Raw genomic sequence first — 111,615 nt, forward strand, 5'->3', positions numbered from 1 at the left:
GGCCGATGTCGTGCCCGGCTTCCGGCCCGCGAAGCACTACGCGGACCTGGACTTTTGAGCCTTCGGGCGCGGCTGGAGGCGGAAGCGCGGGAGGCGGGGTTCGTGCGGATGGGCGTCTGCAGGCCCGACGCCATTCCCGACGCGCCCGGCCGTCTGCACCGGTTCCTCGATGACGGCAGTCACGGCCAGATGGCCTGGATGGACGAGCGTGTGGCCTGGCGCGGCGACCCGGCGAGCCTTTGGCCCGAGGCGCGGTCGGTCGTCATGCTTGCCCACTCCTATGCGCCCGACCATGACCCGCTCGACGACCTGACCCGGCCCGACCGGGGCGCGGTCAGCGTCTATGCCCAAGGGCGCGACTACCACGACATCGTCAAGAAGGCGCTGAAACGCCTGGCACGCTGGATGGTGGCCGAGGCGGGCTGCGAGGTGAAGGTCTTCGTGGACACGGCCCCGGTAATGGAAAAGCCGCTGGCGCAGGCGGCGGGGCTGGGCTGGCAGGGCAAGCACACCAACCTCCTGTCGCGCGACTTCGGCAACTGGGTGTTCCTGGGCGCGATCTTCACCACCGAGGTGCTGGAGCCGGATGCGGCCGAAGGCGAGCATTGCGGAAGCTGCACCAAGTGCCTCGACATCTGCCCCACCGATGCCTTTCCCGCGCCCTTCCGCCTCGATGCGCGGCGCTGCATCTCCTACCTGACCATCGAGCATCGCGGCCCGGTGGATGCGACGCTGCGCCCGGCGCTCGGCAACCGCATCTATGGCTGCGACGACTGCCTGGCCATCTGCCCCTGGAACAAGTTCGCGGTCGGCGCGTCCGACATGCGCTATCACGGGCCGCACCGCGCACCGCCGCTGGAGGAGCTGGCCAGGCTGGACGACGCGGCCTTCCGTGACAGGTTCAGCGGCAGCCCGATCAAGCGGATCGGACGCGACAGGATGGTGCGAAACGTGTGCTATGCGATCGGCAACTCGGGGCTGGCGCGATTGAAGCCGGTGGCGCAAGCGCTTTGCGACGATGCGGACGTGGCCGTGGCCGATGCGGCGCGCTGGGCGGTGGACCGGCTGTGAGCGTGCTTCTGTCCTTCGGCCATGGCTATTCGGCGCGGGCGCTGGCACCCCTGCTGCTGGCGCGGGGCTGGACGGTCATCGGCACGACACGGTCGGACGAGAAGGCCGCGGCCCTGCGCGCCGAAGGGGTCGAGCCGCTGATCTTCGGTGCGCCGCTCGCCGATGCATTGGGCCGCGCGTCGCATGTGCTGGTATCGGCCGGGCCGGACGGGGACGGCGACCCGGTGCTGCGCGAATACGGCGACCTGCTGGCCACGGGGCTGCGGACGAAGGAGTGGGTCGGATACCTTTCGACCACGGGGGTCTACGGCGACCACGGCGGCGGCTGGGTGGACGAGACGACCGCCCTGACCCCCTCCACCCGCCGCGGGCGCGCACGGGTCGCGGCCGAGGCCGCGTGGCAGGCACTGGACGCGCCGCTGCACATCTTCCGCCTGGCCGGCATCTACGGCCCCGGTCGCGGACCCTTCGCCAAGGTGCGCGAGGGAACGGCGCGGCGCATCGTCAAGCCGGGCCAGGTGTTCAGCCGCATCCATGTGGACGACATCGCGCAGGTCCTGCTGGCGAGCATCGACCGCCCCGATCCGGGCACCATCTACAACGTCTGCGACGACGACCCTGCACCGCCGCAGGACGTCATCGGCCATGCCGCGCATCTGCTTGGCCTGCCCCTTCCGCCCGAGGTGCCGTTCGACGCCGCCGACATGTCGCCCATGGCACGCAGTTTCTACGCCGAGTCGAAGCGTGTGCAGAACGATCGGATCAAGAACGACCTGGGTGTCCGGCTGCGCCATCCCGACTATCGCGCGGGGCTCGCGGACCTGTTGCGGCGCGGACGCGACGACGACACGGCGTGATGCAACCTGTTCCTTTCTTGCGGCAATTGCGGTAGGCTGGGATCGGACAGTGCAACATCAAGAGTGCAGGCAGACATGACCAATCATACACGCCGGGGCGTTCTCGCCCTCGGTGCAGGCGCGACCGCCCTCCTTGCAGGCTGTGGGGGCAAATTCATGACCTATAAGGGACCGGACGTCACCCGCGTCGTCATCCAGAAGACGGAGCGGCGGATGTTCCTGTTCAACGGGAACACGGTGCTCAAGGCCCATGAGGTGCAGTTGGGCTTCACCGCCGCAGGCCACAAGCAGTTCGAAGGGGACGGCAAGACTCCCGAAGGCCGCTACCACATCGATCGCCGCAATCCCGATTCCCAGTTCTTCCTGTCGGTGGGCATCGACTATCCCAACGACCGCGACCGTGCGTATGCCGCCCAGATGGGCCGCAAGCCGGGCGGCGACATCTTCATCCATGGCTGGGGCGACAAGAAACGGGTCCGCAGGCAGGATTGGACGGCCGGCTGCGTGGCCATCACCAACCGCGAGATGCGCCACGTCTACGCGATGGTCCGAAACGGCACGCCGGTGGACATCTACGCCTGACGAACCGGAACGCGGAACGCCGGACGGAAGAACGGGGCCGCATGGCCCCGTGATCCGTCCGGCGCAGGCAACGGGTCAGGTGCCGACGTCGAGCGCGTACCAGATCTTGCCGTTGGGTTCCTGGAAGTACCCGAACCCCATCCGCCGCGCATTCGGGTCGAGCAGGACACGCCGCGGGCCGGGTTCCTCCAGCCAGGCGGCGACGGTTTCGAGTTCGGTCTCGTAGGTCTCCGAGATCGTCTCGCCCAGGAGACGGCCGTCGAAGCCCACGCGGCGGGCCCGGTCGATAGGCGACGACCCGTCGGAGCCGAAGTGCCATGGGCGGTTCTGCAGCGACATGTCCCGCGCATGGGTCTCGGCCGCCGCCGACAGCTTCGAATCCAGTGCGAGCGGCGCGACCCCGGCCCCCTGCCGCAGTGCGTTCACGGCGTCGAGCGCACGGAACGGAAGCTGACGCCCCTCCGCGCTGGAGATGCGATAGAGCTTCGGCAGCGGCTTCCCGTCCGGCCCGATCGCGGGCGGCGGCGGCGTACAGGCCGCCAGCGCGGTCGAGGCGAGCATCGTCAATGCAGTGCGGCGGTTCATCGGCATCCCCAGATCCTTCGTCTTTCAAGGGCGGAGTATATCGGAGCGGGGCCGGACGCAAATATCCCGTCGCAGACGGTTTCGGCGAAACTTTGCGTGCCGGAGCGTGTTTGATTTACGTAATGACATGATAGCTCATGCTCGATTGCCACGTCCCAATGATCCGGCCCGATGATTCCCGGGCCCCCGACAGGAGTATTTCGGATGCCACTTCTCGCCCGCCGCGCATTCCTTGCCGCCGGCACCGCGGCCGTCTCGTCGCTCGCCCTGCCCGCCGTCGCCCGTGCCCTGCCGGACACCGTCCAGGTCGAGGGGGAGCTTTCGTCGACCACCAAGCGCAACACCGCCAGCTTCCATGCGCAGGACTGGCAGAACCATTTCAAGTCGCTCAGGAACGGCGCCATCCTGGTCGATATCGACAGCCGCGCCCTTCACATGTGGGAAGAATCCGGCGCTCACCACATCTATCCGTCGTCCGTTCCACAGTCGGAGGAAATGACGCGCAAGGGCCGCACCCGCGTGGTGCAGAAGGTCGTGGGTCCGACCTGGCGGCCGACGCCCAACATGCGCCGCCGCAATCCGGAATGGCCCGCCGTCGTGGGCCCCGGCCCCGACAATCCGCTGGGGACGCATGCGCTCTACCTGTCGTGGACCTATTACCGGATCCACGGAACGCACGACAATCGCAAGATCGGGCGGCGGTCGTCGTCGGGGTGCATCGGCCTCTACAATCAGCATATCGCCGAGGTCTTCGCGATGACCAAGGTTGGTACGCAGGTGTTGCTTATTTGACGAAAGGGCGGCGAAAGCGTTGCCCCGGCGCCGCGCTGCGCGTTGCATAGGCCTGGCGCTGCTGCTTAACGAAAGGGCACGAGGTACAGTCTTGGGTGCCATATGATGTGGCAACTGTCGCCTCATCGATGGCGTATCTTGGAGGATACTGACTTATGAAGAAACTCGCTCTCGCCGCCGTCCTTTCGGCCACCGCCACCACCGCCTTCGCCGGCAACATCGCCCCGGCTCCGGTCGAGCCCGTCGTGATCGTGGAGGACACCTCGTCCTCCTCGACCGGCATCGTCGTTCCGATCCTGGCGATCATCCTGCTGGCCGCCGTGGCTGCTTCGGACTGATCCACGGACCAGACGGTTTTTCGGGCCTCCGGCCCGACGGAACGGGCGTCTTCTTCGAAGGCGCCCTTTTTGCATGCCGTCGAGGTGAGGAAAAAAAGAGACCCCCGAACCCGCGAAGGGGAACAGGGGTCAGTTGCACCCGCCGGACATTGGACAGCGGGCGCAGGCGGTAACCGTGATGATGGGATCAGTTCGCCATTTCGTCGCGAATCTGCTGGCGCAGGGTGTCGATCGGAACCGATTTCCCCTCGCGCTTGAAGTGCCAGTAGGTCCAGCCGTTGCAACTGGGCGCGCCTTCGTAGGCGGCACCGACCTGATGGATCGACCCTTTGATGCCGTCGCCCGTCAGGCTGCCGTCGGCGCGGATCTTGGCGCGGTGGCGGCCGTTGCCCGACTGAAGCTCCTCGCCCGGACGCAGCATGCCGCGCTCGACGAGCTGGCCGAAGGGCACCCGCGGCTCGGCGCGCTTCGAAGTCGTCGTCTCCAGCGCGGCGGCGGGCAGGGTGCGGATGCGGGCGATGCGTTCGGCGGCGAGCTGGCGGTATTCCTCCTCGCGCTCGATCCCGATGAAGTGCCGGCCGAGCATGGTGGCCACCGCCCCCGTCGTGCCCGTGCCGAAAAAGGGATCGAGCACCACGTCGCCCGGGTTCGTCGTGGCGACCAGCAGACGGTGCAGCAGCGCCTCGGGCTTCTGCGTCGGATGGGCCTTCTCGCCCCGTGCGTTCTTGAGCCTCTCGTGCCCGGTGCAGATCGGGAAGGTCCAGTCGGAGCGCATCTGCACCCCTTCGTTCAGGGCCTTCATCGCCTCGTAGTTGAAGGTGTATCTCGACGTCTCGGACTTCGACGCCCAGATCATCGTCTCATGCGCATTGGTCAGCCGCTTGCCGCGGAAGTTGGGCATCGGGTTCGTCTTGCGCCAGACCACGTCGTTGAGCAGCCAGAACCCCTGGTCCTGAAGCGCCGTGCCGACGCGGAAGATGTTGTGATAGCTGCCGATCACCCAGATCGCGCCGTCGGGCTTCAGCACCCGGCGTGCGGCTTCCAGCCACCGCCGGGTGAAGGCATCATAGGCCTTCAGGCTCTCGAACTGGTCCCAATGGTCGTCGACGGCATCGACCTTGCTGTTGTCGGGCCGGTGCAGGTCGCCCCGGAGCTGCAGGTTGTAGGGCGGGTCCGCGAAGATCAGGTCCACGGAGTTTTCGGGCAGCGCGTTCATCGCCGCCACGCAGTCGCCCGACATGATCGTGTCGAGCGGAAGCACGCGGGCTTCCGGGTCAGGTCTTGCCATTGTCTGTCGCCTCGAAATGGCGCCCTCATTTGCCGGGGTCGCCTTTTGTGAGGTGAGGATGGCGGGAACCCCATCGGACGTCCACCGGCCGACTGGGGCGGAATTAAGGCATCAGGGTCGGCACAACATGTTGCGGATCGGACGGAAGGATCGCCGGTGATGTTGTGTCACGCCCTGTCGTTCCAAGGCGTCGCGGTGTGACCTGACGCCATAGCCGACGTTCGTCTCCCAGCCGTAGCCCGGATATTGTTGCGCGAGGGCAACCATGCCTTGATCCCGCCGTGTTTTCGCCAGAACCGATGCCGCCGCGATCGACAATGACAGGCCGTCGCCCCCCACAATCAGGGTTCGTGGACAATCGACCCAGGGCGGGCAATCGTTTCCGTCGATCAGAAGGTGATCGGGCAGCAGTCGCAGGCCCGCGACGGCCCGCTGCATCGCCAGATGCGTGGCTCGCCGGATATTGAGCGCGTCGATCTCGGCGACGCTGGCCTCGCCGAAGGCGAACTCGCAGCAGGCCCGCAGAAGGGGGGCCATGGCCGCACGGCGTTTCGGCGACATCTTCTTGCTGTCGGTCAGGCCCTCGGGGGCCGGGCCGGTCAGCCGGGCCGCGCAGGCGACGACGGGGCCGGCCCAGGGCCCGCGGCCCACTTCGTCCAGGCCGAAGATGCGCGCAGCGCCGGCATTGCGGGCGGCGGTTTCGTGGAAAAGATCCGGGGGCAGGGCCGTCATGGCGCGACCCTGCCCCCCTCCCGGCGGGGCGTCAATGCGGTGGCATCAACGCTGTGCTGCGGTGCGGGAGGTCCAGCCCTCGCTGCGAAGGCAGCGCGGGGAATAGACGTTGCGGGACCCCTGGTCCGTGGCCAGGGGGACAAGACATTGCGGCGGCAGGAGGCCGGGGCGGGCGACGGCGTTCTGCATGCAGCGCGCGCCATAGCCCGCGACGATGCCCTGATCCGTGCGATAGGTCACATGGCAGCGCTCCGGCAGGGCCAGCGCGTCGGGCATCTGTGGCGACCGGGACGGCCGGGGCGACCGCGCGGGCGACAGCGCAGCCGCCGGAGGCCGGGCGCGGGCGACGGCGGCGCGGTCGTTGTCGCGCTCGCGGTTCCGGTCGATGGCCTCCTTGAGGAGATAGATCGCGGCGAGGCCGCCGATGATCTTGACCACGTCGCGCTTGTCGGCATGGGCCGGACCCGTGGCGAGGGGCATGCAGAGCGCCAGCGCCAGGAACGCGGCGAGGATGGGACGGAACATCGAACTTCTCCTTTCCGGGTGGACCCCCATGTGTGGCCCCGGGTGTTGCACGGTCAATCGGGCCGGACGCCCCGGACGGTCAATGACGGTGGCCTGTCATGCGATAGCAACCGATCGGTCATTGCCTGGATCGGCGGCATCGCGCATCAAGATGCCATGGCCCGCCTCATCCCCCTTGTCCTCCTCGTCATGCTCGCCGCGCCCGCGCAGGCGGCCTGCTACGCCGACTACAAGGCCAAGCAGGACGACCCGTTGCGGCTGCACTATGGAGTGATTGAGGTGCCGGACGCCGCATGTACGCTCGACGGGGCCGCGGCGGAATTGCGCGCGCGGCTGGACGACGGCTGGCAGTTGTTGCAGGTCATGGGGGTCTTCGGTCCCGAAGGCCTCGACGACAGGAGAGCCAGTGCCGGCGACTACTTCCTCCGTTACTGAGACGCGCGCCGCGTCGACCCGCGTGGTGGGTCTGGGCATCGCGGCCATCGTCCTGATCCTGCTCGCGGCGGCCGTCTTCCTGTTCGCCACGCTGCCCAATGCCAACGCCTTCAACGCACGGGTCGAGCGGCTGTTCGTGGAAAGCGACCTGACCACCCGTGCCGAGATCGGCCTTCTGGAAGTGCTGGCCCAGTCGGGCACCGCCTTCAGCGACGTGCTGGCCAGCTACCGCGTCATCATCTTCGTGCTTCTGGTCTTCGCCACCGCGCTTCTCATCGCCTGCGTGGTGCTGCTTCTGGCCATTGTCACACTCAACCGCCGCATGGGCGAGATCGAGCGGTCGGGCATCCAGGTCACGTCGCTGATCCTCGCCCGGGCCGAGAACGCGGTGATGCTCAACGACATCGAACTCAAGCTCACGGACGCCGCGATGGAGACGCTGGCCGTTCTGGCCGAAGCGCGGCTCGACGGCGAGATGCTGACCGGCGCGCAGATCGAATCGGTCATCACGGGCAAGCCCGAACCCGACTGCGACGAGGCCGCGGGCGCCACCCGGATCAAGCGTCTGCGCGACGCGCTGGGCAATCAGATCGTGACCCATCTGCTGATCCGCAACATCACGCGACAGGGCTATGTGCTCGCGCTCGACCCCAAGGTCATCCGCATGATGTAGGGTGGGGCGGACGTCCCCGGACTGGACTTGGCGGTCCGGTTCGTCATCAATGCGTTACATGCGCGGTGCAGAACGCCGCCACGGACGACAGGGCGGGGCGAGGGGCCGCGCCCGCAACGGGAGGAAAGAACCGATGACCAGAACCGAACTGATGGGCGCCGCGGCGCTGGCCGCCCTGGCGCTCGCCGCGGGCCCCGCGATGGCGCAGGATTGCGAACGCGGGGCGCTCGATGCGCGCTACTGCGACGCCGACGGCGACCTGCTGGCCGATACGCCCGACGACGAGGCGGAGCTGCTCGACCCCGAAACCCTGATCTTCGCCTATACCCCGGTCGAGGATCCGGCCGTCTATGCAACCGCCTGGTCCGACTTCCTCGACTACCTGTCCGAGAAGACCGGCAAGGAGGTCGTGTTCTTCCCCGTCCAGAACAACGCCGCCCAGATCGAGGCGATGCGGTCGGGCCGGCTGCACATCGCGGGCTTCAACACCGGGTCGAACCCGCTTGCGGTCAACTGCGCGGGGTTCAAGCCCTTCACGATCATGGCTTCCGAGGACGGCAGCTTCGGCTACGAGATGGAGATCATCACCCACCCCGACTCGGGCATCTCCGACGTCGAGGGCATCCGCGGCAACAAGATGGCCTTTACCGCCGAGACGTCGAACTCGGGCTTCAAGGCGCCATCGGCCATCCTGAAGGCCGATTTCGACATGGTCTCGGGCGAGGATTACGAGCCGGTCTTCTCGGGCAAGCACGACAACTCGGTGCTCGGCGTGGCGAACGGCGACTATCCGGCCGCGGCGGTCGCCAATTCGGTCATGCAGCGCATGATCGAGCGGGACGTCGTGCCGTCCGACCGGATCGTCAGCCTCTATACCTCGCAGACCTTCCCGACCACGGGCTACGGCACCGTCTACAACCTGACGCCCGAGCTGCAGGAAAGCATCCGCGACGCCTTCTTCAGCTTCGAGTGGGACGGCACCTCCCTTCAGGAGGAGTTCGAGAAGAACGGCGAGGCGCAGTTCATCCCCATCGACTACAAGGGATACTGGGACGTCATCCGCAAGATCGACGCGGCCAACGACGTCAGCTATTCCTGCCAGTAGACAACACCGGAAAATGCGCGCGGCGGCCCCGATCGGGGGTGCGCCGCGCGCGACCATTGCAGGACTGGGGACGACATGCTGCGGCTCGACAAGCTGACGAAGACCTACAAGACCGGGGATCAGGCGCTCAAGGCCGTCGAGCTGGAGATCCCGCAGGGGCAGGTCGTGGCGCTGATCGGGCCGTCGGGCGCGGGCAAGTCCACGCTGATCCGCTGCATCAACCGATTGGTCGAGCCCACGTCGGGCAAGGTCTGGCTGGGCGATACCGAACTGACGGAACTCGGCGCCGGCGCGCTGCGCCGCGAACGCCGCCGCATGGGCATGATCTTCCAGGAATACGCGCTGGTCGAACGGCTGACGGTGATGGAGAACGTGCTGTCGGGGCGGCTGGGCTATGTCGGCTTCTGGCGCAGCCTCACGCGGCGCTTCCCGCAGAAGGACGTGGATGAGGCGTTCCGCCTGCTCGACCGGGTGGGCCTCGTCCACATGGCCGACAAGCGGGCGGATGAGCTGTCGGGCGGCCAGCGGCAGCGGGTCGGCATCTGCCGCGCGCTGATCCAGGACCCCGCGCTTCTGCTGGTGGACGAGCCCACCGCCTCGCTCGACCCCAAGACCAGCCGCCAGATCATGCGCCTCATCTGCGAGCTCTGCGCCGAGCGGGGCCTCGCCGCGATCATCAACATCCACGACGTCGCGCTCGCCCAGATGTTCGTGGCCCGCGTCATCGGCCTGCGCGCGGGCGCGGTCGAATTCGACGGGCCGCCCGATGCGCTGACCCCCGATGTCCTGACCACGATCTACGGCGAGGAGGACTGGGTGGCCACCATCGACAAGGTCGAGGACGAGGAGGACACCCTGGACCCGGAGGCCGTCGCATGACCGCCGCCGATACCGAGATCGACAGCCTTCTGGGGCGCAAATGGCGCAAGCCCCCGATGATCCGGCGCAGGTGGCTGCGCTGGGCCATCGGACTCGGGTTCGTGGCCTACCTGATCGCGGCCTTCGCCACCATCGAGGTCAACTGGTCGCGCGTCTACGAAGGCCTCGACCGGGGGGGTGCCTTCGTGATGGCCTTCACCTCGCCCGACTTCACGTCACGCGGGTCGGACATCTGGGCGGGGATGCTGGAAAGCGTGGTGATGACCGTCGCGGCCTCGGTCGTGGGCATCCTGATCTCGATCCCCATCGCGCTCGGCGCCGCACGCAACATCGCGCCCCTGCCGGTCTACATGATCTGTCGCGGCATCATCGCCGTCAGCCGCGCCCTGCAGGAGATCATCGTGGCGATCCTGCTGGTGGCGATCTTCGGCTTCGGCCCTCTGGCGGGGTTCCTGACGCTGTCGTTCGCGACCATCGGCTTTTTGTCGAAGCTGCTGGCCGAGGACATCGAATCCATGAGCCGTGCCCAGGGCGAGGCGGTGCGCGCCACCGGGTCGCGCTGGGCGCAGTGGATCAACTACGGCGTGCAGCCGCAGGTGATGCCGCGCCTGATCGGCCTGTCGATCTACCGCGTGGACATCAACTTCCGCGAAAGCGCCATCCTGGGGCTGGTGGGCGCGGGCGGCATCGGCGCCACGCTCAATACCGCCTTCGATCGCTACGAATACGACACGGCTGCGGCGATCCTGATCATCATCATCGCCGTGGTCATGGCGCTGGAATACATCTCGGGCATCGTCCGGGCGAGGGTGCAGTAGATGCCGGTTATCGAGACACCCGAGGGTCCCATCTGGCGCCGTCGGACGCGCGGACAGGCGATGGCACGCTGGTTCGGCTGGCTGCTGGGGCTGGCGGCCTTCCTGTGGTGCTGGTCGCGCATCTCCGAGGCGACGACGTGGTTCTTCGTGCGCGACGCGCCCCGCATCGCGGGCGACATCCTGGGCCGCGCCCTGCCGCCGCGCTGGTCCTATATCGACAACCTCTGGTGGCCGATCTGGGACACGCTGAATATCGCCACGCTGGGCACGATCATCGCGCTGATCCTGGCGGTTCCCGTGGCCTTCCTTGCCGCCCGCAACACCACGCCCTCGGCGTTGATCGTGCGGCCCATCGCCCTTCTGATCATCGTGTCGACGCGGTCGATCAACTCGCTGATCTGGGCGCTTCTGCTCATCGCGATCATCGGGCCGGGCGTCTTCGCGGGCGTCATCGCCATCGCCATCCGGTCGATCGGTTTCTGCGCCAAGCTCCTCTACGAGGCGATCGAGGAGATCAGTGCCACGCAGGTCGAGGCGATCACCGCCACCGGCGCCTCGCGGTGGCAGGTGATGGCCTACGGCATCGTGCCGCAGATCGCCCCCGCCTTCGCGGGCATCGCGGTGTTCCGCTGGGACATCAACATCCGCGAATCGACCGTGCTGGGGCTTGTGGGGGCGGGGGGCATCGGGTTGCAGCTTCAGGCCTCGCTCAACACGCTGGCCTGGCCGCAGGTGTCGCTGATCCTGCTCGTGATCCTGTTCGCCGTCGTCCTCTCGGAATGGGTCTCGGCCAAGGTGCGCGCCGCCATCATCTGAAGGCGCGCTTCCGCTGCAATTCGGGGTTGCAGCCTCCGCACCTTCCGGAGGCGCCCGCGCCCCCTATGTAGGATAGGACAATCCGAGCATTGGGGGACGGGCGATGGATATCCGGACGGACCTTGCACTGCCTTTCGGTCGTGTCCACGCGGGGCTGGTCGAGTCGCTTGTCGACGACGGTGGCCTGCGGCTCCTGCGCGCGACGCGCGGCACGATCCTGACGCATGAGGGCGATGCCGCGGATCATGCGCTGCTTCTGGTGGACGGTTGGCTGGCCCTGTCCAAGACCCTGGCGACGGGCGACAGGCAGATAATCGACGTGATGCTGCCCGGCGATTTCGCCATGGTGGGCACGCGGCTCGTCGCCGTCGCCGCCTGCTCGGTCGAGGCGCTGAGCGACATCGAATACGCCGTGATCCGACCCGCCCAGGCGAACGGGCCCGGCGACTCCCGCGCCCGCCTGCGCGAGGCGATGGCCGCGTCGATCCTGGTCATCCAGGCCCGCACGTCGGAGCTTCTGCTGCGTCTGGGCCGAAGCAGCGCGGCAAGCCGGATCGCCTATGCCCTGCTGGAGCTGCACATGCGTCTCGAGGCCCTGGGTCGCACCCGTGGCGCGACGTTCGACTTTCCGATGACGCAGGAGAAGCTGGGCGAATTCACCGGCCTGACGAACGTGCATGTCTGCCGGACGCTGCGGCGGTTCGAGCGCGCTGGCCTCATCGCGCATCCCGACGCCCATTCGATCGCGCTCACCGACATGACCGCGCTTTGCGACATCGCGGATATCGACCTCGAGATGCTTCGCACCCAGATTCTGCTCAGCCGCGTCTGACCAGGCCCGTCCTTCCGCGATCCTCCACGATCTCGCCCAGGGCCTGGCCCGCGAGCTCCTCGCTCGCGTCCCGCGCGATGTCGCCCAGCGACAGGATCCCGCAGACCCGCCCCTCCGCGTCGCAGACCACCAGCCTGCGGACCTGCGCGTCGCCCATGATGCGGGCGGCGGCGACGATGTCGTCGTCGGGCCCGCAGGTCAGCACGCCCCGCGTCATCACCGCGCGCACCGGCAGGTCGTTGTCGTGGCGAAGGTCGGGCAGCATCCGCATCATGAGGTCGCGGTCGGTCACGACGCCGAGCGGCCTTCCCCCGGTGCAGACCGGCAGAAGACCCACGCCGCGATCCTTCATCAGCGCCGCCGCCGCCCGGACAGACGTCCGGGGTCCGACGGTCGAGACGTCGGCCTGCATGATCTTCCCCACACGCATCGCATCCTCCTCGTCTCAGGGATCCGGGCGCCGTGGGCGACGCTTGAGCGCCTCGAACCCCACGATCACGTCGAGAAGCTCGGTCGTGATCTCGGACTGGCGCACGGTGCGCGTCTCGGCGCGCAGATCCTCCAGCCGTTCATCGACCGACCGCTCGGCCTGCTGCATGCGGGCAAGCCGCGCGGCGTTCTCGGTCACCAGCGCCTCGGCCGCCGCGCGAAACAACGTGGCGAACAGAAGGTTGCGGATCAGCGCCGCCAGAAGGTCGGGCGCGGGCATCGAAAAGTCCGGCAGGCTGGGGGAGGGGCGGGGCCGCCGCGCCAGACCGGCCAGCAGCCCCGCATCGACCGGCAACAGGACCTGCGACACCGGCGCCTGCCGGCCGTGTTCGCCCCGCTGGGTATAGACCAGCGTGACGGCGATCCCGTCAGGCAGGGTACGGCCGCGCAGCTCCTCGATCCGCAGGACCAGGTCGCCCGCGAGCCGGTTCAGCCCGTCGGCATTGGCGGGCGGCAGCAGGGTCGCGTCAGGCACCAGGCCTTCGCCCCGCAGCGCATCCTCCATCTGCGCGCCGACGCAGAGCACGGCCGGCTCGCCGTCCGCATGACGCGCCGCTTCGGCCGCGACGAGTTCGTTGTAGTTGCCGCAAAGCCCATGGTCGGACCCCATGACGATCAGCACCCGCCGGGTGCGACGGGGCACCTCCTGCGCCAGCGGGCCGTTGCGGTGAAGGAAGGCCTGCAGCCCGTCCAGCACCGTCTCCCGCCAGTCGTCGATGGCCCGCGCCGCCTGCTCGTAGGGGGCCGCGTTGATCGCGGACATCGTCTTCATCGTCCGCACGATGCTTCGGATGCCCTGCATCGTCTCGGTCCGCTGCGTCAGGCGTTCAAGCGTCTGTGCCATGGCCAGCCTCCGCCAGCGCCTGTCGGGCCAGATCCAGGATGCGGCCGCGATCCTCCGGGGCGAGCGGCCGACCCGAGGCGATCAGGTCGCGCGTCGCGTCGCCGGCGCCGCGCACCGCCGTCCGGATCGCCTCCATCGCGGCCATGGCGGCTCCCTCGTCCAGACCGTCGAGCAGCCCCTCCATCGCCGCCAGCAGGACGGCCAGCTGTTCGTCCGCGGGCATGGGCGCGCGCTCGGGCTGGCGCAGGGCCGCGCGGACGGCGGCACCCCGGCTCAGCCGCTTGCGGGTTCCCTCGTCGAGCCGCGTGCCGAAGCGCGCGAACTCCTCCAGCTCCTCGAACTGCGACAGGGTCACGCGCAGGTTGCCCGCCACGTCGCGGAAGGCACGGGCCTGCGCCTTGCCGCCCACCCGGCTGACCGAAACGCCCAGATCGACCGCGGGAAACTGGTTGCGGCGCACCAGGCGGGGCGAGAGGTAGATCTGCCCGTCGGTGATCGAGATGAGGTTGGTGGGGATGTAGGCCGACAGGTTCTCGGCCTGCGTCTCGACCACGGGCAGCGCGGTGATCGACCCGCCGCCCGCGCCGGGGCCGAACTGCCCCGCCCGCTCCAGAAGCCGCGCGTGGACATAGAAGATGTCGCCGGGAAAGGCCTCGCGCCCCGGCGGGCGGCGCAGCAGCAGCGACAGCTCCCGGTAGGAATGGGCGTGATGCGTCAGGTCGTCGAACACGATCAGCACGTCGCGCGCGCCCGCCGCCAGCGCCTCGGCCATGGCCATGGCGGCATAGGGCGCGACCCAGGACAGGCCGGGCGCCTCCTCGTCGCCCGCCGTCACCACGATGGTGCCCTCCGCCATGCCCCCGTCGCGGATGGCGCCCACGGCCTTGGCCACCGCATCGCCGCGCTGGCCGATGGCGCAATAGACACAGAGGACGCCCGTGTCCTTCTGGTTCAGGATGGTATCGATGGCGATGGAGGTCTTGCCGGTCTGGCGGTCGCCGATGATGAGCTCCCGCTGCCCCTTGCCCACGGGGACCGCCGCATCCACCGCCTTGAGGCCGGTGGCCAGCGGCCGCGCCACCGGCGCGCGGTCGAGGATGCCGGGCGCTTCCGTCTCGATGGGGCGCAGGGGCAGGTCGGCGGGCGCGTCCCCACCGTCGCGCGGCCGGCCGAGCGCGTCGACCACCCGGCCCAGAAGTGCCGCGCCCACCGGCACGCTCACCACCCGGCCCGTCCGTCGCACGTCCGCGCCGGGCACGACCGACGCTGTCGGCCCCAGAAGGACGACGCCCAGCCGGTCGGGCTCCAGGTCGAAGACGATGCCCGAGAGGCCACTGCCGAAATCGAGCATCTCGTCGGTCAGCGCGCGGGCCAGCCCCGCCACGATGGCGATGCCGTCGCCCACCTCGACCACATGGCCGACCTCGCTCAGCTCCGGCTCGGGCGGGGGAGCGGACAGCAGGGCGTCGAGCAGGTCGAGGGCGTGTCCGTCATGCGGCATCGGCGGCCCCTCCTCTCCCGTCGAGCATCCGCTCCAATCCGTCGAGATAGCCCTCCACCGTCCATCCGAGCTGTGCGCCGCCCAGCCGCAGGATCAGGCCGGGCGACTGCGCGGGATCGGTGCGGAATGTGATGGCGACATCCGGAAGGGCGTCGGACAGCCGGGTTTCGACGTCGCGCCGCACGTCCGCGGGCAGGTCCTCGCGGGTCGTGACCACGGCCTCCCGGCTGTCGCCGGCCGCCGAGGCCAGATCGCCCGTCCGGTCGATCACCCGGGGCAGGGCACGCGCCACGATCCGCGCCTCCAGCGATTGATCGGCCAGGTCGGCCAGCGCCTTGCGGGTCAGCGCGACGATGGCTTCGGCGCCCCTGCGTTGCAGGTCGGCCGTGTGGCGCCGCACCTCCTCCGCGCGCTCTGCGTCGCGCGCCTCCCGCTCACGGGCCAGGCGCGCGCGCGTCTCGGAGAGCAGCGCGTCGCGCTCGGCCTCCGCCTCCGCGCGCACCTCGGCCATGACGCCCTCGCGCCCTTCGCGCAGGCGGGCGATCTCCGCCATATGCCTCGCCTCCGACGCCTTGGCCGCTTCGCGGATGCGCGCGGCCTCGCCCATGCGATCGGCGATGGCCCGTTCGCGCGCGTCGATCCCGTCGAGGATCGGTCGATAGAGGAACCGCTTCAGCAGCCAGACCAGCACCAGGAAGTTGACGATCTGGGCGGCCACGGTGATCCAGTCGATGGACATGGCTCAGCCGCCCGCCGCCTGCGCCGCCGCATCCAGCGCCGCATCCCAGAACGGATTGGCGAAGATCAGGATCATGGCGACGACGAAGCAGTAGATCGCGGTGGATTCGATCATGGCGAGGCTGACGAACAGCGTCCGCGACAGGGTCGAGGCGGCGTCCGGCTGCTGCGCGATGGCGCCGAGCGCGCTCGACGCGGCGCGCCCTTCGCCCAGGGCCGGCCCGATGGCCCCGATGGCGACGGTCAGCCCGGCGGTGAAGATCGAGATGGCGGCGATGATGGCGAGATCGGTCATGGGGTCTCCTTCGAAGCGTCGGGCGGGGGCACGGCCGTCGCCGACGAGATGTAGACGGTGGCCAGGATGGCGAAGATGTAGGCCTGGATCGCGCCGGTCAGCAGGCCGAGCATGTCCATCACCACGGGAAAGAAGAAGGGCGCAACGCCCAGCAGGATCGCGGCGATGACCGCCCCGCTCATGACGTTGCCGTAGAGGCGGATGGCGAGCGAGACGCCGCGCGACACTTCCCCGATCAGGTTGAAGGGCAGCATGATGATGTTGGGCTCGGCGTAGCTGCGAAGATAGCCGCCCAGGCCCCGGCTGCCGATCCCGAACAGCGGCACGGCCGCCAGCACGGCGAGCGCCAGCCCCACCGTCGTGGACAGCGACGCCGTGGGCGCGCGCCACCCCGGCACGATGGCCAGCACGTTGGATGTCAGGATGAACAGGAACAGCGTCCCCGCGAAATACAGAAGCCGCCGGTCGGGCCGGGCGCTGATCTCGTCGATCTGGGACTGGATGGTCAGGACCGTTGCCTCCAGCACGGTACGCCAGCGGTCGGGCGGCACGTCGGCGCGCAGGTTCCGGGTGATGAAGGCCGCGGCCGCCGTCAGCAGCGCCATGACGACCCAGGTGAAGACGATGGTGGCGTTCACGCCGAACCCGAGGACGGTGAAGACGATGGTGTCGTCGGGCGTCAGTTCCATGGCTTCGCCTCCCCGCCGGTGCCGGCGCGCACCGTCGCCAGCAGGGCGACGCGCAGGACCATGAACGCCAGCGCGAAGCCCGCCAGCGCGACGGCGCCGTGTCCCGCGACCCACCAGCCGAAGGTCAGAAGCAGCGCGATGCGAATGGCGGCACTGGGCAGCAGGACGGCCAGGGGCCGACGGCGCCGCAGCGCCATCCGCACCCCGAGCGCCAGCCCCCCGAAAAAGGCCGCGGCAGCCGCCGCCCCGGCCAGGGCCCCCATCGCGAACAGGGTCCAGTCGATCCCGCCCGTCATCCCCGCCCCTCCCTGTCGATCCAGGCCCAGGCGATCAGCGCGCCGACGACGAGGCCGCCGAGGATCATGGCGATGGTCCATTGAAAAGCCTGCGGCCAGGTCCGGTCGAGCCAGAGCCCCAGGAACGCGCCGCCCACCGTCGGCACCGCGACCGACCAGCCGATGACGCCGAAGGCGCCGATGCCGCGCAGGGGGCTGGGGCCGGGATCGTCGCGCGCCGCCTGCTTGCGGGTCGCGTCGCGGCCGATGCGGTCGGCGTGCCTGTCGCGTCTGCCTTTCATGGCTGCCCCCTCAGGCCCGCGAAGCGGCGGACCATGTCCGCCTCCAGCCGAGACAGGGCGGCGCGGGCGACGCGCTCCTCGTCCTCCACGGCGTCGAAGAAGGCGTCCACCGTGGCCTGCAGGCTCCGCAGGTCGGCCCCCTCGACGCCCCGGCGCACTGCGATGCGGACGCGGTCGCCGGTCTTGACCAGCACGCCCTCGTCCATGCCGAAAACCCGCTCGGTCCCGCCGGGCTGCGTCAGCGTCAGGACCGATGGCACCAGCGCCGTCACCCAGTCGATGTGGTTGGGCAGCAGGCCGAAGCCTCCGTCCTCGGCCACGGCGCCCAGCCGCGTGGCCGGCCCGTCGAACAGGACGGTGCCGGGCAGGCCGATGCGGACGTCCATTTCGGTGAAGGCGGTCATGCGGCCTCCTCCGTCCAGGGCAAGGCGCCGATCATGTAGTAGTCGCTTTCCGGGCGCGGAAACGTCGTCTGGCCCAGGATCGCCTCGCATCCCGCCAGCGTGGCCTCCAGCGGAACCAGCTTGCCGCCCTCCCCCGTGGCCGCGGTGACGGTGGCGAAGGGCTGGGTCAGGAACCGCTCCAGCCGCCGGGCGCGGGCCACGACGGCGCGGTCGTGGGCCGACAACTCCTCGATGCCCAGCATGGCGATGATGTCGCGCAGGTCCTCGTATTCGGCCAGGGTCCGGCGCACCGCGCGGGCGATGTCGTAATGGCGCTGGCCGACCACGTTGGGCGTCAGCATGACCGAAGACGACGCCAGCGGATCGACCGCCGGATAGAGCCCCTCGCTCGCCCGCTTGCGCGACAGCACGACCGAGGCCGACAGATGCGAGAAGATATGCGCCGCCGCCGGGTCGGTGAAATCGTCGGCGGGCACATAGACCGCCTGGATCGAGGTGATCGCCCCCTTGCGGGTCGAGGCGATGCGTTCCTGCAAGGTGGCGAGTTCCGTGGCCAGCGTCGGCTGGTAGCCCACGCGGCTGGGCATCCGCCCCATCAGCCCCGACACTTCGGACCCCGCCTGCACATAGCGGAAGATGTTGTCGATCAGCAGCAGCACGTCCTGTTCGCGGTCGTCGCGGAACCATTCGGCCATGGTCAGCGCCGACTTGCCCACCAGGAACCTCACGCCGGGGCTTTCGTTCATCTGGCCGAACAGCATGACCATCCGGTCGCGCACGCCGGCTTCGCCCATCTCGCGCCACAGCTCCTCCGCCTCGCGCGACCGCTCGCCGATGCCGCAGAACAGGCTGACGCCGTGGTGGTGTTCCACGGTGTTGTGGATCAGTTCGCTCAGCAGGACGGTCTTGCCCACGCCCGCGCCGCCGAACAGGCCGGTCTTGCCGCCGCGTTCGATGGGCGCCAGCAGGTCGATGGCCTTGATGCCCGTCTCCAGCACCTTGGCGCGCAGGACGCGGTCGGAAAGCGGCGGAGGCGCGCGGTGGATCGAGCGATGGTCCGCCGCATCCGGGGGCGGTCCGCCATCGAGCGGTGTGCCGAAGACGTCGAGCATCCGGCCCAGAACCGCCTCGCCCACGGGCACGGCAACAGGGCCGCCGGTGTTGCGGACCGGCGTGCCGAGGCCCAGCCCGTGAACGGGGGCCAGCGCGATGCAGCGCGCGGCCCCGCCGTCGACGAAGGACATGACCTGAAGCGGCACCTCCCCCGCCATCAGCAGATCGTCGATGCGCGGGCCTTCGCCCGGGAAGGCCGCGTCGACGATCCCGCCGCGCACCGCGACCACCCGCCCGTCCGCGCGGGGCGGCGCGTCGGGGGCCGGGGTGCGCGCCGCGTCAGGCATGGACGTCCTCTCTGCCCGACCGGCGCAGGCGGAAGGCCAGGCCGACGAACAATACGCCGAAGAGGACGGCGTAGAAGCCGATGAGCCAGATCACCGACAGGATGCCCGCCTGCGGCACAGCGACCAGAAGGACCCCGAACAGGATGGACAGCGCGCCGCCCGCGATCAGCAGCCATTCGCCGCGGATTTCCTTTCGCAGGCGGAAGGCGGTGATGATCCGCAGCGCGCCGCCGACGATGGCCCAGGCCGCAATGAACATCAGCAGGACCAGCGCAGTGATGCCCGGCATGACGAAGGTCAGCACGCCCACGATGATGCCCAGCACCCCCTCGATCGCCCAGAGCCACCAGTAGTCCAGCTGCTTGCGGCCCCGGATCGCGTAGAAAAGCCCGAAGGCGCCGTCCACCAGCACATAGGCCCCGAACATGATGACAAGGACGGCAAGCGTCAGGCCGGGCCAGACGAAGGCTGCGATCCCGAACAGGATCGCCGCGATGCCGCGCACGAGGAACAGCCACCAGTCGCGGCGCAGGTCTTCGATCAGTTCATCCATCTTTCGTCTCCTTGGAATGGGTCTGTGCCGTCTGTGCGATCCGCGTTCCCGCGCGGCCTTCGAGAATCTCGGCCGCCTCGTCCAGCCGACCGATGCCGCCCATCCCGCCGCGCGTGGCGAATTCCGCCGCGGCCGCGACCTTGGGGCCCATGGACCCGTCGGGCAGGTCGAGTTCCATCGCCTCCTCCGGGGTGATGTCGCCGATGGCACGCTGACGGTCGGTGCCGAAATCGCGCATCACCGCCGGCACGTCGGTCAGCAGAAGCAGGGCATCGGCCCCCAGTTCGCGCGCGAGCAAGGCACTGGCCGCGTCCTTGTCGATCACCGCCTCGATCCCGGTCAGGCTGCCATCCTCAAGCCTCAGCACCGGGATGCCGCCCCCGCCCGAGCAGATCACCACGACGCCCTGATCGAGGAGCAGCCGCAGCACGCCCAGGTCGGGGATCTCCTGTGGGATGGGCGAGGGGACGACGCGCCGCCACTTGTCGCCGTCCTGCGCGATGGACCATCCCGCCGCCTCGGCCCGGGCATGGGCCTCGTCACGGTCGTAGACGGGGCCGATGAACTTGGTGGGCCTGGCGAAGGCCGGGTCCTTGGCATCCACCAGAATCTGCGTCAGCAGCGTCGCCACCGGCCGGTCGTGGTCGAGCGCGTTTTCCAGCTCCTGCTCGATGATGTAGCCGATCATCCCCACGGTCTGCGACCCAAGTACGTCGAGGGGATAGGCCTCGTCCGGCTTGTAGGCCGCGCCCTGCAACGCCAGCAGGCCGATCTGCGGGCCGTTGCCGTGGGTGACGACCAGACGGTGCCCGGCGCGCACGATAGCGGCCAGCGATTGGGCAGCGCGGCGGGCATTGGCGCGCTGGTTCTCGGCTGTCAGGGGCTGGCCGCGCTGCAGAAGCGCGTTCCCGCCAAGGGCTGCGACGACGAGCATGGTTCAACCTCCCAGTGTGGCGACAAGGACCGCCTTGATGGTGTGCATCCGGTTTTCCGCCTGGTCGAAGACGATGGAGGCGGGGCTCTCGAACACCTCCTCGGTCACTTCCATCGCGGTCAGGCCAAACTTCTCCTCGATCTCGCGGCCGACGGCGGTGTCGGTGTTGTGGAAGGCGGGCAGGCAATGCATGAACTTCGCGCGCGGGTTGCCGGTCTTTTCCATGACCCCGGCATTGACCTGATAGGGCTTCAGCAGGTCGATCCGCTCGCCCCATTTCTCCGCGCTCTCGCCCATCGAGACCCAGACGTCGGTATAGACGAAATCGACGCCGTCGACTCCCTCGTCCACGGCTTCGGTCAGCGTGATCCGCGCGCCCGTTTCGGCAGCGATCTTCCCGGCCTCGTCGCGGATCGCCTGCACGGGCCAGAGCGCTTCGGGCGCGCAGAGCCGGACGTCCATCCCCATCTTGGCACCCCCGATCAGAAGGCTGTCACCCATGTTGTTGCCCGCATCGCCCATGAAGCAATAGGACACCTCGCGCAGCGGCTTCTGGCCATGTTCCTGCATCGTCAGGAAATCCGCCAGGATCTGCGTGGGGTGGAACTCGTCCGTCAGGCCGTTGTAGACCGGCACGCCGGCCCATTCGGCCAGCGTCTGCACGATGTCCTGCCCGAAACCGCGGTACTCGATGGCGTCGTACACCCGGCCCAGCACGCGGGCGGTGTCCTTCACCGTCTCCTTGCCGCCGATATGGGTGCCCGAGGGGCCCAGATAGGTCACGGTCGCGCCCTGGTCGTGGGCCGCAACCTCGAACCCCACGCGGGTGCGGGTGCTGTCCTTCTCGAAGATCAGCGCGATCTCCTTTCCCCGCAGCGTCTCGACCTCGGTGCCCGCGTATTTCGCGGCCTTCAGGTCGGCCGACAGCTTGAGCAGGAAGGCGATCTCGGCAGGGCTGAAATCTCGCAGCGTCAGGAAATGTCGGTTCTTCAGGTTGAAAGCCATTGCATCTCTCCTCAGACGGCGTCGCGGATGGTGGGGCAGGACATGCAGCGGCTGCCGCCACGTCCCCGGCCCAGTTCGGCGCCCGGCATTTCGATCACTTCGATGCCCTCGGCCCGCAACGCGGCATTGGTGTCGTCGTTCCGGTCGTAGCCCACGACCAGGCCGGGCCGCAGGGCCAGCACGTTGTTGCCGTCGTTCCATTGCTCGCGCGACTGCTCGAACGGGTCGCTGCCGCCGGTCGGCACGACGTTGAGCTTCCTGAAGCCCATCGCGTCGGCCACGACGTCGAACATGGGCCGCGTGTCGTGGCGCATGTCGAGCGGCTTGCCGCCCTCGCCCGGATGCAGGTCGTAGCAGGTCATCTCGTCCGCCACCTCCTTGAACGACGTCACCACGTCGCCGCCGCAGAAAGTGAAGACGGTGTCGAGATGCATGGCCGCGCGCGACTTCGGCATCTCGCAGGCGATCACCCGCTCCGCCCGGCCCTGATCGAACAGCGCCTGCGCCAGAAGGCCCACCGCCTGCGGCGAGGTCCGCTCGCCCATGCCGACCAGCACCACGCCGTTGCCCACAGGCATCTGGTCGCCGCCTTCCAGCGTGGCCAGCCCGTGATCCGCCAGCGGGTCGCCCCAGATCACCTCGACCCGGCCCTCGAACTTCGGATGGAAGCGATAGATCGCCGCCGTCAGCAGCGTCTCGGGGCGGCGGGCCTGCCAGTACATCGGGTTGAGCGTCACGCCGCCGTAGATCCACGCGGAGTTGTCGCGGGTGAACAGGAAGTTGGGAAGGGGCGGCAGGATGAAGCCGTGGTGGCCCAGATAGGCGCCGAACATGCTTTCGGCCTCGAACGGCACATCGGCGACGGTCAACCCGCCGATCAGCCATTTCGACAGCTCCGCGCCCGGCAGATCGTCCATCCAGTCGCGCAGCTCGCTCCGCATCCCGACACCGACGTGTTCCGCCGCGATGCGGTGATCCAGGATCCAGGCGCGCGCTTCGGGGATGTCCAGCGTCTCGGCCAGCAGGGTGCCCGTGTCCAGAACCTCGACCCCCTCGCCGCGCATCGCGTCGGCGAAGGCATCGTGATCCTTCTGCGCCTGCTTGACCCAGAACACGTCGTCGAACAGCAGATCGCCCGCATTGTCCGGCGTCAGGCGGCGATGAGCGAGGCCGGGGCGGCAGACGATCACCTGCCGCAGCCTGCCGGATTCGGAGTGAACGCCGAGCTTCGGATCAGCCATGATGTTTCCTTTCGATCAGAAGAATGCCGCGATGCTGATCGCCGCCGAGATGAAGACGACGAGGAGGAGCATCAGCGGCCAGACGAAGACGAGCCAGCGGTCGTAGGACACTCGCCCGATGGCCAGCCCGCCGATGACCACGGCGAAGGTCGGGTTGACGAGGTTCACGAGGCCGTTGGCGGATTGATAGGCGGTGACGACCAGATCGCGCCCCACCCCGGCGAAGTCCGCCAGCGGCGCGAGGATCGGCATCGACAGCACCGCGAGGCCCGAGGAGGAGGGGACGAGGAAGCTCATCCCCACCTCGATCCAGAACATCACGTTGATGAAGGCAAGGTCGCCCAGACCGCCCAGCGAGCTTTCGGCGCTGTGCAGGATGGTATCCGCGATCAACCCCTGCTCCATGATGACGACGATGCCGCGCGCCAGCCCGATGACCAGCGCCACGCCCAGAAGGTCGCGCGCGCCGTCGACGAAGCTGCCGGTCAGGCCCTTCTCGCCCAGCCGCCCGACGATGCCGACGACGATCGCCGCCCCGAGGAACAGCGCCCCCATCCGCGCCATCCACCAGTCCTGCGAGGCGACGCCCCAGATCATCACCGCGAAGGTCAGCGCGAAGATGGCCAGGACGATCTTCTGCGTGTTCGACAGCGTGTCGTCCCCGCCCCCGGCGTCGCCCTGCAGGAACAGGCGGCGGTGCGCGGCGGCCTGATGGGCCACGACGGACCGCGACGGATCGTCCTTCACCCGCCGGGCATAGCGCATCACATAGAGCGCGCCGATGGCCAGCGTCGCCGCGAAGATCACCAGCCGCAGCACGATGCCGTCGGTGAAGGGGATGCCCGCCGCGTCGGACGCGATGACGGTGGCGAAGGGGTTGATGGTGGACCCGAGCACCCCCACGCCCGCCCCGATCAGGATGACCGCGACGCCGGTCACGGCGTCGTATCCGGCCGCGATCATCACCGGGATCAGGATGGCGTAGAAGGCCAGCGTCTCCTCGGCCATGCCGTAGGTGGTGCCGCCCAAGGCGAACAGCGTCATGAGGATGGGGATCATCCAGATCTCCCGCCCCTTCATGCGCGTCATCGCCGCACGGATGCCGGTATCCACCGCGCCGGTCGCGTTCACCACGCCGAGGAACCCGCCGAGGAACAGGACGAACAGCGCCACGTCGATGGCGTTGGCGGCATAGCTGTCGGGGTCGTAGAATCCCGCGATGGGCGCCATCAGCACGTCCGCGATGCCCTGTGGGTTGGCCTCGACCCGCGAATAGGTTCCCGCGACGGCGACCGTCCGGCCCACCGTCTCGTCCATGACGCGGTCGTATTGCCCCGCCGGCACGATCCAGGTCAGCGCGGCCACCAGGGCGATCAGCAAGAACAGGATGGTGTAGGCCGTCGGGAAGCGCGAGGCGAGCGCGGCCTCGTCGTCGGGGTGCGGATCGGGTTGCGAAGACATGCCTGCTCCTCCTGTCCGGGGACTGCGTGCGACGGTCGGTTGCCGAAGTCCTGCACACCATCTGGACCCGCCGCCGCGGCGGATCATTAACCTCGGTCAAGGATGGTCGCGGGAGCGCGGGAAATGCCGTGCGGCCATTGCCGTCGCCCGACGGACGGGTAAGACGGAACCGGATGTTCAAGGCCGGGCGATCCCCCCGCGGGGGCCGAACCGGTATCGACACGAGAAAGGGACAGAATGGCGATCGACGAGAAGCTGGAACCGGTCATGGCCGAGGTCATGCGCCGGAACCCGGGCGAGACCGAGTTCCACCAGGCCACGCGCGAGGTGCTGGAAAGCCTGGGCGTGGTACTCGCCCGGCACCCAGACTACGCGCAGGATGCCCTGCTGGAACGCATCTGCGAGCCGGAACGCCAGATCATCTTCCGCGTGCCCTGGGTCGACGACGACGGCTGCGTGCAGATCAACCGCGGCTTCCGGGTGGAGTTCAATTCGGCCCTTGGCCCCTACAAGGGCGGGCTCCGGTTCCATCCCAGCGTGTCGCTCGGCATCGTCAAGTTCCTGGGCTTCGAGCAGACGTTCAAGAACGCCCTGACCGGCATGCCCATCGGCGGAGGCAAGGGCGGGTCCGACTTCAACCCCCGCGGCCGGTCCGAAGGCGAGATCATGCGTTTCTGCCAGTCGCTCATGACCGAGCTCTATCGCCATATCGGCGAATACACCGACGTGCCGGCCGGCGACATCGGCGTGGGCCAGCGCGAGATCGGCTTCATGTTCGGCCAGTACAAGCGCATCACCAACCGCTACGAATCGGGCGTGCTGACGGGCAAGGGCCTGCGGTGGGGCGGCAGCCGCGTCCGGCGCGAGGCCACGGGCTATGGCACGACATATTTCGTCCAGAGCATGCTGGCCACCAAGGGCGACAGCCTGGAGGGCAAGCGGGTCGTCGTCTCGGGCAGCGGCAACGTGGCCGTCTATACGATGGAAAAGGTGATCCAGTTCGGCGGCAAGGTCGTCGCCTGTTCGGATTCGAACGGCATCGTGGTGGACGAGGACGGCATCGACCTCGATCTCGTCAAGGAGATCAAGGAAGTGCGGCGCGAACGCATCTCGACCTACAAGAAGCTCCGCAAGGGCAACGCGACCTATATCGAGGACGGGCGCATCTGGACCGTCCCCTGCGACATCGCCATGCCCTCGGCCACCCAGAACGAGCTGAACGGCGCGGACGCCAAGGCGTTGATCGGTAACGGCTGCATCGCCGTGGGCGAGGGGGCGAACATGCCCACGACGCCCGAGGCGGTCCGCCTGTTCCAGAAGGCGGGCGTGCTGTTCGCGCCGGGCAAGGCCAGCAACGCGGGCGGCGTGGCGACCAGCGCGCTGGAAATGCAGCAGAACGCCTCGCGCGACAGCTGGACCTTCGAGCAGACCGAGGCGCGGCTGGCGACCATCATGGCCGCGATCCACGACCGCTGCGCCGAGACGGCCGACGACTACGGCATGCCTGGCAATTATGTGGCGGGTGCCAACATCGCGGGCTTCATCCGCGTATCGGAAGCGATGCGCGCCCTGGGCGTGATCTGACCCCGGTCGGCCCCCGCGCGGGGGGCCGCCACCGTCAGGACGACGTCCCGCCCGGCGCGCCGAAGGCCTGCGCCGCGGCGATGGCGCGCGTCCAGGCGGCATAACGCTCCTTGCGCCGATCCTCGGGCATCGAAGGGGTGAACTGCCGCTCCAGCTGCCACATGGCGGCAAAGCCGTCGCGGTCCGGATAGATGCCCGCGCGACTCCCCGCGAGCCATGCCGCCCCCATCGCCGTCGTCTCCAACGTGGCGGGCCGGTCCACCGGCGCATCGATGATGTCGGAGAGGAACTGCATCGTCCAGTCGGACACGCTCATGCCGCCGTCCACGCGCAGGATGGGCCCCCCGGCCGGGCGCTCCCAGTCGCGCTGCATCGCCTCCAGCAGGTCGCGCGTCTGGTAGCCGACGGATTCCAGCGCCGCGCGCGCCAGCTCCTCGGGGCCCGAATTGCGCGTCAGCCCGAAGATCGCGCCCCGGCATTCGGCGTCCCAGTAGGGCGCGCCGAGACCGGTGAAGGCGGGCACCAGCACCACGCCCTGCGATGCGTCCGCGGCATCGGCCAGGGGCTTCGTGTCGCGCGCGTCGCGGATGATCTTCAGCCCGTCGCGCAGCCATTGCACCACGGCCCCCGCAATGAAGATGGACCCTTCCAGCGCATAGGTGGGCTTTCCGTCCAGCTGATAGGCGATGGTCGTGAGCAGTCGGTTTTCCGACCGCACCGGCGTGTCGCCCGTGTTGAGCAGCGCGAAACACCCGGTGCCATAGGTCGATTTGAGCATCCCCGGCTCGAAACAGGCCTGCCCGATGGTCGCCGCCTGCTGGTCGCCCGCTACGCCCAGGATGGGGATTGGGCGGCCGAACAGGTCCTCCCGCGCGGTGCCGAAATCGGCGGCGCAGTCCCGCACCTCGGGCAACATGTCGATGGGAATGTCGAGCAGGTCGCAGATTGTCTGCGACCAGCGGTGCTTGCGGATGTCGTAAAGAAGCGTGCGCGCCGCGTTGGTCGCGTCGGTGACATGCGCCTTGCCGCCGGTCAGCTTCCAGATGAGGAAGCTGTCCACCGTCCCGAACAGGAGCTTGCCCGCCCGCGCCTTGTCGCGCGCGCCGTCCACATGGTCGAGCAGCCATTTCAGTTTCGTCCCCGAGAAATAGGGATCGAGCAGCAGGCCCGTGCGGTCGGTGAACATCTCCTCATGCCCCGCCTCGCGCAACTCGGCGCAGATCGGAGCGGTCCGGCGGTCCTGCCAGACGATGGCGTTGTGGATGGGCTGGCCCGTCTCGCGGTCCCAGACCAGCGTGGTTTCGCGCTGGTTGGTGATGCCGATGGCGGCGATGTCGCGCGCGTCGATGCCGGCGCGTTCGATCACCTCGCGGCAGGTCCCGGCGGTGGTGGACCACAGGTCGGCCACGTCGTGCTCGACCCAGCCCGACTGGGGATAATGCTGCGGAAACTCCTCCTGCGCGATGGCGGCGACGCGCAGATCTTCGTCGAACAGGATGGCGCGGCTCGACGTCGTGCCCTGATCTATCGCCAGGATGTGGGTCATCGGGTCCATCCCTCCGTCATGGGTGGGGCCGGGACGCATGCGCCCCGGCCCGGTGTCACGGCCCTACTGCGTCCAGGAGGACACGAGTTCATCATAGCCGATGGTCTGCGGCTCCTCGTCCTCGTTCTCCAGCTTGGGCTTGGGCGCGCCCGGCTGCTCCAGCCAGTAGGAGGCCTCCTGCTCCTCGTTCAGCACGGGGCCCAGGTCGCCCTGGATGCCGGCCCGCTCCAGCCGGGCCATCACGTCCTCCATGTCGGCGCAAAGCTGGTCCAGCGCCTCCTGCGAGGTCTTGGCCCCCGACATGGCGTCGCCGATGTTCTGCCACCAGAGCTGTGCCAGCTTGGGATAGTCCGGCACGTTCGTCCCCGTGGGCGACCAGCGCACGCGGTCGGGCGAGCGGTAGAACTCCACCAGTCCGCCCAGCTTGTCCGCCCGCTCCGAGAAGTGGTCGGAGTTGATGGTCGACTCGCGGATGAAGGTCAGGCCCACGTCGGCCTTCTTCACGTCCACCGTCTTGGAGGTGACGAACTGCGCATAGAGCCAGGCCGCCTGCGCCCGGTCGAGCGGGGTCGATTCCATCAGCGTCCAGGAGCCCACGTCCTGATAGCCGACCTTCATCCCGTCTTCCCAGTAGACGCCGTGCGGGCTGGGGGCGAGCCGCCACTTGGGCGTTCCGTCCTCGTTCATCACGGCGTCGGACGCGACCAGCGGCGCCACGAACGTGGTGTACATGAACATCTGCTGGGCGATGTTGCCCTGCGCGGGCACGGGCCCCGCTTCCGAGAAGGTCATGCCGGCGGCCGAGGGCGGCGAGTATTCCTGCAGCCACTTGATCGCCTTGTCGACCGCATAGACCGCCGCGGGCGAGTTGGTCGCACCCCCCCGGTCCACGCAGGCGCCCACGGGCTGCGAATTCTCGTTGACGCGGATGCCCCATTCGTCGACCGGCAGACCGTTGGGTTCGCCCTTGTCGCCCATGCCTGCCATGGACATCCAGGCGTCGGTATAGCGCCAGCCCAGCGACGGGTCCTTCTTGCCGTAGTCCATGTTGCCATAGACCGACACGCCGTCGATCTCGCGGCCGGTGAAGAATTCAGCGATGTCCTCATAGGCGGCCCAGTTCACCGGCACGCCCAGGTCGTAGCCGTAAGCCTCCTTGAAGTCGGCCTTGATCTGCTCGTCGTTGAACCAGTCGTAGCGGAACCAGTAGAGGTTCGCGAACTGCTGATCCGGCAGCTGATAGAGGTCGCCGTCGGGCGCGGTGGTGAACTGCGTCCCGATGAAGTCCTCCAGGTCGAGCGTGGGCGAGGTGACGTCCGCGCCGTCGCCGGCCATGAAGTCGGTCAGGTTGCGGACCTGTTGATAGCGCCAGTGGGTGCCGATCAGGTCGCTGTCGTTGACATAGGCGTCATAGATGTTCTCGCCCGACTGCATCTGCGTCTGAAGCTTCTCGACCACATCGCCCTCGCCGATCAGGTCGTGGTTGACCTTGATGCCGGTGATCGCGGTGAAGGCCGGAGCCAGGACCTGCGCTTCGTATTCGTGCGTCGTGATGGTCTCCGAGACGACGTTGATCTCCATGCCCTGGAACGGTTCGGCCGCGTCGATGAACCACTGCATCTCCGCTTCCTGCTCCTCGCGCGTGAGCGTGGTGACGCCGTCGATCTCCTCGTCGAGGAACTGCCGGGCCGCCTCCATGTCGGCGAAGGCGGGCACGGCCGAAAGGCCGATCGCGATCGCCGTGGTTGTTGTCAGTATCCTGTTCATGTCTTTCCCTCCCTGGAAATGAACTTCGGTTGCAGCCTAGACCCAGCGGAACACCGCCGCGGCATAGACCGCGCAGACGGCCAGCGCCCCCCACTGCGGGGCGGGCACCAGCCCGAGCCAGGCCAGATTGATGAAGGCCGAGCCGAGAAGCGTGATGAACAGCCTGTCACCCCGCGTCGTTTCGATATGCAGGACCCCCCTGCGCGGCGTCTCGGGCACCTTCACCGCGAGCACGGTGAACACCAGAAGCAGCCCCGCGATGATGAGGAAGAAAGCCGCCGTGGGCCATGTCCAGGCCATCCAGTCAAGCATCTCGATCTCCCTTTCCCGCAATCCCCTGCATCACACCCTCCCCAACGCAAAACCCTTGGCGATGTAGTTCCGCACGAACCAGATGACCAAGGCTCCCGGCACGATGGTCAGCATGCCGGCGGCGGCCAGAACGCCCCAGTCGACGCCCGCGGCGCCCACGGTGCGCGTCATGGTGGCGGCGATGGGCTTGGCGTCCACCGAGGTCAGCGTGCGCGACAAGAGAAGCTCCACCCACGAGAACATGAAGCAGAAGAAGGCCGCGACGCCGATCCCGCTCGCGATCAGCGGCATGAAGATGCGGATGAAGAAGCGCGGGAAGGAATAGCCGTCGATATAGGCCGTCTCGTCGATCTCGCGCGGGACGCCGCGCATGAACCCCTCCAGGATCCAGACCGCCAGCGGCACGTTGAACAGGCAATGCGCCAACGCCACCGCGATATGCGTGTCGAAGAGGCCGATGGAGGAATAGAGCTGGAAGAACGGCAACGCGAAGACCGCGGGCGGCGCCATCCGGTTCGTCAGCAGCCAGAAGAACAGGTGCTTGTCGCCCACGAAGCTGTAGCGGCTGAACGCATAGGCGGCGGGCAGGGCCACGGCGAGGCTGATGGCGGTGTTCATGACCACGTAGATCAGCGAGTTGACATACCCCATGTACCAGCTCGCGTCGGTCAGGATCTTCTCGTAATTGGCCAGCGTCAGGTTGCGTGGCCAGAGCGAGAAGGTGCCCAGGATCTCGGAGTTGGTCTTCAGGCTCATGTTCAGCAGCCAGTAGATCGGCAGCATGAGGAACAGCAGGTAAAGCCCCATCACCACCGCCGACCCGGATGGCCGGAACCGGCGCGCGGCGCGGCGGGGCGTTTCGATGGTCATGTCGCGGCTGGACAGGACGGTTTCGGGAATGGTGTCCGACATCACTTGCCCTCCCGCGCGTCGAGCGTCGTCATCACGGTGTAGAAGACCCATGAGATCGCCATGATGACAAGGAAATACATCAGGCTGAACGCCGCCGCCGGCCCCAGGTCGAACTGGCCCAGCGCCATCTTGACCAGGTCGATCGACAGGAAGGTCGTGGCGTTGCCCGGCCCCCCGCCGGTCAGGACGAACGGCTCGGTATAGATCATGAAGCTGTCCATGAAGCGCAGCAGGATCGCGATCATCAGCACCCCCGCCATCTTGGGCAGCTCGATATAACGGAAGACGGCCCAGCGGCTCGCCTGATCGATGCGCGCGGCCTGATAATACGCATCCGGTATCGACCGCAGCCCCGCATAGGCCAGCAGCGCCACGAGCGACGTCCAGTGCCAGACATCCATCACGATCACCGTCACCCAGGCGTCGAGGATGTTCTGGGTATAGTTGTAGTCGATGCCCATCGCGTCGAGCGTATGGCCCAGCAGCCCGATGTCGACCCGTCCGAAGATCTGCCAGATCGTGCCCACCACGTTCCACGGGATCAGGAGCGGCAGCGACATGGTCACAAGGCAGAACGACGACCAGAAGCCCTTCTTCGGCATGTTGAGCGCCACGAAGATGCCCAGCGGCACCTCGATCGCCAGGATGATCGCCGAGAACGTCATCTGCCGCCCTAGCGCGTTCCACATCCGGTCGGAATGCAGCATGTCGTCGAACCAGGCGAGGCCGGCCCAGAAGAACTGGTTGTTGCCGAAGGTGTCCTGCACCGAATAGTTGACCACCGTCATCAGCGGGATCACCGCCGAGAACGCGACCAGCACCAGCACCGGCAGCACCAGGAACCAGGCCTTCTGATTGACGGTCTTCTTCATCGCGCGTCCCCTCCCTCGGGCGTCAGGCGCCAGGCGTCGGCATAGACGTTGACCGCGCCCGGCGCGAAGCGGATGCGGTCGGTGTCGGCCGGGATCGCCTCGCCCTCGTCGGCGATGGCGCTGACCTCGGTGCCGCCCACGTTGAGCCGGACGATCTTGTGGCGTCCCACGTCCTCGACCCGGCGCAGGCGCGCGGGAATGCCCTCGCCGCCCGTGGCCAGCCGGATGAACTCGGGCCGCACGCCGACCTGCACCGGACCCCGGTGGCGGAAGGCCGCGCCCAGATCGACTGTCGCGTCCCCGATCCGGGCTTGCCGCCCGTCGAGCGTCGCGTCGAACAGGTTCATGCCGGGCGAGCCGATGAAATAGCCCACGAAGGTGTGCGCGGGCCTCTCGAACAGTTCCTGCGGCGTGCCGATCTGGACGACGCGGCCGTCGTACATCACCACCACCTTGTCCGCGAAGGTCAGCGCCTCGGTCTGGTCATGGGTGACATAGATCATCGTATGCCCGAAATCGCGGTGCAGCTTCTTGAGCTGAGTCCGAAGCTCCCATTTCATGTGCGGGTCGATGACGGTCAGCGGCTCGTCGAACAAAAGGGCGTTCACGTCCTCGCGCACCATGCCACGGCCCAGGCTGATCTTCTGCTTGGCATCCGCCGTCAGGCCCCGCGCCTTGCGGTCGAGCTCCGCCTCCATGCCGATCATGGTGCCGACGCGACCCACGCGACGGGCGATCTCCTCCGCCTCCATCCCCCGGTTTCGCAGGGGGAAGGCAAGGTTCTCGCGCACCGTCATCGTGTCGTAGACGACGGGAAACTGGAACACCTGCGCGATGTTGCGGTCCGCCGTGGGCGCCGTCGTCACGTCGCGCCCGTCGAACAGCACGCGCCCCTGCGACGGGATCAGCAGCCCCGAGATGATGTTGAGCAGCGTCGACTTCCCGCATCCCGACGACCCGAGCAGGGCATAGGCCTCGCCATCGGCCCAGTCGTGGTTCAGCTCCTTGAGGGCGAAGTCCTCCGGCGTCTTCGGATCGGGAAGATAGGAATGGGCCAGGTTGTCGAGGGTGATCGTCGCCATCACGCGGCCTCCGCATAGGGGGCGCCGGCGACCAGACGGCCGTCTTCGGCGAACAGATAGATGCGCGCGGGGTCCAGGTGGACGGGCAGCGTCCCCCCCGGCTCCAGCTTGCGGACGCCGTGGATCAACCCGACCCAGCGTTCGCCCGCGTGGTCCAGATGCACGAAGGTCTCGGACCCGGTGATCTCGGTCACGACCAGCGTGGTGTCGAAGCGGATCGCCGCGGGCCCCGCGGCTTCCAGCGTCAGGTGGTTGGGCCGGAACCCGGCCAGATAGGTGCCGTCGCCCAGGCCGCCGCCCAGCACCGTGGCGGGGATGTTGTCGCCCTCGGCCGAGCGGAAGGTGTCGCCGCGCTTTTCCAGCCGCAGGAAGTTCATCGGCGGGTCCGAGAACACCCGCGCCGTCGTCGCATCGGCGGGCTTGCGATAGACCTCCGCCGTCGGGCCGAACTGTGTCACCCGCCCTTCCCAGAGCGTCGCGCAGTTGCCCCCCAGCAGCAGCGCCTCCTCCGGCTCGGTCGTGGCATAGACGAAGATGGAGCCCGACGCCTCGAAGATGCGGGGGATCTCGGCCCGCAGTTCCTCGCGCAGCTTGTAGTCGAGGTTGGCCAGCGGCTCGTCCAGCAGCACCAGCCCCGCGTTCTTCACCAGCGCCCGCGCCAGCGCGCATCGCTGCTGCTGGCCGCCCGACAATTCCAGCGGCTTGCGGTCGAGCATGGGCGTGAGCTTCATCAGCCCCGCCGTCTCGCGGACGCGCGTGTCGATCTCGCCCGCGTCCAGCCCCATGAGGCGCATGGGCGAGGCGATGTTGTCGTAGACCGTCATCGAGGGGTAGTTGATGAACTGCTGATAGACCATGGCGATGCCCCGGTCCTGCACCCGCATCCCGGTCACGTCCTCGCCGTTCCACAGCACGCGCCCCGCCGTCGGCCGGTCCAGCCCCGCCATCAGCCGCATCAGCGAGGTCTTCCCCGCGAGCGTCGGCCCCAGCAGCACATTCATCGTCCCCTTCTCGAGCGTCAGGGACGTCTCGTGGATATGGGTCCGCGCGCCGGGCTTGAGCGTCACCTGATCGAGGGTCAGTGTCACCGCATTCTCCCCTGCTATTCCGCCGCCGGCGCGCGACGCGCGCGACGGTCGGCCATGTAGGCGTCGAGATCGGCCGCCTGCGCCTCCGACAGACGCAGGCCCAGCTTGGACCGCCTCCATAGCACGTCCTGCGCGGTCCGTGCGTATTCGCGGTCCATCAGCCAATCCACTTCCGCCGCGGTCAGCGTCGCGCCGAAGTCGCGCCCCAGGTCCGACGCCTGGACCGCATCCCCAAGCAGGTCGCGCGCATCGGTGCCGTAAGCCCGCACCAGCCGCCGCGCCCAGCGGGGGTCGAGGAACGGCCAGCCCCGCGACAACTCCGCGACCAGTTCATCGACGCCGTCCACCGGAAAATCGCCCCCCGGCAGCGGCACGCCCGCCGTCCAGGGGCCCGGCAGGTCGCCCAGTTCCCCGCCGATCTTCTCCAGCGCGCTTTCCGCCAGGCGGCGATAGGTGGTGATCTTGCCGCCGAAGATGTTGAGCATCGGCGCGCCCGCGCTGCGATCGACCTTCAGCACATAGTCCCGCGTCGCCGCCGTCGCCGAGGATGCCCCGTCGTCATAGAGCGGCCGCACCCCGGAATAGGTCCAGACGATGTCGTCGGTGGTGATCGGCCGCTTCAGGTAGCCGTTCACGAAATCCACCATGTAGCGCTTCTCGTCCTCGGTGCAGACCGGTTCGACCGAAGGGTCGGGATGGTCGCAATCGGTGGTGCCGATCAGGGTGAAGTCGGTCTCATAGGGTATGGCGAACATGATCCGCCCGTCGGTGCCCTGGAAGAAATAGCATTTGTCGTGCTCGAACAGGCGCCGCGTCACGATATGGCTGCCGCGCACCAACCGCACGCCGTCCCGGCTGTTCGACCGGACGCGGCTGCGGATGATGTCGCCGACCCAGGGCCCGCCGGCGTTCACGATCATCCGCGCGCGGACATGGCGTGCATCGCCCGTCTCCGTATCCTCCAGCGTCACGTCCCAGACGCCGTCGACCTGATCGGCGGCCGTCACCTTCGTGCGCGTCAGGATCGTGGCGCCCCGCGCCTCCGCGTCGCGGGCGTTGAGCGCGACAAGCCGCGAATCCTCCACCCAGCAGTCGGAATATTCGTAGGCATGATCGAACCGCCCCTGCAGCGGCGCGCCTTCGGGCGTGCCGGCCAGATCGACGGTCTTCGTCCCCGGCAGGATCTTCCGCCCGCCCAGCGTGTCGTAGAAGAACAGGCCCAGCCGGATCAGCCAGGCGGGCCTGCGCCCCCGCATCCAGGGCATCGTCACCGACAGCAGTTTCGACGTCGGCGTATCGCTCTCGAATCGCATGTCGGCGTGGTAAGGCAGTACGAACCGCATGGGCCAGGAGATGTGGGGCATCGCGCGCAGCAGCGTCTCGCGTTCCACCAGGCTCTCGCGGACCAGCCGGAACTCGAAATACTCCAGATACCGCAACCCGCCGTGGAACAGCTTGGTCGAGGCCGAGGAGGTGGCCGAGGCGAGGTCCGACATCTCGGCCAGCGTGACCGACAGGCCCCGCCCGGCCGCGTCGCGCGCGATGCCGCAGCCGTTGATGCCGCCGCCGATGACCAGCAGGTCGCGAATGTCGTCGGTGGGGGTCACGGCGGATCCTCCCAAATCCCTTGCCATGCAGAAAGCCTAGCCGCATCGCACCGAAAAGAACAAGGCCTATTTTCGTTTGTGTTCGGATTGTGGGAATCCCGCGGTGTGACACCGCGTCACGTCCGCCAGCGGCCTTCCTTTATCCCCCCGGACGCGAAAACCGTGCAAAAGCGAAGATCCTCTGCCATGATGACACGATCCTTCCCCGCCCCGGAGCCCTCCGCCGTGTCGCAGACCATCCGCCACCCCGAGATCCTCGACATCGCACGGCGCGACGGCAAGGTGACCGTCGACGGGCTGGCCGACCATTTCGGTGTCACGCTCCAGACGATTCGCCGCGACCTCACCGACCTCGCCGAGGCCGGGCGGCTGGAACGGGTCCACGGTGGCGCCGTCCTACCCTCGGGCACCGTCAACATCGGCTACGAGGAGCGCCGACGCCTCAACGCCGAGGCCAAGACCGCCATCGCCCGCGCCTGCGCCGCGCGCATCCCCGAGGACTGCGCCGTCTTCCTCAACATCGGCACCAGCACCGAGGCCGTGGCGACCGAGCTCATGCACCATCGCAACCTGCTCGTCGTCACCAACAACATGAACGTGGCCAACATCCTGTCGCGCAACCCCGATTGCGAGGTCATCGTGACCGGCGGATCGCTGCGCCAGTCCGACGGCGGGCTGACGGGCGACATCACCACGGCCGCGATCCGGCAGTTCAAGTTCGACATCGGCGTCATCGGCTGTTCGGCCATCGACCCCGACGGCGACATGCTCGACTTCGACGTGCAGGAGGTGGGCGTCAGCCGCGCCATCCTCGCCCGGTCCCGGCGCACGATGCTGGTGGCCGACCACAGCAAGCTGTCGCGCACCGCCCCCGCGCGCATCGCCTCGCTGTCCGAGGTCGACCTGTTCATCACCGACCGCGCCCCCGACGTCGCGCTTCGCCACCGCTGCGACGACTGGCAGACGCAGGTGATCGTCGCCTGAGCACCGCCGCGCCCCGCCCCGGAAGGCAGGGCGCGCAGCCGGATCAGGCGATCTTCCAGCCCGACAACGCCGTATGGCTCTGGAAATAGCGCAGCGACTTCGTCAGGTTCCCCGTCCGGCACGTCACCCTGTCGCCCGGCGCCAGCGCGAAGACGGCAAGGAACGACAGCGGCATCGGGCCCTTCAGGACCTGCATCTGCGTGACCTGCGACAGGCCGTTGATGGCATAGCAGATCCGCGCGTCCGTCGTATCGGCCAGGAACCCGTTGATCAGAAACGCATAGAGCCCGGCGACAGGGGCGGCGAAGGCGCCGGTCGCCGTATTGAAATGGCCGCCCACGTTCGCAGTCGCGGTGTCGAAAGGCAGGTCGGTGTTGGGCGTGGTGATCTCGGCCCAGGCGCCCGGCTTGATCGCGCTGAAATAGGGCAGGCTCGGAAAGCCCGGCACCCCGGAGGCGGCATCGACGGTGACGCCCTCGTGCCAGTCGGTGCCGTCCGCGCTGACCTTGACCGAAAAGCCGTCCGTCCCCGCCGTCCCCATCTCGGCCCGGCCCGACCAGCCGGTCTGGAACAGCAGGCTTGCCGTGTCGCCCGCCGTGGCCTTGTTGACGGTCAGGCGGTGGTCGCCGCCCTCGTGCGTCAGCAACGTGCCATCGGCGGCCACGCTCAGCCGGTTCGTCGTGTCCGCCGTGGCGTTGACGCCCAGCGTCGCCACCGGCGCGGCGGCGGCAGGTGCCCAGAGGGTGCCGTCGAAGACCAGCTCCGCCGACAGGGCGCGCACATGCACCTTCCACCCCGCCTGCGGCGCGAGGAACAGCCAGCCGCCATTGGCCAGCACCGCGATGTCGCCGTCATGTCCGGCCCAGGCCCCGGCGGCGCCGGCTGCCACCAGATGCCGGTCCCCCTCGTCCGGCGTGGCGGGCGGCTCGGTCCGGTCGGCGTCCAGCGCGACGGGCTGCACCAGGGCGTCCAGGATCACCAGCGCCTCGTTGTGGGTGACGTGCTTCTGCGCCTGACCGGCCTGGATCAGGGGCATGGAAAGAAGGGTCGTTCGTTGGGACATGTCGGGCAAACCTCCGGGCTGCGAAGATTCGGAGACTCAGCCCGAGCGGTAAACGGTTTCTTAACGCTCCCCGCAGGCCGCGCAGGGGCCCGCGACCCGCGACCTCGCGACCGTCTCCGTCAGGGCCTGGAAGCGATGTTTCGCATGCGAAACATCGCAGGCTATGCAATCAGAAGAACGCCTGAAGCCCCGTCTGCGCCCGCCCCAGGATCAGCGCATGGATGTCGTGCGTGCCCTCATAGGTGTTCACGGTCTCCAGGTTCATCATGTGGCGGATGACCTGATATTCCTCGGAAATGCCGTTGCCCCCGTGCATGTCCCGCGCCAGCCGCGCCACGTCCAGCGCCTTGCCGCAGTTGTTGCGCTTGATGAGGCTGATCATCTCGGGCGCGGCCCGCCCCTCGTCCATCAGCCGCCCCACGCGCAGCGCCGCCTGCAGCCCGAGCGAAATCTCCGTCTGCATGTCGGCCAGCTTCTTCTGGAACAGCTGCGTCTGCGCCAGGGGCTTCCCGAACTGCTTGCGGTCGAGGCCGTACTGCCGCGCCGCGTGCCAGCAGGCCTCCGCCGCGCCCATGACGCCCCAGGCGATGCCGTAGCGCGCGCGATTCAGGCATCCGAACGGCCCCTTCAGCCCCTGCACATCGGGCAGGAGGGCGTCCTCCCCCACCTCCACGCCGTCCATGACGATCTCGCCCGTGGTCGAGGCGCGCAGGCTCTGCTTGCCCTTGATCACGGGCGCCGACAGGCCCTTCATGCCCTTCTCCAGCACGAACCCCCGGATCTTGCCGTCATGGGCGTCGGACTTGGCCCAGACCACGAAGACGTCGGCGAAGGGCGCGTTCGAGATCCACATCTTGGACCCCGACAGGCGGTATCCGCCATCGGTCCCGACCGCGCGCGTCTTCATGCCGCCGGGGTCGGAGCCCGCGTCGGGCTCGGTCAGGCCGAAGCAGCCGATCAGCTCGCCCGAGGCGAGGCCGGGCAGGTATTTCCGCCGCTGCTCCTCGCTGCCGTAGGCATGGATCGGATACATCACCAGGCTCGACTGCACCGACATCATCGAACGGTATCCCGAATCCACCCGCTCGATCTCCCGCGCGACGAGGCCGTAGGTGACGTAGCCCGCGCCCAACCCGCCGTATTCCTCGGGGATGGTCAGGCCCAGCAGGCCCGCCTCGCCCATCTTGCGGAACAGGTCGGGGTTCGCGGTCTCCGCGGCATAGGCCTCGCGCACGACGGGCTGCATCTCGGCTTCGGCGAAGGCGCGGGCAGCGTCGCGCAGCATCCGCTCCTCCTCCGAAAGCTGGTCCTCCAGCCGCAGGGGGTCGTCCCACTGGAACTGGCCGAGGTCGGGGCCGAAGCCGGGGGCATGGGTATCCTTGGGCATCACTCTCTCTCCATCTCGGCCAGACGGTCGGCGAAGACCTCCGTCAGCCTGTTCTTCAGAAGCTTGCCGGTCGGCGCGGCGGGCAGCTGCGCCACCGCGACGATCCGCGTGGGTCTCTTGTAGGCCACCAGGCGCCCGGCGACAAAGTCCCTCAGCGCCGCAGTGTCGAAGGTTTCCGGCGCCACGCATTGCACGAAGGCCAGCACCTCCTCGTCGCCGCCGGGCAGGCCGCGCCCGATGACGGCCGACTGGATGACCTCCGGATGGTCGTTGAGCGCGGCCTCCACCTCGGGCGGATAGACGTTGAAGCCGCCCCGGATGATCAGTTCCTTGCAGCGGCCGACCACATGCAGCCGCCCTTCCGCGTCGATCCGCCCCAGGTCGCCCGTCCTGAGCCAGCCGTCGGCGTCCACCGTCCGGGCCGTCTCCTCCGGGTTGCGGTAGTAGCCGAGCATCACATGCGGCCCCCGCGTCAGGATCTCGCCCACCTCCCGGTCGCCCTCCGACCCGACGGATGTGTCGAGTGCGATCTCGGTGCCGGGCAGGGCCGACCCGACGCTCACATCGTCGAGGCCGACGGCATTGCGGGTGCCGGTGCTGCCGGCGGTGCTTTCGGTCATGCCGTATCCGTTCTGGAGCGCGAGGCCGTAGAACGCCTCCGCCTTGCGCTTCCAGGCGGGGTCGAGAGGGGCGGCACCGGAGGAGACATAGCGCAGCCGGCTGCCCTCCAGCCGCTCGATCCCCCGGTCGCGCGTCCAGGCCATGAGCAGGGCGTGCATCTGCGGCACGGCCGGAAAGACCGTGACGCCGCCCATCAGCGCCTCGTACAGGCGGTCGGGGTGGAAGCGGGCCTCGAACTGGATGGCGGCACCCGCAGTGCTCGCCGCCATGAGCATCGACGCCAGCCCGAACACATGCGTGAGCGGCAGCACGCCATAGATGCGGTCGCCCGGTGCCATGTCGCGCATGTTCGCCGATGCGTTCCCCGCGAACCGCAGATTGTCGTGGCTCAGCATCACGCCCTTGGGCGCGCCGGTGGTGCCGGTGGTATAGAGGATGACCGCCACGCCGTCGGGCAGGTCATCGCCGCCCGCGGGCACGGGCAGGGCGGCGAGGGCGATGTCTCCGAAATCCGTGGTCAGCGTCTCGGCGCCGAAGGTCCCGGCATGGGCCGCCGCCTCGGCCGAGATGCCGGTGGTGAAGGCGACCAGACGCGGGGTCGCATGGTCCAGGATGCGGCCCAGCTCCGCCCCGGTCATCCGCGCGTTGACGGGAACCGACACCGCGCCCAGATGGCTGGCCGCGAAAACCAGGACGGCGGTGGCGTGGCAGTTCTCGGCCACGATGGCGAGCCGGTCACCCGCCCGAAGGCCCCGCGCGCGCAGAAGGCCGGCGGCCGCCTCGATGGCGTCGCGGTGCGCGGCCCATGTGACCTCGCGGCCGTCGCAGTCGAGAATCGCCGTGGTGTCGGGCATCTCCGCCGCGCGGTCGGTGACGAGGGTGTGGATCGGGTCGGTCATTCCGCGGCCTCTCTGCGATTTGCGGGAACGGGGCGCAGGCGGGCGAGGGCGACCGTCGCCTCCGCTTCCAGCCGGGCCACGATATCGGCCAGCGGCTCCACCCGGTCGGTCAGGCCCAGCGACTGACCCGCCGACAGCATCCCGCGCGACACGTCGCCCGTAGCATAGGCCTGCCGCCCGATGGCGCCCGCGACATGGGGCATCAGCATCTCGATGCCCACGTCGGGGTCCTCGCGCTCGATCCCGGCCACGGCACGGGCGGTGTCGTTGGCGAGCGTGCGGATCGTGTTGCGGACCGAGGACATGGTCAGCATCGTGTCCCGCTCCGTCGCCGCGACCAGCGCGGCCTTATAGTCGGCGTGCGCGCCCAGTTCGCGCGCCACGAGGAACCGCGTGCCGATCACGACGCCCGAGGCGCCGGCGGCCAGCGCGCCGACGATCTGGCTGCCCGCGCCGATGCCGCCGCCGATCAGGAAGGGGATCGTCAGCCGCCGTTCGGCCAGCGCCTGGTTGACCACCGTGCCCACGAGGTCGAGCCCTGGATGCCCGCCGCATTCCGCCCCCACGATCGACACCATGTCCACGCCCACCGCCTGCGCCTTGACGGCGAAGCGGACCGACGGAACCTTGTGCAGCACATGGATGCCCGCATCGCGCAGCATGGGCAGGAACGCCTCCGGGTTGCGGCCCGAGGTCTCGACGAAGCGCACGCCTTCCCCGGCGATCAGGCGGAAGGTTTCGGCGATGGTCTCGCCTTCCACCAGCTTGGGCAGCATGGATACGTTGACGCCGAAGGGCAGGTCGCCGCAGGCATCGCGGGCACGGGAGATTTCCGCGCGCAGATCGCGCGGGTCCCGAAAGCTCGCCGCGGTGATGAAGCCCATGATGCCCGCGCGCGCGGCCGCCGCGACGTAAGCCGCATCCGACAGCCACATGAGCCCGCCCGCGACGATGGGCAGGCGGCTGCCGTAGGTGCGGGTGACGGCGGTGTCGAAGACGGGGTCGGTCATGGGGCTTTCCTCGATGCCGCGAAGTCGGGGCGCCGCTTTTCCAGGAAGGCCGCGATGCCCTCCGCCGCCTCGGGCGCGGAGATGGCATGGGTCATGGCGTCGCGCTCTGCGTCCATCTGTGCCGCCGTGTCGGCGTCGTAGGCGTCGCGCACCAGCGCCTTGATGACCCGCTGCGCCCGCGCGGGCCCGTGTGCCAGCCGGTCCGCCAGCGCCATGGCGACGGGCAGGACGTCCGCGCGGTCGGCCAGGTCGGACAGGGCGCCCAGCTCGTGCAGGCGCAGGGCCTCCACCGGCTCGCCCAGCAGGGCCATCCGCATCAGCGTGGCGCGCGGGACAAGGCGGGCGAGGCTGGCGGTCAGCCCCCCGTCGGGCACCAGCCCGGCGCGCACATAGGCCGCCGAGAAGGTCGCCGCCCGGTCCGATACGATCAGGTCGCAGGCGAAGGCGATCGACGCCCCGGCCCCCGCGGCGCCCCCCTCGACGGCGGCGATGACGGGGGCGGGGCAGGTGCGGATGCCGCGGATCAGGTCGTGCAGCGCCTCGATCCGGTCGCGGCGCGCGTCGGCGGGCAGGTCGCGGCGCGTCTGCAACTGCGAAAGGTCGCCGCCGGCGCAGAAATACCCCTCGCCATGCAGGATGACGGCGGCGATGCGGGGATCCTGCGCACGCGCCAGCGCGTCGGAGAGGACGGCGTAGTAGTCCGGCGACAGCGCGTTGCGACGCGCGGGATTGGTCGCGCGGACGATCAGGCGGTCGCCCATGTCGTCGATCCGCGCCACGGTCATGCCGCGCCCCCCGGCAGGCGGTCCTGCGGCACGCGCTTGAAGACGCCGGTGGCGGTGGCGATCAGGGTGCCGTCGCCGTTCTCCAGCACGCCTTCGACGAACAGCATGGACCGCCCGCCGCCGGTGATGCGCCCCGTCGCGGTCAGCGACATGCCTTCACGGGCGGGGGCGAGGAACTGCGTCGTCATCGAAATCGTCAGGAAAGGCGCGCGTCCCGTTTCGTCCACCGAGAGGCTGGCCGTCGCGCCGAGCGCGTTGTCGAGGACCGCCGCCGCGATGCCCCCGTGCAGCACTCCGTGGCGATTGGCATGGTCGGCGGTCACGTCGAGTCTGCACCGCGCGCGCCCGTCGCCGCCGCCCACGTCGAGAACATAGCCGATCAGGCGCTGCGCGCCCGTCTCGCCCCGGATGATGCCGTCCGTCGCCACGGATCAGGCTGCCGACAGCGCGATGAAGCGGTCGAGATGGTGGAGCGTATCGCCGAAGCGGTGATCCACCATGGTCAGGCGCTTGGCGAGATGGGCAAGGTCGTATTCCTCGGTCATGCCGATGCCGCCGTGCATCTGGATCGATTCCTCGACCACGAGGCGGGCGGCGTTGCCGATCAGGTTCTTCGCGGCGCTGACATGCCGGTCGCGGTCGTCGCCGTCGATGTTGCCGGCGAGGTTGATGACGGCGGAGCGGGCCTGCTCGATCTCGATCAGGACGTCTGCCATGCGGTGTTGCAGCACCTGGAACTTGCCGATGGGCTGCCCGAACTGCTTGCGCGTCCTGAGGTAGTCGGTCGTCAGCCCCCGGATCGTCTCCATCAGCCCGAGCGCCTCGGCGCAGATCGCCAGCGTGGCGCGGGCGGAGGCGGTGGCGATGGCGTCGAAGGCGCCGCCCTCGGGGCCGAGCAGCTCACCCGCGCGCAGGTCGTCGAGCGCGATCTCGGCCGCGGCCCCCCCGCCCACCAGCGGATAGGCGCGGATGTCGAGCGCACCCGCCGGGACGAGGAACAGGCTGATCCCGTCGCGGTCGGCCACCTCGCCCGAAGTGCGGGCCGAGACGATGACGTGATCGGCGGCGGGCGCATTGACCACGACCGCCTTGCGCCCCGACAGGACCCAGCCGTCGCCGTCGCGGCGTGCGGTGGTTTCGACGCGCGACAGGTCGTAGCGGCTGCCGGGTTCCCCGTGGGCAAACGCCAGCTGGACAGAGCCTTCGATCACGCCTTCCAGCATGTCACCCTGACCGAAAGCCGCGAGGAGCCCGCCGCCCAGCACGCCGGTGTCGATCAGCGGATCGACGGCACCGGCGCGGCCAAGCTCCTCGAACACCACGGCGATGTCGAAGCCGGTGCCGCCGAAGCCGCCCGCGTCTTCGGGAAACAGCGCGCCGATGACGCCCATCTCGGCCAGCGCGGCCCAGACCTCGGGCACGAAGCCCGTGGGCGCGTCGCGGGCCGCGTCGCGCGTCGCCCGGTCGTAGCGGTCCGACAGCAGGCGGCGCAGGCCGTCCTGCAACATGCGGGATTCGTCGCTGAGGTCGAAGTTCATGTCAAAGCTCCAGCAGGGACTTGGCGATGATCGCGCGCTGAACCTCGTTCGAGCCGCCGTAGATCGAAAGCTTGCGGTTGTTGAGATACTGCGCCGTCACCGGCCCGGCGTAATCGGGGCCGATGGCCTCCTCGTTGGTGCCTTCGACGGCCTCGGACTGGAAGGGCATGGCATAGGGGCCGATGGCGGTGCGCGTCAGGGCGTTGATCTCCTGCCGCAGGACGGTGCCCTTGATCTTGAGCATCGACGATTCCGCGCCCGGTGCCTGACCGGCGGCTGCGGCCGAGACGACACGCAGGTTGGTGGTGGCCATGGCCATCAGGTCGATCTCGACCCGCGCGAGCCGGGCGGCGAAATGGGGGTTGCGGATCAGCGGACGCCCGCCGTCCTGTTCCGCCCGCGCGATGCGCTTCAGATTCGCAAGCCCCGCATTGGCGAAACCCACGCCCGCGATGTTCGTCCGCTCATGCGTCAGGAGGTACTTGGCGTAGGTCCAGCCCTTGTTCTCCTCGCCCACCAGGTTCTCCACCGGCACGCGAACGTCCGAGAACCAGACCTCGTTCACCTCGGCCGAGCCGTCGAGCAGGACGATGGGCCGCACCTCGACCCCCGGAGTGTCCATGTCGATCAGAAGGAAGCTGATGCCTTCCTGCGGCTTGCCCTCCCGCGACGTCCGCACGAGGCAGAAGATCATGTTCGCGTACTGGCCCAGCGTGGTCCATGTCTTCTGGCCGTTGACGACGTAGTGGTCGCCTTCGCGCACCGCCTCGGTCCGCAGGCTGGCGAGGTCGGAGCCGGCGCCCGGCTCCGAATAGCCCTGGCACCACCAGTCGTCCCCCGCGAGGATGCGCGGCAGCCAGTAATCCTGCTGCTCCTTCGAGCCGAACTTCTGCAGCACCGGCCCCAGCATGGCGAGGCCGAAGGGCACGATGCGGGGCGCGCCGGCGCGGGTCATCTCGTCCTCGAAGATGTGGCGCTGGATGGCGTCCCAACCGGTGCCGCCGAACTCCACCGGCCAGTTGCCGGCGAGCCAGCCGCGTTCGTTCAGGATGGCGTGCCATTCCTCGTGATCGGCCTTGTCGAAGGCGCGTCCGGCGCGGCCCTTCTCCACCAGCCGCGCGGGCAGCTTTTCGTCGAGGAAGGCGCGGACCTCGTCGCGGAAGGCCTTCTGCTCGTCGGTATAGTCGAGGTTCATGGCAGCTCTCCTCAGAAGATCTCGAACAGGCCGGCGGCGCCCTGGCCGCCGCCGATGCACATGGTGACGACGCCCAGCTTCGCGCCCCGGCGGCGCCCTTCGATCAGCAGATGCCCGGTCATCCGTGCACCGGTCATGCCGAAAGGATGGCCCACCGCGATCGAGCCGCCATCGACGTTGCAGATCGAATTGTCGATGCCCAGCGTGTCGCGGCAATAGATCGCCTGCGACGCGAAGGCCTCGTTCAGCTCCCAAAGGTCGATGTCGCCCACCTTCAGACCGTGACGCTCCAAGAGGCGGGGCACGGCGAAGACGGGGCCGATGCCCATCTCGTCGGGGTGGCAGCCGGCGACGGCGAAGCCGCGGAAGGCGCCCAGCGGCTCCAGCCCAAGACGCCCGGCCTCCGCCTCGTCCATCATCACCAGCGCGGCCGCGCCATCGGACAGCTGGCTCGCGTTGCCCGCGGTGATGAACTGGTCCTCGCCGCGCACGGGGGTCAGCTTCTCGAGGCCTTCCATCGTGGTCGATGGGCGGTTGCATTCGTCGCGGTCGATGGTGATCTCGCGCTGCGTCACCGCGCCGGTGTCGCGGTCCTTCACGTCCATGGTGACGGTGATCGGCACGATTTCTGCGTCGAAGCGCCCGGCCTCCTGCGCAGCGGCGGTGCGCTGCTGGCTTTGCAGGCCCAGCTCGTCCTGCGCGCGGCGACCGATGCCGTAGCGGGCGGCGACGATGTCGGCCGTCTCGATCATCGGCAGGTAGAGGTCGGGGCGATGCTCCTCCAGCCAGGCTTCCTTGCTGGAGCGGACGGGCGGCTGGACGAGGCTGATGCTCTCGACCCCGCCCACCAATACGGCCTTCGCGCCTTCGGCGGCGATCATGTGGCCGCCCATTGCGACGGCGTTGAGGCCGCTGGCGCAGAAGCGGTTGACGGTGGCGCCCGCGACGCTGTCGGGCAGGCCCGCTCGGAGCACGATCTGACGGGCGATGTTCCCGCCGGTGACGTATTCGGGATAGCCGCAGCCCCAGATCGAATCCTCGATCAGGTCCGGCTCGATGCCTGCGCGCGCGACCGCCTCGGCGGCGACATGGCCGCCCATGACGGCGCCATGCGTGGCGTTGAAGGCCCCGCGACCGGCCTTGCCGATGGCGGTGCGGGCGGTGGCGACGATGACGGCGCGAGTCATTTGGTGTCCTTCCGGTTGAGGCTTTCGAAGGTGGCGCCCTTGTCCGCCAATTCGGTCAGCAGGGGGGCGGGCTGCCAGAAATGGTCGTCGTCCCGGGCGAATTCGCGGATGTCGGCCAGGATGCGGTCCAGCCCGTAGGTATCGGCCCAGTGCATCGGCCCGCCCCGCCAGCGCGGGAAACCGTAGCCGTGCAGGAACACCACATCGACGTCGAGCGGCCGGCTGGCGATGCCGTCGCCCACCACGCGCGCCGCCTCGTTCACCATGGCGGCCATGTAGCGGCGGACGATCTCCTCGTCCGTAAACTCTCGGGAGGCGTCGGTCCGGGCCTCTTGCACCAGACGCAGGGTCTCGGTGTCTTCACGCCCCTTCGGGTCGTCGGAATAGTCGTAGTAGCCGCGCTTCGTCTTCCGGCCCAGCCGCCCCGCATGATAGAGCGCGTCGGCGAAGGTGGGCGCGCGGTCGCGGGGATGGACGTCCGCCGCCTTGCGCTGGCGCGTGGCGAACCCGATGTCGAGCCCGGCGAGGTCGGACACCTGATAGGGGCCCATGGCGAAGCCGAAGTCGCGGATCGCGCGGTCGATCGCATAGGGGCTGGCCCCGTCGAGCACCATGTGGTCGGCGGCCGTGCGGTAATGCGACAGGATGCGGTTGCCGATGAAGCCGTCGCAGACGCCCGCCCGCACCGGGATCTTGCCCAGCCGCCGGGCCAGCGCGAAGGCGGTGGCGGTCACGTCGGGGGCGGTGTCGCGGGCCACGACGATTTCAAGCAGCTTCATGATGTGCGCGGGCGAGAAGAAGTGCAGCCCGATCACGTCCTGCGGGCGGGAGGTGACGGCCGCGATGGCGTCCACGTCGAGATAGGAGGTGTTGGTGGCGAGCACCGCGCCGGGGCGGGCCACGGCGTCGAGACGGGCGAATACTTCCTGCTTGACCTCCATGCTCTCGAACACGGCCTCGATCAGGAGGTCGGCAGGGGCGAGGGCATCGTAGTCGGTCGCGGTGACGAGCGATACGTCGAGCAGGGTGTCCCGCCGGTCGGGGTCGAGCTTGCCGCGCTTGACGGCCGCGGCGAGGTTGGCCGCGATGGTGTCGCGCGCGCGACCCGCCGCCGCCTCGTCGCGTTCGACAAGGACGACCGGCAGACCGGCGAGCAGGGCGGAGGTGGCGATGCCCGCGCCCATGGTGCCGCCGCCGATGACGCCCAGCCGGTCGATCTCGCGGGGGGCGATGCCTGCGATCTCGGGCAGCTTGGCGGTTGCGCGTTCGGCGAAGAAGGCGTGGATCAGGCCGGCGCGCTGGGGGGTGTCCATCAACTCCCGGAACAGGCGGCGTTCCTCGGCCATGCCGTCCGCGAAGGACAGGGAGGTGGAGGCAGCGACGGCGTCGAGCGCGGTGACGGGGGCGACCTCGCCCCGCGATTTCGCCTGCATCCCGGCGCGCATGTCCGACAGGTCGCCCGAGGGGGCTGCCATCCGGCCCGTGGGGCGTGCGACGACACCCTGCGCCAGAAGGTCGGCGGCCCAGGACCGCGCGGCGGCGAGGACGTCGTCGCCCTGGCCCAAGTGGTCGATCAGGCCCGCGTCAAGCGCGGCTTCGGCCGTCATGGGCTTGCCCGACGCGATCATTTTCGCCGCGGCCTGCAACCCGACAAGGCGCGGCAGACGCTGCGTGCCGCCGGCGCCGGGCAGGATGCCCAGCGTCACCTCGGGCAGGCCGAGCTTCGTGCCGGGCATGGCCATGCGCCAGTGGCAGCCGAGTGCCACCTCCAGCCCGCCGCCCAGGGCGGTGCCGTGGATGGCGGCGACGATGGGCTTGGGGCAATCCTCGATTGCGGCGATGACTTCGGGCAACCAGGGATCGGCGGGGGGCTTCCCGAACTCGGAGATGTCGGCGCCGCCGATGAAGAGGCGTCCGGCGCCGAGGATCACCGCGATTTCGGCGTCCTCGTCCGCGGCGAACCGGGATACCGCATCGGCCAGCGCGGCGCGCACGGCCTGCGACAGGGCGTTCACCGGGGGGTTGTCCACCGTCAGGACGGCGATCCGGTCGGAGAGGGCATAGCGGACGGGCGACATGCTGCGACCTTTCGTTGTGACCGGACAGAGGCTAGCGCCTCTGCGGGGTCGTTTCAATATGCGCGCTGTAATTCCGCATAGCGGAACTTCAGGCGAAGCCGGCGGCCTGGGTCGGACCCTGCCCCATGATGCGCTCCAGTTCCGCCACGGTGTCGCGCAACCTCGGGCCGACCTCGTCGCGCATCCGCTCCACCGAGAGGACCTCGGGCAGGGCACCGCATGTGAAGACGACGGGTTCGGTCATGTCGCGGGGCTGGAACGGCGTGGCGACGGCGTGGATGTTGGGCGCGAAATAGGCGGCGGGGTCGGCGATGACATAGCCCCGCGACATGAACTGCGCGCGGCCGTCGGCCCGGATGGCCTGCGCGCGGTCCGCGGTCAGGTCGTCGCCGGCACGGGCCACGATGTCGGTCGGGTCGGACAGCCCGGAGAGGAAGGCATGGCCCGAGGAGGAGCCGTCGAAAGGCAGGCGGTGCCCCACCTCGAGCCAGAGGGAGGCGACGGTGCGGGGACGCCAGGTCCGCACGATCAGCATCTTGCGGTCGTCGCGCACCAGCAGCAGGCCGAGCGTCCCCGTCGCATCGGCCAGCCGCTGCATCAGCGGGCCAGACAGGTCCACGAAGGAGATCGAGGCGGCCGCGGTGTTGCCCAGCACCAGGAGCGCCGGACCGGGGCGATAGCGATCGTGGCGATGGGCGTGGTTCAGGTAGCCCAGCTTCTGCAGCGTGAAGGTCAGCCGCGACACGGTGGATTTCGGCAAGCCCGTCCGTTCCGAGATCTCGGCGTTGCCCAGCCCATCGTCCCCTGGCCGGAAAGCGCGCAGCACGCTGAGCCCGCGGGCAAGGGTGGTGGCGAAGCGGCGGTCGGTCTCCTCCTCCATCACATCGACCCCGGAATGAGGAGCGACAGGATCGGGAAGGCCATGATGAGGATGAGCACGAGCACGTCCACCGCGAGGAACCGCAGGATCCCCGAAAAGATGCGGTCGATGGGCACCGCCTTGCCCACCACGTTCGCGATGACGAAGACGTTGAGGCCAACGGGCGGCGTGATGAGGCCGATCTCCAGCAGCTTGATGACGACGACGCCGAACCAGATGAGGTCGAAGCCGTAGGTCTCGATCAGCGGGATCATCAGGGGCAGGGTCAGGACCATGATGCCGATGGGGTCGAGGAACATGCCGAGCGCGAGGTAGATCACCGCGATGGCCGCCATGAGCAGCACGGGCGAGAGCTGCGCGTCGGTGACGGCGCCGACGATGGCGGGGGCCACGCCAGTGAGCGCGATGAAGGCCACGAAGATCTTGGCCGCCGCCGCGATGAGGAAGATGCTGCAGGTCTGCACCGCCGTCTCGCGCAGCGAGTCCCACAGGGCGCGGAAGGTCAGCTTGCGCTGCGCGAAGCCGATGAGGATGGCGGCCGAGACGCAGATCGCCGCCGCCTCGGTCGCGGTGAAGAACCCGCCGTAGATGCCGCCGACGATGATGACGAACAGCGCGACGGCCGGCCAGGCGTCGAGGGCCGCGCGGCCGCGGTCGCGCAGGGTGATCGTGCCCTCGAACGCGGGGGCGGCGGCGGGGTCGCGCTTGACCCAGAGGAAGATCACCAGAAGGAAACCCAGAAGCGAGATGATTCCCGGCAGGATGCCCGCGAGGAACAGCGCGCTGATCGAGGTTTCGGTGAAAATGCCGTAGATGATGAACAGGACCGACGGCGGGATGAGCGAGCCCAGCGTGCCCCCCGCCGCGACCGAGGCCGTGGCCAGCCGCTTGTCGTAGCCCATCCGCAGCATCTCGGGCGAGCAGATCCGCCCCATGGTCGAGGCGCAGGCGATGGACGACCCGGTGATCGCCGAGAACCCGCCGCACCCCACGACCGAGGCCATGGCGACCCCGCCGGGCACGCGCGCCAACCAGACGCGCGCGGCGTGGTAGATGCGCGTGGTGATGTCGGCGCGGTAAGCGATGTGGCCCAGGGCGATGAACAGCGGGATCATCGACAGGTCGTAGGAATGGATCAGGTCGAAGGAGTTCGAGAAGACGATGGAGGTGGTCGGCCGGACCGCGCGGGCGGGTTCGAAATCGCCGGTGCGGAAGGCGAAGATGACGAAGCTGCCCAACGTGGCGATCCCGGCCAGCGCGAAGGCGATGGGCACGCGGATGGCGAGCAGTCCGATGACGGCGGCGAAGGCCGCCAGTCCGACGAGGGTTCCGTCCATCAGGCTTCTTCCATCAGGTCTTGCGTGGTGTCTGGCGGGATCGGGTGACCGCCCGCGCGGATCGTGCGGATGTCGTCCAGCGCCATGAGCAGAAGGCGCAGCGCGCAGAAGGTGATCCCGATGAGGAAGATCACGCGGCCGGGCCATTTGGGCAGGTTGAGCTGCCCGAAATAGAAGGTGCCGCTGCCCACGGTCTTGGCGACTTCGTTCCAGCCGGCCCAGATCAGCGGCGAGAGTGCGACGACGCCGAACAGGCTGCCGGCGACGACGAGGCGGTCCTGCGTGCGTTGCGACATCATCTTGGACAGGAACTCCACCACGATGTGCGCCCGTTCGGTGGTGGCGGCAGCCAGCGGCAGGACGATGGCCGCGACCATCAGCTCACGCACGATGACGATGGTGTCGGGAACGCTCGAATTGACCGTAGCCCGCAGGACCACCGTCAGGGTGATGAGGAACCCCAGCCCGATGATGGCGATGACGGCCAGGTCGAGAAGCAGCCGTTCGATGCGGTGCAGCATGCGGAACCCTCCGGACGGGAAAGGGGCGCCGCTGGGGCGCCCCCGCAGGATCAGCGGGTCCAGGGATAGCCCTGGGCGTCGCGCTCGTCGGCGTATTTCGTCAGCGCCGCGCGGTATTCCTCCAGCAGGGCGGTGCCGTCGAGGCCTGCCGCATCGGCGCGCTGGACCCATTCTTCGACGTATTGCGCGCCCTGTTCCACCAGCTTGTCGCGCTCCGCCGGGTCGAGGTCGATGACCTCGACGCCCGCGTCGCGCATGGTCTGGATCGCCGCCTCGTTGTCGGCGGTGATGAGCTCGCCCAGCGTGTCGGCCATGGCGACGCCCGCCTCGGCCAGCGCGGTCTGGATCTCGGGCGAGAGGCCGTCGTGGATGTCCTTGTTCATGAAGATGCCGAGCGCGCCGACCTGGCCCCAGTCGAGGAGGGTATAGCTCGACATGACCTCCTCCTGCTTCAGGGCGGCGACGGCGTAGGAATAGCCCTGCGAGCAGTCGATCAGCCCCGTGTCGAGGCCCTGGTAGGCGTCGTAGATCGGCATGGCGACCATGTTGGCGCCGAAGTCGCGAAAGGTGTCGCCGTAAGCGCCCACGCCGCGCACCTTCAGGCCCGCGATGTCGTCGACGCTGCGGATCGCGCTGCCCTTGCAGCCGATATTGACGTCACTGGTGGTGAAGGTGCCGATGTAGACGAGGTTCTGGTCGGCCAGATGCGCCGCTATGCTTTCGGAGCTGCGCATGATGTCGTCGGTGGCGCGCATCCCCACCCAGGCGTCGGCGTTCTTGAGCGGCAGGTCGGCGATGCCGTAGCCGATCATTTCCTGCGGGAAATACACGGCGATGATCGTGCCCAGGTCGGCCACTCCGTCGGCGATGGCGCCTGCGGCGGCGTCGGCCTTGAACAGCGCGCCGCCCCACTGGACGTCGAACTGGACCTCGCCGTCGGTGCGGGCGGTCACATCGTCGACGAAGGACTGGAGCGCCGCGCCGCGCGCGCCGCGGTTCGGCCCCGCCTCACCCAGGATCAGCGTGGTCTGCGCCTGTGCGGCGGGTGCCAGGGCCATGTAGGCCAGGGCAGCGGTCAGTGCCAGTCGTTTCATCGAATCTCCTCCCCAGAAGTTCCGCTATGCGGAATGGTGTTCCAATTCTGGTGACGATACGGAGGGCGGCTTTCGAAATCAAGCGGCGTGAACGTCAACGAACGGAGAGAGGTCGGCCCCCGCCGAACGGGGGCCGGGGGATCAATCGCTCAGGCCGATGCGCTTGAGGAAGTCGCGGTGGCTCTGGACGATGGCGGCGGTCTCGGGCGTCTTTTCGGCCCATTCGCCCCAGGCTTCCTGCGCCGCCTCGCGGAAGGTAGCGCGGTCCTCGGCGGACCAGTCGTAGACCGTCACGCCCTTTTCGGGCAGCTCGGCCAGCGCCTCGCCGTTTTCTACCAGCGTCAGCGTCATAAGGTCGAGCGCCAGCGCCTTTTCCGCGGTGGTCAGGATGGCACGATGCGCCTCCGGCATGGCGTCCCACACGTCGGTGCGGCAGGCGAGGTGGTCGGCTGACATGGAGTGAAAACCCGGATAGGTCGTGTGCTTGGCGACATCGTAGATTCCCATGCCCACGTTGTTGGCCAGCGTGGAGGCATCGGCGCCGTCGATGATGCCCGTCTCCAGCGCGGTGAAGATCTCGGTGAAATCCATCACCACGGGCGAGGCGCCCAGCTTGGCGAAGATCTCGGACTCCATGCCGGGGGGCGAGCGGAACTTGAACCCCTCGAGGTCGGCCACGCCCTCCAGCGGCTTGGTGGAGTTGAGCGATTCCTGCCCGCCCACGTGGTTGCCGACGAAGGTCATGCCGCTGGCGTTGTAGAGCTCGTTCAGCGTCTCGCGCCCGCCGCCGTGGTTGACCCAGGCGTGGAACTGCAGGGGCGTGTCGTAGCCGCCCATCGTGTCGGCGGTGAACTGGAAGGCGGCGTTCTTGCCGGTCTGGTAGCTGCCGTTCGTCATGTCGCAGTCGAGGATGCCGGTCGCCGCGGCATCGAAGGTCTCGGCCGATTTCACGACCGACGCGGAATAGAACATCTCGATGTCGATGTCGCCGCCGGACATGGTCTCGACGTTGTCCACGAACTCGGCGATCAGGCGGCCCGTGGTCGATTCGGGCGCGTTGTGGTTCTGGATGCGCAGCGTCGTGGTCTGCGCCGCGGCGGCCCCCGTCGTCAGGATCAGGGCCATCGCCGTGGCGATGCCCATGGTGCGGCTGGTCATGTCGTGTCATCCCCTTCTTGTCATGCGGCCCGGCCTCCCGCCGGCGTCGCTCAGCCGGACGGCAGCTTGCCGTCCAGTTCGTCCTCCACATAGACCTCGATGATCTCGCGGAAGGACGTCTCGGCCCGGAAGCCCAGATCGCGGGCGCGGGCGGTGTCGAAGTCGCGGGGCCAGCCGCCGACGATGCGGGCGATGGTCGGGTCGGGTTCCCGCCGGATCAGGGCCGCGGTCGCATCGCCCGCCACCTGCCGCAGCGCCTTGATCTGATCGCCCACGGTGGCCGAGACGCCCGGCATGGTCACGTTGCGCCGGGAGCCGAGCGCCGCGGTGTCCATCGTCGCCGCATGTTCGATGAAGCCCACGGCGGAGCGGGGGCTGGCATGCCAGTGGCGCACGTCCTCGTCCACCGGCAGCACCGCTTCCTGTCCGTTCAGCGGCTCGCGCAGGATGCCGGAGAAGAACCCGGAGGCGGCCTTGTTGGGCCTGCCGGGACGGATGCAGATGGTGGGGAAGCGGATGCCCACTCCGTCCATGAACCCCCGCCGGGAATAATCGTCGAGCAGAAGCTCCCCCATCACCTTCTGCGTGCCGTAACTGGTGAGCGGCGTCAGGTGGAAATCGTCGGCGATCACATCCGGGAAGGGCGCGCCGAAGACGGCGAGCGAGGAGGCATAGACGACGCGGGGCGCATAGCCGTCGGTCAGGCGGATCGCGTCGAACAGCGCCCGCGTGCCGTCGAGGTTGATGCGGTAGCCCTTGTCGAAATCGGCCTCCGCCTCGCCCGAGACGATGGCGGCGAGGTGGACGACGATGTCGGGGCGCGCCCCGATCAGCCGCTCGGCGGTGCCCGGCTCGGTCAGGTCGGCGGTAACGGCGTGGCGGGTGCCGGCGAAGTCCTGCGCGGCCTCCGGCTCGACCACGTCGGCCAGGGTCAGCGTGTCGACCGCGCGGTCGCCGATCCGGCCCGTGACGGCGACCCTTTCGGCCAGCTTGCGGCCGATCATTCCCGCGGCCCCGATTATCAACAGATGCATGCGCGCCCTTTCGATGTTGTCCTGGTCCGGAGGGCGTCCGTCAGGCCGCCGCCGCCCGGCCCCCGATGACCCCCCGGATCACCACCGGAAGGCAGATTGCCGCGGCCACCAGCGTCGTCACGAGGTCGGGAGCCACGAAAAGGAGCGCCGCCACCGCGAGCAGCGCCCGTTCCCAGGCCCGGAGCGGCTGCGTCAGATAGCCCGAGAAGGCCGCCGACAGCGCCGTGATGCCTAGCATCGCGCCCGACAACGCCAGGATGAACAGCGGCCAGGTGAACCCCTGCGTCACGAGAAGGAGCGAGGGCGAGAAGACGAAGACGAAAGGCACCAGCGCCTTGCCCATGGACAGGCGGAACGCGGTGTTGCCGGCCTTGAACGCATTGGCCCCCGCGATCCCCGCCGCCGCATAGGCCGCGAGCGCCACGGGCGGTGTCACGTCGGCCAGCACGCCGTAGTAGAAGACGAAGAAATGCGCGACCAGCGGTTCGACCCCGAGGGCGCCCAGGATGGGCGCGGCGATGGCGATCATGATGAGGTAGTTGGCCGTCGTCGGGATGCCGCAGCCCATCAGGATGCAGACCACCGCCGTCATCATCAGCGTGAAGAGGAGCGTGAGCGTCGCCGGGGTCATCATCTCGAACGGGATGAGGGGCGCCACGGATTCGGCCCAGCCGCCCGCGGTGGAGGTGACGAGGAACACGATCTTGAACCCCACGCCCGTCAGCGTGACGACCCCGATCACCACGCCCACGAGCGCCGCGGCCACCGTCACCGACAGGGAGTATTTCGCGCCCAGGATGAAGCCGTCCCAGATGTCGATCGCCGTGCCCTTGATGCCGTCGGCCAGTCCGCGCGACATCAGGTTCTGCACCGCCATGACGCCGATGCTGGCCGTGATGCCCCAGAAGGCCGCCGAATAGGGTGTGCGCCCCGACAAGAGGATCGCGACCAGCACGATCAGGGGCACGATCGTCAGCCAGTTCGCCTTGAACACCTTCCAGGCGTCGGGCAGCTCCTCCTTCGACAGGCCGCGCAGGCCGAGGCGCTTGGCCTCCATGTGGACCTGCACGAGGACGCCGAAGAAATGCATGAAGGCGGGCACAAGCGCCGCCGTCAGGATCGTGGTCAGCGGAACTTCGAGGTATTCGATCATCAGGAAGGCGACCGCGCCCATGACCGGCGGCGTGATCTGCCCGCCGGTGGAGGACGCGGCCTCGACCGCGGCGGCGAAGTGGCGCTTGTAGCCGATCTTGATCATCGCGGGGATGGTCAGCGACCCGGTGGTCACCGTGTTGGCGATGGAGGAGCCCGAGATCGAGCCCAGCATCGCCGAGGACAGCACCGACACCTTGGCCGGCCCGCCCGCATAGCGGCCCGCGAGCGCGCTGGCGAGGTCGATGAACAGCTGTCCCAGCCCGATACGCGTGGCCAGCACGCCGAACAGGACGAAGTGGAACACATAGGTGGCGATCACGCCGAGCGCGGTGCCGTAGATGCCCTGGCTCGTCAGGTAGAGGTGGTTCACAAGCGACGCCCAGGACGCGCCGGGGTGGACCAGGATGCCGGGCATCGACTGGCCGAAGTAGGCGTAGGCCATGAAAAGGATGGCGATGACCGGCAGCGGCCAGCCCATCGCGCGGCGCGTCGCCTCGAGCAGGGTGAGGATCAGGATGGTGCCCATGGCCACGTCGACGGGGCTGGGGTTGCCCACGCGCATCGAGAGGGTGTCGAAGACCCAGGGCACGTACATGGCCGAGACCACGCCGCCGATCATGAAGGCCCAGTCCAGAAGCGGCAGGCCCAGCGGCGACAGGAGGGTGGAGCGGCCGGGGTCGCTCTGCGCGCGGCCCGAGAGCGAGAAGACCGCGAAGACGAGGCCCAGCGTGAAGGCGAGGTGGATCCCCCGGTGCGTCGTCTGCTGCAGGATGCCGAAGCCGGCGGTATAGTAGTGGAAGCACGCGAGGACGAACAGCGCGGTGGAGGAGGCGATGAGGACCGGCGGCGACAGGGGGCGGAAACGGACCTCGCTGTCGAACTTTTCCTCGAGCGCCTTCTGTTCGGCTTCGGTCAGGGGCGTGACCGCCGGTTCATGGGCCGCGCCGCCGCCGGCGGGGCCGGCCTTCTGATCGCTCATCGGTCATCCTCCCTCTGGGGTGGCGCGGGCGGCGGCGCGACCGCTCCGGGCCGTCTTGCGGGATGGTCCCGCGCCGTCCGCAGCCTTGCGTGCCGCCGTTGCTTGCGGCCCTTCGGGCTGACGCCCCCGGCGGAACCGGGGGCGCGAGCAGGTCACTCGATCAGGCCGGCTTCCCTGTAGAACCGCTCCGCACCCGGGTGCAGCGGGATGCCCACGCCATCGAGCGCGGTCTCCGCGGTGATCATCTTGCCCTTGGCGTGGCCACCGTCGAGCAGCGCGCGGGTGTTGTCGTTCCACAGCGCCTTGGTGATCTCGTAGACCAGCTCCTCCGGCTGGTCGGCCGAGGTGACCCATTGGGCGCCGACGCTGATGGTCGTGATGTCGTCTTCCTGCCCCTCGTAGGTGCCGGCGGGAATAAGGTCTTCGGCGAAGAAGTCGTATTGGCCCAGGATGGACGCCGCGGCCTCGCCGTCGATGGGGATGACCTTCACGTCCTGCTGCGAGGCCAGTTCCGCGATCGCCCCGGCCGGGAAGCCACCGACGAAGAAGAAGGCGTCCATCGCGCCGTCGCGCATCCGGTCTGCCGCCTGGCTGGGCTTGAGGAACTCGGCCTCGATGTCCGATTCCGACAGGCCCACGGATTCCAGGATGATGCGCGCATCGACCAGCGTGCCCGATCCCGGCTCATCCAGCGAGACCCGCTTGCCGGCAAGATCGGCGACCGATTCGATGCCACTGTTTGCGGAAGCGACGAGGTGGATCGATTCGGGGTAGAGGTTGGCGATGGCGCGCAGCTTCTCGACCGGCTCCTGCCCTTCCCAGATGCCCGTGCCGGTGTAGGCCCAGCTTGCGACATCGGACTGGGCGAAGCCCGATTCGATGGTGCCGCCGGCGATGCCGTTGACGTTGGCGACCGACCCGTTCGCGGACATGGCCGTCGCGATCAGGCCGGGCGCCCCGCAGGCGCCGCCCTCGTCGCAGGGGCGACTGCCCGGCGGGTTGGAGATGGCATTGGCGAGCAGTCCCCCGATCGGGAAATAGGTGCCCGAGGTGCCGCCGGTGGCGATGCGAAAGAAGGACGGCTGCTGCGCGAGGGCCGCGCCCGCCGTCAGCGACAGCGCCGCGAGCGCGCCCACGGCCTTCATCAATGTGCGTCGATTCGTCATGTGATCTCTCCCTGATCTGGACCGGCCGACCCCGAAGGTCGCAGGCCATGCGTTCCGCACGGTTTCCCAACCGGCGCCCGGATGCAAGTGTCTTGGCCCCGCCGCAGCGTCGTGAAGGCCCCGCGAGGTGCGCGCCGACTTACCGGCACGAGGTCCGATGGTGCCCTGCGGCAACAAGCGGAGAGTCGCCGACAGACGGCGATTGCGGCGAACCCGACGCCGCGGCAACGTCCGCTTAAAATCCCAATGTCTCCTGCCGGATACCCCTGCCATGATTAACCGTCGTCTTCTGTGCTCGACCGCCCTGACGACCCTGTCGATGCTCATCGCCCTGTCCGGTCCGGCACGGGCGCAGGTACTGAATTGGGACGGGCCGGACGCAGGCACGGTCGGCGGCGACGGCGTCTGGAACCGGACCGACGAGAACTTCACCGACGGCGGGGGTCCGGTCGCCTTTTCCGACGGCAGGGTCGTGGTCTTCGACGGCACCCCGGGGACCGTGACCGTCGAAGACGGCACCGCCCCTGCGGTCGGGGGCCTGCGGTTCACGGTGGGTGGCTACATCATCACCGGCGACACCATCGCCCAGGCAGCGGCCTCTGCGGCGACCATCGACCTGCAGGATGCGGGCACCACCACGATCGGCAGCGACTTGTCGGGCGAATGGTCGGCGGAGGGCACGCGGCTGAACAACGGCACGGTGTCGAACCTGGAGCTGACGGGGGCGAACGGATCGCTGACCCGGCTGACCGTCGGCCGCGACATCGCGGTGAGCGGCGCGGCCCTGGATACCGCTGCGGCGGTCGTCGTGAGCGCGGGCGGCAGTTTCGCCATCGGCGGTCGGATCGGGTCCCTCGCAACCTCGGGCGATACCGACATGGACGGCGCGGACATCGCGGGCGACGTGGACAACCGCGCGACCGGCACGCTGGACGTCGCGGGCGACACGACGGTGGGCGGGCGGTTCGACAACGCGGGGGCCGCGACGGTGCAATCGGGCACGCTGACGGTCGCGGAGGTACAGAACGCCGGCAGCCTGTCCGTGGACGACGGGGCGCGGATCGCGGGAAACATCGTGTCGAACGGCACGACGGCGGATCGCGCGGCCGTCATCATCGCAGGCAGGATCGCCGGTGCGGTGACGAACGGTCCGCAGTCCGACCTGACGGTAAGGAGTTCCGGCGGAGTCATCGCGGGCGACGTGGCGAATGCGGGCGACGCGGACCTCGACGGCACGCTGACGGGCGCGCTGACCAACGCCGGCGCGAATGCGGAGGCCCTGGTGGGGGGCGACGTCCAAGGCCAGGTGACGAACGAGAACGGGGCGAGCCTGACCTTCGACGGAGAGTCGACGGTCGGCGGCGCGGCCATCGACAACCGCGCCGACATGGACGTGACCGGCACGGTGACGACGGCGGGCATCGCCAACACCGGGAACGGCGACCTGACCGTTGCCGCGTCGGGCCGCGTCAACGGCGACATCGACAGTTCAGCGACCCTGACCCTGGCGGGCAGGGTGAAGGGCGACGTGGACGTCACCGCGGGCACTGCATCGGTCGGCGGCCGGATCACCGGCGACCTGAACCTGACGGGCGGCACGATCACGCAGGGCGCGGCGCTGGATGTGGACGGCACGCTGGACAACGGTGTGACGTTGGTCACGACGGCGAATGTAGATGCGGGCCGGGTGGATACTTCGGGCAATCTGACGGTCGCTGCCGGCGACCGCCTTCGGATCACGCGGAACGATGGTCGGGTCACGAACACGGGCGTCCTGACGGTTGCGGGCAGTGTCAGGGGTGACATCGACAGTTCATCGGACCTGCGGCTGACGGGCGCCTCCGGCGGCACGGTCGAAGTGACGGGCGACGTCGACGTGACCGCGGGGTCGGTCACGCTGTCGGGTGACGTGGACGGCGACCTGCGTCTTGCAGCGGGCACGACGGCCACGCAGACCGGCGGTCTGGCGGTATCGGGCACGCTGGATAACGCGACCACGCTGACCACCACGGCGGACCTGGCCGCGGGGGCGGTTACGAACGCCGGAACGCTGACTGTCGCCACGGGCGACCGCCTGACCGTGGATGGCGGTTCGGGGGCGGTGGCGAACACGGGTGCATTGACGGTGGCAGGTACGGTGGCGGGCGCCATCGACAGCTCCGGCACGCTCGACCTCAACGGCCTGCGCGACGGGGTGGCCGAGGTGACCGGCGATGTCGACGTGACGGGCGGCTCGGCCACGGTCCAGGGCGACTTGGGTGGCGACCTGACCCTGCGGGCCGGGGCCGACGTCGACCAGACCGGCGCGCTGTCGGTGGCGGGGCAGTTTCTGTCGGATACGGCGGCGGGCGACAGCCGCACGGTCGATTTCGACCTGGCGGCGGGCAGCATCGTCAATGACGGGGGCCTGTCCGTCACCGGCGCGCGGGTATCGGCCTCGGGGGCTCCGCCGCTGGTGCTCCGCAACCGCGGGCGGGGCGATCTGAGCATGGACGCGGCCTCGGTCATCGACGGCACCGTCCGGAACGAGGGCGGCGCGGTCACGCTGGCCGGGGGCCGCGTGACGGGCGACCTGATTACCGCGGGCGTCGCGCGACTGGCCGGGTCCATCGGCGGCGACCTCTCCATCGGCGCGAGCGGTGAGCGCACGACGATCACCGGCACGCTGAACGTGGGGCGCGGGATCGCGAACGACGGCAACCTGACCGTGGGCGATGCGGTCACGGCAAACGGCTTGCGGAACAGGGGCGACCTTGTCGTCGAGGATGCCGGCGGGTTGATCCTCGGGGGCAACCTCGTCAACGCCGGCACGGCGCGGATCGACGGCGACGTCACCGCGGTCGTCCTGTCCAACACGGGCGCGGGGCAGGTGACGCTGGGCGGCGCGCTGACCGGCGCCCTGTCGAACGTCGGGGGGCTGGCGACGCTGGCCGAAGGCGCCTCGGTATCGGGCGACGTCGCCAATACCGCGGAGCTGGATGTCACCGGCGCCGCGCGCGTCGGGGGCGCCTTCCGCAACGGCGGCGCCATGACCATCGACGACGCGGGCAACCTGACGGCGGCACGGCTCGCCAACAGCGGCACGCTCGACATCGACGGCACGCTGACCGGTGATCTCGCCAACGCCGCCCGGACCTCGCTGGCGGGGACGGTGACGGGAGCGATCATCAACGGCGGGGAGCTGATCGTGGACGGCGCGGCGCGCGCCGGCTCCGTTTCCAGCGACGCGACGTTGCGGATCGAGGCGGGCGGTTCGCTCGCCTCCGGGGTCGAGGTGACGGGCGGCACTATCGTAGTTGACGGCACGCTCGACGGCAGCCTGACCAACGTCGCCACGGGCCGGATCGCCGGCACCGTCACGGGCCCGGTGACGAACCGCGCGGCGGGCACCCTCGTCACCGTCTCGGGGACGCGGCTCGGCAGCCTCGACAATGCGGGAACCGTCCGCGTCGAGGATGGCGGCGTGCGGGTCTCGGCCGCAAGGAACGCGGGCACCGTCGCCGTGACCGAAACGGCTGCGCTCAGCGGCGGGAAGATCACCAACACCGGCACGCTGACCAACCGGGGCACGGTCGACAACGCTCTCGTCAACGCGAACGGTGCGACGATCCTGTCGTTCGGCGGCGCACGCTTCGACGGGTCGGTCACGCAGGCGGGCATGCTCCGCAGCGACGCCGGGCTGGTGCTGGCAGGCGGCGGACGCCTGCAGGGCACCTCCGTCACCGACCTGAGCCAAGGGTCCGGCGGCGCCTCCGTCCGCTATGACGCGATGGACGTGACCGGCCCGCTGGTAAGCAACGGCGGCACGCTCCGGTTCGATATCAACCTCAATACCGGAGCGGGCGGCGGCGGGCCGGGTGCCTTCGCCGATTACCTGCGGGTGCGCGACGGGGCGCTGACCGGTTCGCTCAACCTCGCGTTCGAGGGGCAGGGCACGCCCGGGGCGCTCGACCCGGGGGGCATTCTGGTGGTGGACGTCGACGACACGCAGGCGAACGCCTACAGCGTGGGCACGGTCAGCGGTCTCGCCTCGGTCGGCGCGCTCGTCTACCAACTGGAGGAACGGAACGGCGACCAGTTCGTCACCACGGCGGTCAACCCGGCCGTCGGCGGCTTGTCTGGCACCGTCAGCCTGACCCAGGCCCTGATTGGACAGGTCGTCAACCGGCCCAGCAGCCCCTTCGTCAGCGCGCTGGTCTCGCCCGGGGGCGACACCTGCAGCCCGGGCGTCTGGAGCCGTGCCATCGGCGGGACCGCCTCCGCCGAGGGCGACGTGACGAGTTCGACCGGAACCTTCGAGAACGATCTGGACGCCAATTACGGCGGCGTGCAGTTCGGCGCCGACTACGGCTGCGTCGACGGCGGCATCGCCGGGTACGACGTCACCGTGGGGGGCACGGCGGGATATACCTTCGGAACGGTAAAGCAGGACATCTTCGATTTCGACCCGCGCACCGGCGAGGTCATCACCGACCGGATCACCGCGCGCAGCGAGAACGACTTCGACCTGGCCTATGGCGGCGTCTATGTCGCCATCGCGCGCGGACCCTTCGTCGCCGATCTGCAGTACCGCTACGAGGAGACGGAGTTCGACCTGAGCACGCGCAGCTTCGTCGCGGGCGGCGGGATCGGCGTGCTCGACCAGACCTTCGACAGCACGGGCCACACCCTGAGCGGGTCGGTCAGCTATGCCATCCCTTTCGGCCCGGAGGACGGAGGTTGGGTGTTCGTGCCGACGGCCGGCTTCGCCCTGTCGCGGCAGGAGACGGACCCGGTGCGGTTCGCCGGCGGCGCCCGGCTGGAGCTTGACGACACCACGACGAAGATCGGCTTCGTCGGCGGCACGATCGCCCGCACCAAGGTGGCTCCGGACGAGCGCAGCGCGCTGTCGACCTTCGGGACCGCGACCTATTACGCCGATTTCTCGGACGATCTGAAGTCGACGTTCTTCGACAGCTCGGGCGGGTCGGACCGCATCTCGGTCGAGAACCTGGGCAGCTACGGAGAGGTGAGCGTTGGCTTGAACTATGTCCGCATTCTCGAGAAGGGGCAGGTCGGTCCGGCGCGGCAGGTGACGGGGTCGGTCCGGCTCGACGGGCGGCTGTCGGGCCGTTTGGACAGCGTCGGCGTGACCGCGCAGGTCCGGCTGCAATTCTGACCGCCGGGACGGGGCGGCAAACCGGGGGCGGCTTGACCCTTCCCGGTCCGCCGCCGCATTGTCGCGGCCAACTGGAATTCCGGCGTGGATGCCCCCCAGGGAAGGCTTGAGCGATGTCCTGGTCAGCAAGGTCGCCTGGCAGGAGAGGCTGTTCCTGCAGCCGCAGCACCTGCAACAGGCCGACCGCTATCAAGAGGCTAAGCTTCGCGCGCGCACCGGACTGGCCACGCTCTATCCCAGGGGGCTGGCCGAGATGAAGATCGACCGCGACCTGGCGCGGCAGAGCAAGCTGGGGCTGCGCGCCGCCGTGGGCATCCTGCCCGACGGCACCCCCTTTGACGCGTCCGGCACCTCGCCCCTGCCCGAATCCATCCCCGTGCCGGAGGATGCGGCGGGGCTGACGGTCTGGCTGTCGCTGCCCGACGTATCGGTGTCGGGGCGCGAGGTCGGCGCGGGTGCGGCCGCCGCCGCGACCCGCTGGCGCATCGCCCCCGAGACGGTGGTGGACAACGCGGCCTCCGGCCGGATCGAGCAGACGCTTGACCTGGCGCACCCCCGGCTGGAGCTGTCGCTTCGCAAGACGCCGCGGACGGGCTACCAGTGCATCCCGCTGGCGCGCTATGCCTCCGACCCGTCGTCCGGCAGCGGGATGCAGGCCACCGATTACCCGATGCTGATGGTGCTGAACCGCGATCTGCCGATCCTGCGCCGCCTGTCGTCGAGCCGCGTCGTCCACCCCGAGCGCCTGTTCGAGAAGCTCGTGTCGCTCGCCGGGGAGCTTGCGACCTTCGACCAGGGGGAGCGGCGGGCGGCGGACCATGCGGCCTACGACCACGACGATGCCCGCGCCAGCTTCGGCCCGGTGGTGTCGGACATCCAGCGGCTTCTGGCGCGCGACATGGGCCGCGCCGTCCGCCTGCCCCTGTGCGAGGTGCGGCCGGGCAGCTATGCGGCCATCGTCAACGACCGGCAGCTCTTCGCCTCGGCGACCTTCGTGGTGGAAGTGGGCGCGAACCTGCCGCTCACGCAGATCCAGGCGCAGTTCCCGCAATCGTGCAAGGTCGGGCCGTCGACACGGATGAAGGAGATCATCAACAACAAGCTGCCCGGCGTGGGCCCGGTGCATCTGCCCAATCCGCCCCGCCGCATTCGGGTGGTGGCCAGCAAGGTCTATTTCGTCTTCGACAAGTCGACCGACCTCTGGCGCGAGTTTTCCGTGGCTCCCGCCGTGGGGATGCCTTTCGCCGGCAACTGGCCGGACCTGCGGCTGGAGCTCTGGGCCGTACCGGACAACTTCTGAGGGGATCGCACGATGGCAGGGTGCGACGACGACAAGGATCGGACAGTGTTCGGGCAGCCGCTGCCCCGGCCCGCCGATGCGCCGCGCGCCGTGCCCCGCCCCGGTTCGGGTGGAACGCAGGCCCCGCCGGGCGACCGCACCGTCATCGGCGGCGCGCTGCCGGGGCAGAGGGGCGGCTTGGCGCCGCCGCAGCAGCCCGCGCAGCCCTATCCGCAGCAACAGCCCTATGGCCAGCCCGCGCCCTTCGGCGGCGCGGCCCCGAACAGCGGCCTGTTCCCCGAGCTTCCCCGGCAGGATGCGGCCCCCGACCGGGTCGAGCCGCGCATCTCGCTTCAGGATGCGCTGCGGCCCAGCGGCCTTGCGCAGACGGCCATTCGCAACCCCATCGTGCGGGCGGCCTCGGACCTGCTGATCCTGCTCGGGCGCCTCAGGACGGGCCTCGTCGAGATGTAGAGCGGCCCCCTGCCGGAGCATACCGCGCGGGAGATCGACCAGTTCGAGCGTCGCGCGTTGCAGGCCGGCGTCGCCCCGCAGGACATCGACCTTGCCAAATACGCCCTGTCGGCCACGGCGGACGACATCGTGCAGAACCTGCCCGGCACCGACCGGGGCGCCTGGATCCAGTACGGGATGGCCGCGCGGTTCTTCAACGACCGCTCCTCGGGCGTGAACTTCTTTCGCCGGCTGGAGGACGCCATGCGCGCGCCGGGCCAGCGCTACGACGTGCTGGAGCTGATGCTGATCTGCCTGCAACTGGGGTTCGAGGGACAGTACCGCACCAGTGCCGGCGGATCGGTCGAGTTGCAGCGCGGGCGCGCCGCGCTCTACGAGACGCTGCGTCGGGTGGTCACGCGGCCTGGCGACGACATCTCGGTCGCATGGGAGGCGGTGCCGCTGGGCGATCGCCGGCGATACGGCGGGCTGCCGGTCTGGGTGGTCATGGCCATCGCGCTCGGCATGGTCGTGGCGCCGTTCCTGACGCTGTCGACGCTGCTCAACCGGCAGGAGGCCGAGGTTCAGGCGGGAGTGCTGGGCCTGCACCGCAACCTGCCCGCCGTGACCATCGAACGCTCCGCCCCGGTGGTGGAATACCAGGCACCCGAGGCCACGCAGATCGAACGCATCCGCGCGACGTTGGCGCCCCAGATCGCGGCGGGTGCGGTGGACGTCGGCGCGCTCAACGATTTCATCTATGTGCGGCTGGGCAAGGTGCTGCGCTTCGGGTCGGGCAGCGACCAGTTGGAGGGCGACTTCGCCCCCCTCGCCGCGCGCATCCTGGAGGCGGTGAACGCCGAGACCGGCGAGGTTCGCGTCGTGGGCCACACCGACAGCGTGTCCGCAAGCCTCCGCGGGCAGTTCAAGACGAACGAGGCGCTGTCGGTCGCCCGCGCCACCATGGTGCGCGACATGCTGGCGGAGGGCATCGACGATCCGGCGCGCCCGAAGGCCGAGGGCGCGGGGACTACCGATCCCATCGCCGACGACGCCACCGCGGCGGGCCGAGGCCCGAACCGGCGGGTCGAGACCCTGATGGCGAAGGAAGCGGGCCAATGAGGCTGTTCGGCGTCGTTCCCATCCCCGGCCCCCGGCGGCTGTGGCGGATTTCCTGGCTGCGGATCCCGATCCTGCTGCTCGGGCTTCTGGTCCTGTGCCTGGCGATCTGGTTCGGGATGCCGCGCATTCCCGGAGCGCCGTTCTCGACGATCTGGCTGCGCGCGACGGTGATCGGTCTTCTGGTGGGGACGATCCTGCTGGCGCGCCTGCTGAAGTGGCGCAAGCGCCGAAGGGCCGCCCGCGCGCTGCGGGAGGAACTGATCGAGCGCGCGCCCCTGGGCGACGGCGAGGTGCTCGCCGAACGGATGCAGGAGGCGCTGGCCACGCTGAAGAACGCGGGGGGCAAGACCGACCTCTATGACCTGCCGTGGTACGTCATCATCGGGCCGCCGGGCGCGGGCAAGACGACCGCGCTGGCCAATGCGGGGATCGAGGTTCCGGGCTCGAAGCCCGACGCGGTCGAAGGCTTCGGCGGCACGCGCAACTGCGACTGGTGGTACGCGGAGGACGCCGTCCTGATCGACACCGCCGGGCGCTACACCACGCAGGACAGCGGGGCAGAGGCGGACAGGGCCTCGTGGAACGCCTTCCTTGACCCCTTGAAGAAGGGCCGCCCGAACCAGCCGATCAACGGCGTGATCCTGGCCTTCTCGGTCGAGGACATGATGAACGCCTCCGAGACCGAGATCGCGGCCCATGCCGCGACGGTGCGCGCGCGGCTGGCCGAGATCCACGAACGGCTCGAGATCGACTTCCCGGTCTATGTCCTGTTCACCAAGGCCGACCTGATCGCGGGGTTCCGCGAGTATCTCGCGTCGTTCTCGGCCGCCCGGCGGCGCGGCGTCTGGAGCACGACCTTCCAGACCCACGACCGGCAGGCCGAGACATGGAGCCAGGTGGGCGAGCATTTCGACGCGCTCGTCACCCGCCTGTCGGACGAGACCATCGACCGCATGTCCGAGGAACCCGACGCCTTCAGCGGCATTGCGATCTTCGGCCTGCCCGGGCAGATGGCGCTGATGCGCGACAACGTCACCACCTTCCTGCGCCGCGTGTTCGAGCCGACGCGCTACAAGACCAACGCCATCCTGCGGGGGTTCTACTTCACCTCCGGCACGCAGGAGGGCACGCCCATCGACCAGGTGCTGGGCGCCATGTCGCGAGCCAAGGCGGATGCCATGGCCGATCTTGGTCAGGACGAGCCGCGTCTGCGCGACGTGGTGATCGCCGACGCCGACCCCGCGCCCAGCCTGCAACCGCTCGACATGCTGCGCGGCGCCATGGCGGGCTATGGCGATACGCGTGAGCAGGAGACCTGGGAGGGGCTGGGCCTCGGTCAGCGCGAACGGCTGAACGGCGCGGCGATGCGGGCCTATCCCGACGGGCTGGAGCGGATGCTGCGGCCGCGCGCCATCCTGCAAGTCGAGACCGATCTGGAGGCCGCGATCCTCGAGCGCGACATCCCGTCGATCTATCGCATCCTCAAGGTCTATCTGCTGCTGGGCGGACAGGGCGAGGGCAAGACCGACGACGCGGCCATCCAGTCCTATCTGGGCGAGGTCTGGTGCGGCACCTTCGCGCAGGTGGGCCAGATCGACGAGCGCGAGGCGCTAAAGGCCCATCTGACCGCCATGCTGGCACTGGACGACACCCGCCGCATCGACATCCCGATCGACGCCGAACTCGTGGCCCGCGCGCGGCAGGACATCACCGAACTGCCGCTGGCCGAACAGGCCTATGCCTCGATCCGCGACCGCTCCGTCAACTCCGGCGTGCCACCCTTCGACCTGTCGGAGCGGCTGGGGCCGGCGGGCGGGCAGGTCTTCGCCGTACAGGGCGGCGACGTCGCCGCGGTGGAGATCCCCTCGCTGTTCACCTTCGAGGGCTACTGGGGGTTCTTCCTGGAGGAGCTGACGAACGCCCGTGAGCGGCTTCAGGACGACCAGTGGGTGCTGGGCGAGGCCGCCGCCCGCGTCGACCACGACGGGCAACTTTCGGGGCTGGAGGGGGAACTGCACCAGCTTTACGGCCGCGATTTCGTCGATGCCTGGACCACCATGCTGGACGGGTTGCGGCTGGCGCCCATGGTGCGGGACGCGCCGGGCTACGACGCGCTCGGTGCCGCAGCATCGCCCGCCTCCTCGCCCCTTCTGAAGCTGGTCGAGACGGTCGAGGAGGAGACGCGGCTCACCCGGCTCTACGACACGATCGAAGGGCTCGTCGCCGCCGACCTGGCCGCGGCCGCGGGGGGCGGAGAGCTCGGGTCGAACACGGGCGACGCGGTATTCCGCCGGATCTATCAGCGCTCCGGCGTGTTCAGCGGCGTGGTTCTCGACGCCGCGCAGAACAACACCAAGGCGCAGGACTGCGTCGGCGCCGCCGCCGGGGGCGCCACCGAGGACGTGCAGCGTCGTCAGGTCGAGCGGATCGCCGGCCGGTTCGAGCAATGGCACCTGCTTTTGCGCGGCGAGCGCGGGTCGCGGCCCAGCGACGCCATCCTCGCCGTAGTGGGGGAGTTGCGCGACAACCCCCGCATCGCCGCGGGCGCGCCGTCCGCGGCCGACGAACAGGTGCTACAGCAGATCCTGTCGCGCCTGACTGCGAGCAACAGCGCGCTGCCGCCGCCGATGGCCGACTGGCTGGGCGCAATGGAGCGGAAGTTCCGCGCCGTGGCGCAGGACGCGACCATATCCGACCTGAACCGCGCCCTGAACGAGGAAGTCTCGCAGTTCTGCGCGCAGTTCGCGGCGCCGCTCTATCCGTTCGGGGACGGGCGGCACATCTCCTCGGGCGTCTTCGGCGAGTTCTTCGCGGCAGGCGGCCGGATGGACCGCTTCGACGGCACCTGGCTCGGCCCCCATGTGACCCGCACGGCCGAAGGCATCGTGCCCGTGCCCGGCAGCGCCGTGGGCGACGGCCTGAACCCCGCCGACCTGCGCCAGTTCGAGTGGGCAGAGACGATTCGCGCGGCCTTCTTCGGCGGCGGCCCGCCCGAGCCACAGGGGAGCACGTTGAACAGCCACGTCAGCAGCTCGCCCTCGGTGGAGCTGGCGCTCCTGACGCTGAACGGCGACGACATCCGCACCGCGCCCGGCGACCAGCCGATCCGCCTCGACTGGCCGAGCGAGGGGTCGGGCGTGTCGGTGGAGCTCTACCCGCCGGAGGCCAGGCGCGCGGGCGCGGCCAGCTATGGCGACGGGCGCCGGGCCATCATCGACTTCCTGCGGCGCGGCCGCGCCCAGGTCTCCGGCAACGTGGCCGAGGTGACGCACCAGATCGGCGGCCGCACGATCACCTACCGGACCGAGGCCGACAGCACGACGGTGCCCTGCCTCATGCCCGAACTCAGCGATTTCTCCTGCACCATGAGCCTTGAATGACGGCGATCCTCGGCAAGCACCCCTGTTGGGGCCATTTCCTGCGGCACGGCTGGCCCGAGGGCATGGCCGAGCGGCTGGAGGCCTGGATCGACGCGGCGTTCGGCGCGGTGCGCGAGGATGCCGCCTGGAACGCGGCAGCCCCGCTGCGGTTCCGCATGGGCGGCGCCCTGCAGGGCGTCCTGCGGTTCTCGAAGGACCGGGTGGGGCGGCGGCACCCCCTGATCCTGGCGAAGGCGGGAGTGGCGGACCTGATCGATCCGACCCCCTGGAAGACGCTGGAGGCGCAGGACATCGTCGCCGGTAAGGATCTGGCCGCGCGCTTCGCGGGACTTGCAACAAAGCCGGCCAGTGCCGTGGTCTGGGCCGTCGACGCCGACGGTGATATGAGCGCGCTGCTCGCGGCCGCGGAAGGCCGAAGCGGACGCCGCCGTGGCCGGACGGTCGCATTGGTGGCGCGCCGGTGCGCCCGCCGCCTGGCTTTCGCTGCCTGGCCTGCCCGACCCGGCGGCCCTGCGGTTTCAGATGGGGGTCGCGTCCTGAGGGGGGACTGGACATGAACTTGACCTACAAGACCGGGCACCGCAGCGATGTGGGTCTTGTCCGCAAGATCAACGAGGATGCGTCTCTGGCGATGCCCGACAGCGGTCTCTGGGTCGTGGCCGACGGGATGGGCGGACATTCCGCCGGCGACGTGGCCAGCACGACCGTGGTGCGGGCGCTGGGGTCCACCGGGCTCGCAGCCGGGCTGGACGACCTGACGGCGCGGGTCCGCGACCGGCTGACCCAGGCCAATTCGGCGATCCGCGACCATGCCGAGGTCAATCAGCTGGGCACCATCGGCGCGACCGTCGTCGCGCTTCTGGTGGCGGAAGACGGCGCGCGCGTCATCTGGTCCGGCGACAGCCGCCTCTACCGCCTGCGCGAGGGGCGGCTCACACGGCTGACCCGCGACCATACGGAGGTGAACCAGCTTCTGGAATCGGGCGCGATCACCGAGGCCGAGGCAGAGGTCTATCCCCGCCGCAACGTCATCACCCGCGCCATCGGCGTAACCGAACTGCCCGACCTCGAGACGCGGGACTTCGACGCCGCGCCGGGCGACATCTGGCTTCTGTGCTCCGATGGTCTGACCGAGCATCTGCCCGACGGCGACATCCGCGACCTGCTGGAAGGGGCGGACCCCCAGACGGCCTGCGATGCGATGGTCCGCCTGGTGCTGGAGCGGGGCGCGCGCGACAACGTGACCTTGATTGCCATCGCTGCGGCACGGACGCCGCAGGAAGGGGCGGCGCCGGCGCAAGATCTCGATGAGGTGCCGCTGGAGGGGATCATCGGCGATGGCTGACGACGGGCACGACCGGGACAACGACGACCGCACCCGCATCGCCGGGATCGCGTCCGACGCGGACCCCGACTATGGCCCGGTCGACGTACCGGAATCGAAGGCGGAGCAGCCTTCGATGCCGCCCTACGGAGACAGCAACGCACCCCCGCCCGTCCCCCGCCCCGGCACCGCCTCGGGCCCGACGGTGCCCATGGGCACACTCATCAACAACAACTACAAGATCACGGATGTCCTGAAGGCCGGCGGCATGGGCGAGGTCTATCGCGGCGAAAACGTCTTCACCCATGACCCCGTGGCCATCAAGCTGGTCAAGCCCGACCTCGCCGGCGACGAGAAGATCGCCCTGATGTTCCGGCGCGAGGCGCGGACGCTGGGGCAACTCGTCGACGATGCGATCGTGCGGTACTACAACTTCGTCCAGGATCCGCAGATCGACCGCTATTGCCTCGTCATGGAGTTCATCGAGGGCTTCCCCCTGTCGGAGCTGATCGAACGGCGCGGCCCCCTGTCCTCGATCGAGGCGCGCGGCCTGATGCGGCGGCTGGCGGCGGGGCTGGGCAAGGCGCATCAGATGCAGATCGTGCACCGCGACCTGTCGCCCGACAACGTCATGCTGCCCGGCGGGTCCATCGCGGGCGCGAAGCTGATCGACTTCGGTATCGCCCGCTCGCCCCTCGTCACCGAAGGCACGATGGCCGGGCAGTTCGCGGGCAAGTTCAAGTTCGTCTCGCCCGAGCAACTGGGTCATTACGACGGGCAGATCGGCCCGGCGACCGACATCTACTGTCTGGGCCTCATGATCGCGGCCGCAGTGCGTGGCGAGGCGCTGCCCATGGGCGGCTCGATCGTCGAGGCGGTCGAGGCCCGCCGCCGGGTGCCCGACCTGTCGGACGTGCCCGCGGACCTTCAGGCCATCCTGTCGCACATGCTGCAACCCGACCCGGCGGATCGGCCGGCCTCCATGGCGGAGGTGATTTCGATGCTCGGCGACGCCCCGTTGTCGCGGGCGGCGTCGGGCCTGGCGCCGTCCTTCGTGCAACCCACCTCCGCGTCGGGCCTGCGCTTGCCCCCCGTTGCCGGAATGATGACGCAGCAGCGACCCGTGGGCACTCGCCCGCCGACCGTCACGGCGCCCCCAATCCTTGAGGACCGAGGCGACGAACGCCGTGTCGTCGGGCTTCTGGTGGCGCTGTTCTTCGCGATCCTGGGGGCGGCGGGCTGGTACGGCTGGACCGAGGGACTGATCGGAAGCGACGGGACCACGCCTGTCCAGTCCGGGGACGGACCCGTCCCCGACGCCCCCCGGGCGGACACCGGTCCGGTCACGCGGGCCGCCTTCCTCGCCACCTTCGGCGAAGGATGCGCGCTGGCGCTGCGCCGCTCATCGGGGCCGATGGCGGGGCTCGTCGAGGGGTTCGGCCATGGCGCCGACTGGAGCGCGCTGCCCGACGCCTATGACGCGGCCTTCGGCGGCAGGCCCGAGGTCGTGGCGCGAGAACTGACTGCCGCGCAATGCGCCGTCCTTGACTTCGCCCGTCCCATGGTCGGCGCCGAGGCGGGCGCGATGCTCGACCTCGCGCTGGACGGCGACGCGGTCGATAGCGGTACGGCGCTGACGGGGCGGTTGATCGACCCGCTGGAGCGGCCCGTCTGGCTGGCGCTGGTGACGCCCGACGGCGCGGTCTGGAACATTTCCGACAGGCTCAGCGCGTCGGTGGGCGACCGCCGGGTCCTGCGGGTGGGGCTGGAACAGCCGCCGGGGGCGGAGGCGGCCGGCCAACTCCTGATCGCGGTCGCTACGCCCCGCCCGCTGGCCAGCGCCGCGGCGGCCGCGCCCGGCACGCCGGCCGCGGACCTCCTGCCACTGGTCGCGGCCGAACTGGACCGGCGGGGCGGGGAGGCGGCGGTGTCGCTGGCCCATGTCACGCTGTCGTCGCCGCCCGGGCCCGACCCCGGCGAGTGATCCGCCCTAGCGGATGTCCACGGTCTCGACCCCCAGATCGCCCCGCAGGATATCGTCGGGCAGACCGGTGAACACATCTTCCGCCAGCCGTCCCATCCGGTCGCGCAGGTCGGAAGGCGCGGTGCGGGTGGTCAGGGCCACGACGATCTGCCGCGTGTCGCGGGCAGGGCCGTCGCGGTTCACCGGAGCGTCGATCCGCGCGACGTTGCCCGCCACCGTCGTGAATGGCCCAAGGTCCTGAACCACACCGTTGTCGTCGATCAGCAGGACGGTCAGATACCGCCCCGCGACACCCTGCACGATGCCGGTGAGCGCGGTGCCACTGTCCACGACGGTCGCGTCGAGGCGGAGCCCCAGCCGCGTCGCGGGATGGTCCGGCGCGCCCCGCAGCCAGTCGAGCGCATGGCACTGCCGAGGGTCGATCAGCGCGCGCGTCTGCGGCGTTGCCGCCAGGTCGCCCGTCAGGATGGCCTGCGCCAGCCGGTCGAGGGCGCCGCCGTCGGTGCCGATGAGGGCGAGGGCCGCGCCGTCCGCGCCGGCCCGGCGGGGAAGGGCCAGCGTGCAATCCTGGCCCGGAACCTTCGCCACGCGGTCCAGAAGCTCCCCCACGGAGACGTCCTGGACGCTGGGGGCGCTTGTCTGGGAGGATCCGGAGACGATGGTGTCCGGCTCGTGTCCGGGCCGCTCCGCGGGGGCGACCGGCGGCAGGGCGGCGATCACCGGGGCATCAGGGTCGCCGATGGGTGCGGATGCCGGCCCGGCCTCGGCGGCCACCGGGGCCACGGCAACGGACGGCCCGGGGAGCGGACCCACGGGGGTCAGAGCGGCGGGCGGGACGGCCCCGGCCACCGAAGGGGGGATGGGGTCGAGCGGCGTGAGGGGGCCGATGGGGGCAAGGGTGTGGGGCGCTGCGATGGGCGCCAGCGGTGCGGAAGGGCCGGTGTCGCCGGTGCCAGAGCCTGACGGTTCTGCGTCGGAGATCGGCGGCAGGGATTCGGGGGGCATCTCGACCGGGGCCACGGCCGGGTCGGGGTGGACCGCCTCGACCCCGGCGAGAGTGGCCGGGGCGAGGGTCTGGAGCGAGATCGAAAATTCCGGCGTCGGCAGTTCGGGCGCCTCTGGCGGGTCGAAGGTGAGGTCCGCGAGCGCCAGCGCCGCGACTGCTGCGACGCCGTGCACGGCAAGCGACCCCAGGATGGCCCAGGGCCATTGCCCATAGCGCGCCCCCGTCATTCGTCGACGTCCAGCGTGACGAGGCGGATCTCGACCGCCGCGAGGGTCGAATTCGACAGGAGCGCCACGAGGTCCGTGGCCCGCGCCTCGCCAGCGATGAAGACGTTGAGGACAGGCCGCTCCTCGTCCGTAGCGGCCATGATGGCGGGGCCGAGAACACCCTTGTTCACCGCCGTGCCGTCGAGGATCAAGGCGCCGTCATCGCCCACGATCAGCAGGGGACGTGGCAGGGCGGCAATGGGCAGTTGCGTCGTCCGCGCCAGCGATACGCCGGGATCCGGGCTGCCGAACAGTTGGCCCGTAGCCAGGAAAAAGAAGATGAGCAGAAGCACGATGTTCACGATCGCGAAGGACGTGTCGAGCCTGCGGGACGGTTTGCGGGGAGCGGTCAGCAGGCGGCGCATGGATCACCCCGCGCCCGCGGCGATGCTGACGGCCGAAATGCCGCTGCCTTCGAGCCTTTCGAGGACGGCCGCGACATCCGAAACCCGCGCCGCGTCGCGCAGGATCAGGACGACGCGGATGCCGTCGGCCAGCCCGGCCGCCAGATCGGGAATGTCGTCGAATTCGAACGATTGCCCCGTGATGCGCAGGCGCCCGTTTTCGACCGTCCAGAGCGCGGTGCCTGCCGGGGCGGCAGGACCGGAGCCGCCCGACGCCCCCCCCGGTGTGCCGGCCACGGGGGGGCCGCCTTGCAGAAGAAGGGCCGAATAGGGCGTCAGGTTCGCGGCCAGCATGAAGAAGATCAGAAGCTGGAACATCGCGTCCGCCAAGGGCGTGAGCGGCACCCGGAACCGCCCCCCTTCGCGGGGCGGAAGCAAGGGCGTGTCCCTCAGCCCGACCGTCACGGCCAGGCGGCCGGGCCGCCGTCGACACGGCCGTGGATCGCGGCCGAGAGCAGCGATTCCATCCGCGTCCGCTCCGCCTCGATCCGGCTTTCGAGGAGGTTCGCGATGAAGTAGGCGAGGAGCGCGATGGCGAGGCCCGCCGCCGTGGTGGTCAGCGCGGTCCAGATGCCGCCTGCCAGGTCGGAAGGGTCCACCGCACCCTGCGCGACCGACAGGGCGGCGAAGGCGTCGATCATGCCGATCACCGTTCCGAGCAGGCCCAGCATCGGCGCCGCCTGCACCACCACTTCGAGAAGGCGCATGCGAGAGGCCAGCGCGGCCAGTTCCGACAGCGCGGTCTGGCGGCCCAGTTCCTCGGCATAGCGGGGATCGTCGGGGCGCGCCCCGAGCGCGCGGAACACGGCCTGAAGGATGCGCGCGCCCGAGGAGCTCCGCGATGCCGCACGTTCGACGGCCCGCGGCGCCTCGCCCGACAGCCAGTCGTCGAGGATCGTCTCGGCCTCGCACGCGCGGCCAACGCCGAGGCGATGGAATTGCGCCATCTTCCAGATCCCGGTCGCCACGGCGGTCACCGAGAGCGCGCCCAGAAGGGCGAAGACGATGAGTGTGGGCAGGCCGAACCCGGCAAGACCGGACATCGCGTCAGAGCCCGAACTGGATGTCGGTCAGGGATCGCGTCGCAAGGGCCGACAGGCACAGGTCGCTGTCCTGCTCGCCGTCCACCTCGCAGGCGACGGCGGCGTTCACGAGAATTCGCGAGATATCGGCACAAGGTGTCTGCGGGATGCCGAACCGCGCGATCTTGGTCTTGCCCGTGGGAAATTCGCCGAAGTCGAGTGCCATCAGCTGCATCACCTGTCCGGCCGCATCGAAGATGCCGATCTCATAGGCGGCGCGACCGACGGTGCGATCGGTGCGGTTGGCAACGACGTAGGTCATCACGCAGTTTCCCTGCTCGACGTCCTCCGTGCGGTTCAATTCGACTTCCAGTGTGGGCTGCGCATCCTGCCCCAGGGCAGGCAGCGCCGCCAGAATAAAGGCTCCGGTCAGGAACGATGGTCTCACGATCTGGTATCCCCTGGGCTCGTGACGGGTCTGAAGCGGAAGGTCCGCCGCCGCCGCTGGCGTGTCAACCCGATGCGACGGATCAGCGATAAACACCCGTCATCCAGACGGAGGGTTCCGATACGGACAGACGCGCGGGTGCGACGTCGGCGCGCGCAAAATTCGTTACCGTGCGAGACGGCCGGGCGATCGGGTCGCGCCTGGACATGGGCGCCGAAGCGGCGGGAACGGCATCGGCAAGACGACCGGGAGCCGTTCGGGACGAGGGCCGCTGAACGTCGAGCGTCCCGCCGTCGGCCGCCGGCACGGTGAAGGGAAAGGTATCCGTGCCCGCCTGCACCGGCGGGATGCCCGGCCCGGCATCTTCGGCCATGACCTGTCCCGGGTTGCCGCCGTTCGGCATGACATCGGCATGGGATCCGACGTCAGGGACCGGATCGCGGCCGATCCCGCCGGTGCGATTCGATGGCACGGGCGCGTCGGCGTTGCGCGCCAGCATGTCCCTCAACCCGATGGACCCATCGCCGCGGCGCGCGGCTGCAAGGGCCAGCCCACCGAGGGACGCGGCGGCGAACAGCCCGGCGGCAACGAGAAGAACGACTTTCATCGGTGCAGGCTAGCAGCCGGATTGTCGCTTTGCATCCTCGAACTCCGTGCATAGATCGGAAACGATGGTTTTCTGCCTCTCCCCCATTCGCATGCCCGGGGTGTCGTCGTGACGGCGCTGACGATCCTGCCGGTGGCGGCGGCGGACGCGCAGTTCGCCGTCTGCAACCAGAGCTTCGACGTCGCGAACCTGGCGCTCGGCCGATACGTCCGCGACACCTTCGAGACGCGGGGCTGCTGGACGGTCGGGCCGAATCAATGCGTCGACCGGATCGAGGAGGAGCTGGACGCGCGATATGTCTATGTCTTCGCGCAGGATGTTTTCGGCAAACCGCTTCTGCCCGGCGGTGTGGCCATGCGCCTTGCGCCCGAGCGTTTCGTCATCCGGGGGCGAGCGCGACTGCCTGGCGCGGGGCTATCTGGATGCGCAGTTCCATGAGGTCGACACCCGGCGCAGCGAACGCTGGACATTGTTTCTGGCGCAGCCGGGCTGACCTCTTTGCGGCCGCACGTCGCTGGGCTAAGGTCACGTCCATGATGCGGACCGCGACGATCCTGGCGCTGACGGGCGCGATGCTGGCCGTGCCGGTCGGGGCATCGGCGCAGGACGTTCCCATGCTGAGCCCCGTCATGGCCGACACGGTTCCCGTCACGCCGATCGAGGTCCGCGTATTCGACCCGTCGCCCGACATGCGGATGTCGAGCCTGTCGCCCGACGACGGCCTGCCGCGCCCCTCGATCCTGCTGGGGCTGCGGTCCGGCGCGGGCGGGGCGCTGGCCATCGGACCGGACGGCGAGCCCATCGCCTGGGACAACCTTGCCGCGCGGGAGGCGATGCGTCGGGAGGATGCCGAGGCCTTCGCCCGCCTGGTCGAGGACGGGGCCTTCGATCCGCCCGACGGGCTGATGGCGCGGGCGCTTCAGATCGAGCTTGCGCGGATGAACTGCTACCGCACGGGAATCGACGGGCAATGGGGTCGTGGCTCCGCGGCCTCCGTCCGGCGCTATGTCGAGGCGGGGGGCAGTCCGCCCCCGGACGATGCGCCGACCGCCGCGCTCTGGCGGCACCTGATCGCGGCTGACGACGTGGCCTGCCCGACCCCGGCGCCGCAGCCCTCGGTCGTGCGGGCGTCGCCCGCGCGCGCGCAGCCGGGCAACCGTTCGTCCCGACCCGCAGCGCAGACGCGATCCGAGCCGGCCGCCCCGCCCGCCGCCGCGACCGCGCCATCCCTGGGCGGGTTCGGCCGTATCGGCGGGGGCATCGTCCGCTAAGGCGGACGGGCCACTGGACGTCGATCCCGGTTTCACCCTGTCCGCCCGGCAGTCCCGTCGCCGCGGGCTGCGACGGCGGCTGACGCGCGGCGGTGCCGCCGTCACGGTTCTGGTGGCCATGGCCGGCAGATGGCTGATCTGGCAGCGCCTGCCGGAAAGGCAGGGCACCTTCGACGGGCCGGAGATGGTGCAGGTCGAGACCGGCGCGCCCGGGTCCTCGGCCGCTTTCGACCGGTCCGCGCTGGTCCGGCTGCGGGGGGATCCGCTGATCCTGCGGCTGGCCGACGAGGAAGCGGGCGCCCCCAGCACCCTGACGACGCCGCCCACCCTGGCCGATCGCATAGGCGCAGGTCCGGTCGGCGTGATCGCGACACCGTTGCTGATGCAGGCGGCAAGGCTCGCCACGGCGCTGCTGTCCTCCCGCGAGGATTTCGCGCTGTTCCAGGCACAGAGGACCGAAGACCTGGCCAGCCTTCTGGACGACGGCACCGAGGCCCCTGCCGCCCCCGGCCGCACCCTGACCGGAGAGGAGGCCGAGGCCGCCGCCGGAAGCTGGGGCGCGGCACTCGACACCGGTGAGACGGTTCAGCGCGTGACCTTCACCCGCACCGCCATCGAGAACACCACAAGCGTCGCCACCGTTCTTCCCGAAGTCCGGCGCCGGCCCCTGTTCGAGGATCGCGTCGTGGTCGTCCGCCTGCCCCAGCCCCTCGGCGCGCTGCTGGCCGCTCGATGCCCTGCCCGTGGGATCGGTGATCGGCCTGCGGCTGGCCGGAGGGCGACCTGTTGCAGATGTCGCTCTATGGACCCGAGGGCTATGCTTTCACGGTCGCGCAGATCGGCGCCGAGCGGTTCGTGGAGGCCGCCGACCCCTGGCTCGACGACGACCTGATGGACCGCAGCCGCGCCCTGCGCGACGAGGCGGCGGCCACCCGCGACGTCCGCCTGCTGGACGCGATCCGGAGGCCGCGCTGCGCGGCGGGCTGGCGGGGTCGGCCACGGGCGAACTGCTGGTGATGATGTCGAAGCGGTTCGACCTCGATCGCAACGCGCAGCCGGGGGATCGGCTCGTCCTGTTGCATGGGCCGGGGGAGGGCGCTGCGGCGGTGCTCTATGCGGGGGTGGAGGGGCCGTCGGGGCCGATGGCCTGTTTCGTCGTGCCGAACGCCCCGGGGTTCGGTTGCTTCGACCCGGAGGCCACGGCGGGCGGCGGCCTGTCGGGGGCCTTCGTCACGCCCGTCGCCGGAACCCGGACCAGCGGCTTCGGCCCCCGGATGCACCCGATCCCGAAGCAGTTGCGCAACCGCGACGGCGTGGACTGGGCCGCGCCCACGGGCATGCCGATGGTGGCAGCCGCCGCGGGCAAGGTCGCCCTCGACGATGACCGCGCCGCAGCCGGTCTCGTCTCCCACCCGGCCCACGGGACGGCCGTCGGCCATGGTGGTGCCGCCGGATACCATGGCGTTCTCCCCATGCGAGGGGCAGACATGCTTGTCGCCGAGACGGGCAATGGAGGGCATCGCAAAAATCCTCCAGACAGGACAATCGCCGCACGCTAGCAGGTCGGGCCGGCGCGCGCGAAGGACGGATCGGCCGCGCGGCCGGACGGTGGGATCAGACGTCCTCGCCCTTTTGCTTGATGCATTTCTCGACCAGCGGCAGGCCGGCGTTGATGGCACCCTGCACCGTGGGAACCTGCGCGCCGGCGCCGTTGCTCATGGTGACGTTGCCCTTCAGGCGGATCTGGCGGCCTCCAGCGTGATGCCGGTGGCGTCGATGGTGATCTTGTCGCCCGGTCCCTTGATGACGAACTTGTCGAAGGCCATCAGCATGTGGAGCTAGGTGTTGTTCGTGATCGACTGATTGACGTCGAGGACATGGCGGTCCTTCACCGTCTCCTCGTGGTTGCGGCCGGTCTGGACCAGATGGTCGGCATAGATGTCCTGCCTGTGGATGTTGCCGACGACATGTCACGGGCCACCGATTCGGACTGGTCGCGGCCGATAGTCTTGTTCCGGTCGTTCAGGATGTCGATCTGCTTGTCCTTCTCCTCCCCGAACATCAACTCGTTGAAGCCGGCGCCCTGGTGGGTGTCGGTCTTGAAGGGGAACTTGGTCTTCTTCGCCGGCAGCGGATAGGGTGGCTCATTGGCGCCGTTGTAGACGCAGCCCGTCACCAGCGGCTTGTCGGGGTCGCCGTCCAGAAAATCCGACGACGACCTCCATGCCGATGCGGGGGATGACCATGCCGCCCCAGCCTTAGCTCGCCCAGTTCTGGCTGACGCGGCAGCGCATGGAGATGCTGTTGTCCAGATCCCAGTGGAACCGCACCAGGATGCGGCCGTATTCGTCGCAGTCGATCTCGCCTTCGCTCACGACGGCGGCGGTCTGCGGTCCCTTCATGATGGGACGAGGCGTCTTGCGGTCCGGCCGCATGGGCGCGTCGACGGGGGTCAGGACGTATTTGCCCGAATAGGCATAGCCGTCGCTGCCCCGGTCGGAGGTGCCGTAGCCTTCGGAGACGTAGGAACGCCGGGCGACGAGGCAGAGCATCCGCGCTTCGGGCAGGCCCGGCGTGGGTTCGCCGGTCAGTTCGACCACCATCCCGGCCTTGAGCGAGGTGACGTCGCCCTCGGCGTGGAAGCGGCGGTCGTGCCCGCGCTCCTCCTCCATCCGGCGGCGGACGGTGCCGCGACCCTCACCCTGGTCGAGGAAGTCGCCGGGGTAGTCGAAGCTCTCGATCCGGCCTTCGGCATGGGCGGCGTCGCCGGTGCGATCCACCTCCATCGCGGCGTTGGGCGTCTTGAAGCTGTAGTCGGTCAGCCGCACCGCGCCGGTCGTCAGGTTGCGTTCCGGGTGGAGGGCCCAGAAATGCTCCTCGTCCGAGAAGTGATGACCGTCGACGCCGCGGAAGACGCGGCCTCCACCGGCCACGACCTCATGGCTCTCGACATCGTCGGTCAGCACCATGATGTGGCTTACCATGGCGTGGGAGTAGGGATGGCTGACCCCGAACCGCTCCATCAGGCGGGTGGCGACATCCAGACCGGTCTTGCCGTGTTGCACGGTGTATTCGAGGATCGGATAGTCCTGCGTCAACCGCATCCTGAGGTGCGGATCGCCCAGCCCGGCATGGGCGCCGAGCAGTTGGTTCAGGATCTGCGGCGCGGTCATGTCGTGGAAGATGCGCTGGTTGCGACGCCGTCCGGCAAGCCAGGCCCAGGGCCGCAGCACCAGGTCGTAGCGGTTGCCGTTTTCCCCCGTCCCGGCGCAGGAGGTGCGGACGACGATGCCGTCGAAGGCGCGCGGGCCATTGTTCTGGGTGTCGCTCTCCACCATGGCATGGGTGCCGATCAGCGCGTCGAAGTCGACGTCATGGCCGGTGGCCAAAGCTTCCATCCGACAGTCGAACAGGCCATTCATCCGATCCCCGCCGCTGAAGCGCAGCAGGACCAGGCTGTCCTTGCCCAGGACCGTCGTCAGCCGGCCGATTCGGGCATCCTGCTTGAATGGCATGTTCACCTGCGATCCCCCGGAGAGAAAACGCACCGCCCCGAAAATGCGATGGGGCGGTCGGTCCGCAGGATATGCGCTCTGCGGCATGACGCAGGGTTCGCCAATGCATCTTGACGTCCTTTGGTCCGCTCCGTGCGCCACGCGACACGGGGCGGCGGACCGGCGCGCAAACGGCGGGTGATCGTTTCCCGATCAGGCCTTTTCGCCCGCGTGGGCCGATGTCACCTGGGCCGGGTCCGTCGGGGCCTGCGGCTGGTTCACCGGGACGACGGCGGCGACGTGGCCCATCAGGTCGGACACCGATCCGTCGAGGTTGATCCCCGCCATGCGCCCGATCGCCTGCATCGCGGGCAGGGCGACTGCATTCTGGCGGATCTGGTCGAAGGCCTGGTCGATGGCGTTGCCGCCGCCCGACCCGCTGCCGCCGTCCGACAACGATCCGCCGCCCAGCCCGTCGGCCTTGTGGATGGTGATGCGGTCGATCTTCTCGGCCGGCTTGACCATGGCCTCCATCAGGCCCGGCATGATCCGCAGCCGCTCGATCTGCAGGCGCATCTCGATGATTTCCGCGAACAGCGAGTTCTCGGCGGCGATCAGGGCGTTCGTGCCCTCGGCTTCGGCCAGCTTCTCGTCGCGGAACGCCTGGGCTCGGATGGTGACTTCCTCGGCCTCGGCGCGGGCCGGTTCCAGGATGGCGGCCGCGCGGTCGGCCGCGGCGTTCGGTTCGGCCTCCTCGGCGGCGGGGGCCTTTTGCGACAACTCCTCGGCGGCAAGCTTCTCCATGGCGACGCGCTGTTCGACGCGGGCCTGGTCCTGCTCGCGCTCGACGGCATAGCGCTTGATCTCGCCCTCCTGGACCGAGCGGACGACGGCGACCTGTGCCTCCGATTCGATCTTGGCGCGGCGCTTGCGGCTCTCGGCGATGCGCTCGGCCTGCAGTTTCATGCCGGCGGCGTTGAAGACGTTGTTCTCATCCAGACTGTCGAGCGGGGTCTGGTCCAGTGCCGTCAGCGCAACGGTCTCGAGCTCCAGACCGGTCTTGCAAAGATCCTCCGCCACGGCCTGTTGCACCCGCTGGACAAAGTCGGACCGGTTCTCGTGCAGCTGGTCGATGTCCATCTTGGCCGCAACCGACCGCAGGCCGTCGACCAACGTGCCGCCGTCGATCATGACCTTGCGCCCGCCGGTGCCGGCCTTGACCAGGCTCACCTCGCGTTTGGACCGCACATACATGCGCGAAAAGATGAAACCGACCACCAGCAGGGCGAGGCCGGCGAGGCCGGCGGGAATCTCGTCGCGTGCGTCCAGGGGTTCGGCCATCAGGCGGTGGGCGTTGCCGTGCGCATCCGCGAAGCGCACCTGCGCCGGGCTGCCCGCCCGCGCGACGCCCACGACGATCACCCCGCGGCGGCGGCCGTGGCTGCGGTCGGGGCGTCGGCGGCGGGCGCGTCGAATCCGGCCGCCCCGACATCGGTGGTGTCGAAGCCATCGGGCGCGTCCAGATCGATGTCCCAATCCATGTCCGGCGCGGCGTCGCCCGGACCGCCGTCCGCGCCCAGCGCCGACCCGCCGCCGACGGCGGCCAGCGTCACCTCATGGGCGAACAGCAGGACGACGATCGCTGCCGCGATCAGGACGGGCCGCAATTCGCCTGCCGAGAGAAGCGCCGTCATGGCCGCCATGTTTCAGGAGGCGACGGACGGGGGAACTGGAAGCGCCCCGAAGCGACGGATACCGCGCCGATGACCGGCGCGGCGTCGCCGGAAAATCACAGCCGTTCTCATCGAAACGTCTGGAACCGGCGTGTCAGCCCGGCTGCATCATGTCGCGCACGTCCGTCAGGCGTCCGGTCACGGCGGCGGCGGCGGCCATGGCGGGCGACATCAGATGCGTGCGGCCGCCGCGGCCCTGCCGTCCCTCGAAGTTGCGGTTCGACGTGGCCGCGCAGCGCTCGCCCGGCGAAAGCTGGTCGGGGTTCATGGCAAGGCACATGGAGCAGCCGGCCAGCCGCCATTCGAAACCGGCGTCGATGAAGACCTGCGCCAGCCCCTCCTCCTCGGCCTGCGCGCGCACGAGACCTGATCCGGGGACGACCATGGCGCGCATCCCCTCCTTGATCCGCTTGCCGCGCAGGATCTCGGCGGCGGCGCGCAGATCCTCGATCCGGCCGTTGGTGCAACTGCCGATGAAGACGGTGTCGATCTCCACCTCCGCCAGTGGCGTGCCGGGGGTGAGCCCCATGTATTCGAGCGACCGCTTCGCCGCATCGACCTTGCCGCCCTTGAAGTCGCCGGGTGCCGGCACGCGGGCGGTGATGGGCAGCACGTCCTCGGGCGAGGTGCCCCAGGTGACGACGGGCGCGATCTCGGCGGCGTCGATGGTGACGACTTTGTCCCAATGCGCGTCGTCATCGGATTTCAGCGTCCGCCACCAGTTCAGCGCAGCTTCCCACTGCGCGCCCTTGGGGGCGTGGGGGCGGCCCTTGCAGTATTCGAAGGTCGTCTCGTCGGGCGCGATGAGGCCCGCACGGGCTCCGCCTTCGATCGCCATGTTGCAGACGGTCATGCGGCCTTCCATCGACAGGTCGCGGATCGCCTCGCCCATGTATTCGATGACGTATCCGGTGCCGCCCGCCGTGCCGGTCCGGCCGATGACGGTCAGGGTGATGTCCTTGGCGGTGACTCCGGGGCGCAGCTTGCCGGTAATCTCGACCTTCATGTTCTTCGATTTGGTCTGGATCAGGGTCTGGGTGGCCAGCACGTGCTCCACCTCCGACGTGCCGATGCCATGGGCCAGCGCGCCGAAGGCCCCGTGGGTCGCGGTGTGGCTGTCGCCGCAGACGACGGTCATGCCGGGCAGGGTCCAGCCCTGTTCGGGGCCGACGATGTGGACGATCCCCTGCCGCACGTCGCTGACGGGATAGTAGTGGATGCCCGTCTCGCGCGCGTTGCGGTCCAGCGCCTCGACCTGGATGCGGCTCTCCTCGTTCTCGATCCCCTTCTCGCGGTCGAGCGTGGTGGGCACGTTGTGGTCGGGCACGGCAATGGTGCGTTCGGGCGCGCGGACCGTGCGGCCGGTCATGCGCAGCCCCTCGAAGGCCTGGGGGCTGGTGACTTCATGCACGAGATGGCGGTCGATATAGAGCAGGCAGGTGCCGTCGTCGGCTTCGTGCACCAGATGCGCGTCCCAGATCTTGTCGTAGAGCGTCTTGCCTGTGGGGGTCGGGCGGGTCATCGCGGTTGATCCTTGGAGAATGGGAAAGGGCAGGGGGCGCGGCGGCGCGCCGGTCAGCCGCCCATGCCGCGGAAGGCCCGTCCGAAGAACCGGCCGGGAAGGAACGCGCGATCGCTGAGGGCGTGGATCCGGGGCATGGCCACGGGATACTGCCACCGGGCCTGCGCCGCAATGGCGGATGCGTCCGCCGGGGTCAGCCGGCCGCGTCCCGGGCGCCGGTGCCGATGTCGCCGGGTGCCACGGCGACGGATTTCATAATCGCGTGGCAGGGGATGCCGGGGGCCAGCCCCAGGGCCGCGCAGGACCGCCGGGTGACGCGGGCCAGCACCGTCTGGCTGCCTATCGCGACCACCACCATCGCGCCTGGGCCGTCGCCCGCCCGCACCTCGCGCACCGTGCCCTCCAAGATGTTGAGGGCCGAGATCGCGTCGGGCCGGCCGCGCGACAGCATCACATCCTGCGCCGCGATGCGGACGCGGATCGCGGCACCCGCGGGTGAGCCGATGCGTGGCAGGAACAGCCGCCCGCCCTCGACCGACAGTTCGGTCAGCCCGTCATTGTGATGCGCCACCACCCGCGCCGACAGGATGGCCCCCGCGCCGCGCACGCCCAGAGCGGGAGCCAGCGCAGGGTCGCCCAGCACCTCGGCCGCCGGCCCCTGCCGCAGCACGCGCCCGTCGTCCAGCACGACGATGGTGGTGGCGAGACGCGCGATTTCGGCGACGGCGTGGCTGACGTACAGGATCGGGATGTCGGTGCCGTCGCGCAGACGTTCGAGATAGGGCAGGATCTCGGCCTTGCGCGCCTCGTCGAGCGCGGCGAGGGGTTCATCCATCAACAGCAGTTCCGGCGCTGACAGGAGGGCGCGGCCGATGGCGACGCGCTGCTTCTCGCCGCCCGACAGATCGGCGGGCCGGCGCGCCAGCAGGGGCGCGATGCCCAGCATTCCGACCACGCGGTCCAGCCCGGCCCCGGCGCGCCGGTCGCCCGCGAAGCGATGACCGTAGAGCAGGTTGCCGCGTACCGTCAGATGGGGGAACAGCCGCCCCTCCTGAAAGACATAGCCGATGCGGCGGCGGTGCGGCGGCAGCCAGCGCCGCGCGGAGCTGTCGAACAGTGTGCGCCCGTTGACGGCAACATGTCCCGCGTCGGGACGCAGCAGGCCGGCCACGGCGTTGACGACGGTCGTCTTGCCCGATCCCGACCGGCCGAACAGGGCGGTAACCCCCGGCGGCGCGTCGAACGCCACGTCGAGATCGAAGGCGGGCAGGCGGTGCCGCAGGGCGACGGACAGGCTCATGCGCCGCGCACCCGGCGGGCGATGCGGGTGGCCAGCACTTCGGACAGCAGAAGCGCCGTCATGGCGATGGCGATGGAGACCACGACGAGCCGCAGGGCCGAGGCTTCGCCGCCCGGCACCTGGAGGAAGGCATAGATGGCCGACGGCAGGGTCTGCGTCTGGCCGGGGATGTTGGAGACGAAGGTGATCGTGGCCCCGAACTCTCCCATCGCCTTGGCGAAGGCGAGGATCGCGCCGACCACCACCCCCGGCAGGATCAGCGGCAGCGTGACGGTGGCGAAAACCCACGGCCCCGATGCCCCGAGCGTTGCCGCCGCCTGTTCGAGCCGGGGGTCCACCGCTTCGATCGACAAGCGGATGGCGCGAACCATCAGGGGAAAGGCCATGACCCCGGCGGCCAGCGCGGCCCCCGTCCAGCGGAAGGCAAGGACGATGCCGAGGTCGCGCAGCGGCCCGCCGACAGGGCCCTGGGTACCGAAGGTCAGGAGCAGCAGATAGCCCGTCACCACCGGCGGCAGGATCAGCGGCAGATGGACGAGGCCGTTGAGGACCTGGCGGCCCGGAAATCGCCAGCGGGCCAGCGCATAGGCCACGAAGATGCCCGGCGGAAGGCTGAGCAGCGTGGCCCAGAGCGACACGCGCAGCGACAGCGCGACAGCCTGCCATTCCTCGGGGCCGAGCCAGTCCAAGCCGGGTCAGTCCACGAGCACGGTGAAACCCTGCCGCGCGAAGGCGGCCCGGGCCGCGTCGCCGCGCAGGAAATCGAGGACGTCGCCCTTTAGCGGGCTGTCGCTGGCCGCAACGGAGGCTGCGGGATAGACGATGGGCGGGTGGCCGTCGGCCGGGAAGGTGCCCACGACCGTGACGTCGTCGCTGGCCACCGCATCGGTGGCATAGACGATGCCCATGGGCGCCTCGCCCGTGGCGACGAAAGCCAGGGCCGCGCGCACGTTGTCGGCCTGTGCCACCTGCGGCGCGACCTCGTCCCAGATACCCAGGCGGTCCAGCGCGGCGCGGCCGTAGATGCCGGCGGGCACCGCGTCGACCATCGCCATGGCGAGCCGTCCGTCGCCCAGCAGGCCCATGAGGTCGAACCCCGGCGCAATCTGCACCGGCGCTGCTTCGTCGCCATGCGCGACCAGGACGAGCGCGTTGCCCAGCAGGTCGAAGCGGCTGTCCGCGTCGATCAGGCCGTCGTCCTGCAACCGGTCCATCCAGTCGGCGTTGGCCGAGATGAAGACATCCGCGGGCGCGTCCTGTTCGATTTGGCGCGCGAGTTCGGAACTGCCGGCGAGGGAGACGGCAAGGGTGTGGCCGGTCTCGGCCTGCCAGGCGGTCGCGATCTCGTCCATGGCGTTCTTCATGCTTGCGGCGGCGAAGACCGTGACCGTATCGGCCGCCGTGGGCGAGCCCGTAGCGAGCATGGCGAAAAGGGCGGGACGCAGGAAAGCGGCGGGCATCATGGCGAGCAGTCCGGGTTCGTTGTATCCTGTCGGACATATCGCCGCCCGGCCTGGCGGATGGCAAGTGCTATTTCCCCTGGGGCATATCCCCCAACATGCCCCGAAGGGCCACGATCTGATCGGCGCCCGCCTCGGCCGTCCGATCTTCCAGTTCGCGATAGAGCGTCAACACCTGCCGACCCTCGGGCGTCAGATGCGCACCGCCGCCCTGGGGACCGCCGCGCGTGCTCTGGACGACGGCATGGCCGAAGGCGGCGTTCATCTCCTCCACCAGCGACCAGGCGCGCCTGTAGCTCATGCCCATGGCGCGGCCGGCGGCCGAAATGGAGCCGAGGGCCCCGATGCGTTCCAGCAGATCCGCCTTGCCCGGTCCCAGCGTCAGCCGGTCGCCGAAGACGAGCCGCAGCTTCAGCCGCACCGGGGGAATGTCGTCACGGTCCGCCATGGCCGCAGGATCGACGCGGCACGGCGGGTCCGCAAGTGTGTTCAACGAAAACGCCGCGCGAACCCTCGGTCCTGCGCGGCGTCGGTCGTGTCGATGGTGCCTCAATCAGGGCTGGACTTGCGTCGCCCCGCCAACGGCCGGAACCGTATCGCCCGCGATCGCGGTATCGGTCGTCGCCTCGATCTCTCCGATCGTCTCGACGCGGTTGTCTCCGCCTGCCTGGCAGCCGGCGACGATGGCCGTGAGCGACAGGGCGGTGAGCAGTTTCAGTGCGGTGGTCATGTGCAATCTCCCGATTTTCATGTGCGGCCCAACGGCTGACCTTGGGTCACGGTTCCATTGGCCGACCTGTCCGTGCCCGAACCGGTGGAAATTCGCACAAATCACATCTTGACCCGAATCCCGTTTCGCCCCAAATGACGCGAATAGACGCCAACGCACGCGCCTCTGGCACGGCAACCCGCGGGATCGGAACGGTCTCCGCAGCACGGTTACGCAGCGACGGTAACGTCTCCCCTTGGAAGTGAGCGGTCTCGGACGGAAGTCCAATGGCCGGGTCTGATCGGAGATGACCATGAATGCAGTAACCGGCTTCGGCCGTATCGCCCCCCTTGCCCCTTCCCGTGTGGAGTCGTTCATCGCCGAGCATGAGTTCGCCCACCCCACGCTGGTCATCGACGTCGACGCGGTGGAGCGGCAGTTCCATGCCCTGTCCGCCGGTCTGGGCCACGCGCACATCCACTATGCCGTCAAGGCGAACCCGCATCCCGCCATCATCGAGCGGCTCGTTGGCCTCGGGTCGGGTTTCGATGCCGCCTCGCGCGGCGAGATCGAGCTGGTGCTGTCGCAGGGCGCCCATGCGGACCACGTCTCCTTCGGCAACACGATCAAGAAGGCCGCGGACATTCGCTTCGCACATCAGGCCGGCGTGACCCTGTTCGCCGCCGATGCCGAGGAGGAGCTGGCCAAGATTGCCGACAACGCGCCCGGCGCGCGCGTCTACATCCGCGTGATCGTCGACAATTCGGAGGCCGACTGGCCCCTGTCGCGCAAGTTCGGCTGCGCCTCCGACAAGGTGCTGGACCTGCTCGGCCGCGCCCGCGACCTGGGGCTGGTACCCCATGGCCTGTCGTTCCATGTCGGGTCGCAGACACGCGAGGCACGGATGTGGACCGGCACTCTGGATCAGGTGGCTGCCATCTGGCACCGTGCGCAGGGTGCCGGGTTCGACCTGCAACTGCTGAACATCGGGGGCGGATTCCCGGCCTTCTACGGCGAGGCGATCGAGCATCCGACGGCCTATGCCGCCGCGGTCATCGACCTGATCTCCGCGCGCTTCGGCGAGGTGCCGCAGATCATGGCGGAGCCGGGCCGGGGTCTCGTGGCCGAGGCGGGCGCCATCGCGGCCGAGGTCGTGCTGGTGTCGCGCAAGTCCGACGCCGACCTGCACCGCTGGGTCTATCTCGACATCGGGCGGTTCTCCGGCCTGGCCGAGACGGAGGGCGAAGCCATCCGCTATCAGATCGCGACCCCCCGCGACGGCGACGAGACGGGCGCCTGCGTCCTGGCCGGCCCGTCCTGCGACAGCGCCGATGTCCTCTATGAAAAGCGGCCGATCCACCTGCCCGTAACGCTGGCCGCGGGCGACCGGATCGTGATCCGCAACTGCGGGGCCTATACCTCGACCTATTCGTCGGTCTGTTTCAACGGCTTCCCCCCGCTGGACGTCATCGCGATCTGAAGTGTCCCAGCCCCGCGGGTCTTGTGCGGACCCGTGGGCAAGGTCAGGGTGCGCGGCAGGACACCCTGACCCGAAAGGTCTGCCATGCGTTCTGCCGGCTCCCAGATCCCCATCGTCGGCCTGCTGACGCTTCTGATGTTCATCCCGCTGTTCTTCGCGGGCGCCATCCTGCAGGCTAGGCGCAGACGGCCGAGCAAACGGGCGCCGAATGGGGCGGGCCGCAGACGCTGTCCGACGCATTGCTGGTCATCCCCGTCGAGGGCGACGTTCGGCAGCAGGAATAATGCGAGACGACGGACCCGGCGACATGTGAGGCGTGGGTCAAAACGGTGACTGTCATACGGCGGGGTCGGATCGATCCATTGGTTCCTCCGCCCGAGACGCTGGTGTTCGAGGCCGCGCTTGCAACGCAAATCCCCAAGCATGGCATCTTCGAGGTGCCGGCCTGTTCCGCCGACATCGGCCTGATCGCGCCGTTAGATACTAACCGTGTCCGGGCGAGGTCATGATCTGGACCGGGGCGGTCCTTCGCATCAGGCTGACCGGCAATGCGGGCCTCCACGGCGGCGGTCGGCGATCCGCATGGGATCGGCACCGTCACGGCCCGCCTGCCGCTTGACAGCGGGCAGGACCTGAAGGTCGTGCCGGTTGCACGCATAACGCGGGTGGCGATGGCGGGCGACTGGCCGGTCCCGGCGTTCACTCCAGCCCTTCTGCCCGACGATGACGTGAACGACGCTGGCTTCTCGGCCGTCTGGACGGTGCCTCACCTTGCCCGGCGCATCCCGCAGGTCGACCGGGGCGACCGGCTCGTCCACCCGGTGCAGCAAATCCCGATCGGCCTGGCACAGTCGACCGTCGTGCTTCACATGGTGGCCTATGTCGAGCCGGCGGGCTTCACCGCGGCCTACGTCGGGTCGGCTGCCGCGATCGTGGCGCTGTTCGGGTGGATCGGGTTGCGGCTGGGGCGGCGGACCTGGGTTCCGGGCGGGTTGCTGATCGTGCTCTATGTGGCGCTCTGCCTGATCCTGCGGTCCACCGACCTGGCGCTTCTTGAGGGTGCGATGCTCGCCTTTGCGGAACTGACGCCGACTATCGTGCTGACGCGGAACGAGGACTGGTGCGGCCCCGGCCGCAGCCTGCAACGCCGAGCGCCCGCACGCAGTCAGGCGAAGGCCGATTCCAGCGCGATTTCGACCATGTCGCCGAAGGACGACTGACGCTCCGACGCGGGCAGCGCCTCGTGCGTCAGCAGGTGGTCGCTAACCGTCAGCACGGCCAGCGCGCGGCACCCGTGGCGGGCGGCGAGGATGTAGAGTTCCGCGGCCTCCATCTCGACCCCGAGGATCCCGTGGCGAACCAGTTGTTCGTTCAGGTCGGGGCGTTCGTCGTAGAAGACGTCCGAAGAATAGATGCCGCCCACATGCACCCGGGAGCCCTTGGCCCCCGCCGCCGCATGGGCTGCCGACAGCAGGCCCCAGTCGGCGCAGGGCGCGAAGTTCAGCTCGCGCAGGATGCCGCGCGACGGCGTGGACATCGTGGTCGCGGTCATTGCCAGGATGACGTCGCGGATGCCGACGTTCTCCTGCATGGCGCCGGCCGACCCGATGCGGATCAGGGTCCTGGCGCCGTACTGCGTGATGAGTTCGTTGGCGTAGATCGACAGGCTGGGCATCCCCATGCCGGACCCGTGGATCGTGACGCGGTTGCCGCGCCATGTGCCGGTGAACCCCAGCATTCCCCGAACGTCGTTCACCAGTTCGGGAGCATCGAGAAACGTCTCGGCCGCCCATTTTGCGCGCAGGGGGTCGCCCGGCATCAGGACGGTTTCGGCGATCTGGCCTTTCTCGGCGCGGATGTGGGGGGTCATCGGATATCCTGACAAAAAAGGGGTGCACTCGGCACCCCTTTTCCATCCCCCGTGTGGCGGTGTCTAGATCGCCAGGTCTTTTTCGGACTTGCCGGATGCGATGGCATCCTTGAACCACTGCGGCTGTCGTCCCCGGCCGGACCAGGTCTTGGACGGGTTCTCGGGGTGGACGTATTTCGGAACCCCGCCACCCGATTTCCCGCCCTTCTTGCCGCCGACGAAATCATTGAGCGAATATCCCATGTCGCGAGCCATCGCCTCCAGCCGAGTCTGAGCTTCCTTCTTCTGGCGGTCGTCGTAATTCTTGAGGGCGGCCGAGACCTGCTTCTGCAGGTCGAGCAATTCCTCGCGGTTCATCTTTTCGAGATTCATGGCAGTTTCCCCATTGCTTGAATAGTTCCGCAATAGGCCCGAAGTTTCCGGCGATCAAGAAACTTCTATTCGGCGGCCACATCCTCCGGCGTCGCCAATTGCACGATATCGCCCATGATCCGGTTCAATTCGAAATCCTTGGGCGTATAGATGGCGGCGACGCCCATGTCCTTCAGGCGTCTCGCATCCTCCTCGGGGATGATGCCGCCGACGATCACCGGAATGCGGTCGAGACCGGCCGCACGCATCCTCTCCATCAGCTCCGCCACCAGCGGCAGATGCGATCCGGACAGGATCGAAAGGCCGACGACATGCGCGGCGCCGTCCTGTGCGGCGGCGACGATGGCTTCCGGCGTCAGGCGGATGCCTTCGTAGCGGATCGCCATGCCGCAGTCCCGGGCGCGCACGGCGATCTGTTCGGCGCCATTGGAATGGCCGTCCAGACCGGGCTTGCCCATCAGGAACGTCAACCGCCGCCCCAGCCTGTCGGACACGGCATCGACGGCGGCGCGCAGTTCCTCCAACCCCTCGGTCCGGTTGGAGGGTGAGGACGATACGCCCGTGGGGCCGCGGTATTCGCCGTGGACCTGACGCATGACGCCGGCCCATTCGCCCGTGGTGACGCCTGCCTTGGCTGCCGCGATGGACGGCGGCATGATGTTGCGCCCCTCGCGCGCCGCGCGGCCCAGATCGTCCAGCGCCGCGGCGACGGCGGCGGCATCCCGCTCGGCCCGCCAGGCGGTCAGCCGGTCGATCTGGTCCTGCTCGACCGCCGGATCGACGGTCATGATGCCACCGTCTTCCCCCACGAGCGGCGAGGGCTCGCCCTCGGTCCAGGCGTTGACGCCCACGACGGTGGTCTCGCCCCGTTCGACCCGGCCCAGCCGCTCCGCGTTCGACTCGACCAGACGCCCCTTCATGTATTCGATGGCCGCGACCGCGCCGCCCATTCCGTCGATGACGTCCAGTTCGGCCCGCGCGCCGTCCTTCAACTCCTCGACCTTCGTGGCGACCACGGGCGAGCCGTCGAACAGGTCGCCGTATTCCAGGAGGTCGGTTTCATAGGCCAGGACCTGCTGCATTCGCAGGGACCACTGCTGGTCCCAAGGGCGGGGCAGACCCAGGGCCTCGTTCCAGGCAGGCAGTTGGACGGCCCGCGCGCGGGCCGTCTTCGAAAGGGTCACCGCAAGCATTTCCAGCAGGATGCGGTAGACGTTGTTTTCGGGTTGCTGTTCGGTCAGGCCCAGCGAATTGACCTGGACGCCATAGCGGAAACGCCGATATTTCTCATCTTCCACGCCGTATCTGTCGCGGCAGATCTCATCCCAGAGATCGACGAAGGCGCGCATCTTGCACATTTCGGTGACGAAGCGGATGCCTGCATTCACAAAGAAGGAAATTCGCCCCACCTGCCGCGCGAAATCCTCGGCGGGCACGCGGTCGCGCAATTCGTCCAGCACGCTGGTGGCCGTCGCCAGAGCGAAGGCCAGTTCCTGTTCCGGCGTGGCACCCGCTTCCTGCAGGTGATACGAGCAGACGTTCATCGGGTTCCATTTCGGAACCTCGGAATAGCAGTATTCGGCCACATCCGCGATCAGGCGCATCGATGGTGCTGGAGGCAACACATAGGTGCCGCGCGACAGGTATTCCTTCACGAGATCGTTCTGCACCGTCCCCTGCAATGCCGCGACATCGGCGCCCTGTTCCTCGGCCACGGCGATATAGAGCGAGAGAAGCCACGGCGCCGTCGCGTTGATCGTCATGGATGTGTTCATCCGCTCCAGCGGGATGTCCGCGAACAGTGCGCGCATGTCGCCCAAATGCCCGACCGGCACCCCGACCTTGCCAACCTCGCCGCGGGACAGGACATGATCGCTGTCATAGCCGGTCTGGGTGGGAAGGTCGAAGGCCACGGATAGCCCGGTCTGTCCGCGCGCCAGGTTCGAACGATAGAGCGCGTTGGACTTTTCGGCCGTCGAATGGCCCGCGTAGGTCCTGAAGAGCCAGGGGCGATCTTTCTGCGGCATGACGAAGTCCTGTGTAACTTTATTGCGTCAGAACGTCTGATATAGAACATATCCGTTCCGGTCAATTCGCCGCGCTGCGGCACGTTCCGTATCTGACATGGGACAGCGAGGGAACGCCAGCCAGATACTCACTGGACGCAAAGGGCACCGAAGGGCACAGTCGCCAGCATGTTTCACAGCGTCGAGGTTCCTCTCTGGGCACTGGTCCTGCTGATCCTCTTCGCCGCCGTGACCTTCGCCTCGCATTTCCTGTTCCCCTCGGTCCGTTGGTTCTTCCGGCGTCGGGCGGAACGGCTCGTGGGGCGTCTGAACACCCGGCTCAAGCGGCCGATCCAGCCGTTCAAGCTGGCCCGCCGTATGGACACGGTGAACCGCCTGATCCACGACCCGCAGGTCGCGCAGGCCATCGTCGACCATGCCCATTCAGAAGGCATCCCCGAGGCCGTCGCCTATGAGACGGCGCGCCGCTACGCGCGAGAGATCGTGCCGGGGTTCTCGGCGCTTCTCTACTTCGGCGTGGCGACCCGGCTGGCGCGGTGGCTGTCGCGCAGCCTTTACCGCGTGCGCGTCACGGCCGAGGCGGAGGCAATGGCCGGCGTCGACCCCAAGGCCACGGTGGTCTTCGTCCTGAACCATCGCAGCAACATGGACTACGTCCTGGTCACCTGGCTCGCCGCGCGGCAGACGCCCTTGGCCTATGCGGTCGGCGAATGGGCGCGGCGCTGGCCGCTCAGCGCGTTGATCCGGGCGATGGGCGGGTATTTCGTGCGGCGTCGTGATCTCAATCCGCTCTATCGCAGGGTGCTGGCCCGGTATGTCCAGATCGCGACTGCGAATGGTGTGACGCAGGCCATCTTCCCCGAAGGCCGGCTGTCGCGGGACGGCGCCCTGCATGAGCCGCGGTTGGGCCTTCTGAGCTATATCCTCGCCGGTCACGACCAGGAGGATCCGCGCGATGTCGTTTTCGTTCCCGTCGCGTTGAATTACGAGCGGGTGCTGGAGGACCGGGTGCTGATCGCCGCCGACGGGCAGGAGGCGCACCGCTTCCGGCTGCGGTGGTGGATGGTCGTGCGCTATCTGTGGCGTCACCTGCAACTGCGCCTGACCGGTCGGTTCTCGCGCTTCGGTTATGCGGCGGTGGCCTTCGGGCGGCCCCTGTCGCTGCACCGGTTCCTCTGGCAGGGCCATGCCGATCCCGCGGCTGCGCTGGGACAGGAACTGATGAGCCGCATCGGCGACGTGCTGCCGGTGCTGCCCATGGCGTTGGTCTGCGAGGCCCTTCTGGATGGCGCACGCGACGTCGAGGTGGCGGCCGATTATCTCGAAGCCCGCGTCGCCGACTGGCGCAAGGCTGGACACGTCGTCCACCATGCAACGCGGGAGGCGCGGGAGGTGGCGCTGGTCGCGCTTCGCATGCTGGAGGTTCGCAAGGTTCTGGTGCTGTCGGGCACCAAGATCGTGGTGGACGACGTCTGGCTGCCCCTGATCGCCTACTACGCCCGTACGCTGCCAGTGCAGAAACCATCAGAGACATAAAGTTACGCGATCTTCGTTCAGGGGTATTGGAAAGTTGCGTTTCACCTGCTAGCTCAGGGGCGAGCCAACGCGATTTTTCCGCGTTGCGGCATAACCCGAGGAGGCTCCGATGGCGCTCGATACGAACACTTCCTCCCTGAGCTACGACGCCGTGGCCAAGGACCTTTATGAAATGGGTGAGATGCCCCCGATGGGCCATGTCCCGGCACAGATGTATGCCTGGGCGATCCGGCGCGAACGGCACGGGGAGCCCGATACCGCGATGGTGCAGGAAATCGTCGACGTCCCGGCGCTCGACAGCCACGACGTGCTGGTCCTCGTGATGGCGGCGGGCGTCAACTACAACGGCGTCTGGGCCGCGCTTGGCGTGCCGATCAGCCCGTTCGACGGGCATAAGGCCGCCTATCACATCGCCGGGTCCGATGCCTCGGGCATCGTCTGGGCCGTGGGCGACAAGGTCAAGCGGTGGAAGGTGGGCGATGAGGTCGTGGTGCACTGCAACCAGGACGACGGGGATGACGAGGAGTGCAACGGCGGCGATCCGATGTATTCGCCGACCCAGCGGATCTGGGGCTATGAGACGCCCGACGGATCCTTCGCCCAGTTCGCCCGTGTCCAGTCGCAGCAGCTGATGCCGCGGCCCAAGCACCTGACGTGGGAAGAATCGGCCTGCTATACCCTGACGCTCGCCACCGCCTATCGGATGCTGTTCGGGCACGAGCCCCACGATCTGAAGCCCGGCCAGAACGTGCTGGTCTGGGGCGCCTCCGGCGGCCTCGGGTCCTATGCGATCCAGCTCATCAATACGGCCGGGGCCAATGCGATCGGGGTCATCAGCGACGAATCGAAGCGCGATTTCGTCATGGGGCTGGGCGCCAAGGGCGTGCTCAACCGCAACGATTTCAAATGCTGGGGGCAGCTGCCCAAGGTCGGCACACCCGAATACGCCGAATGGTTCGCCGAGACGCGCAAGTTCGGCAAGGCGATCTGGGACATCACCGGCAAGGGCGTGAACGTCGACATGGTGTTCGAACATCCCGGCGAGGCGACGTTCCCCGTCTCCACCTTCGTGTGCAAGAAGGGCGGCATGGTCGTCATCTGTGCGGGCACCACCGGCTATAACCTGACGTTCGACGTCCGCTACATGTGGATGCACCAGAAGCGCCTGCAGGGCAGCCATTTCGCCCATCTCAAGCAGGCGGCGGCGGCCAACAAGCTGATGGTGGAGCGGCGCCTCGACCCCTGCATGTCGGAGGTCTTCGACTGGGCCGACCTTCCGGCGGCGCATATGAAGATGCTCCGCAACCAGCACAAGCCGGGCAACATGTCGGTTCTCGTGCAGGCGCCCGTCACCGGCCTTCGGACGCTGGAAGACGTGCTGGAGGCCGGGCCCGCCACCTGATCCGTCCCTGATTCTGTTCCACGGCCCCGCCCGACCCGGCGGGGCCGTTTTCGTTCCGTTCTTTGCCCGCAGCGATTCCAGACTGTTGCAAACCTGCACCTCACCAGAAATGAGGAGGTAAAAAGCGTGGGTTTCGGGGCAGGACCGTTCGCTCGTAGGGTTGCGTTAATTCCCCGTTAACCTCCCTGAAAGGAATGTCGGATGTCGAAGGAATGGATCATCGACGTATTGGGCGATCTCCGCGGGTTTGCGCAGGCCAACGCCATGCCGACCCTGGCTGCGCAGCTGGACGAGTCGATCATGGTGGCCGCGACCGAAATCGCCCAGACGTCCCCGATCAAGGGCTGGCCGAATGTCGCGGAAACTGGACGATGCGTTGGAACGCCTGGCTAGCGCGGCCAGTTTCGACGCGCTGGAGGGGGCTGTCACCAGCCTGCGCGACACCTTCGAGGTGGAGCATGTCGTCTATCACGCGGTCCGCTCCACCGGCGAACGCTGGGGGGCCGTCACCTATGATCCGGGCTGGGTCCAGACCTATATCGACGAGAACTTCCAGGCGATCGACCCGGTCGTCCTGAACTGCTTTCGACGGTTCACGCCCGCGGACTGGAAGACCCTCGACTGGTCGCCCCGCGCCGCGCGCACCCTGCTGGCCGAGGGGATCGCCCACGGCATCGGCAACCAGGGCCTCAGCCTGCCGATCCGGGGGCCGAACGGCCAGTTCGCCGTCTTCACCCTGAACGACCGCGCCCGCGACGACGAATGGGCAGCCTTCGCGCGCGAAGCCTTCGACGATCTGCTGCTGGTCGCGCATTACGTCAACGAACGAGCCCTGGCGCTGGATGGCACGCAGAACGCGCCCCACCAGATGCTCAGCCCGCGCGAGACGGATGCGCTCACGCTGCTCGCGGCGGGCCGCAGCCGCGCGCAAGCGGCCGAGCATCTGCGGATTTCCGAGAACACCCTGCGCGTCTACATCGAAAGCGCGCGGTTCAAACTGGGCGCGCTGAACACCGTGCACGCGGTCGCCAACGCGATGTCGCGCGGTCTGATCTGCGTCTGATTCCCTCAACCCGAACATCGGCCGTTGCAGAATTTCAAAGGCAGCGCGCGCTAGGGTTCCGTTAACCGGCTCACCGACAGGCCCTTCCCGTCACGGACAGGAAGGGACACGACATGATCCGCTATCTCTACGGCACGGACCTCGACCGCCACCCGGACCTTGCCGCCGCCATGTTCCGCGACCGCGCCGCGCAGTTCCGCGACCGCATGGGCTGGGCCGTGACAGTTGACGCCATGGGGTGGGAGACGGACGATTACGATGGCATGGATCCGATCTACGTCATCGTCGAGGATGCGGCCGGGGGCCATGCCGCCTCCATGCGGTTCCTGCCCACCACCGGCCCCACCATGCTGGCCGACGTCTTTCCGCACCTGATGGGGGGTGCCCCGATCCGGTCGCCGCTGGTCTGGGAATGCACGCGCTTCTGTCTGTCGCCGGGGGCCGGGGCAGGGGCCGCGCGGCGCTTGCTGCTCGGCGCGGTCGAACTGGGACTGGCCATGGGCGTCACCCATTCGGTCGGCGTCTTCGACGCGCCCATGACCCGCATCTATCGCAGGCTGGGCTGGTCGCCGGAGGTCCTCGGCACGCAGGACGGCATTTCCGCCGGGCTCTGGACCCTGTCGCGTCGGACGCACGACATGCTGTGCAGCACGGCCGGCGTCGAGGCCCGCACGTCGCGCGCCTGGCTGGAGGCGAGCTTCGGCGAGATCCTCGCGCAGGCACCCCTTTCCGTCCGCGGCTGACCCTATAGAAGGGGGCGATGGACATCGCCCCCGCCCCTAACCTCTCCCCCGATCAAGCCCAGGCCTGGGACCGCATCGCCGAGGTGCTGTCGGACAGCGGCATCGACGTGGCGGCCGGCCGGGCGGGCGAACGCCCCGATGAGCAGGGGCGCGTCCTTGCGGTGACAGGCAAGGCCGGCTCCGGAAAGACGCTTCTGCTGGCGCAGATGGTCAAGGCGCTGCGCATGGCGGGTCTGGATCTCGTCTCCGGCGACTATGAGCGCAAGCGCAAGGACCGCCGCACACTCGCGGTGCTCGCCCCTACCAACAAGGCGGCGAGCGTGCTGCGCGGCCGGGGCGTGCCCGCCACGACGATCCACCGCATCCTCTATACCCCGGTCTACGACCCCCAGTACGAGCGCATCGCGGAATGGCTGGCCGGCGACGCCGATCGGCCCACGGTCGATGCAATGTCGGACGAGGCGCTGGACCGCGCCAAACGGGTCTATGATGAAACCTCCTCGGTGCCCGGCGCGCTGGCGGCGGCGGGGCTGCGGGGGTCGGACTTCATCACCGGCTGGAAACGTCGCGAGAGTCCGCTCGACGTGGGCTTCGTCGACGAATCCTCGATGCTCGACGACAAGCAATACGAGGACCTGCGCGAGATCTTTCCCACGCTCGTCCTCTTCGGCGATCCGGCGCAGCTCGCCCCCGTGAACCAGTCGGGCCGCATGGTCTTCGACCGCTTCGGCGGCGACGACCACCTGCATCTGGACCGCGTCCACCGGCAGGAGGCGGACAACCCCATTCTGGACCTGGCTCATGCCCTGGGCGACCCGGACCTGTCCTTCCGCGATTTCGAGGCGATGGTGGAAGATGCCGCCGCCCGCGACGATCGCGTGCAGATCGCGCAGCGCGCCGATTCCGACCTGATGGCCCGATCGCCCGTGCTGGTCTGGCGCAACGCCACGCGCATCCGCCTGATCCATGCCTTCCGGCAAGCGCACGGTGCCGACGCCACGCATCTTCTGCCCGGCGAGCCGCTGATCTGCGACGGGCTGGAGCTTCCGCTCAAGCATCGCAAGCGGCGTATCGACCTGGAGGCACGGGGCCTCATCAAGGGCGCGCAGGTCGTCTACCTCGGCCCTGGCCGAAAGCCGGGGTTCAGCAAGCTTCACGTGGTCGGCGCACCTGAACCCGAGATTTCGGTCAGCAGCATCGTCAAGATCGAGCAGATCGGAGAGGAGGAGCCGTTCCTGCCCTTCGCCGCCCGCATGGGGGCGGCCTTCCTGCACGGTGCGGCGGTGACGACGCACAAGGCCCAGGGCTCGCAGTGGGACGCGGTGCAGGTCTTTGCGCCCGACCTCTACGCCGCGTCGCAGGCGGGCCGGGTCGAGGCGGGGCAGCAGCTCTGGAAGCGGCTGGCCTATGTGGCAATCACCCGCGCGGTAACGCGGCTGATCTGGGTCAAACGCTATGCGCTGGCGATGCCGAAGGCGCCGCTCGACGCTTCGGACCTGAAGGTGGAGGCCGCACCCCTGACCCTGGCGCAGGAAGACGACGACTGAGCGTCAGGACCGGATATAGCGGAACACGGCCGAGGCGCCCCAGCCCGCCGAGATGGCGATGAACAGCGACAGAAAGCTGTAGATCAGCGGTTGCTCATGGGCGAGCGTATAGATCCACCGCTCCAGCCCCACCTTCTGCACGAAGATCGAGGTGGCGTAGCTGTCCACCACCATGCCGTCGCGCGTCAGGAAGATGCGGGTGTCGTAGTTCCCCTCGGTGAGGTCCGAGGGCAGGTCGATCTCGGTCGAGAACAGCGTGGCGTCGCGCAGCGTCACGGAATCGTCCGCGATGGCATAGTTGCGCGAATCCGTCCTGACCCGGATCAGCGCGTCGAGGAACGCGGGGTCGTCCCTCGACATGGTCGCCATGCCGGGCGCCAGGATCGCGCGCGGCGCGGTGATGCGCCAGCGTTCATCCTCCTCCGGCGTCAGCGCGCGCGACAGAGGTATGGTCGAGGCCACGGCATAGAAGCTGGGGGCGCCGCTGACGTCGACGGCATCGGTGTTCACCCAGATGCCGAAGCGACGCTCCTTGCGGCGGACGGTCACATCCTCGCGCGGGCCGGCCACGGTGACGAGAATGGCCATCTGGCTGGCGTCGGGCTGCGGCTCCTCGCGCTTGATCGCGCCGAAGATCAGGATCTCGGAGCCGTCGAAGTCAGTCGAGATGGCGATGCGGTCCTGGCTCATGTCGGCCACGATCTCCTCCGCCCCGGCCGGCAGGGCGAGTGCGCAGAGGAAGGCCAGCGCCCGGATCACGTCTCGCTCCCCACGGCGATGGAATAGAGCTCCTCCGGGCGCAGCAGCAGGTCGAGCGCCAGCTTGCCGCAGACCGCCAGCACCATGATCGCCAGCAGGATGCGAAGTTGTTCCGCCTTGAGCCGCGTCCCGATGCGTGTGCCGATCTGCGCGCCGATCACGCCCCCGACCAGCAGCATCACGGCCAGCACCATGTCGACGGTGTAGTTGGTCGTAGCGTGCAGGATGGTGGCGAAGCCGGTCACGAAGATGATCTGGAACAGCGACGTGCCGATGACGACCTTGGTCGGCATCCCCAGCAGGTAGATCATGGCGGGCACCGTGATGAACCCGCCCCCCACGCCCATGATCGCCGCCAGCACGCCGGTCAGCATCCCCACCAGCGCCGGCGGAATGACCGAGATGAACAGGCCGCTGGTGCGGAACTTCATCTTGAGCGGCATCGCATGGACCCAGCCGCGCTGCCGGCGCACGGTGCGCGGCGCCGGACCCTTGCGCCGCGCCTTGCGGATGGCGTTCAGGCTTTCGACGAACATCAGCGCGCCGATCCCGCCCAGAAAGACGACGTAGCAGAGGTTGACCAGCAGATCGACCTGACCCACGGCCCGAAGCAGGTTGAACACCTGCACCCCGAGGGCCGCACCGACCATCCCCCCGATCAAAAGCACGGTCCCCATCCTCAGGTCGACCGTCCGCCGTTTCAGATGTGCGAGCACGCCCGAAAAGCTCGACGCGACCGTCTGGTTCGCGCCGGTGGCGACGGCCACCGCCGGCGGAATCCCGATCATGAACAGGAGGGGCGTCAGCAGGAAGCCACCGCCAACCCCGAACATGCCGGACAGGATGCCGATGACCCCGCCCAGCCCCAGCAGGAGGAAGACGTTGACCGACACCTCGGCAATTGGAAGGTAGATCTGCAAGGGGTGCCTCGCGGGTGGGACAGGCCCTCTAAACGGAATGGGCGGCGACCTGTCAAACCCCGCCGCCCGCGAAACCGGCCGCACCGGGGCCGGGGGCGGTGCTGGACCTATCGGCCATGAACGTCTGGCACCATGCGCGCGTCAGCGTTCCTTGACGTAGGGCTCGCCGCCAGCGCGCGGCGGAATCGCCCGGCCCACGAACCCTGCCAGGATGACGACCGTCAGGATATAGGGCAATGCCTGCATGAACTGCGTGGGCACGGTAACGCCCAGGATGTCGAGCGACTGGAACCTGTTGCCCAGGGCTTCCAGCAGCCCGAACAGGAGCGTCGCACCGAGCGCATACCACGGCCGCCACTTGGCGAAGATCAGCGCGGCCAGCGCGATGAACCCGCGCCCCGCCGACATCTCCTTGACGAAGCCGGCCGACAGCGCCGTCGACAGATAGGCGCCCGCGATGCCGGTCAGCACGCCGCAGATCATCACCGCCGCGTAACGCAGGCCCACGACCGAAACGCCGGCCGTGTCGACGGCGGCGGGGTTCTCGCCCACCGCGCGCAGGCGCAGGCCGAAGCGGGTGCGGAACAGCACCCACCACGTCAGCGGCACGCAGAGCAGCGCCACATAGACGAGGATCGAGTGGCCAGACAGAAGCTGCGCATAGACCGGACCGAGGATCGGCACATCCGCCACCGCGTCGGCGAAGGGCAGGGTGATCGCCTGGAACCGCGCGCCGCCCGACAATTGCGGCGTCCGGCCGCCCAGGGCGAACCAGGCCTCGCCGATCACGACGGTCAGGCCGGAGGCGAGGAAATTGATCGCCACACCCGAGATCAGCTGGTTGCCCCGGAAGGTGATCGAGGCGACCCCGTGGATCGCCGCCAGCACCAGCGAGGCGCCGATACCCGCGAAAAGTCCCATCCAGACGTTGCCGGTATAGCTCGCCACCGCCGCTGACAGGAAGGCCGAGGCGAGCATCTTGCCCTCCAGCCCGATGTCGAAGATCCCCGCGCGCTCCGAGAACAGCCCGGCGAGACAGGCGAGCAACAGCGGCGTGGCAAGGCGCAGCGCGCTGTCGAGAAGCTGGATGACCTCGATCACGCTCATGGCTCGGCCTGGCCTTTCTCGGGGTGGCCGCCGGGCTGCGACGGGGTCGTCGGCTCGGGCGCGACCGGCTGGCGGCGGCGCGACAGGAACACCCGTTCCACCGGCGCGCGCACCATGTTGTCGAGCGCGCCGGTGAACAGGATCACCAGCGCCTGGATGACCACGATCATCTCGCGCGTGAAGCCCGGGATCTCGTACTGCACCTCGATGCCGCCCTGATAGAGCACCCCGAACAGAAGCGCCGCCATGAACACGCCCACCGGATGCGACCGCCCCATCAGCGCGACCGCGATGCCCACGTATCCCGCGCCCTGCACCGGATCGATGACCAGCCGCTCCGCCTCGCCCATGACCGCGTTGATCGCCATGAGGCCGCAGAGCCCGCCCGAGATCAGCATCGACACCATGACGATCTTTGTGGGCGAGATGCCCGCATAGAGCGCCGCCGGCTCCGAGTGGCCGAAGGCGCGTATCTCGTAGCCGAGTCTTGTCCGCCAGATCAGGACCCAGACGCCCACACAGGCCAGGATCGCGACGAGGAAGCTGACGTTCAGGGGTGTGGACCGCGGGAAGCCCAGGAACGGCAGCAGGTCGTTGGCATTGGGCAGGCGCGCGCCCTCGATGAACCGGGCCGACTCGGGCGAGGCGCTGCCCGGCACCTTCAGGACGTTGGCCAGCAGATAGACCATCAGGGCCGATGCGATGAAGTTGAACATGATCGTGGTGATGACGATGTGGCTGCCGCGCCGGGCCTGCAGATACGCCGGAATCGCGGCCCAGAGCGCCCCGAACGCCATGGCACCCACGATTGCCGCCGGGAGCGCCAGCAGCCAGTGCGGCCACGGCACTGTCAGCACCACCAGCGCCACCCCGAGACCGCCCAGTGCCGCCTGACCCTCGCCCCCGATGTTGAACATCCGCGCGTGGAAGGCCACCGCGACGCCCAGCCCGGTGAAGATGAAGTTGGTCGTGTAGAACAGCGTATAGCCCCAGCCATAGGCCGACCCCACCGCGCCCTTGATGAGGAAGACCAGAGCCTCGAACGGGTTCTCGCCGATCATGGCCACGACGATCCCCGACACCAGCAGCGCCAGCACAAGGTTGATGATCGGGATCAGGACGATGTCTGCCCAGCGGGGCATGGCGTCGTTCATGCGGCCACCCCGCTTCCGGCCATGCCCGCCATCATCAGCCCCAGTTCCCCCTGGTCGGTCTCGGAGGGCAGGCGTTCGCCCATGATGCGGCCGTCGAACATGACCGCGATGCGGTCCGACAGCGCGAGGATCTCGTCGAGTTCGACGGACACCAGAAGGATCGCCTTGCCCTGGTCGCGCAGGGCGACGATCTGCTGGTGGATGAATTCGATGGCGCCGATGTCCACGCCGCGCGTCGGCTGCCCGATCAGCAGAAGGTCCGGGTTGCGCTCGATCTCGCGGGCAAGGACGATCTTCTGCTGGTTGCCGCCGGAGAAGTTCTTCGCCGCGAGGTTCGGATCTGGAGGGCGCACGTCGAACCGCTCCATCTTGCCCTCGCAGTCGCGGCGGAGCGCGGCGTTGTCCATCAGGAAGCCCGCGCCGAACTTCGGGTCGTCGTGATAGCCGAAGCCCACGTTCTCCCAGGCGCGGTAATCCATGATGAGCCCTTCGCGCTGCCGGTCCTCGGGAACATGGGCGATGCCGCGGGCGCGGCGGCTGCGGGCGTCCGATGTCCGGCCGGTCAGGTCGATGGGCTGGCCGTTCACCCGGATGGTGCCCGTGCCCTTCGCGTATCCGCCCAGCACCTCCAGCAGTTCCGACTGTCCGTTGCCGGACACGCCGGCGACGCCCAGGATCTCGCCCGCCCGGATGGTTAGGTCGATGCCCCGCAGGCGCTCGACCCGGCGGTCGTCGACCACGCGCAGGTTCTCGACCTCCAGCACGACGTCACCGGGGGTCGCGGGCTTCTTGTCCACGCGCAGCAACACCTTGCGCCCCACCATCAGCTCGGCCAGTTCCTCGGGCGACGTGTCGGCGGTCCGCACCGTGGCCGTCATCTCGCCCCGGCGCATGACGCTGACGGTATCGGTGATCTCCATGATCTCGCGCAGCTTGTGGGTGATGAGGATGATCGTCTTCCCCTCGTCGCGCAGGCCGTTGAGGATGCGGAACAGGTGGTCGGCCTCGGCGGGGGTCAGCACGCCCGTCGGCTCGTCCAGGATCAGGATGTCCGCCTCGCGGTACAGCGCCTTGAGGATCTCGACGCGCTGCTGCTGGCCCACGCCCAGGTCCTCGATCACCGCGTCGGGGTCCACGTCCATCTCGTAGTCGTCGGCCAATTGCCGCAGAAGCCTGCGCGCCTTGGCCAGCGACGGCCGCAGCAGGGCGCCGTCCTCCGCACCGAGGACGACGTTCTCGAGTACGGTGAAATTCTCGACCAGCTTGAAATGCTGAAAGACCATGCCGATGCCCGCGTCGATGGCCGCCTGGCTGTCGGGGATCTCGGTGGGCTTGCCGCCGATCAGGATCTCGCCGGAATCGGCCCGGTAGAAGCCGTAGAGGATCGACATGAGCGTCGATTTCCCCGCCCCGTTCTCGCCGATGATGCCGTGGATCGACCCGCGCTTCACCTGGATCGAGATGTCGCGGTTCGCCTGCACCGGCCCGAAAGCCTTGGAGATGCCGCGCAGTTCGATGGCCAGCGGCTCGGTCATTCGCTCTCCATGAAGGCGCTCAGGTCCGTCAGTTTGCCGTCTTTGGCGGTGCCCACGAAGATCAGCCGCGCGAACGGCTCACCGTCCCGGTCGAGCCGGGCATAGACCATCGCCGTGTCATGCGTGACCTTGGGGCGGCCGCCGGGCACCAGCACCGCGTCGGGCAGGTTCTGCCGGAAGATCGTGAGGTAGTCGGCCATCCCCTCGGCGCCCGCGATGGGGCCCGGCGCATGGGGATCGCGATAGGTGAACGAGGGCCCGGTGGCCCCCGTCAGGATGTCGTCGCGCACCCCGGAGTCGGCCTCGTTCCAGGCCTTCAGCATGTCGAGCAACGTCTCGCCGGGGTCCGCCGCCATCAGTAGGCCGGACAGCTGTTGTCGGTCAGGTAGTCATGGACCTCGATCCCGCCCGAGGCGATCTTGGCCTGCGCCTCCTCGACGGCGGCCTTCATCTCGGGGCTGACGAGTTCGGCGTTGTTCTCGTCCATCGCCACGGCCACGCCCTCGTTGTCGAGACCGAGAACTTCATGCCCGGTTTCCAGCGTGCCGTCCTCCGCGGCGGTGAAGACGTCGAAGACGGCATTGTCCACGCGCTTGACCATCGAGGTCAGCACCTTGCCCGGGTGCAGCCCGTTCTGGTTGCTGTCCACGCCGATGGCCAGGATGTCGGCATCCGCCGCCGCCTGGAGCACGCCGATGCCGGTGCCGCCCGCGGCCGCGAAGACCACGTCCGATCCCTGGCCGATCTGGCTGCGCGTCAGTTCCGCGCCCTTGACCGGGTCGTTCCAGGCGGTGGGCGTGGTGCCCGTCATGTTGACGATGACCTCGGCGTCGGGGTTCGTCGCCTTCACACCCTGGGCATAGCCGCAGGCGAACTTGGAGATCAGCGGCACGTCCATCCCGCCGATGAAGCTGACCGTCCCGGTTTCCGACGCCATGGCCGCCATGACCCCGACCAGGTAGCTGCCTTCCGGCTCCGCGAAGGTGATCGACTTGACGTTGGGCTGGTCCACGACCTCGTCGATGATGACGAAGCGCGTTTCGGGATAATCGGGTGCGACCACGTCCAGCGTCGAGGCGTTGGCGAAGCCCAGCACGACGATGGGGTCCGCGCCCCGCTCGGCCATGCGGCGCATGGTCTGCTCGCGCTGCGCCTCGTTCGCCAGCTCCGTTTCGGCGTAGGAGCCGCCGGTCTCCTCGACCCACCGCTGCGCGCCGTTGTAGGCGCTCTCGTTGAAGGACTTGTCGAACTTGCCCCCCAGGTCGATGATCAGGCCCGGCTCGGCCGCCGCCATGCCGGTCGCCAGGGCAACGGTGGCCGCGGCCCCCATGAGGGTCTTGGTGATGGTCATTGGTCTCTCCCGTCGAATGGGCCGGGGTCTGGCCGCACCGGCCCCCCGTCGCCGCGTTTGGTGAAGGAGATAAGGCCGCAGGGTCGCGCCGACGTCAACCGGAACCTGCCATCCGTGACCCGCGGTCAGAGCGCCTTCCGCAGGATCAGCGCGTCGCCCGCGCCGTAGTATCCGGCCCGCCGCCCCGCCACGTCCCATCCCGCGCCCGCATAGAGCGCGCGGGCCGCATCGTTGTCGGCCGCGACCTCCAGATAGGCCGAGACGGCCCCCCGGTCGCGCGCCGCCGCCTCGAACCGCTCGAGCAGGTCGCGCCCGATGCCGAGACGCCGGCGATCGGGATGCACCGCGAATGTCAGAAGCTCCGCCTCGTCGGCCACGGCCCGCCCGAGGGCGAATCCCCCCGCCGCCTCGACGACAAAGATGCCGCGGCCTTCCAGCGTGCGCGCGAAGGCCTCCGCCGGCCAGCAGGCGGTGCCCGAGAAGCACAGGCCATGCAGCGCGGCCATGTCCGTGGGCGTCACGGCAGGATCACCGGCGGCACATCCGCCGCGGGGGCCGCATCGGCAGGGCGCAGATAGACCGGTGCGGGGGCGGGGCGGTCGGGCGCGGCGCGCGTCGCGGCGATGCGCGCGATCGACACGGGCAGTGACGGGGCCTCCACCACCGCGCGCCCCGTCGCGGCGGCCACCTGCGCGGCCGCGGGGCCCGTCAGCGGCGCGGACCAGCCGTCGGGCAGGGTGCCGTCGGTCGTCCGCACCTCGTCGCCCCGGCAGGCATGAACCCCGCCGCGCGGCGCGGGCAGGCAGACGATGACGTCGCGCCCCGCTCCGTGGGCTTCGGCCAAGGTGACCCCTTCGGCCGGAATGTCGAGCGCCAGCGCCAGCCCCCGCGCGGCGGCGACGGCGATGCGGGTGCCGGTGAAATTGCCCGGCCCGGTGCCCACGCCGATCGCCGACAGGTCGGCCCATGCGACGCCCGCCTCGGCCAGGACTTCCTCCAGCATCGGCATCAGGCGCTCTGCCTGTCCCTTGATCATCGGCTCCACCCGTTCGGCCAGGATGCGGTCGCCCGACACGACAGCGGCCGCGCAATGCGCGGCCGACGTGTCGAACCCCAGCGTCAGGCGGTCAGAGACCGACAGGGCGCACCTCCAGCACCTCGGGGATATAATGCCGCAACAGGTTCTCGATCCCCATCTTCAGGGTCATCGTCGACGAGGGGCAGCCCGCGCAGGCGCCCTTCATCTGCAGATAGACGATGCCGCGCTCGAAGCCGTGGAACGTTATGTCGCCGCCGTCCTGCGCGACCGCCGGGCGGACGCGGGTGTCCAGAAGCTCGGTGATCTGGCCGACGATGGCGCTGTCGGCCTCGTCGTGGTTGGCGGCGTGCTGCGTCTGCGCCTCGCCCTCCATCACCGGCTCGCCCGACTGGAAATGCTCCATGATGGCGCCCAGGATCGCGGGCTTCACATGGTCCCACTCGGTGCCGTCGTCCTTGGTCACGGTCACGAAGTCATGGCCGAAGAACACCCCGGTGATCCCGCCGATGCCGAAGATGCGCCGGGCCAGCGGCGACTTCTGCCCCGAGTCGGGGTCGGGAAAATCGGCCGTGCCGGCATCCAGCACGGTCTGGCCGGGCAGGAACTTCAGCGTGGCGGGGTTCGGCGTGGTCTCGGTCTGGATGAACATGGCGCAGGTCCTCGGGTGTCAGGCCCCCAATGTGGTCCTCCGGCCCGCCAGTGTCAACGACTTGGAACGATTCTAAATCGGGCGTCGGCCGGTCAGGCGATCCCCTCCAGCTGTTCCTTGGTCAGGTTCCCTGGAACGATGGTGATGGGCACCGGCAACGTCCCCGACGCCTTCGTCAGCTGCATCACGAGCGGCCCCGGCCCCTTGCCGTCGGCGCTGGCCCCCAGCACCAGCACGCCGATCTCGGGATCCTCCGTCACCTGCGCCAGGATCTCGTCCACCGGCTCGCCCTCGCGGATGACCAGATGCGGCTCCAGCCCGTGCTTGTCGCGCATCCATTTGGCGAAGACCTCGAAATGGGCCACGATCCTCTCGCGGGCCTCCTCGCGCATGATGTCGCCCACGCCGATCCAGTGGTTGAACTCGTCGGGCGGAATCACCGACAGGACCTCGACGCCGCCCCCCGTGTGCTGCGCCCTGAGCGAGGCAAATCGCATGGCGTTGAGACATTCGCGGCTGTCATCCAGGATGACGAGGAACTTGCGCATCGGGCCCTCGGACGTGGTTCACGGGATATCAGCTTTGCCCCGCTCCGCGGCGCCTGTCCACCGGCTTGGGTGCGAGCCATCGCAGCAGAAGGGCCGTCGTCCGCGTGCCCAGGACCGCGGCGACCTGCGCCAGCGACAGCCAGATCAGCAGGAGCGTCCCGGCCGCCGCACGGCTCAGCCGGACGGTGGCGCGGAAGACCCGCGCCTTGCCCAGCACGGCGAAGCTGCGCGTGGTGCGCGGGCCGGCGGCCTCCGCCACGCGGGCCAGCCGGGCGGCATCCTCCGGCCCGTCCACATGCCGCGCCAGCCGCAGCGCCTCCGCGGTGGAGGTGGCTTCCCGCACCCGTCCGAAATCCGCGGCCACCGTGCCCAGACGCTCCAGCCGGGCCACATCCGTCACGTCCGACAGGGGCGCCGCGCCCCGCAGCCAGCCCGGCACCGCGTCCCAGCGGATCGGCACCCGAAGCAGGCGCGCAAGCTCGGGCGTCAGGCTGCCCATCCGCCGCGCCAGCCGCAGAAGCCCGGTGCCCGCCTTGATCGTGGCCGACGATCCGCCCGTGACCGCGATGGCCGCCGTGGCGCCCAGCCCGACGATGGCGAGGCCCGCGTTCACCTCGTCCACCGGGTCGCCCGCAAGATAGGCCGTCCCCTCGCGGCGCAGCGCGTTCAGGTCGCCCAGCGGCGACATCTCGAACGGCACGGCGCAGGCCCCGATCATCGACAGCGACGCGCACTGGGCCACATCGGCCATGCAGGCGCCGCAGTCCCGCGTCACCTCCCACCAGCCCGACTGCTCCTCGATCATCGCAATTGCCGGGGCCGTGTCCACCTCGTGTCCCAGATCGGCGGCAAGCCCGATCAGCATTTCCGTCCGGTCCACGTCGCGGTCCGACACCGCCGCCGCCAGCGATGCCTCGATCCATTCCGCCGTCGCCGCCCGCCGGACCTGCCGCTCCAGCGTCAGCGCAAGATCCTCCGCCGACCTCTCGACGAAGGGCGCGGCCAGCGGGTTCGTGGACAGGGCCCAGGCCGTCGCTGCCAGCGTCGCCAGCAGCGGCAGCGCCGCGAGCAGCCCCCGGATCAGGCCGCCGATCGGGCCCAGTCCCAGTACATCTCGCGCACGCGGCGCGTGACGGGGCCGGTCCGGTACCGGCGGTCGTCGAAGGCCGCGATCGGCGTCACCTTGGTCAGGTTGCCCGACAGGAACACCTCGTCCGCATCGCGGAAATCATCGAAGGTCAGCACCGTCTCATGCACCCGCGTCCCCTCCGCGGCGAGGTTGGCAATGTGGCGCGCGCGGGTGATGCCCGACAGGAAGGTGCCGTTGGCGATGGGGGTGAAGACCTCGCCGTCCTTGACCATGAAGACGTTGGCCGTGGCGCTCTCGGCCACGTTGCCCATGGCATCGGCCACCAGCGCGTTGCCGAAGCCCTTGGCCTGCGCCTCGGCCAGCATCCGCGCGTTGTTGGGATAAAGGCACCCGGCCTTCGCGTCGCAGACCGCGCTCTCCAGAACCGGCCGGCGGAACCGCGTGGTGGTCAGCGTCGTCGCGGTGTCGGGCGCGAACATCGGCACTTCCTCCAGGCAGATCGCGAACCCCGTCTCGGACTCCGACGGCACCAGCCCCAGTTCGCTGCCGTGGATGCCCCAGTACATCGGCCGGATATAGATGGCGGCATCGGGCGCGAAGCCCTCCAGCCCTTCGTGGATCAGCTCGACCATACGGTCGGCCTCGACCGTGGGCCGCAGCATCAGCGCCCGCGCCGACCGGTTCAGCCGGGCACAATGCCGGTCCAGGTCGGGGGCCATCCCCTCGAACCGCCGGGCGCCATCGAAGACGCTGCTGCCTTGCCACATGCCATGGTCGGCGGCGCGCATGACGGGTACGTCCCCCTCGTGCCACGTGCCGTCGAACCAGGTGCGGATCGTCTTGCCGAACGCCATCTGCGCATCCTCCCCTCGCCGTCCCGGCGGCGACGATAGGGGTGCGGGACAGCGGCGTCCAGAACGCCTTGCGGCGGACCGGCGCCGCGGGGGATACCCTGCGAATGACCGACACCCACCGACCCTCCGACGACGATGCCCGCGCGCTGGCCGACGCCCTGCTGCGTGGCGCGACACACGGCGCGCTCGGCACGCTCGACGGCGGGGCGCCCATGGTCACGCGGGCGGGGGTGCTCTGGCTGACAGGGCAGGGGGTGGGGATGCTGCTGTCGGACCTCTCCGACCACGCCCGCGCCCTCCGCATCGACCCCGCCGCATCGCTGCTTGTGGGTGAGGCCGGACCCCGCGGCGACCCGCTCACCCATCCGCGCCTCACGCTGGTCGGACGGGCCGTGCTTCTGGACAAGGCCTTCTGGCGCGACCGCTGGCTCGCCGCCCGGCCCAAGGCCGCGCTCTACTACGACTTCGCCGACTTCCACCTCTGGTGCCTGCGTCCCGACCGGGCGCTGCTCAATGCGGGCTTCGGCCGCGCGTATCGCCTTGCCCCTGCCGACTTGGGCCTTCCATGATCGTGGCGCTGGTGCTGGGGGCCGCCGTGCGCGCCGACGGCACGCCGTCGCCCACGCTCGACCTGCGGCTGCGCCATGCTGTCGACCTGTGGCGCAGGGGCCGCGTGCAGATGATCTGCACCACCGGCGGCCCCGGCCGCCACGGCCCTCCCGAAGGCGCCGTGGCGCGCGACCTGGCCCTCTCGCTGGGCGTCCCCGCGGCGGTCCTCCTGACCGAGATGCGCTCGACGAACACCGTCCAGAACCTCGCCTTCGCCCGCGCGCTCATTCCACCCCGCGCTTCGGTCATCCTCGTCTCGAACCGCTGGCACCTGCCGCGCGCCCTCGCGGCGGCCCGCCTGTTGGGACTGTCCGCCACCGCCTCCGGCCCCGTCGGCCGCCAGACCCCCGGCGCCGCGGCGGCGGCGATCCTGCGAGAGACCGCCGCCACCCCCTTGTCGCTCTGGCGCGCCTTCAGGTGGGCGCGTCGCAGCGGGCCGTGACGAAGACCCGGCCCTTCACGCTGTCGGACCAGTTGATCCGCACCGACTGGCGGCTGCCGCCGATCCGGCCCGTGGCATAGGGCATGGTCCAGACCTTGCCGTTGTCGCCCTTGCGGACCTGCCCGTCCGGCATAACCGCGGTCACGACCTTGGCCTCGCCCCGGAACGGCATGTAGGCGCTCAGGTCCACCTCCCAGGTCGAGGACGGCGTGTTGACCTGCACCGGAACCGTGATCGGGTTCTGGAACTGCTTCGCCACCGCCTGGAAGGTGTTGG

The 111,615-nt window shown here is 69.1% G+C and carries 115 protein-coding genes and 1 pseudogene (2 of these 116 running past the window's edge); 37 read left to right on the forward strand and 79 right to left on the reverse strand.

Translation table 11 applies throughout. The features are described 5' to 3' along the window. From fzlA to JAN5088_RS10185, 4 genes are all read left to right on the forward strand, one after another. Positions 1-58, forward strand: partial view of an FtsZ-binding protein FzlA gene (fzlA, locus tag JAN5088_RS10170; protein ID WP_055682707.1) — the final stretch only. It extends 608 nt beyond the left edge of the window; 58 of the gene's 666 nt are visible here — the last part of the coding sequence; its start codon lies beyond the left edge, outside the window; it ends in the stop codon at positions 56-58. Next, positions 55-1,071 carry a tRNA epoxyqueuosine(34) reductase QueG gene (queG, locus tag JAN5088_RS10175; protein WP_055682708.1) on the forward strand — a complete coding sequence of 339 codons (1,017 nt, stop codon included), beginning with the start codon at positions 55-57 and terminating at the stop codon, positions 1,069-1,071. Before fzlA ends, queG begins: the two co-directional genes overlap by 4 nt. Further along, the gene (locus JAN5088_RS10180) at positions 1,068-1,928 is read left to right on the forward strand and encodes an SDR family oxidoreductase (protein WP_055682709.1); all 861 of its coding nucleotides are present in this window, start codon (positions 1,068-1,070) and stop codon (positions 1,926-1,928) included. Before queG ends, JAN5088_RS10180 begins: the two co-directional genes overlap by 4 nt. Before the next feature lie 156 nt (positions 1,929-2,084). Further along, complete coding sequence (locus JAN5088_RS10185; RefSeq protein WP_233489757.1) at positions 2,085-2,510, forward strand: L,D-transpeptidase family protein; 426 nt, start codon at positions 2,085-2,087, stop codon at positions 2,508-2,510. 75 nt (positions 2,511-2,585) lie between these two features. Here the strand turns inward: JAN5088_RS10185 and dalA are convergent, their stop codons facing one another. After that, entirely contained in the window at positions 2,586-3,095 is a 510-nt protein-coding gene (gene dalA, locus JAN5088_RS10190) for a divisome-associated lipoprotein DalA (protein ID WP_055683315.1), read from the reverse strand. Between the two features lie 204 nt (positions 3,096-3,299). On the opposite strand from dalA, the gene JAN5088_RS10195 reads away from it, so the two are divergent. Then, positions 3,300-3,887: a L,D-transpeptidase gene (locus JAN5088_RS10195; RefSeq protein WP_143114631.1), complete on the forward strand. Its 588-nt coding sequence runs from the start codon at positions 3,300-3,302 to the stop codon at positions 3,885-3,887. A gap of 155 nt (positions 3,888-4,042) precedes the next feature. Further along, on the forward strand, positions 4,043-4,225 hold the full coding sequence (locus JAN5088_RS10200) for a hypothetical protein (RefSeq protein WP_055682712.1): 183 nt from the start codon (positions 4,043-4,045) through the stop codon (positions 4,223-4,225). 187 nt (positions 4,226-4,412) lie between these two features. Here JAN5088_RS10200 and JAN5088_RS10205 read toward each other — a convergent pair whose 3' ends face one another. The 3 genes from JAN5088_RS10205 to JAN5088_RS10215 form a co-directional block, all read right to left on the reverse strand. Beyond that, positions 4,413-5,513 carry a site-specific DNA-methyltransferase gene (locus tag JAN5088_RS10205; RefSeq protein WP_055682713.1) on the reverse strand — a complete coding sequence of 367 codons (1,101 nt, stop codon included), beginning with the start codon at positions 5,511-5,513 and terminating at the stop codon, positions 4,413-4,415. A 111-nt stretch (positions 5,514-5,624) separates the two neighbouring features. Continuing rightward, complete coding sequence (rnhB, locus tag JAN5088_RS10210) at positions 5,625-6,245, reverse strand: ribonuclease HII (RefSeq protein ID WP_055682714.1); 621 nt, start codon at positions 6,243-6,245, stop codon at positions 5,625-5,627. A gap of 45 nt (positions 6,246-6,290) precedes the next feature. Further along, on the reverse strand, positions 6,291-6,770 hold the full coding sequence (locus JAN5088_RS10215; RefSeq protein ID WP_055682715.1) for a hypothetical protein: 480 nt from the start codon (positions 6,768-6,770) through the stop codon (positions 6,291-6,293). Between the two features lie 156 nt (positions 6,771-6,926). Between JAN5088_RS10215 and JAN5088_RS10220 the strand changes: the two genes are divergently transcribed. The 7 genes from JAN5088_RS10220 (at position 6,927) to JAN5088_RS10250 (ending at position 12,328) form a co-directional block, all read left to right on the forward strand. Next, positions 6,927-7,205 carry a hypothetical protein gene (locus JAN5088_RS10220; protein ID WP_055682716.1) on the forward strand — a complete coding sequence of 93 codons (279 nt, stop codon included), beginning with the start codon at positions 6,927-6,929 and terminating at the stop codon, positions 7,203-7,205. After that, positions 7,177-7,878 carry a winged helix-turn-helix domain-containing protein gene (locus tag JAN5088_RS10225; protein ID WP_055682717.1) on the forward strand — a complete coding sequence of 234 codons (702 nt, stop codon included), beginning with the start codon at positions 7,177-7,179 and terminating at the stop codon, positions 7,876-7,878. The genes JAN5088_RS10220 and JAN5088_RS10225 overlap by 29 nt, the downstream gene beginning before the upstream one ends. A 133-nt stretch (positions 7,879-8,011) precedes the next feature. Next, positions 8,012-8,983 (forward strand): phosphate/phosphite/phosphonate ABC transporter substrate-binding protein, encoded by a 972-nt coding sequence (gene phnD / locus JAN5088_RS10230; protein ID WP_055682718.1) that lies wholly within the window; start codon positions 8,012-8,014, stop codon positions 8,981-8,983. A gap of 75 nt (positions 8,984-9,058) precedes the next feature. Then, positions 9,059-9,862, forward strand: a complete 804-nt coding sequence (phnC, locus tag JAN5088_RS10235) for a phosphonate ABC transporter ATP-binding protein (RefSeq protein WP_055682719.1) — start codon at positions 9,059-9,061, stop codon at positions 9,860-9,862. Continuing rightward, positions 9,859-10,680 (forward strand): phosphonate ABC transporter, permease protein PhnE, encoded by an 822-nt coding sequence (gene phnE, locus JAN5088_RS10240; protein ID WP_055682720.1) that lies wholly within the window; start codon positions 9,859-9,861, stop codon positions 10,678-10,680. The genes phnC and phnE (JAN5088_RS10240) overlap by 4 nt, the downstream gene beginning before the upstream one ends. Then, positions 10,681-11,496, forward strand: a complete 816-nt coding sequence (phnE, locus tag JAN5088_RS10245; RefSeq protein WP_055682721.1) for a phosphonate ABC transporter, permease protein PhnE — start codon at positions 10,681-10,683, stop codon at positions 11,494-11,496. 103 nt (positions 11,497-11,599) lie between these two features. After that, on the forward strand, positions 11,600-12,328 hold the full coding sequence (locus tag JAN5088_RS10250) for a Crp/Fnr family transcriptional regulator (protein ID WP_055682722.1): 729 nt from the start codon (positions 11,600-11,602) through the stop codon (positions 12,326-12,328). On the opposite strand, the gene JAN5088_RS10255 is transcribed toward JAN5088_RS10250, so the two are convergent. The 15 genes from JAN5088_RS10255 to JAN5088_RS10325 are packed head-to-tail and all read right to left on the reverse strand — an operon-like array spanning position 12,315 to position 24,459. Continuing rightward, entirely contained in the window at positions 12,315-12,758 is a 444-nt protein-coding gene (locus JAN5088_RS10255) for a CBS domain-containing protein (RefSeq protein WP_055682723.1), read from the reverse strand. The genes JAN5088_RS10250 and JAN5088_RS10255 overlap by 14 nt on opposite strands. A gap of 15 nt (positions 12,759-12,773) precedes the next feature. After that, positions 12,774-13,661: a F0F1 ATP synthase subunit gamma gene (locus JAN5088_RS10260; RefSeq protein ID WP_055682724.1), complete on the reverse strand. Its 888-nt coding sequence runs from the start codon at positions 13,659-13,661 to the stop codon at positions 12,774-12,776. Beyond that, positions 13,645-15,162, reverse strand: coding sequence for a F0F1 ATP synthase subunit alpha (locus JAN5088_RS10265; RefSeq protein ID WP_055682725.1), 1,518 nt, complete (start codon positions 15,160-15,162; stop codon positions 13,645-13,647). The genes JAN5088_RS10260 and JAN5088_RS10265 overlap by 17 nt, the downstream gene beginning before the upstream one ends. Continuing rightward, the gene (locus tag JAN5088_RS10270; RefSeq protein WP_055682726.1) at positions 15,152-15,901 is read right to left on the reverse strand and encodes a F0F1 ATP synthase subunit delta; all 750 of its coding nucleotides are present in this window, start codon (positions 15,899-15,901) and stop codon (positions 15,152-15,154) included. Before JAN5088_RS10270 ends, JAN5088_RS10265 begins: the two co-directional genes overlap by 11 nt. A gap of 3 nt (positions 15,902-15,904) precedes the next feature. Continuing rightward, positions 15,905-16,195 (reverse strand): F0F1 ATP synthase subunit C, encoded by a 291-nt coding sequence (locus tag JAN5088_RS10275; protein WP_055682727.1) that lies wholly within the window; start codon positions 16,193-16,195, stop codon positions 15,905-15,907. Next, positions 16,192-16,884 carry a F0F1 ATP synthase subunit A gene (locus tag JAN5088_RS10280; RefSeq protein ID WP_055682728.1) on the reverse strand — a complete coding sequence of 231 codons (693 nt, stop codon included), beginning with the start codon at positions 16,882-16,884 and terminating at the stop codon, positions 16,192-16,194. The genes JAN5088_RS10275 and JAN5088_RS10280 overlap by 4 nt, the downstream gene beginning before the upstream one ends. Next, positions 16,875-17,180, reverse strand: a complete 306-nt coding sequence (locus JAN5088_RS10285; protein ID WP_055682729.1) for a hypothetical protein — start codon at positions 17,178-17,180, stop codon at positions 16,875-16,877. Before JAN5088_RS10285 ends, JAN5088_RS10280 begins: the two co-directional genes overlap by 10 nt. Then, complete coding sequence (locus tag JAN5088_RS10290) at positions 17,177-17,461, reverse strand: AtpZ/AtpI family protein (RefSeq protein ID WP_055682730.1); 285 nt, start codon at positions 17,459-17,461, stop codon at positions 17,177-17,179. The genes JAN5088_RS10285 and JAN5088_RS10290 overlap by 4 nt, the downstream gene beginning before the upstream one ends. After that, positions 17,458-17,865: an ATPase gene (locus JAN5088_RS10295; RefSeq protein WP_055682731.1), complete on the reverse strand. Its 408-nt coding sequence runs from the start codon at positions 17,863-17,865 to the stop codon at positions 17,458-17,460. The genes JAN5088_RS10290 and JAN5088_RS10295 overlap by 4 nt, the downstream gene beginning before the upstream one ends. Then, a complete protein-coding gene (atpD, locus tag JAN5088_RS10300) occupies positions 17,862-19,265 on the reverse strand; it encodes a F0F1 ATP synthase subunit beta (protein WP_055682732.1) in 1,404 nt (467 codons plus the stop codon). Before atpD ends, JAN5088_RS10295 begins: the two co-directional genes overlap by 4 nt. Continuing rightward, positions 19,258-19,818 carry an HdeD family acid-resistance protein gene (locus JAN5088_RS10305; RefSeq protein ID WP_055682733.1) on the reverse strand — a complete coding sequence of 187 codons (561 nt, stop codon included), beginning with the start codon at positions 19,816-19,818 and terminating at the stop codon, positions 19,258-19,260. The genes atpD and JAN5088_RS10305 overlap by 8 nt, the downstream gene beginning before the upstream one ends. Continuing rightward, positions 19,811-20,752, reverse strand: coding sequence for a carbamate kinase (gene arcC / locus JAN5088_RS10310; protein WP_055682734.1), 942 nt, complete (start codon positions 20,750-20,752; stop codon positions 19,811-19,813). The genes JAN5088_RS10305 and arcC overlap by 8 nt, the downstream gene beginning before the upstream one ends. 3 nt (positions 20,753-20,755) lie before the next feature. Beyond that, positions 20,756-21,757, reverse strand: a complete 1,002-nt coding sequence (gene argF, locus JAN5088_RS10315) for an ornithine carbamoyltransferase (RefSeq protein ID WP_055682735.1) — start codon at positions 21,755-21,757, stop codon at positions 20,756-20,758. Positions 21,758-21,768: 11 nt separating this feature from the next. Next, positions 21,769-22,998, reverse strand: a complete 1,230-nt coding sequence (locus tag JAN5088_RS10320; protein WP_055682736.1) for an arginine deiminase — start codon at positions 22,996-22,998, stop codon at positions 21,769-21,771. 15 nt (positions 22,999-23,013) lie between these two features. Then, positions 23,014-24,459, reverse strand: coding sequence for a YfcC family protein (locus JAN5088_RS10325; protein WP_055682737.1), 1,446 nt, complete (start codon positions 24,457-24,459; stop codon positions 23,014-23,016). A gap of 237 nt (positions 24,460-24,696) precedes the next feature. Here JAN5088_RS10325 and gdhA point away from each other — a divergent pair, with 237 nt between their 5' ends. Next, positions 24,697-26,043 (forward strand): NADP-specific glutamate dehydrogenase, encoded by a 1,347-nt coding sequence (gdhA, locus tag JAN5088_RS10330; RefSeq protein WP_055682738.1) that lies wholly within the window; start codon positions 24,697-24,699, stop codon positions 26,041-26,043. 34 nt (positions 26,044-26,077) lie between these two features. Here gdhA and glpK read toward each other — a convergent pair whose 3' ends face one another. The 8 genes from glpK to glpD form a co-directional block, all read right to left on the reverse strand. Further along, a complete protein-coding gene (gene glpK / locus JAN5088_RS10335) occupies positions 26,078-27,589 on the reverse strand; it encodes a glycerol kinase GlpK (RefSeq protein WP_055683316.1) in 1,512 nt (503 codons plus the stop codon). A gap of 63 nt (positions 27,590-27,652) precedes the next feature. Then, on the reverse strand, positions 27,653-29,356 hold the full coding sequence (locus tag JAN5088_RS10340) for an ABC transporter substrate-binding protein (protein ID WP_177220047.1): 1,704 nt from the start codon (positions 29,354-29,356) through the stop codon (positions 27,653-27,655). A 36-nt stretch (positions 29,357-29,392) separates the two neighbouring features. Beyond that, positions 29,393-29,668, reverse strand: coding sequence for a DUF2160 domain-containing protein (locus JAN5088_RS10345; RefSeq protein ID WP_055682739.1), 276 nt, complete (start codon positions 29,666-29,668; stop codon positions 29,393-29,395). Positions 29,669-29,698: 30 nt separating this feature from the next. Continuing rightward, on the reverse strand, positions 29,699-30,580 hold the full coding sequence (locus JAN5088_RS10350; protein ID WP_055682740.1) for a carbohydrate ABC transporter permease: 882 nt from the start codon (positions 30,578-30,580) through the stop codon (positions 29,699-29,701). Further along, positions 30,580-31,452, reverse strand: a complete 873-nt coding sequence (locus tag JAN5088_RS10355; RefSeq protein ID WP_055682741.1) for a carbohydrate ABC transporter permease — start codon at positions 31,450-31,452, stop codon at positions 30,580-30,582. The genes JAN5088_RS10350 and JAN5088_RS10355 overlap by 1 nt, the downstream gene beginning before the upstream one ends. Next, positions 31,449-32,534 carry an ABC transporter ATP-binding protein gene (locus JAN5088_RS10360; RefSeq protein ID WP_055682742.1) on the reverse strand — a complete coding sequence of 362 codons (1,086 nt, stop codon included), beginning with the start codon at positions 32,532-32,534 and terminating at the stop codon, positions 31,449-31,451. The genes JAN5088_RS10355 and JAN5088_RS10360 overlap by 4 nt, the downstream gene beginning before the upstream one ends. Beyond that, positions 32,534-33,622 carry an ABC transporter ATP-binding protein gene (locus JAN5088_RS10365; RefSeq protein ID WP_055682743.1) on the reverse strand — a complete coding sequence of 363 codons (1,089 nt, stop codon included), beginning with the start codon at positions 33,620-33,622 and terminating at the stop codon, positions 32,534-32,536. The genes JAN5088_RS10360 and JAN5088_RS10365 overlap by 1 nt, the downstream gene beginning before the upstream one ends. A gap of 14 nt (positions 33,623-33,636) precedes the next feature. Continuing rightward, positions 33,637-35,229 (reverse strand): glycerol-3-phosphate dehydrogenase, encoded by a 1,593-nt coding sequence (gene glpD / locus JAN5088_RS10370; protein ID WP_233489758.1) that lies wholly within the window; start codon positions 35,227-35,229, stop codon positions 33,637-33,639. A gap of 225 nt (positions 35,230-35,454) precedes the next feature. On the opposite strand from glpD, the gene JAN5088_RS10375 reads away from it, so the two are divergent. Then, positions 35,455-36,213, forward strand: coding sequence for a DeoR/GlpR family DNA-binding transcription regulator (locus JAN5088_RS10375; protein ID WP_055683318.1), 759 nt, complete (start codon positions 35,455-35,457; stop codon positions 36,211-36,213). Positions 36,214-36,256: 43 nt separating this feature from the next. On the opposite strand, the gene JAN5088_RS10380 is transcribed toward JAN5088_RS10375, so the two are convergent. From JAN5088_RS10380 to JAN5088_RS10465, 18 genes are all read right to left on the reverse strand, one after another. After that, positions 36,257-37,276 carry a DUF2793 domain-containing protein gene (locus JAN5088_RS10380; RefSeq protein WP_082429942.1) on the reverse strand — a complete coding sequence of 340 codons (1,020 nt, stop codon included), beginning with the start codon at positions 37,274-37,276 and terminating at the stop codon, positions 36,257-36,259. 169 nt (positions 37,277-37,445) lie between these two features. Continuing rightward, a complete protein-coding gene (locus tag JAN5088_RS10385) occupies positions 37,446-38,663 on the reverse strand; it encodes an acyl-CoA dehydrogenase (protein ID WP_055682746.1) in 1,218 nt (405 codons plus the stop codon). After that, a complete protein-coding gene (locus JAN5088_RS10390; protein WP_055682747.1) occupies positions 38,663-40,183 on the reverse strand; it encodes a class I adenylate-forming enzyme family protein in 1,521 nt (506 codons plus the stop codon). Before JAN5088_RS10390 ends, JAN5088_RS10385 begins: the two co-directional genes overlap by 1 nt. Continuing rightward, the gene (locus tag JAN5088_RS10395; RefSeq protein ID WP_055682748.1) at positions 40,180-41,193 is read right to left on the reverse strand and encodes an NAD(P)H-dependent flavin oxidoreductase; all 1,014 of its coding nucleotides are present in this window, start codon (positions 41,191-41,193) and stop codon (positions 40,180-40,182) included. Before JAN5088_RS10395 ends, JAN5088_RS10390 begins: the two co-directional genes overlap by 4 nt. Beyond that, complete coding sequence (locus JAN5088_RS10400; RefSeq protein WP_055682749.1) at positions 41,190-41,978, reverse strand: oxepin-CoA hydrolase, alternative type; 789 nt, start codon at positions 41,976-41,978, stop codon at positions 41,190-41,192. The genes JAN5088_RS10395 and JAN5088_RS10400 overlap by 4 nt, the downstream gene beginning before the upstream one ends. Further along, positions 41,975-42,406 carry a PaaI family thioesterase gene (locus JAN5088_RS10405; protein WP_055682750.1) on the reverse strand — a complete coding sequence of 144 codons (432 nt, stop codon included), beginning with the start codon at positions 42,404-42,406 and terminating at the stop codon, positions 41,975-41,977. Before JAN5088_RS10405 ends, JAN5088_RS10400 begins: the two co-directional genes overlap by 4 nt. 3 nt (positions 42,407-42,409) lie before the next feature. Continuing rightward, entirely contained in the window at positions 42,410-43,516 is a 1,107-nt protein-coding gene (locus JAN5088_RS10410) for an acyl-CoA dehydrogenase family protein (RefSeq protein ID WP_055682751.1), read from the reverse strand. Position 43,517: 1 nt separating this feature from the next. Then, positions 43,518-44,711 carry an acyl-CoA dehydrogenase family protein gene (locus JAN5088_RS10415; RefSeq protein WP_055682752.1) on the reverse strand — a complete coding sequence of 398 codons (1,194 nt, stop codon included), beginning with the start codon at positions 44,709-44,711 and terminating at the stop codon, positions 43,518-43,520. A gap of 11 nt (positions 44,712-44,722) precedes the next feature. After that, complete coding sequence (locus JAN5088_RS10420; RefSeq protein WP_055682753.1) at positions 44,723-45,898, reverse strand: acetyl-CoA C-acyltransferase; 1,176 nt, start codon at positions 45,896-45,898, stop codon at positions 44,723-44,725. Continuing rightward, positions 45,895-47,976 (reverse strand): 3-hydroxyacyl-CoA dehydrogenase NAD-binding domain-containing protein, encoded by a 2,082-nt coding sequence (locus JAN5088_RS10425; protein WP_055682754.1) that lies wholly within the window; start codon positions 47,974-47,976, stop codon positions 45,895-45,897. The genes JAN5088_RS10420 and JAN5088_RS10425 overlap by 4 nt, the downstream gene beginning before the upstream one ends. A gap of 88 nt (positions 47,977-48,064) precedes the next feature. Beyond that, a complete protein-coding gene (locus JAN5088_RS10430; RefSeq protein WP_055682755.1) occupies positions 48,065-48,856 on the reverse strand; it encodes an IclR family transcriptional regulator in 792 nt (263 codons plus the stop codon). Then, positions 48,856-50,193 carry a TRAP transporter large permease gene (locus tag JAN5088_RS10435; protein ID WP_055682756.1) on the reverse strand — a complete coding sequence of 446 codons (1,338 nt, stop codon included), beginning with the start codon at positions 50,191-50,193 and terminating at the stop codon, positions 48,856-48,858. The genes JAN5088_RS10430 and JAN5088_RS10435 overlap by 1 nt, the downstream gene beginning before the upstream one ends. Beyond that, positions 50,193-50,714 (reverse strand): TRAP transporter small permease, encoded by a 522-nt coding sequence (locus JAN5088_RS10440; protein WP_055682757.1) that lies wholly within the window; start codon positions 50,712-50,714, stop codon positions 50,193-50,195. Before JAN5088_RS10440 ends, JAN5088_RS10435 begins: the two co-directional genes overlap by 1 nt. 50 nt (positions 50,715-50,764) lie before the next feature. After that, entirely contained in the window at positions 50,765-51,808 is a 1,044-nt protein-coding gene (locus JAN5088_RS10445) for a C4-dicarboxylate TRAP transporter substrate-binding protein (protein ID WP_055682758.1), read from the reverse strand. A gap of 141 nt (positions 51,809-51,949) precedes the next feature. After that, positions 51,950-52,966 carry a TRAP transporter substrate-binding protein gene (locus JAN5088_RS10450; RefSeq protein WP_055682759.1) on the reverse strand — a complete coding sequence of 339 codons (1,017 nt, stop codon included), beginning with the start codon at positions 52,964-52,966 and terminating at the stop codon, positions 51,950-51,952. A gap of 50 nt (positions 52,967-53,016) precedes the next feature. Beyond that, on the reverse strand, positions 53,017-54,000 hold the full coding sequence (denD, locus tag JAN5088_RS10455; protein WP_055682760.1) for a D-erythronate dehydrogenase: 984 nt from the start codon (positions 53,998-54,000) through the stop codon (positions 53,017-53,019). 40 nt (positions 54,001-54,040) lie between these two features. Continuing rightward, positions 54,041-56,134: a TRAP transporter permease gene (locus tag JAN5088_RS10460; protein WP_082429944.1), complete on the reverse strand. Its 2,094-nt coding sequence runs from the start codon at positions 56,132-56,134 to the stop codon at positions 54,041-54,043. Positions 56,135-56,286: 152 nt separating this feature from the next. Continuing rightward, positions 56,287-57,300 carry a TAXI family TRAP transporter solute-binding subunit gene (locus JAN5088_RS10465; RefSeq protein WP_082429946.1) on the reverse strand — a complete coding sequence of 338 codons (1,014 nt, stop codon included), beginning with the start codon at positions 57,298-57,300 and terminating at the stop codon, positions 56,287-56,289. A gap of 271 nt (positions 57,301-57,571) precedes the next feature. Between JAN5088_RS10465 and JAN5088_RS10470 the strand changes: the two genes are divergently transcribed. The 8 genes from JAN5088_RS10470 (at position 57,572) to JAN5088_RS10505 (ending at position 72,000) form a co-directional block, all read left to right on the forward strand. Further along, positions 57,572-62,458 carry a hypothetical protein gene (locus JAN5088_RS10470; RefSeq protein WP_055682762.1) on the forward strand — a complete coding sequence of 1,629 codons (4,887 nt, stop codon included), beginning with the start codon at positions 57,572-57,574 and terminating at the stop codon, positions 62,456-62,458. 106 nt (positions 62,459-62,564) lie between these two features. Further along, entirely contained in the window at positions 62,565-63,758 is a 1,194-nt protein-coding gene (gene tssK, locus JAN5088_RS10475) for a type VI secretion system baseplate subunit TssK (RefSeq protein ID WP_055682763.1), read from the forward strand. 12 nt (positions 63,759-63,770) lie between these two features. Further along, positions 63,771-64,211 carry a hypothetical protein gene (locus tag JAN5088_RS18660; RefSeq protein WP_055682764.1) on the forward strand — a complete coding sequence of 147 codons (441 nt, stop codon included), beginning with the start codon at positions 63,771-63,773 and terminating at the stop codon, positions 64,209-64,211. Between the two features lie 9 nt (positions 64,212-64,220). After that, positions 64,221-65,312: a type IVB secretion system protein IcmH/DotU gene (icmH, locus tag JAN5088_RS10485; protein WP_143114635.1), complete on the forward strand. Its 1,092-nt coding sequence runs from the start codon at positions 64,221-64,223 to the stop codon at positions 65,310-65,312. Then, positions 65,309-68,692, forward strand: a complete 3,384-nt coding sequence (gene tssM, locus JAN5088_RS10490; protein WP_055682766.1) for a type VI secretion system membrane subunit TssM — start codon at positions 65,309-65,311, stop codon at positions 68,690-68,692. Before icmH ends, tssM begins: the two co-directional genes overlap by 4 nt. Further along, entirely contained in the window at positions 68,689-69,249 is a 561-nt protein-coding gene (locus JAN5088_RS10495) for a TagF domain-containing protein (protein ID WP_055682767.1), read from the forward strand. Before tssM ends, JAN5088_RS10495 begins: the two co-directional genes overlap by 4 nt. Further along, positions 69,246-70,037, forward strand: a complete 792-nt coding sequence (locus JAN5088_RS10500; RefSeq protein ID WP_055682768.1) for a PP2C family protein-serine/threonine phosphatase — start codon at positions 69,246-69,248, stop codon at positions 70,035-70,037. Before JAN5088_RS10495 ends, JAN5088_RS10500 begins: the two co-directional genes overlap by 4 nt. Continuing rightward, on the forward strand, positions 70,030-72,000 hold the full coding sequence (locus JAN5088_RS10505) for a serine/threonine-protein kinase (RefSeq protein ID WP_055682769.1): 1,971 nt from the start codon (positions 70,030-70,032) through the stop codon (positions 71,998-72,000). Before JAN5088_RS10500 ends, JAN5088_RS10505 begins: the two co-directional genes overlap by 8 nt. A 6-nt stretch (positions 72,001-72,006) precedes the next feature. Here JAN5088_RS10505 and JAN5088_RS10510 read toward each other — a convergent pair whose 3' ends face one another. The 6 genes from JAN5088_RS10510 to JAN5088_RS10535 form a co-directional block, all read right to left on the reverse strand. Then, entirely contained in the window at positions 72,007-73,233 is a 1,227-nt protein-coding gene (locus JAN5088_RS10510) for a hypothetical protein (protein ID WP_055682770.1), read from the reverse strand. After that, positions 73,230-73,637 (reverse strand): ExbD/TolR family protein, encoded by a 408-nt coding sequence (locus tag JAN5088_RS10515; protein ID WP_055682771.1) that lies wholly within the window; start codon positions 73,635-73,637, stop codon positions 73,230-73,232. Before JAN5088_RS10515 ends, JAN5088_RS10510 begins: the two co-directional genes overlap by 4 nt. Positions 73,638-73,640: 3 nt before the next feature. Further along, a complete protein-coding gene (locus JAN5088_RS10520; protein WP_055682772.1) occupies positions 73,641-74,054 on the reverse strand; it encodes an ExbD/TolR family protein in 414 nt (137 codons plus the stop codon). A 23-nt stretch (positions 74,055-74,077) separates the two neighbouring features. After that, positions 74,078-74,719, reverse strand: coding sequence for a MotA/TolQ/ExbB proton channel family protein (locus JAN5088_RS10525; RefSeq protein WP_055682773.1), 642 nt, complete (start codon positions 74,717-74,719; stop codon positions 74,078-74,080). A 4-nt stretch (positions 74,720-74,723) separates the two neighbouring features. Continuing rightward, a complete protein-coding gene (locus JAN5088_RS10530; protein ID WP_055682774.1) occupies positions 74,724-75,146 on the reverse strand; it encodes a hypothetical protein in 423 nt (140 codons plus the stop codon). Between the two features lie 82 nt (positions 75,147-75,228). Beyond that, positions 75,229-75,753, reverse strand: a complete 525-nt coding sequence (locus tag JAN5088_RS10535; RefSeq protein ID WP_055682775.1) for a hypothetical protein — start codon at positions 75,751-75,753, stop codon at positions 75,229-75,231. Between the two features lie 108 nt (positions 75,754-75,861). On the opposite strand from JAN5088_RS10535, the gene JAN5088_RS10540 reads away from it, so the two are divergent. From JAN5088_RS10540 to JAN5088_RS19295, 4 genes are all read left to right on the forward strand, one after another. Further along, positions 75,862-76,191 carry a DUF1036 domain-containing protein gene (locus tag JAN5088_RS10540; protein ID WP_233489759.1) on the forward strand — a complete coding sequence of 110 codons (330 nt, stop codon included), beginning with the start codon at positions 75,862-75,864 and terminating at the stop codon, positions 76,189-76,191. A gap of 95 nt (positions 76,192-76,286) precedes the next feature. Continuing rightward, positions 76,287-77,024 (forward strand): hypothetical protein, encoded by a 738-nt coding sequence (locus JAN5088_RS10545; RefSeq protein WP_055682776.1) that lies wholly within the window; start codon positions 76,287-76,289, stop codon positions 77,022-77,024. Positions 77,025-77,142: 118 nt separating this feature from the next. Next, entirely contained in the window at positions 77,143-77,916 is a 774-nt protein-coding gene (locus JAN5088_RS10550) for a hypothetical protein (RefSeq protein WP_055682777.1), read from the forward strand. Then, positions 77,880-78,041, forward strand: coding sequence for a hypothetical protein (locus tag JAN5088_RS19295; protein ID WP_233489760.1), 162 nt, complete (start codon positions 77,880-77,882; stop codon positions 78,039-78,041). Before JAN5088_RS10550 ends, JAN5088_RS19295 begins: the two co-directional genes overlap by 37 nt. 419 nt (positions 78,042-78,460) lie before the next feature. On the opposite strand, the pseudogene JAN5088_RS19675 reads toward JAN5088_RS19295, so the two are convergent. The 11 genes and pseudogenes from JAN5088_RS19675 to JAN5088_RS18915 all read right to left on the reverse strand — a co-directional run. Beyond that, positions 78,461-78,544 (reverse strand): annotated as a pseudogene (locus tag JAN5088_RS19675) (hypothetical protein); the annotation flags it as partial. Between the two features lie 368 nt (positions 78,545-78,912). After that, positions 78,913-79,200 (reverse strand): hypothetical protein, encoded by a 288-nt coding sequence (locus tag JAN5088_RS19305; protein ID WP_233489762.1) that lies wholly within the window; start codon positions 79,198-79,200, stop codon positions 78,913-78,915. 82 nt (positions 79,201-79,282) lie between these two features. After that, positions 79,283-80,539: a type VI secretion system Vgr family protein gene (locus JAN5088_RS10560; protein WP_233489763.1), complete on the reverse strand. Its 1,257-nt coding sequence runs from the start codon at positions 80,537-80,539 to the stop codon at positions 79,283-79,285. A gap of 192 nt (positions 80,540-80,731) precedes the next feature. Further along, entirely contained in the window at positions 80,732-81,931 is a 1,200-nt protein-coding gene (locus JAN5088_RS10565) for a flotillin domain-containing protein (RefSeq protein WP_158448480.1), read from the reverse strand. A 5-nt stretch (positions 81,932-81,936) separates the two neighbouring features. Then, positions 81,937-82,212 carry a hypothetical protein gene (locus JAN5088_RS10570; RefSeq protein ID WP_143114638.1) on the reverse strand — a complete coding sequence of 92 codons (276 nt, stop codon included), beginning with the start codon at positions 82,210-82,212 and terminating at the stop codon, positions 81,937-81,939. 133 nt (positions 82,213-82,345) lie between these two features. After that, positions 82,346-83,773 carry a 3-isopropylmalate dehydratase large subunit gene (leuC, locus tag JAN5088_RS10575; protein WP_055682781.1) on the reverse strand — a complete coding sequence of 476 codons (1,428 nt, stop codon included), beginning with the start codon at positions 83,771-83,773 and terminating at the stop codon, positions 82,346-82,348. 193 nt (positions 83,774-83,966) lie between these two features. Beyond that, complete coding sequence (gene modC / locus JAN5088_RS10580) at positions 83,967-85,073, reverse strand: molybdenum ABC transporter ATP-binding protein (RefSeq protein WP_055682782.1); 1,107 nt, start codon at positions 85,071-85,073, stop codon at positions 83,967-83,969. Beyond that, positions 85,070-85,762 (reverse strand): molybdate ABC transporter permease subunit, encoded by a 693-nt coding sequence (gene modB, locus JAN5088_RS10585; protein WP_055682783.1) that lies wholly within the window; start codon positions 85,760-85,762, stop codon positions 85,070-85,072. Before modB ends, modC begins: the two co-directional genes overlap by 4 nt. Before the next feature lie 6 nt (positions 85,763-85,768). Beyond that, positions 85,769-86,533 carry a molybdate ABC transporter substrate-binding protein gene (gene modA, locus JAN5088_RS10590; RefSeq protein ID WP_055683320.1) on the reverse strand — a complete coding sequence of 255 codons (765 nt, stop codon included), beginning with the start codon at positions 86,531-86,533 and terminating at the stop codon, positions 85,769-85,771. Positions 86,534-86,603: 70 nt separating this feature from the next. Then, on the reverse strand, positions 86,604-86,981 hold the full coding sequence (locus JAN5088_RS10595) for a winged helix-turn-helix domain-containing protein (protein ID WP_055682784.1): 378 nt from the start codon (positions 86,979-86,981) through the stop codon (positions 86,604-86,606). Positions 86,982-87,086: 105 nt separating this feature from the next. Further along, positions 87,087-87,263, reverse strand: a complete 177-nt coding sequence (locus tag JAN5088_RS18915; protein ID WP_158448481.1) for a hypothetical protein — start codon at positions 87,261-87,263, stop codon at positions 87,087-87,089. Positions 87,264-87,549: 286 nt separating this feature from the next. Here JAN5088_RS18915 and JAN5088_RS10600 point away from each other — a divergent pair, with 286 nt between their 5' ends. After that, on the forward strand, positions 87,550-88,722 hold the full coding sequence (locus JAN5088_RS10600) for a type III PLP-dependent enzyme (RefSeq protein ID WP_055682785.1): 1,173 nt from the start codon (positions 87,550-87,552) through the stop codon (positions 88,720-88,722). Between the two features lie 548 nt (positions 88,723-89,270). Beyond that, positions 89,271-89,942, forward strand: coding sequence for an inner membrane CreD family protein (locus JAN5088_RS10605; protein WP_055682786.1), 672 nt, complete (start codon positions 89,271-89,273; stop codon positions 89,940-89,942). Here JAN5088_RS10605 and deoD read toward each other — a convergent pair. The 3 genes from deoD to JAN5088_RS10620 all read right to left on the reverse strand — a co-directional run bounded on the left by deoD (position 89,888) and on the right by JAN5088_RS10620 (position 92,991). Beyond that, the gene (gene deoD / locus JAN5088_RS10610; RefSeq protein ID WP_055682787.1) at positions 89,888-90,592 is read right to left on the reverse strand and encodes a purine-nucleoside phosphorylase; all 705 of its coding nucleotides are present in this window, start codon (positions 90,590-90,592) and stop codon (positions 89,888-89,890) included. The genes JAN5088_RS10605 and deoD overlap by 55 nt on opposite strands. A gap of 63 nt (positions 90,593-90,655) precedes the next feature. Next, complete coding sequence (locus JAN5088_RS10615) at positions 90,656-90,964, reverse strand: H-NS histone family protein (RefSeq protein ID WP_055682788.1); 309 nt, start codon at positions 90,962-90,964, stop codon at positions 90,656-90,658. Positions 90,965-91,029: 65 nt separating this feature from the next. Continuing rightward, a complete protein-coding gene (locus tag JAN5088_RS10620) occupies positions 91,030-92,991 on the reverse strand; it encodes an ethylmalonyl-CoA mutase (protein ID WP_055682789.1) in 1,962 nt (653 codons plus the stop codon). A gap of 168 nt (positions 92,992-93,159) precedes the next feature. Here JAN5088_RS10620 and JAN5088_RS10625 point away from each other — a divergent pair, with 168 nt between their 5' ends. From JAN5088_RS10625 to JAN5088_RS10650, 6 genes are all read left to right on the forward strand, one after another. Further along, entirely contained in the window at positions 93,160-94,527 is a 1,368-nt protein-coding gene (locus tag JAN5088_RS10625; RefSeq protein ID WP_055682790.1) for a 1-acyl-sn-glycerol-3-phosphate acyltransferase, read from the forward strand. 109 nt (positions 94,528-94,636) lie between these two features. Continuing rightward, positions 94,637-95,929, forward strand: coding sequence for a crotonyl-CoA carboxylase/reductase (gene ccrA / locus JAN5088_RS10630; RefSeq protein WP_055682791.1), 1,293 nt, complete (start codon positions 94,637-94,639; stop codon positions 95,927-95,929). Positions 95,930-96,130: 201 nt separating this feature from the next. Then, the gene (locus JAN5088_RS10635; RefSeq protein ID WP_055682792.1) at positions 96,131-96,322 is read left to right on the forward strand and encodes a hypothetical protein; all 192 of its coding nucleotides are present in this window, start codon (positions 96,131-96,133) and stop codon (positions 96,320-96,322) included. Further along, positions 96,282-96,992, forward strand: coding sequence for a helix-turn-helix transcriptional regulator (locus tag JAN5088_RS10640; RefSeq protein ID WP_055682793.1), 711 nt, complete (start codon positions 96,282-96,284; stop codon positions 96,990-96,992). Before JAN5088_RS10635 ends, JAN5088_RS10640 begins: the two co-directional genes overlap by 41 nt. Before the next feature lie 113 nt (positions 96,993-97,105). Next, positions 97,106-97,735, forward strand: a complete 630-nt coding sequence (locus JAN5088_RS10645) for an acyl-homoserine-lactone synthase (RefSeq protein ID WP_055682794.1) — start codon at positions 97,106-97,108, stop codon at positions 97,733-97,735. Between the two features lie 17 nt (positions 97,736-97,752). Then, positions 97,753-99,282 (forward strand): ATP-dependent DNA helicase, encoded by a 1,530-nt coding sequence (locus tag JAN5088_RS10650; protein WP_055682795.1) that lies wholly within the window; start codon positions 97,753-97,755, stop codon positions 99,280-99,282. 3 nt (positions 99,283-99,285) lie between these two features. On the opposite strand, the gene JAN5088_RS10655 is transcribed toward JAN5088_RS10650, so the two are convergent. The 13 genes from JAN5088_RS10655 to JAN5088_RS10715 form a co-directional block, all read right to left on the reverse strand. Beyond that, the gene (locus tag JAN5088_RS10655) at positions 99,286-100,041 is read right to left on the reverse strand and encodes a TIGR02186 family protein (protein ID WP_055682796.1); all 756 of its coding nucleotides are present in this window, start codon (positions 100,039-100,041) and stop codon (positions 99,286-99,288) included. Next, positions 100,038-100,961, reverse strand: a complete 924-nt coding sequence (locus JAN5088_RS10660) for a sulfite exporter TauE/SafE family protein (protein ID WP_055682797.1) — start codon at positions 100,959-100,961, stop codon at positions 100,038-100,040. Before JAN5088_RS10660 ends, JAN5088_RS10655 begins: the two co-directional genes overlap by 4 nt. Before the next feature lie 141 nt (positions 100,962-101,102). Continuing rightward, positions 101,103-102,068 carry an ABC transporter permease gene (locus JAN5088_RS10665; RefSeq protein ID WP_055682798.1) on the reverse strand — a complete coding sequence of 322 codons (966 nt, stop codon included), beginning with the start codon at positions 102,066-102,068 and terminating at the stop codon, positions 101,103-101,105. Next, positions 102,065-103,222 carry an ABC transporter permease gene (locus JAN5088_RS10670; protein ID WP_055682799.1) on the reverse strand — a complete coding sequence of 386 codons (1,158 nt, stop codon included), beginning with the start codon at positions 103,220-103,222 and terminating at the stop codon, positions 102,065-102,067. Before JAN5088_RS10670 ends, JAN5088_RS10665 begins: the two co-directional genes overlap by 4 nt. Then, a complete protein-coding gene (locus tag JAN5088_RS10675; protein WP_055682800.1) occupies positions 103,219-104,757 on the reverse strand; it encodes an ABC transporter ATP-binding protein in 1,539 nt (512 codons plus the stop codon). The genes JAN5088_RS10670 and JAN5088_RS10675 overlap by 4 nt, the downstream gene beginning before the upstream one ends. Then, positions 104,754-105,113, reverse strand: a complete 360-nt coding sequence (locus JAN5088_RS10680) for a hypothetical protein (RefSeq protein WP_055682801.1) — start codon at positions 105,111-105,113, stop codon at positions 104,754-104,756. Before JAN5088_RS10680 ends, JAN5088_RS10675 begins: the two co-directional genes overlap by 4 nt. Continuing rightward, positions 105,113-106,108, reverse strand: coding sequence for a BMP family lipoprotein (locus JAN5088_RS10685; RefSeq protein WP_055682802.1), 996 nt, complete (start codon positions 106,106-106,108; stop codon positions 105,113-105,115). Before JAN5088_RS10685 ends, JAN5088_RS10680 begins: the two co-directional genes overlap by 1 nt. 125 nt (positions 106,109-106,233) lie before the next feature. Then, positions 106,234-106,629, reverse strand: a complete 396-nt coding sequence (locus tag JAN5088_RS10690; RefSeq protein WP_055682803.1) for a GNAT family N-acetyltransferase — start codon at positions 106,627-106,629, stop codon at positions 106,234-106,236. Continuing rightward, positions 106,626-107,249, reverse strand: a complete 624-nt coding sequence (tsaB, locus tag JAN5088_RS10695; RefSeq protein WP_370736416.1) for a tRNA (adenosine(37)-N6)-threonylcarbamoyltransferase complex dimerization subunit type 1 TsaB — start codon at positions 107,247-107,249, stop codon at positions 106,626-106,628. The genes JAN5088_RS10690 and tsaB overlap by 4 nt, the downstream gene beginning before the upstream one ends. After that, on the reverse strand, positions 107,236-107,796 hold the full coding sequence (locus JAN5088_RS10700; RefSeq protein WP_055682805.1) for a NifU family protein: 561 nt from the start codon (positions 107,794-107,796) through the stop codon (positions 107,236-107,238). Before JAN5088_RS10700 ends, tsaB begins: the two co-directional genes overlap by 14 nt. 92 nt (positions 107,797-107,888) lie before the next feature. Beyond that, on the reverse strand, positions 107,889-108,344 hold the full coding sequence (locus JAN5088_RS10705) for a universal stress protein (protein WP_055682806.1): 456 nt from the start codon (positions 108,342-108,344) through the stop codon (positions 107,889-107,891). Positions 108,345-108,372: 28 nt separating this feature from the next. Beyond that, the gene (locus JAN5088_RS10710; protein WP_158448482.1) at positions 108,373-109,224 is read right to left on the reverse strand and encodes a hypothetical protein; all 852 of its coding nucleotides are present in this window, start codon (positions 109,222-109,224) and stop codon (positions 108,373-108,375) included. A gap of 200 nt (positions 109,225-109,424) precedes the next feature. Beyond that, positions 109,425-110,288 carry a branched-chain amino acid aminotransferase gene (locus JAN5088_RS10715; protein WP_055682808.1) on the reverse strand — a complete coding sequence of 288 codons (864 nt, stop codon included), beginning with the start codon at positions 110,286-110,288 and terminating at the stop codon, positions 109,425-109,427. A gap of 104 nt (positions 110,289-110,392) precedes the next feature. Here JAN5088_RS10715 and JAN5088_RS10720 point away from each other — a divergent pair, with 104 nt between their 5' ends. Both JAN5088_RS10720 and JAN5088_RS10725 read left to right on the forward strand, forming a co-directional pair. Beyond that, on the forward strand, positions 110,393-110,857 hold the full coding sequence (locus tag JAN5088_RS10720) for a pyridoxamine 5'-phosphate oxidase family protein (protein WP_055682809.1): 465 nt from the start codon (positions 110,393-110,395) through the stop codon (positions 110,855-110,857). After that, a complete protein-coding gene (locus JAN5088_RS10725; protein ID WP_055682810.1) occupies positions 110,854-111,339 on the forward strand; it encodes a YdcF family protein in 486 nt (161 codons plus the stop codon). Before JAN5088_RS10720 ends, JAN5088_RS10725 begins: the two co-directional genes overlap by 4 nt. Here JAN5088_RS10725 and JAN5088_RS10730 read toward each other — a convergent pair. Beyond that, a protein-coding gene (locus JAN5088_RS10730) for a glycosyl hydrolase family 28-related protein (protein ID WP_055682811.1) crosses the window boundary here: on the reverse strand, positions 111,311-111,615 show its 3' portion. 1,993 nt of this gene lie beyond the right edge of the window; only the last 305 of its 2,298 coding nucleotides appear in the window; the start codon falls outside the window, past its right edge; it ends in the stop codon at positions 111,311-111,313. The two genes, JAN5088_RS10725 and JAN5088_RS10730, sit on opposite strands and share 29 nt — an antisense overlap.

It is taken from the genome of Jannaschia rubra (genome assembly GCF_001403735.1).
In the GTDB taxonomy this organism is placed as follows: Bacteria; Pseudomonadota; Alphaproteobacteria; order Rhodobacterales; family Rhodobacteraceae; genus Jannaschia; species Jannaschia rubra.

Coding starts and splice junctions, on each gene's coding strand:
- deoD (WP_055682787.1), bottom strand. CDS start 90,592: ATGACCCCCCACATCCGCGCCGAGAAAGGCCAGATCGCCGAAACCGTC.
- JAN5088_RS10430 (WP_055682755.1), bottom strand. CDS start 48,856: ATGGAGGAGGAGACCGACCGCCGCTTCGCCACCACCCTTGCCCGCGGG.
- JAN5088_RS10470 (WP_055682762.1), top strand. CDS start 57,572: ATGATTAACCGTCGTCTTCTGTGCTCGACCGCCCTGACGACCCTGTCG.
- JAN5088_RS10350 (WP_055682740.1), bottom strand. CDS start 30,580: ATGTCGGACACCATTCCCGAAACCGTCCTGTCCAGCCGCGACATGACC.
- JAN5088_RS10265 (WP_055682725.1), bottom strand. CDS start 15,162: ATGCCGCATGACGGACACGCCCTCGACCTGCTCGACGCCCTGCTGTCC.
- denD (WP_055682760.1), bottom strand. CDS start 54,000: ATGCATCTGTTGATAATCGGGGCCGCGGGAATGATCGGCCGCAAGCTG.
- JAN5088_RS10195 (WP_143114631.1), top strand. CDS start 3,300: ATGCCACTTCTCGCCCGCCGCGCATTCCTTGCCGCCGGCACCGCGGCC.
- rnhB (WP_055682714.1), bottom strand. CDS start 6,245: ATGACGGCCCTGCCCCCGGATCTTTTCCACGAAACCGCCGCCCGCAAT.
- JAN5088_RS10510 (WP_055682770.1), bottom strand. CDS start 73,233: ATGACGGGGGCGCGCTATGGGCAATGGCCCTGGGCCATCCTGGGGTCG.
- JAN5088_RS10450 (WP_055682759.1), bottom strand. CDS start 52,966: ATGACCAGCCGCACCATGGGCATCGCCACGGCGATGGCCCTGATCCTG.
- JAN5088_RS10270 (WP_055682726.1), bottom strand. CDS start 15,901: ATGTCCATCGACTGGATCACCGTGGCCGCCCAGATCGTCAACTTCCTG.
- JAN5088_RS10715 (WP_055682808.1), bottom strand. CDS start 110,288: ATGGCGTTCGGCAAGACGATCCGCACCTGGTTCGACGGCACGTGGCAC.
- JAN5088_RS10460 (WP_082429944.1), bottom strand. CDS start 56,134: ATGAGCGATCAGAAGGCCGGCCCCGCCGGCGGCGGCGCGGCCCATGAA.
- JAN5088_RS10355 (WP_055682741.1), bottom strand. CDS start 31,452: ATGAAGAAGACCGTCAATCAGAAGGCCTGGTTCCTGGTGCTGCCGGTG.
- argF (WP_055682735.1), bottom strand. CDS start 21,757: ATGGCTTTCAACCTGAAGAACCGACATTTCCTGACGCTGCGAGATTTC.
- phnC (WP_055682719.1), top strand. CDS start 9,059: ATGCTGCGGCTCGACAAGCTGACGAAGACCTACAAGACCGGGGATCAG.
- JAN5088_RS10275 (WP_055682727.1), bottom strand. CDS start 16,195: ATGACCGATCTCGCCATCATCGCCGCCATCTCGATCTTCACCGCCGGG.
- JAN5088_RS10445 (WP_055682758.1), bottom strand. CDS start 51,808: ATGAAACGACTGGCACTGACCGCTGCCCTGGCCTACATGGCCCTGGCA.
- phnE (WP_055682720.1), top strand. CDS start 9,859: ATGACCGCCGCCGATACCGAGATCGACAGCCTTCTGGGGCGCAAATGG.
- JAN5088_RS10390 (WP_055682747.1), bottom strand. CDS start 40,183: ATGACCGACCCGATCCACACCCTCGTCACCGACCGCGCGGCGGAGATG.
- JAN5088_RS10465 (WP_082429946.1), bottom strand. CDS start 57,300: ATGACGAATCGACGCACATTGATGAAGGCCGTGGGCGCGCTCGCGGCG.
- JAN5088_RS10550 (WP_055682777.1), top strand. CDS start 77,143: ATGGCCGGCAGATGGCTGATCTGGCAGCGCCTGCCGGAAAGGCAGGGC.
- JAN5088_RS10680 (WP_055682801.1), bottom strand. CDS start 105,113: ATGGCGGCGGACCCCGGCGAGACGTTGCTCGACATGCTGAAGGCCTGG.
- JAN5088_RS10380 (WP_082429942.1), bottom strand. CDS start 37,276: ATGTCCCAACGAACGACCCTTCTTTCCATGCCCCTGATCCAGGCCGGT.
- JAN5088_RS10385 (WP_055682746.1), bottom strand. CDS start 38,663: ATGCCCAAGGATACCCATGCCCCCGGCTTCGGCCCCGACCTCGGCCAG.
- JAN5088_RS10285 (WP_055682729.1), bottom strand. CDS start 17,180: ATGACGGGCGGGATCGACTGGACCCTGTTCGCGATGGGGGCCCTGGCC.
- JAN5088_RS10220 (WP_055682716.1), top strand. CDS start 6,927: ATGGCCCGCCTCATCCCCCTTGTCCTCCTCGTCATGCTCGCCGCGCCC.
- phnD (WP_055682718.1), top strand. CDS start 8,012: ATGACCAGAACCGAACTGATGGGCGCCGCGGCGCTGGCCGCCCTGGCG.
- JAN5088_RS10200 (WP_055682712.1), top strand. CDS start 4,043: ATGAAGAAACTCGCTCTCGCCGCCGTCCTTTCGGCCACCGCCACCACC.
- JAN5088_RS10410 (WP_055682751.1), bottom strand. CDS start 43,516: ATGAACTTCGACCTCAGCGACGAATCCCGCATGTTGCAGGACGGCCTG.
- JAN5088_RS10665 (WP_055682798.1), bottom strand. CDS start 102,068: ATGAGCGTGATCGAGGTCATCCAGCTTCTCGACAGCGCGCTGCGCCTT.
- JAN5088_RS10605 (WP_055682786.1), top strand. CDS start 89,271: ATGCGGGCCTCCACGGCGGCGGTCGGCGATCCGCATGGGATCGGCACC.
- JAN5088_RS10725 (WP_055682810.1), top strand. CDS start 110,854: ATGATCGTGGCGCTGGTGCTGGGGGCCGCCGTGCGCGCCGACGGCACG.
- JAN5088_RS10505 (WP_055682769.1), top strand. CDS start 70,030: ATGGCTGACGACGGGCACGACCGGGACAACGACGACCGCACCCGCATC.
- gdhA (WP_055682738.1), top strand. CDS start 24,697: ATGGCGATCGACGAGAAGCTGGAACCGGTCATGGCCGAGGTCATGCGC.
- JAN5088_RS10625 (WP_055682790.1), top strand. CDS start 93,160: ATGTTTCACAGCGTCGAGGTTCCTCTCTGGGCACTGGTCCTGCTGATC.
- JAN5088_RS10415 (WP_055682752.1), bottom strand. CDS start 44,711: ATGAACCTCGACTATACCGACGAGCAGAAGGCCTTCCGCGACGAGGTC.
- JAN5088_RS10250 (WP_055682722.1), top strand. CDS start 11,600: ATGGATATCCGGACGGACCTTGCACTGCCTTTCGGTCGTGTCCACGCG.
- JAN5088_RS10395 (WP_055682748.1), bottom strand. CDS start 41,193: ATGACCGACCCCGTCTTCGACACCGCCGTCACCCGCACCTACGGCAGC.
- JAN5088_RS10435 (WP_055682756.1), bottom strand. CDS start 50,193: ATGGACGGAACCCTCGTCGGACTGGCGGCCTTCGCCGCCGTCATCGGA.
- JAN5088_RS10600 (WP_055682785.1), top strand. CDS start 87,550: ATGACCATGAATGCAGTAACCGGCTTCGGCCGTATCGCCCCCCTTGCC.
- JAN5088_RS10525 (WP_055682773.1), bottom strand. CDS start 74,719: ATGTCCGGTCTTGCCGGGTTCGGCCTGCCCACACTCATCGTCTTCGCC.
- JAN5088_RS10620 (WP_055682789.1), bottom strand. CDS start 92,991: ATGCCGCAGAAAGATCGCCCCTGGCTCTTCAGGACCTACGCGGGCCAT.
- JAN5088_RS10495 (WP_055682767.1), top strand. CDS start 68,689: ATGACGGCGATCCTCGGCAAGCACCCCTGTTGGGGCCATTTCCTGCGG.
- glpK (WP_055683316.1), bottom strand. CDS start 27,589: ATGACCCACATCCTGGCGATAGATCAGGGCACGACGTCGAGCCGCGCC.
- JAN5088_RS10670 (WP_055682799.1), bottom strand. CDS start 103,222: ATGAACGACGCCATGCCCCGCTGGGCAGACATCGTCCTGATCCCGATC.
- JAN5088_RS10280 (WP_055682728.1), bottom strand. CDS start 16,884: ATGGAACTGACGCCCGACGACACCATCGTCTTCACCGTCCTCGGGTTC.
- JAN5088_RS10545 (WP_055682776.1), top strand. CDS start 76,287: ATGATGCGGACCGCGACGATCCTGGCGCTGACGGGCGCGATGCTGGCC.
- JAN5088_RS10340 (WP_177220047.1), bottom strand. CDS start 29,356: ATGAACAGGATACTGACAACAACCACGGCGATCGCGATCGGCCTTTCG.
- JAN5088_RS10345 (WP_055682739.1), bottom strand. CDS start 29,668: ATGCTTGACTGGATGGCCTGGACATGGCCCACGGCGGCTTTCTTCCTC.
- JAN5088_RS10305 (WP_055682733.1), bottom strand. CDS start 19,818: ATGGATGAACTGATCGAAGACCTGCGCCGCGACTGGTGGCTGTTCCTC.
- JAN5088_RS10560 (WP_233489763.1), bottom strand. CDS start 80,539: ATGCCATTCAAGCAGGATGCCCGAATCGGCCGGCTGACGACGGTCCTG.
- JAN5088_RS10570 (WP_143114638.1), bottom strand. CDS start 82,212: ATGACGGCGCTTCTCTCGGCAGGCGAATTGCGGCCCGTCCTGATCGCG.
- ccrA (WP_055682791.1), top strand. CDS start 94,637: ATGGCGCTCGATACGAACACTTCCTCCCTGAGCTACGACGCCGTGGCC.
- modA (WP_055683320.1), bottom strand. CDS start 86,533: ATGCCCGCCGCTTTCCTGCGTCCCGCCCTTTTCGCCATGCTCGCTACG.
- JAN5088_RS10255 (WP_055682723.1), bottom strand. CDS start 12,758: ATGCGTGTGGGGAAGATCATGCAGGCCGACGTCTCGACCGTCGGACCC.
- JAN5088_RS10645 (WP_055682794.1), top strand. CDS start 97,106: ATGATCCGCTATCTCTACGGCACGGACCTCGACCGCCACCCGGACCTT.
- JAN5088_RS10500 (WP_055682768.1), top strand. CDS start 69,246: ATGAACTTGACCTACAAGACCGGGCACCGCAGCGATGTGGGTCTTGTC.
- arcC (WP_055682734.1), bottom strand. CDS start 20,752: ATGCTCGTCGTCGCAGCCCTTGGCGGGAACGCGCTTCTGCAGCGCGGC.
- dalA (WP_055683315.1), bottom strand. CDS start 3,095: ATGAACCGCCGCACTGCATTGACGATGCTCGCCTCGACCGCGCTGGCG.
- JAN5088_RS10425 (WP_055682754.1), bottom strand. CDS start 47,976: ATGTCGCCCGTCCGCTATGCCCTCTCCGACCGGATCGCCGTCCTGACG.
- phnE (WP_055682721.1), top strand. CDS start 10,681: ATGCCGGTTATCGAGACACCCGAGGGTCCCATCTGGCGCCGTCGGACG.
- JAN5088_RS10635 (WP_055682792.1), top strand. CDS start 96,131: ATGTCGAAGGAATGGATCATCGACGTATTGGGCGATCTCCGCGGGTTT.
- atpD (WP_055682732.1), bottom strand. CDS start 19,265: ATGCCTGACGCGGCGCGCACCCCGGCCCCCGACGCGCCGCCCCGCGCG.
- JAN5088_RS10595 (WP_055682784.1), bottom strand. CDS start 86,981: ATGGCGGACCGTGACGACATTCCCCCGGTGCGGCTGAAGCTGCGGCTC.
- JAN5088_RS10360 (WP_055682742.1), bottom strand. CDS start 32,534: ATGGCGACGATCACCCTCGACAACCTGGCCCATTCCTATCTTCCCGAT.
- JAN5088_RS10400 (WP_055682749.1), bottom strand. CDS start 41,978: ATGACCGTGGCGCGGATCGACGACATGGGCGACCGCCTGATCGTCCGC.
- JAN5088_RS10295 (WP_055682731.1), bottom strand. CDS start 17,865: ATGACCGCCTTCACCGAAATGGACGTCCGCATCGGCCTGCCCGGCACC.
- tssM (WP_055682766.1), top strand. CDS start 65,309: ATGAGGCTGTTCGGCGTCGTTCCCATCCCCGGCCCCCGGCGGCTGTGG.
- JAN5088_RS10215 (WP_055682715.1), bottom strand. CDS start 6,770: ATGTTCCGTCCCATCCTCGCCGCGTTCCTGGCGCTGGCGCTCTGCATG.
- JAN5088_RS10675 (WP_055682800.1), bottom strand. CDS start 104,757: ATGACCGAGCCGCTGGCCATCGAACTGCGCGGCATCTCCAAGGCTTTC.
- JAN5088_RS10515 (WP_055682771.1), bottom strand. CDS start 73,637: ATGCGCCGCCTGCTGACCGCTCCCCGCAAACCGTCCCGCAGGCTCGAC.
- JAN5088_RS10185 (WP_233489757.1), top strand. CDS start 2,085: ATGACCTATAAGGGACCGGACGTCACCCGCGTCGTCATCCAGAAGACG.
- JAN5088_RS10535 (WP_055682775.1), bottom strand. CDS start 75,753: ATGAAAGTCGTTCTTCTCGTTGCCGCCGGGCTGTTCGCCGCCGCGTCC.
- JAN5088_RS10320 (WP_055682736.1), bottom strand. CDS start 22,998: ATGGCTGATCCGAAGCTCGGCGTTCACTCCGAATCCGGCAGGCTGCGG.
- JAN5088_RS10440 (WP_055682757.1), bottom strand. CDS start 50,714: ATGCTGCACCGCATCGAACGGCTGCTTCTCGACCTGGCCGTCATCGCC.
- JAN5088_RS10290 (WP_055682730.1), bottom strand. CDS start 17,461: ATGAAAGGCAGACGCGACAGGCACGCCGACCGCATCGGCCGCGACGCG.
- JAN5088_RS10615 (WP_055682788.1), bottom strand. CDS start 90,964: ATGAATCTCGAAAAGATGAACCGCGAGGAATTGCTCGACCTGCAGAAG.
- modC (WP_055682782.1), bottom strand. CDS start 85,073: ATGAGCCTGTCCGTCGCCCTGCGGCACCGCCTGCCCGCCTTCGATCTC.
- JAN5088_RS10705 (WP_055682806.1), bottom strand. CDS start 108,344: ATGCGCAAGTTCCTCGTCATCCTGGATGACAGCCGCGAATGTCTCAAC.
- JAN5088_RS10685 (WP_055682802.1), bottom strand. CDS start 106,108: ATGACCATCACCAAGACCCTCATGGGGGCCGCGGCCACCGTTGCCCTG.
- leuC (WP_055682781.1), bottom strand. CDS start 83,773: ATGACCCGCCCGACCCCCACAGGCAAGACGCTCTACGACAAGATCTGG.
- JAN5088_RS10420 (WP_055682753.1), bottom strand. CDS start 45,898: ATGACTCGCGCCGTCATCGTCGCCACCGCCCGCACCGCCATCGGCAAG.
- JAN5088_RS10205 (WP_055682713.1), bottom strand. CDS start 5,513: ATGGCAAGACCTGACCCGGAAGCCCGCGTGCTTCCGCTCGACACGATC.
- JAN5088_RS10650 (WP_055682795.1), top strand. CDS start 97,753: ATGGACATCGCCCCCGCCCCTAACCTCTCCCCCGATCAAGCCCAGGCC.
- JAN5088_RS10260 (WP_055682724.1), bottom strand. CDS start 13,661: ATGGCACAGACGCTTGAACGCCTGACGCAGCGGACCGAGACGATGCAG.
- JAN5088_RS18660 (WP_055682764.1), top strand. CDS start 63,771: ATGGCAGGGTGCGACGACGACAAGGATCGGACAGTGTTCGGGCAGCCG.
- JAN5088_RS10700 (WP_055682805.1), bottom strand. CDS start 107,796: ATGTTCATCCAGACCGAGACCACGCCGAACCCCGCCACGCTGAAGTTC.
- JAN5088_RS18915 (WP_158448481.1), bottom strand. CDS start 87,263: ATGACCACCGCACTGAAACTGCTCACCGCCCTGTCGCTCACGGCCATC.
- JAN5088_RS10325 (WP_055682737.1), bottom strand. CDS start 24,459: ATGTCTTCGCAACCCGATCCGCACCCCGACGACGAGGCCGCGCTCGCC.
- JAN5088_RS10640 (WP_055682793.1), top strand. CDS start 96,282: ATGTCGCGGAAACTGGACGATGCGTTGGAACGCCTGGCTAGCGCGGCC.
- JAN5088_RS10720 (WP_055682809.1), top strand. CDS start 110,393: ATGACCGACACCCACCGACCCTCCGACGACGATGCCCGCGCGCTGGCC.